The sequence below is a fragment of the Neobacillus notoginsengisoli genome (assembly GCF_003515685.1).
In the GTDB taxonomy this organism is placed as follows: Bacteria; Bacillota; Bacilli; order Bacillales; family Cytobacillaceae; genus Bacillus_D; species Bacillus_D notoginsengisoli.
Window position 1 is genome coordinate 1 of sequence record NZ_QWEG01000010.1, and the last position, 115,343, is coordinate 115,343.

The window sequence follows — 115,343 nt, forward strand, 5'->3', positions numbered from 1 at the left end:
ACCTCACGTACGGTTTGATGAGGGGGAACAGGAAAAGGACTTGCCCACTTGTCTGGCTTAGTAAGGTGGAACACCCTGAAACCCGAGGACAAGAAGGGCAAAGTCTAATTCCTGTTTTCTACTCTACAAAAAATAGTAATTTAAATAAATTAAACACATTCTGAACTAAAATCTTTTTCCTCCACAGGGTAGAAATTCCTAAAATATTTTCTTTTTATTTCAAATACATAACAAACCCATATTAAGAGTTTTTATTAACGAGAAGCGGATAAAGAAGGAGTGTGCACCACAAAATCTTCTAAGGAGTGATCTTACGATGGCTAAAAAAAATAATAACAACGGAAAGATGTCTCGAGAAGAAGCAGGACGCATGGGTGGAGAAGCAACTAGCAAAAAGCACGACAAGGAATTCTATCAGGAAATAGGCCGTAAAGGCGGCGAAGCAACAGCTGATTCCCATGACAAGGATTTCTATCAGGAAATCGGTAAAAAGGGCGGCGAAGCAACAGCCGAATCTCATGACAAGGATTTCTATCAGGAAATTGGTAAAAAAGGCGGCGAAGCAACAGCCGAGTCACATGGACAGGAATTCTATCAAGAGATTGGCCGTAAAGGCGGAGAAGCGACAAGTGAAAACCATGACCGCAGCTTTTACGAAGAAATCGGTGAAAAAGGCGGAAAGGCCCGCTGGGATAAGGATAACGACAAATAATAGCATTTCACAAAATATAGGGATGCCTGAGAAATCAGGTATCCCGTTCTTTTTCCCCAAAGAAAAGTTCTATTCTTTTTCGTGTCTTCATACTCATAGAGTAGATTACTAGAATGGGGAGTGGGGAGAATGGAATTGACGATGAGAAGCGGGGAAAGAGCAGACTTTGCAAGGATCATTGAATTTTTGGAAAAGGCAGGGCTTGGCACTGCTGGAGTGACAGAAGAAACAGCAAATTTGTTTTTGCTGGCAGAAAAGGATGGTGCCATCCGGGGGAGTCTTGGAATTGAACAATATGGAACTTTCGGGCTGCTGCGGTCGCTTGCGATTACGCCTGGAGTGAACGAACAGGAACTGCTTTCGATGTTTGAGCAGATGCTTCTTTTGGCAAAAAATAAAGGAATAGCCTCACTATACTTGGCAACGAACAAGCGAGAGGCCATCCCATTCTTTGAAATGGCGGGATTTACGATGATTGTCAGAAGCGAGTTGCCGCCTGATTTTTTCAATTCTCCACATGTCCTAAACATCTTGAATGTGGATAACTCAGTTTTTTTGAAATTTTCAATTTAAAATAATGGTATATCCACAAAGTTATCCACCATTCAAATAGAGTTATCCACAAATTGTGGATAATGCCTTGTGTTTCCATCATTGTTCTTTTATACTTTCAAAAAGAAATTAACTAGAAAACGCTTTTGAATGCTTACTTTTTTAGAGCATGCAGGCATAAGAGATAAAGGTGAAAATGAGATGGATACAAAATGTTGGATAGTGGATAACATTGTGGAAAAGTTAAAAAATAATCCACAGATTAAGCAGGCAGCAAAAAAGTTGATTCAAAATGAAGTCGTGGCTTTTCCTACGGAAACCGTTTACGGTCTTGGCGGGAATGCGGGGAGTGATGAAGCGGTTGAAAAAATATTCACCGCGAAAGGAAGGCCGTCCGATAACCCCTTGATTATCCATATTGCAGATCGAGGGCAGATGGACAGCTTTGTCACTGATCTTCCCGAGGTGGCGCTTCAATTGATGGACGCCTTCTGGCCAGGCCCATTGACGCTTATTTTGCAAAAGAAAGAACAGGCTCTCTCAGAAAAAGCGACAGCGGGGCTTGGGACTGTCGGTGTTAGAATGCCGGACCATCCTGTCGCACTCGCGATCCTGAAGGAATGCGGCCTTCCGGTTGCAGCGCCAAGCGCAAATAGTTCAGGTAAGCCAAGCCCGACAACAGCGGAGCATGTGGCAGCCGATCTGAACGGAAAAATAGCCGGGATTGTTGATGGCGGGCCAACAGGGGTTGGGGTCGAATCAACCGTCCTTGATTGTACAAGTCCGGTTCCTGTTATTCTTAGGCCGGGCGGAGTGACGAAGGAGCAGCTAGAAGAAGTGATTGGCCGGATTGAGGTCGACCCTGCTTTGATGGGAGCAGAAACAAAGCCAAAATCGCCGGGAATGAAGTACCGGCATTACGCCCCTGAGGCTCCGCTGTATTTAGTTGCAGGCGGTATTGAGGGCGTTCAGAGGGTAGCCCAGAAATATAGACAAGAAGGAAAACGGGTCGGAATCCTTGCAACGGATGAAAGTGCTCCCTTATATGAGGCCGAACTGGTCCTGGCCTGCGGAGAAAGGAGCAGACTGGAAACAGTAGCTGCGTCCCTGTACGATACGCTAAGGCTGTTTAATGACCATCAACTGGATTTGATCTTAAGTGAAATGTTCCCCGAAGAAGGTGTCGGCCATGCGGTTATGAACAGGCTAATGAAGGCAGCCGGCAACAAAGTCATAACGGATTAGATTTTTTTGGAGATTCATTTTGAGAAAAAAGATTGATGTACACATCCAATTTTATGAATTTTCCTGCCTTCTAAACGCCCTTGGACGTGCATATGATGAACTAGCATGTCCGGGGAGCTGGTCACAATGTCGACATTGGCAGGAGAATTGGCGACGCTGCTTTTGATGGCGTTCGCTCTAGGAATGGACGCTTTTTCAGTTGGACTAGGAATGGGGATGTACAGACTCAGGCTGAGGCAAATCTTTAAAATTGGGCTGACAATTGGGGTATTTCATGTATGGATGCCGTTTGCCGGGATGATTGCCGGCAGGTTTCTGTCGGAGCAGTTCGGCTCTTTTGCTTCACTGATTGGCGGCCTTTTACTCATTCTGCTTGGTCTCCAGATGATTTGGGCGGGTTTGAGAAAAGAACATGAAAGTATCATCACGCCCATTGGATTTGGGCTCATGTTTTTTGCCCTGAGTGTCAGCCTTGATAGTTTTTCGGTTGGGCTCACGCTCGGGATTTATGGGGCACGGACGATGGTGGCCATCATTTGTTTCGGGATTGCTGCTGCGATTTTAACATGGGCGGGATTATTAGCCGGCAGAAAAGTACAAGGCTGGCTTGGTTCTTACAGTGAATCCCTTGGAGGAGTCATCCTCCTCGCCTTTGGCCTGAAATTACTATTGCCATTATAAGATGTAAGGAAAACAGCCTTGGAGGACGGGGCTGTTTTTTGTTTTTTAGAAAATTAACTTGTTTAAAACTCAAAAAAGTTTTAGTAATCCAGCTCCAGCGCCTAGCCCCTCGAGGTCTTAAGCCGATTCCCTCCGGAGGGCAGGCCCATCCTCGGAAATGCTCGCATTTCCTTCGTGCGTGGGCGAATTCAGGGATGCCCTTCAGTGTCCTGCGGGACTCGGCTTAAGCTTGTCGGGGCTGAGCACAATGGAAGGCTCCTAGGAATAATCATCGCAGTGACAGGGGGGGTGCCTGTCACGAAGGCGCTTGCGCTTTTTATAAGTAAGCATGGTTGGAAATTCAATTGTTGCACCTATATAATGAAGGAAAGGAGGTCGTGGTATGCAGCGCGTTTTGTTTGTTTGTACAGGCAACACTTGCAGAAGCCCGATGGCTGAAGCAATTTTGAAAAATAAACAGCTTCCGGGTGTGGAAACAAAATCAGCAGGTGTTTTTGCGGCAAGCGGAGCGGCGGCGTCTCCCCAGTCCGTTCAGGTAATGGACGAAAACAAGATTCATCATGCCCATCAATCGAAGCCGCTTGCGAAAGACGATGTTGAATGGGCGACTGTCATCCTCGCTATGACCATTTCCCATAAGCAGGCAATTCTTGGCCAACATCCCGTGGCCGCTGGAAAAACATATACGTTGAAGGAATTTGCCGGGGAAGAGGGATATCCGGATGTCAGCGACCCATTCGGGGGAAATGTTGATTTTTACCGGGATACGTTCGCAGAACTTGACCGGCTGATTGAAAAGGCAGCAAGAAAACTGCTGGAACAGGAAAATGGGAATACTACTCATTAACTTGCATTTTAGGAGGACATATAATGAAAGTAGCACTTGCATCTGATCACGGCGGAATGACGATCCGCAAAGAAATTGCAGCTTTGCTGGAGGAATTAAAGATTGACTATGAGGATTTCGGCTGTGAATGCGCGGATTCCGTTGACTATCCCGACTACGCACTGCCTGTCGCCGAGAAGGTGGCGGCCGGGGAGTTTGACAGAGGCATCCTAATTTGCGGTACAGGCATTGGGATGAGCATCAGTGCCAACAAGGTAAAAGGAATCCGATGTGCGTTAGTCCACGATTCATTCAGCGCAAGAGCGACAAGGGAGCATAATGATACGAATATGCTCGCAATGGGTGAGCGGGTGATTGGACCTGGACTCGCTCGCGAAATTGCCGAAATATGGCTGACAACTGAATTTACCGGTGGAAGACATGCAAACCGGGTTGGCAAAATTACGGCTTATGAGGAGAAGAATCTTAAATAGTAGTGCCGTTTACGGCAAGGCTGGAGGGAGAAGGTTTGCAACTTGACATTGACAAGTGGGAAGCAGAATTCGGCGAGGTTTTGGACAAGTTCATGGAACAGGTTGAACTGAAGCCAGGCATGCTGATGGTGGTCGGCTGCAGTACAAGTGAAGTGGCCGGGGAGCGAATCGGGACGGCCGGAACAACTGAGGTGGCTGAAATGCTTTTCCGCCAGTTGGACAGGCTGCGGGAGAAAACCGGCATTACACTTGCCTTCCAGTGCTGCGAGCACCTGAACAGGGCTTTGGTTATGACCAGGAAGGGCGCGGAGGAGCGGAATCTTGAGGAAGTCTCGGTCATCCCCGTAAGGAATGCCGGCGGAGCGATGGCTTCGTTTGCTTTTGAAAAAATGCCAGATGCTCTTGTAGTGGAGTCAGTCAAGGCGGATGCGGGGATTGATATTGGCGATACTTTGATTGGGATGCATCTGAAGCCGGTTGCAGTACCTATCCGGGTTGGTCGCCGGAATGTGGGCAACGCAAATGTGGTGCTCGCAAAAGTGCGTCCGAAGCTGATTGGCGGCCCGCGGGCGGTGTATGAGCGGAACCGGGACAATCTTTCTTGTACATGAGGTATCTTTTTCAGTAGGAAACTGCTAAAATGGTAACGAATTTTCTAAATAAATAGACACGAATTTCGAGGGGGAAGGGATTCATGATGAAGCACGTGGCAAAGCGGGACCCGCAGGTTTTTGAATCGATTCAGAAGGAGTTACAAAGACAGCGGTCGAAGATTGAATTGATTGCATCGGAGAATTTCGTCAGTGAAGCTGTTATGGAAGCGCAGGGCTCTGTGCTGACAAATAAATACGCGGAGGGTTACCCGCATAGGCGTTATTATGGCGGCTGTGAGTATGTCGATGTGGTTGAGGACCTGGCGCGCGACCGGGCGAAGGAGATTTTCGGGGCGGAGCATGCGAACGTCCAGCCGCATTCAGGGGCACAGGCGAACATGGCGGTTTATTTTACCATTCTTGAGTCTGGTGATACGGTTCTTGGGATGAATCTATCACATGGGGGCCACCTGACACACGGCAGTCCAGTCAACTTCAGCGGTGTCCAGTATCATTTTGTTGAATACGGTGTTGATGAGGACACACATCTGATTAACTATGACGATGTCCGCGCGAAGGCGCTTGAGCATAAGCCAAAGCTGATTGTCGCCGGTGCGAGCGCGTATCCTCGCGAAATCGATTTTAAAAAATTCCGCGAAATCGCAGATGAGGTTGGCGCCTATTTAATGGTCGATATGGCTCATATTGCAGGTCTCGTAGCCGGTGGCCTTCACCAGAATCCTGTCCCGTATGCGGATTTCGTTACTTCAACCACGCACAAAACATTGCGCGGACCGCGCGGCGGCCTAATCCTTTGCCGTGAGGAGTTTGCGAGGAAAATAGACAAGTCCGTTTTCCCAGGCATCCAGGGCGGCCCTCTTATGCACGTGATCGCTGCCAAGGCGGTTGCTTTCGGCGAGATTATAAACAACGGCTTTAAGGAATACGCAGGAAAGGTTGTTTCAAATGCGAAGGCATTGGCGCAGGCCCTTCAGGAAGAGGGCGTGACCCTAGTTTCCGGAGGAACGGACAACCACCTCATCCTCGTTGACCTGCGCTGCCTCGGCCTGACAGGAAAAGTGGGCGAAAAGGTATTGGATGAAATCGGCATTACGGTCAATAAAAACACCATTCCTTTTGATCCTGAGAGCCCATTTGTCACCAGCGGTATCCGGATTGGGACCGCTGCTGTTACAACACGTGGGTTCGGAGAAGAGGAAATGAAGGAAATCGCCTCCATTATGGCATTTACCTTAAAGAACCATGACGATGAAGAAAAGCTTAAGGAAGCAGCTGGGCGGGTTGAAGCGCTGACCAGCAAGTTCACCCTTTACCCTGAATATTAATTTACTCAAGGAAGCAGCGGAGCCTGCTTCCTTTTTTGGGGGCAATATCTTCCTGTCTAGCCGCTTACACATTTCTTCTTGCCCTGCCAAAACTTTTTCTGTAAAATGAGACGAAGTGTGCCAACCTATATCAGAGGAATCTATTTAGCAGAGGGGCGATTATTATGGCAAAAGTATATGTATTTGACCACCCGTTAATCCAGCATAAGCTAACGTACATCCGTGACAAGAACACTGGGACAAAGGAGTTCCGCGAGCTTGTCAATGAGGTCTCAATGTTGATGGCCTTTGAAATTACGAGAGATATGCCGACAGAGGACATTGAAATTGAAACACCTGTCTGCGTTGCAAAGGCGAAGGTTCTTTCCGGAAAGAAAATAGGGGTGATTCCAATCCTCCGTGCCGGCATCGGAATGGTTGATGGAATCCTGAAGCTTATCCCTGCTGCGAAAGTCGGCCATATCGGCCTGTACCGCGATCCGGAAACTCTTCTTCCGGTAGAGTACTATGTTAAGCTGCCGAGTGACGTGGAAGAGCGTGACTTCATCGTTGTCGACCCAATGCTAGCGACTGGCGGTTCAGCTGTGGAAGCGATCAATTCTCTTAAAAAACGCGGTGCTAAGCACATTAAATTCATGTGCCTGATTGCTGCACCAGAAGGTGTTGAAGTCGTTAAGGAAGCACATCCTGACGTTGACATCTTCATCGCGGCCCTTGATGAGAAGCTGAACGAAAAAGGCTACATCATTCCTGGACTTGGTGATGCCGGAGACAGGCTGTTCGGGACAAAATAATAAGAATAATATTTGTATGCGTAGAAAAGCCGGACGGGTTCGTTCTAAACCCCATCCGGCTTTTTTTATTGAAACAAATCCTTAACATTAGCGATAAACGTCCGTGCTATATTATAATAGAAGAAATTTACTATTTTCTTGTAGGAAAAACCCTGTTTTGAAGAGTTGTTGGAATGAGGTTTAACTGGAAATTTTCCAGATGCCTAAATTAAAACAGCCGCCATAAAAAACAAAGTGTTATGGAACAATAAAACCACTTCACATACAGTGTAAACCTTTAATAAAAGCATACGGTAATGATGATGCAATTTCCGCGCCATTACTGGATTTTCCGCAAGAACTTTGTGAATTTTTTCACCATCATATGGATTGACATTGATAGGGGGCTATTGTATGCTAACAAAGGGCATAAAATGATAGGGTTTTCATGTTTTTTCCTGCGTAAATGCTCCGTATTGGTACAGATTTTTTCCATACATATAGCTGCCCTTTTTAACGGTTCTCATTCTCTAAAGTGAGGATGCGATAAAATGCGGAAATATGACCGCCCCTTTAAAGCAATGGCACTTTCGTCGGCAATCCTTTCCCAGCTGGTAGGATCCATTCTCATCGGTATTTTTGCCGGTAGATGGATTGACGGAAAAACCGGCACTGAGCCGCTTTTTCTCATCATAGGACTGTTTATCGGATTGGCAGTGGGAGTTTATGCGGTTCTTCGCCTCGTCCAGCAATACTTTTCAGGAGACTGACACAAATATGTCCGATTTAAGGGCCATTTATAACTACATTCGCAGATATCTCTTTTTTTTATTGGCTTTATACGTTCTAGCCTGGGGATTCACTGATCACCGGCAGATTTTTGGCGGGCTCATTTTAGGGACAGCCCTAAGCATGTTCAACTTATGGTTAATGGTCAGAAAGACGTACCAGCTAGGGGATGCCGCTGTAAAAGGCAGGAAGGTATACTCGCTGGGCACGTTTTCGAGGATGGCTGCCGCTGTCCTTGCTGTCATCATTGCAATGGAATATCCCAACCATTTTCACTTTATTAGTGTTATTTTAGGTTTAATGACATCCTATATTGTCATTATGATATATTTTTTCAAGCAATTATTGTTACCTAAATAGACTTTAAGAAGCGAGGTGAATACTGTTGCATCATGAAAATCCAATAGTGGGCCCGTTTTTTGGCATGTATTTCAACTTGTCAAACGTCTTGACCATTACGGCGGCGAGCCTGATCGTTTTCATCATCGCTGTCCTTTCGACTCGAAGGCTGGCAATGAAGCCGACTGGCATGCAGAACTTCATGGAATGGGTGATGGACTTTGTAAAGAACATCATTAAAGGCTCCATGGATTGGAACGCAGGCGGAAGGTTCCATGTTCTAGGTATAACTTTACTGATGTACATATTTGTATCGAATATGCTAGGACTTCCACTGGCTGTCGCATATGGTGACACACTCTGGTGGAAATCGCCAACGGCTGACCCTGTCATCACGTTGACACTTGCGACAATGGTAATGGGCCTTTCCCATTATTACGGAGTCAGGCTCCACGGACCGAAGGAATATGCCAAAGGCTATTTTAGACCGGTAGGCTTCTTGTTTCCATTAAAGCTGCTTGAGGAGTTCTCCAATACTCTGACACTGGGCCTGCGTCTTTACGGAAATATCTATGCAGGTGAAATTTTACTCGGGTTGTTGGCTACAGGGCTTGCCACATCATTTGGTGGTGTGCTGGCCGCGGCTGTGCCTACAATTGTATGGCAAGGATTTTCCATCTTTGTCGGATCGATCCAGGCTTTTATTTTCACATTGTTAACAATGGTCTATATTTCCCACAAAGTGAGCATTGATCATTGATAATATATAAACCCGTTCATAACTCATGGACAAAAAATAATTCAAACAAACTATATTCGAGGAGGAAATTATTATTATGGGTGCTATAGCAGCAGCAATTGCAATTGGTTTGGCAGCATTGGGTGCAGGTTTGGGTAACGGTATGATTGTTTCTAAAACAGTAGAAGGAATGGCTCGCCAGCCAGAAGCTCGCGGTATGCTTCAAACAACAATGTTCATCGGGGTTGCGTTCGTAGAGGCGATTCCTATCATGGCTGTTGTTATCGCGTTTATGGTAGTTGGCCGATAATAGATTTTTAACAATGGCGAAGACCGCATACAAAGGAACTTCGCCTTTCCTTTATATTTTAAGGAAAAACTCCTGTCAAAAATGCAGGCTTCATCATAGCCGAAAATGTTTCGAATCCACAATAAATGCACCCGGAATCCGGGTGAATGACTCTTGAAGGGAGTGACTCGAGGGTGTTGACAAGCAGTTTCGTATTAGGCGCAGCAACGAAATTCAACAACGGTGATATATTATTCCAATTAGCAATGTTCCTCATTTTAATGGCATTGCTCAAAAAGTTTGCATGGGGTCCTCTAATGGGCGTCATGAAAGAGCGTGAAACACATATTTCAAACGAAATCAGCCAAGCTGAAAAGGCGAATCAGGATGCGAAGAAACATCTTGAAGAGCAACGTGAGCTTTTGAAAGAAGCACGGCTTGAAGCACAAGGCCTGATTGAAAATGCCCGTAAGCAGGGAGATGTCCAGCGCGATGAAATCATCGCGATCGCACGGACTGAGGCGGAAAGGTTGAAAGAATCCGCCAAACTTGAAATCGAGCAGCAGAAGGAGCAGGCTGTTGCGGCCATCCGCGACCAGGTTGCATCACTTTCTGTCATGATCGCTTCTAAAGTGATCGAGAGGGAATTGGGTGAGCAGGATCAGCAGAAGCTGATTGATGAATTTATCCAAGAGGCAGGAATCGGCCGATGAGCACGACGATCATATCAAAACGATATGCCGTGGCTTTATTCAAGCTGGCAGAGGAAAAGGGTTTGCTCGACACGATAGAAGAAGAAATCCGCGTCGTAAAGGACGTATTCAGCAGCAACAAGGAATTAAATGCTGTACTGCATTCACCGAGACTTTCGCTTGATGAAAAGAAGGCCATTGTCAAGGGCGCATTCACAACTCTGAATCCATATTTGCTGAACACCCTCATGATTCTGATTGACCGCCACAGGGATAGTGAAATTCCCGGGGTGGCTGAAGGGTTCATTGAACTTGCCAACGAAGCGAGGGGCATAGCTGAAGCAACAGTCTACAGTGTACGGCCTTTGTCGGATGAAGAAAGAATTGCGTTGTCCGCCTCTTTTGCGGCTAGGGTTGGCAAAAATGCTCTCCGGATTGAAAATATCGTTGATACCGACCTGCTCGGCGGGATCAAAGTCCGGATTGGAAACCGAATTTTCGACGGCAGCCTGCGAGGCAAGCTAGACCGTCTAGAGCGCAGACTATTGATCTAAGATTTAGATAGGGGTGAAACTCATGAGCATCAAAGCTGAGGAAATCAGTGCGCTGTTAAAACAGCAAATCGAAAACTATCAGTCGGAAATTCAAGTAAGTGATGTTGGTACAGTCATCCAGATTGGTGACGGTATTGCCCGTGCTCATGGCCTCGACAATGTCATGGCCGGGGAACTTGTTGAGTTTTCGAATGGCGTTATGGGTATGGCGCAAAACCTTGAAGAAAATAACGTCGGTATTATTATTCTTGGACCATATACAGAAATCCGCGAAGGCGATGAAGTCCGCCGTACTGGCCGGATTATGGAGGTTCCGGTTGGCGACGCACTCATCGGCCGCGTTGTAAACCCGCTCGGACAACCGATTGACGGCATGGGTCCAATCAATACGACCAAAACCCGTCCAATTGAAGCAGTCGCTCCAGGGGTTATGGATCGTAAATCTGTTCATGAGCCGCTTCAGACAGGCATCAAGGCGATTGACGCCCTTGTACCGATCGGACGCGGACAGCGTGAATTGATCATCGGTGACCGCCAGACTGGTAAAACAAGTGTCGCCATCGATACAATCATTAACCAAAAAGGCCAAAACATGGTCTGTATCTATGTTGCAATCGGCCAGAAGGAATCAACAGTGCGTAATGCGGTGGAAACACTCCGCAAATATGGCGCGCTTGATTACACTATTGTTGTAACTGCATCGGCTTCCCAGCCGGCGCCGTTATTGTTCCTTGCTCCGTATGCCGGTGTTTCGATGGCTGAGGAGTTTATGTACGAAGGCAAGCACGTGCTAGTTGTTTATGATGACCTTACGAAGCAGGCTGCTGCTTACCGTGAGCTTTCCCTGCTTCTTCGCCGCCCTCCAGGCCGTGAAGCTTATCCAGGGGACGTTTTCTACCTGCACAGCCGTTTGTTGGAGCGTGCAGCGAAATTGAGCGATGCAAAAGGCGCGGGTTCAATCACTGCCCTTCCGTTCATTGAAACACAGGCGGGTGACGTTTCCGCTTATATTCCAACGAACGTTATTTCAATTACAGATGGACAAATCTTCCTTCAGTCGGACCTGTTTTTCTCCGGCGTACGCCCGGCGATCAACGCTGGTCTTTCTGTATCCCGAGTAGGAGGCTCCGCGCAAATCAAGGCGATGAAAAAGGTTTCCGGAACATTGCGTCTTGACTTGGCATCCTACCGTGAATTGGAAGCTTTTGCCCAGTTCGGTTCTGACCTTGATAAAGCAACACAGGCCAAGCTTGCCCGTGGCGCCCGTACAGTAGAAGTACTAAAGCAGGATCTTCATAAGCCGCTTCCGGTTGAAAAGCAGGTTATGATCCTTTACGCACTGACACGTGGGTTCCTTGATGATATTCCTGTCGGTGACATCCGCCGTTTTGAAAACGAGTTCCATTCATGGCTCGACCACAACCGCAAAGACGTGTTAGACCATATCCGCACAACGAAGGAGCTTGCATCCGACGAGGATATGGCAGCTGCGATCAACGATTTCAAGAAGACATTCGCAGTAACAGAATAAACGAGGAGGGTGTGCAAACTCGCGCGCTTTACCGTGATGATCTAACATGCTGGGGCAGGGGTCCAGGACGGGCCCCCGTCCTTAACTTTGATAAGGGTGGTGAGAACCAGTGGCATCATTACGCGATATAAAGTCACGGATTGTATCAACAAAGAAGACGAGCCAGATTACGAAAGCGATGGAAATGGTGTCTGCGGCTAAATGGAACCGCGGCGTCATGAGTGCGAAAGCGTTTGTCCCTTACATGGAAAAAATCCAGGAAGTGACAGCTTCGATAGCGGTCGGCAGCAAGGATATAAACCATCCAATGCTCCTGTCGCGCCCAGTCAAGAAGACAGGATATATTGTGATTACCTCCGACCGTGGCCTTGCAGGCGCTTATAACAGCAACGTCCTTCGGGATCTGTATCAGACCATCCAGGAGCGCCATAAATCGAATGATGAATTCGGAATCATCGCGATTGGAAGGATTGGACGCGACTTTTTCCAGAAAAGGGGAATGAACGTAGTCCTTGATATTGTCGGAATTTCGGACCAGCCTTCTTTTGACGATATAAAAAACATTACGAGCAGTACAGTAGGAATGTTCTCTGACGGGACTTTCGATGAACTGCATATCCAATACAGCCATTACATCAGTGCGATTTCTCAGGAAGTGACTCATAAAAAGCTTTTGCCGCTAACAGATATATCGGCTTCCACAAAGCTTACATCTTATGAGTTCGAGCCCAATGCCGAAGAAATCCTTGATGTCCTTCTTCCACAGTATGCCGAAAGCCTTATTTACGGAGCTTTGCTCGACAGCAAGGCGAGTGAGCATGCGGCGAGGATGACAGCAATGAGGAATGCAACAGACAATGCGAAAGAGCTGATCAATTCTTACAGCTTGAAATATAACCGTGCCCGCCAGGCGGCAATCACTCAGGAAATTACTGAGATTGTCGGCGGAGCATCTGCTTTGGAGTAAGCCTGATTCTTACAAGGATATACAGGCTGGGATTTGTTTAAAAAGAATATGAGTTGATTGGAGCGGAGGGGACTGACTCCGGCGGGATGCAGCGGCAAGGTGGAGACCCATGAAAAGCGGAAGCGCCTCGGTCAGCCCCGACAAGCGCTGGAGGGCCTGAAGGAGAAGTCGTTCTTTGACTTCACCTGAAGGACCGAAGCGACCTCGAGGGGCTAGGCGCTGAAGCTGGCCAAACAGGCGCCAATGCGCCGAGGAGGCTCCACTGACGCCCCGCGGAAAGCATGTCCCCGAAGTGGAAATCAACAGTTCTTACACTTTTTTACGCACAAGACAATCTGCAGCTTTTGCAAAAAAGCCAGGTTTCTCTATTGATTGGAGGGAAAACGATGAACACAGGACATGTCCTGCAAGTTATGGGACCGGTTGTTGACGTTAAGTTTGACAGCGGCAGCCTGCCGGAAATCTATAACGCATTGAAAATCAGTTCCAAAGCGCGTGATGAATCAGAAGTTGATATAAACCTGACCCTGGAAGTGGCCCTTCACCTCGGCGATGATACAGTCCGTACGATTGCGATGGCTTCGACAGACGGCCTGACCCGCGGATTGGAAGTTGTTGATACAGGAGCGCCAATCTCGGTTCCGGTTGGGGATGTCACTCTTGGCCGAGTTTTCAACGTACTTGGTGAATCAATCGACCTCGCCGAAGAATTACCGGCAAGCGCACGCAGGGATTCCATCCACCGCGAAGCGCCTACATTTGAACAGCTTTCTACAGAAGTTGAAATTCTTGAAACTGGAATTAAAGTTGTCGACTTGCTCGCACCTTATATTAAGGGTGGGAAAATCGGACTTTTCGGTGGTGCCGGTGTAGGTAAAACCGTTCTAATTCAGGAATTGATCCATAACATTGCCCAAGAACACGGCGGTATCTCCGTATTCGCAGGTGTCGGTGAACGTACACGTGAAGGGAACGACCTTTACCATGAAATGACCGATTCTGGTGTTATCAAGAAAACGGCCATGGTATTCGGCCAGATGAACGAGCCGCCAGGGGCAAGGATGCGTGTTGCTCTGACTGGTCTGACAATGGCGGAGTTCTTCCGTGATGAGCAAGGACAGGACGTTCTTTTCTTCATGGATAATATTTTCCGATTTACACAGGCAGGTTCCGAGGTTTCCGCTCTGCTTGGCCGTATGCCATCCGCGGTTGGATACCAGCCGACACTTGCTACCGAAATGGGCAGGCTTCAGGAGAGGATCACCTCTACGAATAAAGGTTCTGTTACTTCCATCCAGGCAATTTATGTACCAGCCGACGACTATACCGACCCGGCGCCGGCAACGACATTTGCCCACTTGGATGCAACGACAAACCTTGAGCGTAAGCTTTCTGAGATGGGGATTTACCCAGCTGTGGATCCGCTCGCTTCGACTTCCCGCGCACTGACGCCTGAAATTGTTGGCGAAGAGCACTACTCAGTTGCCCGCCAGGTCCAGCAGACGCTTCAGCGTTACCGTGAACTTCAGGATATTATTGCGATACTTGGTATGGATGAGTTATCAGATGAAGATAAGCTCACTGTACACCGCGCGCGCCGGATCCAGTTCTTCTTGTCCCAGAACTTCCACGTTGCGGAACAGTTCACAGGCCAGCCTGGATCTTACGTACCAGTGAAGGAAACGGTTAAAGGCTTCCGTGAAATCCTTGATGGCAAGTACGACCATCTTCCTGAAGATGCATTCCGCCTCGTAGGCCGCATTGAAGACGTGGTCGAAGCTGCTAAAGGCATGGGTGTAGAGGTCTAAACAAGCCAGGAGGGTGAAAGATGAACACGATTAAAGCTAGTGTTGTAACTCCCGATGGCCCGGTTTATGATGCCGAAGTCGAGATGGTAAGCACGAAAGCCCAAAGCGGTGAACTGGGAATCCTCCCCGGCCATATTCCAATGGTTGCCCCGCTGCAAATTGGCGCAGTCCGCCTGCAAAAGGAAGGAAAGACCGAATTAGTCGCCGTCAGTGGAGGCTTCCTCGAGGTCCGTCCAGATCAGGTGACCATTTTGGCCCAAGCTGCCGAACAGTCAAGTGAAATTGATATTGAACGGGCTCAAAGGGCAAAAGAACGCGCTGAACAGCGCCTCAAAGAACGGCAGCAGGAACACGTAGACTTCAAACGGGCTGAGCTGGCACTTCAGCGAGCCATTAACCGCCTAGCCGTTGCGGAGAGAAGAATATAAATACTTAGGAAAAGGGAGACTTCGGTCTTCCTTTTTTTGTTGGCAACATTCTGTCCATAGGGGAGCGCACGGAGAATCTGGTGACTTTAATTACATAAGATCTGTCCCAACATAGTGCATCTTGGGACAGACAACAAGAAGATATTCGTGTATCAGTCCCAACACAGGGCACCTTGGGACAGAGATCCAGGAGATTTACATGTATCTGTCCCAACAAAGGGCACCTTGGGACAGAGAGCCAGGAGATTTACATGGATCTGTCCCAACATAGTGCATCTTGGGACAGACAACAAGGAGATTCACGTGGATCCTGTCGAAGAAGCGACATCACTCATTTTGAACCTTCATATTTAGACAATTAACCTTCCTTATATAGGGAGTTATACTAATATATTGTAGAAAATTGGCTAAAAAACGGATAAAATGAAGTAAGAAAAGAAATACAGAAACTTTTCTGCGAAAAGGCAAACCTGTTGGAAAGCAGGGACGCAAAGTTAAGGGCCCAACATAGAAGGCAGCAAAGCCTGGCTACCGAAAGGAGATTTTTTTTGCGCAAATTTTTAGGTGTAATGATCTGTTTCCTGCTGTTTTTGCCATTTGTACCTGCGGTTGCCGAAGCCAGGCTGGTTCCAAGCCAGCAATCCGCATCCATTGATGCCAGCGGGCTCGGAAAAGGGGTCGTGTCAGTAAAATATGCCAGCAAAGCCGGAAAACAAGGAAAGGCTGGCATTACGAAGAATGGAAAAACCTATTATTACGATCTGCCAGGTAATGGGGCCGCGGTCCGACTGCCTCTGCAAATGCAAAATGGGATGTATAAGGTGACTATTTTTGAACAAACAAAAGGCAACGAATATATGATGGTTGCCTCAAAAAATGTGTCACTACAACTCAAGGATTCCAAAACAGTTTTCCTTCAGCCGGTTCAAAATGTACACTGGACTGCTTCGATGGCCCCCATTAAGACGGCAGCCAATCTTACGAAGGGAAAGGGAAAAACGGAGGACAAGATTAAGGCTATCCACAATTATGTGATTCGTAATGTAAAATACGACTTCAACAAAATGAAGACAGTCCAGAGTGGATACGTACCAAATATCAACACTGTTTTTGCTGCGAAAAAAGGAATTTGCTATGATTATGCGGCATTGTTTGGCGCCATGCTCAGAAGCCAGGGAGTCCCAACCAAACTTGTTACCGGATATTCCTCAAAAGTCCAAGGCTACCATGCCTGGAATGAAGTTTATATTAAAGAACAAAACAAGTGGGTCATTGTTGACACAACTGTAGATGCTTCGTCCAAAAATAATTCTAAAATATCAATCTATAAAAAAGCATCAGAATACAAGAAAATGAACGAATACTAGAGTAGCCCGTCCAGAGAAGGGATGCAATGCCTTCTTGGACGTTTTTTGACATTTGCATGTCAGAAGGATCATCCTGATCTCCTTCCCGATAAAAAAGTGAATAGAAGACTAATGAACAATCCTGGTCCCGAATACGATAGAAATAGAAACCCGTAGGCAGGCTTTAACTGTAGGAGCGACGGGAATCTATTTGATTATGAAATTTTGGTCGATTTGAGGCAGGGAGGAGGTAACGGGATAACCCCAATATTGCAAGAAAAAATGTGATAAATTGACAAACATCACTGACAAGGACTTTTGGTATAAGTAAAGTGTAAATGGGGGCTTTACTGGTTCAAAACTTTGAATCCGGGAAAAAAACCCATTATGATAGATGACAAGCCCTATCTTTAAAGAAAGATCAACAGGAAGTTTTTTTATCGCTTCCAGGGAGAGAGTTTACTTCAAAATTAGGGAAGGGGGAGCTTCTATTTTTTGGTGAAAGGGTTTGTCGACACGGAATTGCAACAATGCTATAATGAATTCGGTTACAATTCACTAAAATGAAAATATTACAACATTGGAGGGGATGGGCATGGAACTGCTGAATTTATATCAGAATAACTATCTGATAGTTTTTGTGTTTCTATGTCTGGGGATTTTGCTGCCGGTGGTGGCGTTGTTTTTGGGTAAACTTCTGCGTCCATACAAGCCAGTCGAGGCGAAGTATACTACGTACGAAAGCGGTATTGAGCCGTTTCACGATTCCCGTGTGCAATTCAATGTCCGCTATTATATTTTTGCCCTAATGTTTGTTATTTTCGATGTTGAAACGGTCTTTTTATACCCGTGGGCCGTCGCTTATGAGAAACTCGGGATATTTGCACTGATTGAAATGGCAATTTTCGTATTAATGCTAGTGCTCGGGCTTGTTTATGCATGGAAAAAGAAGGTGCTAAGATGGATTTAAAATTGGACAGCATATCACCTCAGGAAATGGAAGAAATGAAGAGGAATGTCTTTTTAACCACGTTGGAGCAAGTCAAAGCCTGGGCTAGAAGCAACTCCCTTTATCCAATGACTTTCGGGCTTGCTTGCTGCGCGATTGAAATGATGGGTGTTGGATCATCCCACTATGACTTGGACCGTTTCGGTTCGTTTTTTAGGACCTCTCCAAGGCAGTCTGATGTCATGATTGTTTCAGGTACGGTTACAAAGAAAATGGCGCCGATTGTCCGCCGTCTATATGACCAGATGCCTGAGCCTAAATGGGTCATCGCAATGGGGTCATGCGCTACAGCCGGAGGTCCTTATATCTATTCCTATTCGGTTGTAAAAGGTGTTGACCAGATTGTCCCGGTTGATGTTTATATTCCAGGATGCCCACCGAATCCCGCTGCGCTGATTTATGGAATCAATAAACTCCGGGAAAAGATTCGCTACGAGGCGAAGACTGGGAAGAAGGTGATTTAACCGATGAGCGGGGAGAAAGATCTGGAACAATTAAAGAAAGAAGCGGTTGAGAAGGCCAAAGCGGCCGCCGCTGCAAAGAGGGCAGCCAGGGAAGCGGGTTCAGCTTCAAAACCTCCTGTGAATGAGAAACCTGCTACAGAAAAGCCAGTTGAAACCGATCCGGCGAAGGCAAAAGCGGAAGCTGCAGCCAAAGCCAAAGCGGCGGCGCTTGAAAAGAGGAAAAACGCCGCAGCAGTAAATCAAGAAGCAGAGAATTCTGATGGAATGAAAGCGGTTGCAGATACAAATAAGGCTGCAGGGGCAGATGAAAAGGCAAAGGCCGCCGCGGCAGCGAAGGCAAAAGCAGCAGCCGCGGCCAAAGCCAAAGCGGCGGCGCTTGCAAAGAAATCAGGCGAAGGCACTGCTGAGCCTGCAGGTGACGATGCCAAGGCAAAAGCCGCTGCAGCAGCGAAGGCAAAAGCGGCAGCAGCTGCAAAAGCCAAGGCAGCAGCCCTGGCCAAACAATCAGGTGAAGTAGCCGGAGACGACGAAAAGGCAAAAGCCGTTGCTGCAGCAAAGGCAAAGGCGGCCGCAGCCGCGAAGGCAAGGGCAGCGGCAGCTGCAAAGGGAGCATCGGGTGCTGTGGAAGCAAAGCCTGAAGTTCCATCGCCAAACCAACCTTTCCTTGATAAATATATAAAAGTCATTAAGGAACATCTTGGTGAAGATGTCCTCGAAGATTCCTATATTAACAAACTTTCAAAAGATGTCCCCACTCTTGTCGTTAAACCTGAATCATATTATAAAGTGGCCCAATTCCTTAAATATAATGAACAATTGGGTTTTGATTACTTATCGGAATTACATGGGTCTGATTTTGAAACCCATTTGGAACTATATGTGCATTTATTCTCATATAAGAACAGGCAATCCGTAGCCATGAAGGTTAAGATTGACCGAAACTCGCCAACAATTGAATCCCTGCAGCCACTTTGGGCAGGAGCAGACTGGCCTGAATGCGAGGCATACGATTTACTCGGCATTCAGTTTACAGGGCACCCGAATCTACATCGAATTATGCTTGGGGAAGATTGGGTTGGCCATCCACTTAGAAAAGACTACGAGCAATACGACGTGGAGGTGTAACCATTGATACGCACAGAAGAAATGCTATTGAATGTAGGGCCTCAGCACCCAAGCACCCACGGTGTGTTCCGGCTTGTTATTAAGATTGATGGGGAAATCATTACACATGCCCAGCCGGTAATCGGCTATTTGCACCGTGGCACTGAAAAACTTGCAGAGAACCTGCAATATACGCAAATCATTCCGTATACAGACCGGATGGATTACATATCCTCAATGACCAATAACTATGTCATTTGCCATGCGGTTGAAACAATGATGGGAATCCAGGTGCCTGAAAGGGCAGAATACCTGCGGGTCATCGCCATGGAGCTTAATAGGGTCGCAAGCCACCTTGTCTGGTGGGGAACCTATTTGTTGGATATGGGAGCTGTAAGTCCGTTCCTTTATGCCTTCAGGGAACGGGAAATGGTTGTTAATCTGTTAAATGAACTTTCCGGGGCAAGGCTGACATTCAATTATATGAGGGTTGGCGGAGTCAAGTGGGACGCGCCAGAGGGCTGGATTGAAAAAGTAAAGGCTTTTATTCCTTATATGAGGGAGCAGCTGCAGGGCTACCATCAGCTTGTTACCGGAAATGAAATATTTATGAACCGCGTAAAAGGCGTGGGCCGGTACACCAAAGAAGAGGCCATTCAGTATTCTTTGACTGGACCTACCTTAAGATGTACAGGCGTAAAGTTCGACCTCAGAAAAGATGAGCCATACTCAATCTATGATCGCTTCAAGTTTGATGTGATAACGGAGGAAGGCGGAGACTGCTGGTCCCGCTATAAAGTCAGGATCAGGGAAATAGAAGAATCACTGAAGATATTGGAACAGGCGTGCGAACAATTCCCAGAAGGCGGTGAAATCCTCGCCAAGGTGCCAAAAATCATCAAGGCGCCAAAAGGGGAAACCTACGTAAGGATCGAATCGCCGCGCGGTGAAATCGGCTGCTATATTGCGAGTGACGGGAAAAAGGAACCTTATCGCTTAAAATTTAGAAGACCATCATTCTATAATCTTCAAATTCTATCAAAACTGCTTGTCGGTGAAAATATGGCGAACATGGTCGCCATTCTTGGAGCAATTGATATTGTCCTTGGGGAGGTGGACGGTTAATGGTAGAAGATCTGCTTACCTCAAGCCCGGGACTCGTCAATTTCGGAATATTCTTCTTGCTGGCAACCGTTTTACTATTGGTCGTGCTTGGTTTTGTTACGTATGGCATCCTTGCTGAGCGAAAGGTCATGGGCTTTATGCAGCTTAGGCATGGCCCGAACCAGGTCGGCGGCCGTTGGGGCCTGCTCCAGACAGTCGCGGACGTATTAAAGCTTTTATTGAAGGAAGATATTATTCCAAAGGTGGCAGACAGGCCGCTGTTCATCCTGGCGCCTGTCATCGCATTTGCACCGTCTTTCATGGTGCTCGCAGCCATTCCGTTTACAGATAAACTACAGTTTGCCGATATTGGAGTCGGACTTCTTTATTACATCGCCATCTCGGGCATCACAACTCTCGGGATGGTAACCGGCGGCTGGGCGTCGAACAATAAGTATGCACTGCTTGGTGGTGCGAGGGCCGCGGCCCAAATGATTTCCTACGAAATTCCGCTTGTCATGTCAGTCCTTGGGATCATTCTTCTGACAGGCAGCCTGAATTTGAATGACATTGTTTATGCCCAGCAAAATGGCTGGTACATCCTCCTCCAACCGATTGCATTCATTGTATTCATGATTGCATCCGTTGCGGAGCTGAACAGGACACCATTTGACCTTCCAGAAGGTGAATCGGAGCTTGTCGCCGGCTATCATGTTGAATATTCCGGCTTCCGCTGGGCGTTCTTCATGTTGGCGGAATATGTGTATCTGTTTGCGATGGCTGCTCTTACAACTGTCTTATTCCTTGGCGGATGGCTTCCACCGCTGTCGGTTCTGGACTTCATTCCAGGAGCGGTATGGTTCTCGCTCAAATTCAGCGTCATTGTCTTTATCTTAATCTGGTTCCGTGTAACGTTCCCTCGTTTCCGGGCTGACAAGTTGATGGAGTTTGGCTGGAAAGTCCTGCTCCCAGTCGCACTCGCGAACGTATTCCTGACAGCATTGATCAAAGAGCTTTTTAAACTGTTCTAATAAAAGAAAGTACATTACTTCTTCGGCTTAAGCCGGTTAGAATTGAGATTTTTATCACCGAACCAAAGGGGTGAAAAACATGCTTGGATTAGCAAAAGGCTTAAAGTATACCCTTAAAAACCTGACAAAGGAAAAAATTACGTACGATTATCCGAACAAACCACTTCCTCTTCCGGACCGATTCAGGGGCATTCAGAAATTTTATCCGGAAAAGTGCATCGTCTGCAACCAATGCGCAAATATCTGCCCAACAGACTGCATCCAGCTGACAGGGAAGAAGCATCCCGATCCAACAAAGAAAGGAAAAGTTATCGATACGTACGATATCAATTTTGAAATCTGCATCCTTTGTGACTTATGCACCGAGGTTTGCCCGACTGAAGCAATCATTATGACGAATAACTTCGAGCTTGCGGAATATAGCCGGGATGACCTTTTTAAAAACTTAGAGTGGCTGGATGAAAATGACGAGAATGTTCGGAAGGTGAATAAAGCATGATTTCAGGTGAGTTTCTTGCATTTATGTTGCTTGCACTAGTGGCTGTCATCGGGGGCGTGCTTTTACTGAACCTGACGAAAGTCGTTCATACAATCATTGCCCTCGTCTTTACGTTTATCAGTATTGCTGGCATCTTTGTCCTCTTGTCTGCGGAATTTTTGGCGGCTGTCCAAATCCTGATTTATTCCGGAGCCATTACGATTATTATGTTATTCGGCATTATGCTGACAAAACATGACGATGAAAGTGAAGCAAGCACGGGGAAATGGCGCAAACTCCTGATGGTTTTGGGAGTGGCAGGCTTTGCCTTTGCCGTTTATATCGGCATTTATAATCTTGATTTGAGCCCGGAGCCGGCTGCGCTTCATGAAAATAATACCGAGCAAATCGGCATGGCGCTGTATTCAAGGTTCATCATTCCATTTGAGTACCTTTCTGTCCTGTTGCTTGTCGCCCTGATTGGGGCGATCGTTCTTGCAAAAAAAGACGATAAGGAGGCGGAGTGATATGAATACAGGAGTTCCTGCTTCTGCCTATCTCGCGCTTGCCCTGATATTGTTCTGCATCGGCCTGTATGGAGCCCTGACAAAGCGGAACACAGTAATCGTCCTTATATCCATTGAACTCATGCTGAATGCCGTTAACATTAACCTTGTGACATTCAGTAAGTTTGGGCTGACCCCTTCCATAGACGGGCAAATCTTCACCTTGTTCGCGATGGCTGTCGCTGCAGCCGAGGCGTCAGTCGGACTGGCCATCCTGATTTCCCTATACAGGAACAGGAAAACAGTCAATATAGATGAAATGGATATCATGAAAAATTAATCCGGATATATTACCGGTTAGAAAAAGGCCATTCCCGCCAAACGCGGGCTGGCCGGGATGATTATCCGCAGGACGCCATCTGCGGAAGCCCTGTTTTAGGGCACAATCAGGCGCGCACCATACAGAATGAATTCTGCATAGAAACGCGCGTTCATAAAGGGGATAGTGTATTGATGGAAAATGCATGGCTCATACCGCTTTTCCCGCTAGTTTCATTTTTGATTCTCCTTCTATTCGGCAGACGGCTTAAAGAGGCAAGTGCGTACGTTGGGATTGGATTAACCCTGGCTTCACTGGCTATGTCTGTATTGGTGCTATTCGAACGTTTCTCGGCACCCACCTACAAATCCGAAGCCGTATGGCTGGCGATAGGAGATGTTCAATTAACTGCGGGCTTTGAAGTGAACCAATTAAATGCATTAATGCTGTTTATCGTTTCACTCGTTAGCTGTCTCGTACATATTTATTCTAAAGGGTACATGCACGGAGACGGGCGAATTCCGGTTTTCTACGCTTATCTTGGATTATTTACCTTTGCTATGCTTGGCTTGGTCGTTTCACCAAACCTTCTACAGACCTATATTTTCTGGGAACTTGTCGGAGTAGGCTCCTTCTTGCTGATCGGTTTTTATTTCTATAAGGAAGAAGCGAAGGCGGCCGCCAAAAAGGCCTTTATCATGACTCGAATCGGGGATGTCGGCCTTTTAATCGGTATGATTCTCCTATTCTGGCAAACTGGCAGTTTCGAATACGATGAAATCTTTGCCGCAGTCGATGCTGGAGGGATTGCTGCCGGCATGCTGACCTTAATCGCCATTTTAATTTTCGTTGGGGCGATGGGAAAGTCTGGCCAGTTCCCGCTCCACACCTGGCTTCCGGACGCAATGGAAGGCCCGACGCCGGTCTCCGCATTAATCCATGCGGCAACAATGGTTGCAGCTGGAGTTTATCTTGTAGCTGCTTTGTTCCCGCTTTTCGCGGCAAGTAAAACAGCGCTTTTGACCGTTGCCATCGTAGGAGCTTTTACGGCGATTTTCGCAGCAAGCATCGGTCTTGTCCAAAAGGATATTAAAAGGGTACTGGCCTATTCGACAGTCAGCCAGCTTGGCTACATGATGCTCGCGCTCGGCTCTGCAGGATATGTTGCAGGTGTGTTTCATCTGATGACCCATGCTTTTTTCAAGGCGCTTCTATTCCTGGCTGCAGGAAGTGTCATTCATGCTGTCCATACTCAAAATATCGAGGAAATGGGCGGATTATGGAAGAAGCTTAAACTGACAGGCCCGCTGTTTCTGATTGGAACGCTTGCCATCAGCGGGGTCCCTTTGTTCTCCGGTTTCTTCAGTAAGGACGAGATTTTGATTGCAACCTGGGAAAATGGACATCCATTCTTGTTTATCCTAGCTGTCATCGCCGCTTTCTTTACTGCATTTTATATGTTCCGCCTGTTCTTCATGGTATTCTGGGGCGAATCCCGCACGAATATGAAGAATGTCAAGGAATCACCTGGAACAATGACATTGCCGATGATCGTTTTAGGCGTGCTAGCCGTTGTGGCAGGCTACGTCAATACACCTTGGTTTGGAACATTCCTTGGAGACTGGCTTGTTGATGGAAATGCGGCTCTAGGGCACGGACATATTGAAGGTCCGGCCTGGATTATGATTGTCGCAACACTTGTTTCGCTGGCCGGAATTTTCCTAGCCTGGCTCATGTACGGAAAACGCTCGCTGTCCCGTGACTGGCTCAGTTCAACGGCACCAGGAGCTTACAGTGTCCTCTATAACAAATACTTTATTGATGAGTTCTATCAGCTGTCTGTTGTGAACGCAACGAAAGCGATCAGCCACCTCTTCCGCTATATTGATGTATTCCTTGTGGAGGGGATCGCTTCAGCAGTTGCCGGGACAGTCAGAGCTCTTGGCAAAACAGGTTCAAAGCTCCAGTCGGGACAGGTCCAGACATATGCGGCAGTGGCCTTTATCGGGCTTGCTGTTCTGACAGTCATCTACGCTCTGACAGGGGGGTACTTGTAAATGAACCTATCCTATATATTGACAATTATGGTATTCTCCCCGTTGCTTGGGATTCTTGCCCTGGCTTTTATACCAAAGACGAATGAAAAGCTGATCAAGCTGACGGGCTTCCTTGGAACGATTCCAGCTTTGCTTATTTCGCTTGGTGCATATGCTCATTACCTTGCAGGCAAGAACCTGGATGATTTTTCTGTAAGAGCGGAATGGATCCATTTTGGCGGATACAAGCAAATGGGCGAAAAGTTCTATTCCATTTACTATGAACTTGGGATTGATGGGTTTTCCCTTCTCCTAGTCGTCCTGACAGCTGTTGTCGCTTCACTTGCTGCGATCGCTTCAAGCATGGTGAAAAAGGAATGGAAAGGGTACTTCATGCTGTTTCTTCTGCTGCAAGTCGGCATGCTGGGAGTATTTACAGCGCAAAACCTTGTCCTGTTCTTCCTATTCTTTGAACTGACCTTGATTCCGATGTTCTTCTTGATTGGAAAATGGGGTTATTTTGAAAAGGAAAAAGCAGCTTATAGCTTCTTAATTTACAATGGCCTTGGCTCGGCAGTCTTGTTAATCGTCATTATGGTGCTTTTAACAAGGACGGGGACATCCAATATTGCACTCCTTGAGCAATTGTTGACAAACCCGGATGCGCAGTTACTCAGGCCAATCTCGGGTGATGCAAAAATGGGACTGTTGATTGCCCTTTTGGTTGCCTTCGGAATCAAGCTGCCAATCTTCCCGCTGCATAGCTGGATGCTGCGCGTCCACGTTCAGGCGCCTCCGGCAATCGTGATGATTCACTCGGGTATTCTTTTGAAAATTGGCGCATTTGGTCTGATTCGTTTCGGCATGGGCATCTTCCCTGAACAATTCAAACAGCTGGCGTTCTTCATCGCAGTGTTGGGAGTCGTCAACCTGCTGTATGGGGCATTTCTTGCGTTTACCCAAAAGGATTTCAAAATGGTCCTCGCCTATTCGTCAATCTCACATATGGGAATCGTCCTGATTGGCTTGGCTGCTTTGAATGAAGCGGGAATCCAGGGTGCGATTTTCCAGGTGATTTCACACGGATTGATTTCGGCTCTGTTATTCTTCCTGGTTGGTGTATTTTATGAAAGACTTGATACATCTCTTATCAGCAATCTTGGCGGTTTGGCAAAAGGTATGCCGGTTGCCGCGGGTCTCCTGCTTGCCGGCGGGATGGCTTCGCTTGGACTGCCGGGCATGTCTGGATTTGTCAGCGAATTTATGGCTTTCCTCGGCTTGTTTAAGGAGATGCCGGTTCTTGCCGCGATTGGCTGTATCGGGATTATTATGACCGCGGCTTATCTTTTACGGGCCATTCTTGGAATCACGTATGGAGTGCCTCATCGTGAATTTACAGGGGTAATGGACTTGAAAGGAACGGAATATGTTCCTGCACTGACATTGCTCTTCCTGATTGTCCTGATTGGCGTATATCCGAGCGTGTTAAGCTCACCACTGCATTCCGCACTTAAATCGATCATGCTTGGGTTGGGAGGTTGATGAACAATGGAACTCAATGATTTGTTAGCGTACAACTGGGGAGTCATGATGCCAGAGTTCATCATTCTCGGCACAATTGCACTATTAGTCCTGTTGGATTTATTCCTGTCAAAGGAATTTGACCGGAAACTGTTCGGCTGGATCGCGATTGCAGCCCTTATTTCGGCAGGAATTTCGGTCTTAGGCATGCTGGATACGCCTGTCACATCGATTCTTGACGACACGTATCGGCTCGATTCATTCGCAAAAGCATTTAAAATGATCCTCCTAGCGGGGTCGGTCTTTGTTATGCTATTAGCGATGAACTACAATCCGAAAGACGGATTTTCCGAATATAGGGGTGAATTTTTCTACTTGTTTTTGGCCGCGCTACTTGGCGGAATGATCATGTCTTCAAGCGGCGACTTGATTACACTGTTTGTCGGACTTGAACTATTATCGATTCCTTCCTATATCCTTGCTGGGATGAGGAGAAACTCTCTGAGTTCAAATGAGTCGGCAATGAAATACGTCATTAATGGCGGAATTTCAACGGCCATTACACTGTTTGGATTGAGTTATGTGTACGGCTTGGCAGGATCAACAAATTTGCTTACCATTGCCAAGACACTTAGCACGAATGTCGACAGCCAGCATACGTATCTCCTGGGCATCGCGTTCTTTATGATCTTTGTCGGTATTTCTTTCAAGCTTGCGGCAGCCCCATTCCATATGTGGGCACCGGACGTATACCAGGGGGCGCCGACACCAGTCACTGCTTTTCTGAGCGTCGTATCGAAAGCGGCTGGCTTTATCATTTTGGTACGGATCATGTTTACGATTTTCCTTCTGACTGCTTCCGATGGGCCAGGCTCAATGCCGTTGCTGTTAAAGCTCCAAGACTATATCGCCTTCTTGGCAGCGGCAACGATGATCATCGGAAACGTCATTGCGCTGAGGCAGCGTAATATTAAAAGGCTGTTCGCGTATTCAAGTATCGCGCATGCCGGATACATTCTCGTTGCTTTTACATCATTGAATTATTTAACCTTTGATGCAATTTGGTTTTATCTTGTTGCATACTTGTTTATGAACATGGGTGCATTTGCGGTCATTCAATTGATGAGTGAAACAACGGGTTCTGAAGAGATAAAGGACTTTGCTGGTTTTTACAAAAAAGCCCCGGTCCTGGCAGCTGCATTCGGTATCCTGCTGCTGTCGCTGGCCGGATTTCCTGGAACGGCGGGCTTTATAGGGAAAGTGAATATATTCATGAGCGCCTTCCTTGATAAAGATAACCCGCATTATGTACTCGCATCGATTATGATTGCGACAACGGTTGTGTCCTATGTGTACTATTTTGGCATATTGACTCAAATGTTCTTTCGCCCAGCTGCGGAGAGTAAGTCCATAAAAATCCCGGCTGGAATCATTGCGACAGTCGGCATTGCAGTTGCAGCCAGCATCCTGTTCGGAATTATGCCGAACATTGCACTAGACTTCCTGCACAGCAACTTTGGCGGCTTCGTGGACTTTTTAGAATAACCAACCCGCTGCCCGCTTTGGGGGAAGCAGGCAGCGTTAGTTTAAAAACTACGTTGATTGAATCGTGGGGCACCAAGCGTGCGCCCGGAGTGGAAATCAATAACTGCCAAGTTTAAAAGGCAAACAGTAAGCCGGACTTTGGGGGAAGGAAGGCTTGCTCGGTTTAAAAGGGGATTAGAATAAAATGCAAAAGGCTGTCTCACACAGGAGACAGCCTTTTGCATTGACAAGAAAAGCATCCGCAAAAGCCGCGGATGCTCTTTAATTAATTTGAATAATCGTCCAATTTTTTCTTCATAAAAGCAAGCAAATCATCTCTTAATTCAGGCATCTGCAGGGCAAATTCCAAAGTTGTTTCGATAAAGCCCTGTTTCTCACCCACATCATACCGATTGCCTTCAAATTCGTATGCGAAAACACGCTGAATCTCATTCAGGTTCTGAATGGCATCAGTCAGCTGGATTTCTCCTCCCGCGCCAATTTCCTGTTTGTCGAGGAACATGAATATTTCAGGAGTCAAAATATAGCGGCCGATAATCGCAAGGTTGGATGGGGCTGTTCCAGGTTTTGGCTTTTCGACAAACTGCCTGACTTGAAAACGTCTGTTGTATTCCTCAAGTGGGTCGATAACCCCGTAACGGTGGGTTTCCGTTTCAGGAACACGCTGAACGCCAATAACGGATGAAAGTGTATCATCATACTGATTCATCAGCTGCTTTAGACAAGGAACGTCTGACTGGACGATATCGTCACCGAGAAGGACAGCAAATGGCTCATTACCGATGAATTTTCTGGCACACCAGACCGCATGGCCGAGGCCGCGTGGTTCTTTTTGGCGGATGTAATGAATATCCACCATATTCGAAGCTGCCTGGACTTTTTCAAGCAATTCAAATTTTTCTTTCTCAAGCAAATTTTGTTCGAGTTCAAATGCATGGTCAAAATGATCTTCAATAGCCCGTTTGCCTTTTCCAGTAACAATTATGATATCTTCAATCCCTGATTCGATTGCTTCCTCGATAATATATTGAATGGTTGGTTTATCGACGATTGGAAGCATTTCTTTTGGCATTGCCTTTGTTGCCGGCAAGAAGCGGGTACCAAGCCCTGCGGCTGGAATGATCGCTTTTCTAACCTTTTTCATACAATAACCCCCTCACTACTTATTTATGCAATGCAATTATACCCTAAAGAGAAGGCATTTTAAAAAGGTAGCTATTTAATTGCTTTTCGTTTAGTCAATGCCTACAATAGAAAGTGAGTGCCTTTTTTGCAAAACATGCTCAGGATATCTTCCACATGAATAATTATTCCACACGAATGTAAAAGTGACAAGCGCAACTGCAAAAAATTACCAAAACTTTTGGAAATGCGCTTCTAGACATGAGGCCTAAAGAGATAGAAAAGCCATAGAAGGATAACGGAAAGAGGGAGGAATAATATGGTAGGTGGATTCGGTGCCGAGGCTATGGTGGGTATTTTTACCCATCTTGTTTGTATTGCACTTGCTTGGTGGGCGCTAGAGGCTTTGAATTTTGAAAAGCTGATCAGGGCTAACCGGGTACTGCAAGCGCGTGTTTTATACATCCTGCTTTCGATTGTAATCGGTTCAGCTGTCAGTGACTTCTTTCTTGATTATCTCCTTTTCTCTAGGCAGCTTCCTTCAATATTTGAATAAAAAAGTCTACTGTTATCAACCTTGAGGGCGTTTTCATAGAATGATCTAGCTGGTTGGGTCTGCTCCCAGATATCAACTTAAAAATAGATCGGCGAAAAGTACATCATTACAACGATAAGTGAAACTTTTCACTTGGTAAGGCCGTCTATATAAACGGGAGATTTCTATGTCCTTTTTGTAACTAAGAACTTTTTGCCTGTACATATTATTTAGGTCTTCGTACATGTGTTCAAGCAGACTTTTTTTCAGTACAATCAGAGTTGCGTTATATTTTTTACAGATTTCGCAGTTTTAAAAATCAGTTTGTCTAAATGTGACGACATTTCCCATGTATGCACGTGGGCTTCCCGGAAAAAATGTTAGTAAGGGAAGGGGAGCGGCGTCGCATGAAAATGAATCTGATTTTATCATTATTTGCCATTATCGGTTTTGTTATGTTGGAACATGGGAATAAAACGATTGTAGCTGACCTTGCACCGGATCTAGTGAAGCTGGCGGCTGCATTGGAAGCGGAAGGCAGTTTGCTCGAGGAGTGGTCGGTTTATTCACGGGAGGTTATTGAGGACTCCGATTCACCTAGGGAATTGGAGGCGCATGCCGCTAGGCTTCGGGATCTTTATCCAGATTGGGATTGGTCCATCACCTCAACAGGCAAAGTATGGGAAGCAAAAGCAGTTTCTCCAGCTTCCAACTATGGCCGCGAGTATCTTCAGTTAATTTCTACCCGCACACCCCACAAGGCAAATGCGTATATTATATATAAGGTGGCAGGCGGAGAATGGAATGGCGAAAGTGCGACCTTTTTGAAATCTGGGAAATTTAAGCAGCGCCGCAATGACATATTTCGAGGCGAACCGCCAATTTTCTCTTGTATCAAAGGATCTTTTGATGATAGAATGGAAAAGGCTTTACCTGAAAAAGTAAGTAATCTAATGGCGCGGTTAAATGCCGTCGAAACTGAAGGAATTAGAGAAGAAAACTTTCTATCCATATCGGCTAACTCATCTGAATTTGCCGATACTTTTATGAATGGCATCAATATCCAAATTGCTGTTCGAACGAGCGGGGCGGAGAAAGCGACTGTAACAGTTGGCACCCCGATCATCACGGTTGAATATTAATATAGAGAACTTGGACGCGGAGGGGAATACACTTGGAAAAGATCATCGTCCGCGGCGGAAATAGGCTAAATGGAACGGTCAAAGTAGAAGGGGCCAAAAATTCTGTACTGCCTGTACTCGCTGCAACATTATTGGCAAGTGATGGAAAAAGTATCATTCGAGATGTGCCTACTCTCTCCGATGTATATACGATCAACGAAGTATTACGTCATTTAAACGCAGAAGTCGTTTTTGAAAATAATCAAGTTGTTGTAGATGCATCTAGAGAGCTGAAAGAGGAGGCGCCATTTGAATATGTCCGTAAAATGCGCGCTTCAGTACTTGTTATGGGCTCGTTGTTGGCCCGGAATGGCCGTGCGCGTGTGGCATTGCCAGGCGGATGCGCAATAGGGTCCCGCCCAATTGACCAGCATCTAAAAGGTTTTGAAGCAATGGGTGCGAAAGTAAAGGTCGGAAATGGTTTTATTGAAGCCGAAGTTGACGGTCGGCTAAAGGGAGCCCGGATTTACCTGGATTTCCCTAGTGTCGGAGCAACGGAAAATATTATGATGGCAGCAACGCTTGCAAAAGGCACAACCATCCTTGAGAATGTTGCAAAAGAGCCTGAAATTGTAGACCTCGCAAACCTATTGAACAAAATGGGCGCAAAGGTTGTCGGTGCCGGAACAGGGACAATCAGGATTGAAGGCGTAGATGTATTATTTGGTACTGATCATGCAATTATACCTGACCGGATCGAAGCCGGGACGTTTATGGTGGCGGCCGCGATTACAGGTGGAAATGTCCTTGTAAAAGGTGCGGTCCCTGAACATTTATCTTCTTTGATTGCAAAAATGGAGGAAATGGGGATAACCATCACCGAGGAAGAGGACGGCGTTAGAGTCATTGGGCCTGAAAAACTGAAGGCTGTTGATATCAAAACAATGCCTCATCCAGGGTTCCCGACCGACATGCAGTCACAAATGATGGCATTGCTCCTTCGTGCTGAAGGAACGAGCATGATCACGGAAACAGTATTTGAGAACCGTTTTATGCACGTTGAAGAATTCCGCCGCATGAATGCCGATATTAAAATTGAAGGGCGTTCCGTGATTATTCCAGGTGCCTCCAATCTGCAAGGTGCGGAAGTGGCTGCCACGGACCTTCGCGCTGCTGCGGCACTTATCCTGACTGGATTGGTGGCAGAAGGTGTGACGAGAGTGACAGAATTAAAACATCTGGACCGTGGGTACGTCGATTTCCACCTGAAGCTCGCTGCCTTGGGCGCGGACGTTGAGCGCGTAACAGATTCTGCCGAGGTTTTTGCCGAAGCGCAGGAAAAGCTTGTCTCGGATATGAACGCATAATTCATTAATTTATAATAAGTCTGGTATCATTACCGGACAAGAATAGTACAGAAGAAAAGGCTGTCTGATGTCTGACAGCCTTTTCTTCTTTTTTTGTTTAAAAAAACCTACGGGCTCAAGCGTCAGGCGTGATAACACTTTGTCACCCAAACTGCAAATGAGTGACAACAAAAGCTCAAAACCTGGTTTTGTTGTCACTCAAGCATCAGATGCGTGACAACAAAAGCTCAAAACTCGGTTTGGTTGTCACTCAAACGCCAGATGCGTGACAACAAAAGCTCAAAACCTGGTTTAGTTGTCACTCAAGCATCAGATGAGTGACAACAATAGCTCAAAACTCGGTTTGGTTGTCACTCAAACGCCAGATGCGTGACAACAAAAGCTCAAAACCTGGTTTGGTTGTCACTCAAGCATCAGATGAGTGACAACAATAGCTCAAAACCCGGTTTGGTTGTCACTCAAACGCCAGATGCGTGACAACAAAAGCTCGAAACCCGGTTTGGTTGTCACTCAAACGCCAGGTGCGTGACAACAAAAGCTCGAAACCCGGTGTTGTTGTCACTCAAGCATCAGATGAGTGACAACAATAGCTCAAAACCCGGTTTTGTTGTCACTCAAACGCCAGGTGCGTGACAACAAAAGCTCGAAACCCGGTGTTGTTGTCACTCAAGCATCAGATGCGTGACAACAAAAGCTCAAAACCCGGTTTTGTTGTCACTCAAACGCCAGGTGCGTGACAAGTAAAGCTCGAAACCCGGTGTTGTTGTCACTCAAGCATCAGATGCGTGACAACAAAAGCTCAAAACCCTGTTTGGTTGTCACTCACCCTCACCCCCCCAAAGGTTTTTAATTATATGAGCAAATAGTGAACGAAGTTCCTCAGCTTTCCTAATTTTGTAACAATATCAATGGTTGTAAATTGTTAAAATGAGGAGAGAGAGGTGGGTCCCCATGACAAATTTTTTCATCAAACTTAAATCGGCTTTATTTACGACCGGAGCTCTAGGTGTACTGCTTCTGCTAGTCCCAGGCTTCCTATCAGGTTCGTTTGGAGGGACGTTTGTCGTCTTCGCTATTATGCTCCTTTTGACGATGATTGGAAATATGGTAGTGGCCATTCCAGTTTCCTATTTAACAGACTTTTTAACGCGCCGATTAGGGGCGTTCCGTTTTCCGGCTGCCGGGCTGATTCATATCGTGATAGGGATTTTGCCAGTACTATTCCTTGACGAAATCGCTCTTTACACAATTGCCTGCGGACTGCTTTTCTTTCTATTTACAGAGTGGCAGCAGTCGAGAGGCTCCTTTAAATGGTCTGCCAAGGCTGTTGTGGCTGGAGTAAGTGTAGGTGCGTTTGCGGCGGCAGCTTTCGTATCAGTGCCTACACTTGTCGCCATTTTCCAGGACCGTACGCATGATGCCTACATGATCCCTAAGGGATATGAAGGCGAAATTAAGATTGTCCATGGAATCAACCATGCCCCCAAGCAAAAGAATGAGGAAGGGTATGATGTCGTGAATGTTGATGGAGCAGGCTATGCAATTACGGCCAAGCCGCTGACTTCTGCCCTAATTGAAGACAAATATTACTATGTTGATGAAAAGGGGAACAAAGAGGAAATTAACAAGGATTGCGTTTCCGTAGGCGGCCGAAACGCTATCGCCGGAGAAGATTATCAATATAACTATGAATCACTGTATGTGACTTCCAAGATGTGCGGGAAAGTCTTTAGGCAAAACGGCCAGAAATACTTTGGCGAGAAGCTGCAAATTGAGGAAATTTTATTTACAGAAGGCCTCGCGAAAATGAGCGATTACGGCTATACCATTTTGCCGCAGAAATAGGATGGCTATATAGGCTGAACTAAAGAATGGTAAAGTTGATTGGAGCGCAAATTAACCACAACGTTCAAAAGTTAAGTTTGATTTATATAGATAGGAACAGATTTACTCATAGAATAGAACGATTCAATAACGATTTCATAGAGTTACAGGCAAATGGCGCTTGGCGGGGGTTTTTGTACCGGGGAGCGCTGTTTTTTTATGTTTCACTTTTTAAAGTGCGGGTACCCTATGTTTTAGTCATAACTGCCTGTCCACCTCCATATGTTTTAATGAAGCGCAGCCGGTTAATGGCCGGCGGTTTACTTTTCAAATGGAGGCTTTTACATGAAGAATATGAAACCTTTCATCGCACTAGCATCTTTTCTTTTTGCGGTCACGCTCCTCATCCCGGCTCTGCTTGTCCTTCCTTACAAGAATGGAGAAACGGACGGTAAACTCGGTGAACAGCTGCAGCAAGCCCCCAAAAACGAAGCAATCGGAAAAGGAGCGGATCCAGCAGTGGAAGTCGCGGTATATCGAACAAACAAGAAGGAAATTGAAAAGCTGCCTCTCGATAAATACCTTGAGGGGGTAGTCGCTGCCGAAATGCCAGCCGAGTTTGAAAAAGAGGCACTGAAGGCCCAGGCGCTCACGGCTAGGACATACATTGTCAACCAGCTGTTGAATAAAGATAAAAAAGGGCTGCCAAAAGGGGCTCAGGTTAGCGATACAGGGCAAATTCACCAGGAATATAAGAGTGACGATGAGCTGAAGCGCATCTGGGGCTCCGATTATAGCTGGAAAAAAAAGAAGATTGCAGAAGCTGTAAAAGCAACAGGTGGGCAAATTCTTACCTATAATGGCAGGGCGATTGACGCGTCGTTTTTTTCGACAAGCAACGGCTTCACCGAAAACTCCGAGGATTACTGGCAGCACGCTTTTCCATATTTGCGAAGTGTGGAAAGCCCCTGGGACAAAAAGTCACCGAAATATAAAAGCCAGCTCAGCGTATCCGTGGCCGATTTTGAAAAGAAGCTTGGGGTTAAAATCGGCAATTCCAAGACAATTGGGGTCATTAAGGGCAGGACTGCCGGTAATCGTATTGGCAAGGTTGATTTCAATGGCAAAATCCTCACAGGCAAGCAAATCCGCGAGCAGCTCGGCCTCCGTTCCTCCGACTTCTCTTGGGAGCGGCGCGGCAATGAAATTTTCATCACTACCCGCGGCTTCGGCCATGGGGTCGGCATGAGCCAATACGGAGCAAACGGGATGGCCGCTGAAGGGAAAACATACGAAGACATCGTGAAATATTATTACCAGGGAGTTGCCATTAGCCCCGCGGACAGCATGCTGGCTACGATTACAGCGGGGAAATAGTATAGTGATATTTTTGGAGGCTGGTCTGATTATCAGGCCGGCCTCTTTTTTGGGGCAAACGAAGGTTTTATGTTCCAAAAAAATTGGATGAATTGTCACATGTCTTTGTCGAAAAGAATGGAAATTGGGGGAGTTTTTGCTTATGTTTCAAGAAAGAAAGGAGAGATAATATGATTGCACTACCCATGGTGATACCGTATTCACTTAGGCAAAAAGAGGCTTTAAAAAGAAGGATGCCCGAGCACTCTCAGGAATATCAGAAACTGCTCGAGCATTTACGAATGGAATGGGCCGGATACTATGGGGAAAAGTCGCTGGATTATCCGCTTGGCCTGCTGGATGAGGAGAAATACCTTATTTTCCACGGCTTGCGGATTGAGGCCGAAAACTATACAATCCAACTGGATTCATATCTACTGTCAGAGAATTTTTCTGTCATTCTTGATTCTAAAAACTGGGACGGCGAGATTTTGTTCAAAAAGGACCCAAAACAAGTTCCCCGTTCCGTCAACGGCGCGACCCAATCGTTGCAAAACCCCATCGAACAAATCAAAAACCAGCAATATAATCTAAACAGGTGGCTTGCTGAAAATAATCTGCCAGCCATTCCAATCGAGGGATACGGGATTTTCAGCCAAAACACAATCATTACATTCGAAAAAAGCTACTACAAGGCGGAAAAGTTTATTCATAAAGTCGACTGTTTGCCTTCGTTGATCCGCAAGCTTGAATCCTCTTACAAAAATCCAATCCTCACTCACAAAGAGCTTCTGCTTATTAAAAACTGCCTTCTCGTAAAAAATACACCCCTGAAAAAGAACGTTCTGGAAACTTATAATACCGAGGTCGCCAGCCTGAAGCGTGGTGTCTATTGCCCTGATTGCGGCTTGCTTGGCATGGTTTACAAATGGGGGCATGGCATTGCCATTGTGGGTTTAAGTCGAAGGATACGCACTTGTACGCGCTGGAGGATTACTATCTCCTTAATGGACCCACCATAACCAATAAGCAGCTGCGATGGTTTTGGGGCGTACCTTCACGAAACGTAGCAACGAAGCTACTCGCATCATTAAATCTACAGAAGAATGGTAATCACATAGCAACGGTTTACGTACTGCCCGATTTTGGATTAACCCAATAATCTTCCTGCGCAGACGAACATAGTAAAAGAATATGAATGAACGGCCGGTTATATAAAACCTTATAGATACGGGGAAGCGGCCATATTATGAATTGGCGCATAACCACGAAGAATTGACGCATAACCCCAATGAATTGGCGCATACCCTCTTTGATTTGGCGCATAAACCAATGAATCCGCCGCATAAACCAATCGAACGGCGCATAACCGCCACCGCGCGCCTCAACCCCGCCCCGCATACCCGCGCCATTTCTCCAGCAGCCGCCTAAACCGAGGAAACTTCCCTTGATACAGCGCGCCATCCACGAAGTAGTAAACAACTGCTACTCCTAGAACGTCTTTGAAGAGGTCAAACAGCGATGCGGAGCGGTAGGGGTAGAACGATTGGTGGAGTTCATCTGTGAGCCCGTAGAGGGCAGCAGCGACCGCGAGGAGCATATTCACACTTCTCTTGAACTTTCTTTTGCCAGTGAGAGAGGCGGCGACGAATAGCCCGTATAATAGCGCGAATTCAATTAAATGGAGTGATTCCTTGATGAAGCGGTCGATTTGCGAGTCGGGCAGTTCGACGAAGTGGTTGCTTGGCAGGCTGGACATGATCCAAATCAGGGCCATATAGATGAAGGGGAGCAGGCGCGCAGCCCAAACGACGGCGGTTTTCATAAAATTTCTCCTTTTTGTGCATAAAAATGATGGTTTTTTCGAAAAATAATTTGTCGTGGATGTATATAATTCTATCATTGTGTTCAGAATGATTGCTGAGGTGATGAAAATGAGAGAGGAAGAAAAAAAGCGATCTTCTCAAGGGTTTAAACGGTTTTTCAAAAAGCGCTGGGTCGTTCCGGCAATCTACATTGCAAGTGCAGCAATCATTCTGACTGGTGTCCTTTGGTATCAAAGCAGCGGCAATTCAGCGGACAAATTCAATTATAAAACGACTGAAAATGCCAAGAAAAAGTTCAATGAGCCTTCTCTAGAAGTGAATCAGGCGATGGAGAACTTTGCAATGCCATTGAAAAACAAGGAAGAAGCGGTTATCCAGAAGCGATTCTATGATAATTCCGCCAAAGCTGCGGATCAGGAAGCCGCGCTCATCCAGTACAAGGACACTTATGTGCCGAACACTGGCATTGACATCGCAATGAAAGACGGTTCCGAATTCGAGGTCCTTGCTTCGCTTAGCGGAACAGTCACCAAGGTAGAGGAAGATTCCCTGCTTGGCAATTTCGTTGTCATCCAGCATGATACAGGTATTGTAACACAATATCAATCTGTTAAAGACGTGAAAGTTGCTGTTGGCGACCAGGTTGACAAAGGCGATGTAATCGCATCTGCCGGGCAAAGCCAGATGAATGAAAAAGCGGGCGTCCATGTCCACTTTGAAATTCGCAAGGACGGCGTCGCTGTCAATCCGAACGATTACTTCGACAAGCCGCTAAGCGTGCTCCAGCAGGCGAAGTTTGAAGACGAGACTGAAAAGAGCAATGCGCCCGCGGATGAAGAGAGTGCCGGTGAAAGCGAAAAGTCTCCATCTGAGGGATCGACTGAGCAAAAAGAAGACAATTCAAATTCATAATCATAAGCTTTGAAGAGAGGGACTTCCCTCTCTTTTTTTTGTTGATTTTTTGGCAAAAGTGGCTTCGCCTCCACCCCCGGAGTTTTCCACCTTCAGGCAAATGGTTTTTCTGTGGTAAAATGGAAAAAAACAGTGGAAGGGAGAATGGATATGAAAAGGCTAATGGGGATCGTTATGGCGGCAATTCTCGTCGCGGCACTCGCTGGCTGCACGGAAAAGCCCCAGCCCGCGGACCGTTTTTCCCGTTACATAGAGTTATGGAACAAGCAGGAATTTGACAAAATGTATGATTATCTTTCGAAGGATGCGAAAGCGTCAGTAAGCAAAAAGGAATTTACGGAACGTTATAAGAAGATTTATGGCGATCTGCAAATCAAAAACCTGAAGGTAAGCTTTAAGAAACCAAAGGAGGATAAGCAAGCAGAGGGAGAAGAGGCCTCTTATGGTTTTACGGCAAAAATGGACAGTATGGCAGGGTCGATTGAATTTGGGCATGATGCGTACCTTGTAAAAGAGGAACGGGACAAAGAAGAAAATTGGTATGTCGACTGGAATACAACATATATTTTCCCACAGCTCGGCAAGGGTGATAAACTATCGATTTCGACCCAGCAGCCAGTGAGAGGGGAGATTTTTGACAGGAACGGCAATCCTCTTGCGACTACAGGGCTTGTGTATGAGGTAGGAATCGTCCCGAAGGATATGGAAGGGCAGGAAGCCGAAACGAAAAAACAGCTGTCAAAGCTTTTGAATATGCCGGAGGAGAGTATTGAAAAAGCGGTAACAGCGAGCTGGGTGAAACCGGAGTATTTCGTGCCGCTTAAAAAAGTTTCGATGCAGGAAGAAACGCTGATTGCGGAGTTGATCAAGCTGAAGCCGGTCCAAACGAAGAAAGTGGAATCACGCATTTATCCATATGGCAAAGCGGCCGCCCACTTGATCGGTTATGTGGGCAAGGCGACAGCGGAGGACTTGGAGAAGCTGAAGGATAAAGGATATTCGAGCGGCGACCTGATTGGAAAACGCGGCCTTGAGCAAGTGTTTGAGGAACAGCTGCGCGGTGAGCCTGGCGTCCAGGTCCTGATTGACCAGGAAGCCGGCGGACAGGAAGTCTTGGCTGAAAAACCTGTTGTTGATGGGCAGCCGGTCAAGTTAACCGTGGATGCGGATCTGCAGGTAAAAATTATGAATGCAATGAAGGAAGAGGTGGGGGCGGCAGCTGCCATCCACCCGAAAACCGGAGAAACGCTCGCGCTTGTCAGCATGCCAACCTTTGACCCGAATGACGCGGTGTTCGGCATGTCGGCAGCCGAGTGGAAGGCGTTGAATGAGCATAAGGATCAGCCGCTCAACACCCGTTTCAACAAAAAGTATGCTCCGGGCTCGGTCATTAAGCCCTTAACTGCTGGGGTCGCACTGACGGCGAATGCCATCGATCCGGCTGAGACGATGAATGTGAAAGGCAAGCAGTGGCAGAAGGATGCGTCGTGGGGCGGTTATTTTGTCACAAGGGTGAGCGACGCTGCCAATGTGAACTTAGAAAAAGCACTTGTATTATCGGACAATATTTATTTTGCCCAGACAGCACTGAAGCTTGGCAAGGAGAAGTTTGCCGAAGGGATGAAGAAGCTTGGTTTCGGGGACGATTTCGGCTATCCATTCCCGTTGAATGCTTCGCAGACTGGAGGGCTCGATAAGGATATGCTGCTTGCTGATGCGGGTTACGGGCAGGCGCAGCTGGAGATGAATATTGTTCACCTTGCCGCTTCTTATACGCCGTTTCTGAACAACGGTAATATGCTTAAGCCTGTGCTGTTGTTGGATGATGAGAAGTCGCAGGTGCTGCAGGAGCAGGCGATCAGCCCCGAAGCAGCCGCAACGGTTGGGCCGATCCTCAGAAAAGTTGTTGCGGGTGGCACAGCGAAAGATGCCGAGATAAAGGGTTATCCACTGTCCGGAAAGACCGGCACGGCTGAGGTCATCAAGCAGGCTCAGGGTGAAAAGGGAAAGGAAAACGGCTGGTTTGTCGCTTATAACGCCGAGAAAGGCGACCTGCTTGTCGCAATGATGGTTGAGAATGTCTTGGATCGGGGCGGCTCGGGGATTCCGGTTAAGATGGTCAAAAATATTTTTGAGGGAGTAAAGTAAAACGGCATTTGGCGGGAATAAGGGCCCTTTTAATAAACGAAAAGTGCTTTCGTAGCATGAAAAATGGGACGGGATAACCTTAAGGCTCCCGTCCTTTTTAATAAGTTTAACGGAATAATCTGTGGATAGTACAGGCTTGCAGGAAAATTAAAGGGGGAGGATTGTCAATGGAAAAAGCACAGAGGAACGAAGTCGCGCTTGAATTTTATCAGGAGCACCATCGTCCATCTTTTGAAGACTATAATCTGCCTGAGGAGCAGCTTAAATATACTGCCGTCCCGCTCGAAGAGGTTAAAAAGTGTGCGGAAGATTCGAAACGGCATCCTGTTGTTATTTTACATAACGGAGTGCCGGCCGGATTCTTCGTTCTCCACGAGAGTGAAGGGATTCGCGAACATAGCGAAAATCCGACGGCAATTTTGCTTAGAGGCTATTCGGTTTCGGCCCGCCATCAAGGAAAGGGGATTGCCAGACGTTCACTCGAGCTTCTCCCGGGTTTTGTCAAAAGAAACTTCCCTGGCAAAAGCGAAATTGTTCTCGCTGTCAATCATGCCAATCTGGCGGCACAGCATGTGTATGTGAAGGCTGGCTTTTCAGACCGGGGCCGGCGAGTTGTCGGGCCTATTGGCGAGCAGTTTGTATTGCATTTGGGCATTTAAGTGTTTTGCGGCTGAACGGAGAGTTGTGTTAAATAGAAAAGCTGTCCCTTTTTTGAGGTGACAGCTTTTTTGACGGAGGGAAACTGGATTTGCCCAGTCTGCTGTTGCGGAAGTGTTGGTTGTGTGACAAAGTTTTAATGAAACTGTGTATTGTTGTCACTCAAGCTTGGTTTGCGTGACAACGTTCTAATGAAACCGCATTTTGTTGTCACTCAAAGATGGTTTGCGTGACAACGTTTTACTAAAACCTTGCTTTGTTGTCACTCAAGGTTGGTTTACGTGACAACGTTTTACTGAAACCTTGTATTGTTGTCACTCAAGTTTGGTTTGCGTGACAACGTTTTACTAAAACCTTGTATTGTTGTCACTCAAGTTTGGTTTGCGTGACAACGTTTTTATGAAACCGTGCTTTGTTGTCACTCAAGTTTGGTTTGCGTGACAACGTTTTACTAAAACCTTGTATTGTTGTCACTCAAGTTTGGTTTGCGTGACAACGTTTTACTAAAACCTTGTATTGTTGTCACTCAAGGCTGGTTTGCGTGACAACGTTTTACTGAAACCGCATTTTGTTGTCACTCAAGTTTGGTTTACGTGACAACGTTTTACTGAAACCTTGTATTGTTGTCACTCAAGTTTGGTTTGCGTGACAACGTTTTACTAAAACCGTGCTTTGTTGTCACTCAAGGTTGGTTTACGTGACAACGTTTTACTGAAACCTTGTTTTATTGTCACTCAAGGCTGGTTTTCGTGACAACGATTTAATGAAACCGCATTTTGTTGTCACTCAAGTTTGGTTTGCGTGACAACGTTTTACTAAAACCGTGCTTTGTTGTCACTCAAGGTTGGTTTACGTGACAACGTTTTACTGAAACCTTGTTTTATTGTCACTCAAGGATGTTTGCGTGACGGAACGTCCTCCCATAGAGCCTTTTGCCGACGCTCAAACGAAGCGGTCGTTTTGTTAACAAACAGGTCCTCAAACTGAAAATCCCTCCCTAAATCGTCCAATTTTCGAAAAACTTCCCGCCACTCCTTGTCCGGTGTGCATAATCGCCTATCCAAGCTAATAAACTGTTACAAACCTGTACAAGAGAGTGTTTGAGGTGAAGAGTCGTTTGGGGACTATGTGTATTTAGCTGTGGATCTGTTTAGACCTTATAGGGTCAGAAAGCGAAGCGCTTTTTTGCAAAAGGGCGGATGCTTTCTGCCGTACCGAAGTCGGGAGCTTTTAGCCTGGTACGGAAGGCAGTATTTCGTCGAAGAGATAAGCGGGTCTCATTTCACACTTCTCACATCCAACCTAAGGGAGGGCGAGTGGTGTGCACGATTACATCAAAGAGCGAACTATCAAGATTGGAAAGTATATCGTGGAGACGAGGAAAACAGTTCGCGTGATTGCGAAGGAGTTCGGCGTATCCAAAAGTACAGTCCATAAAGATTTGACGGAAAGATTGCCAGAAATCAGTCCTGAGCTTGCAAACGAAGTAAAGGAAATTCTTGATTACCATAAATCGATTCGCCATCTGCGCGGCGGTGAAGCCACGAAAATGAAGTACCAGAAGGAAGAGGCTGAAAGCGAGCCTGTGAAGTAAAGACTTTCCTCCTAAATTTTTAACAAATTTCGTCAAATTTTTTACAGAAATGCCCGGAAAAGGTATGGAAAACGGAATCATTATGATACAATAAACAATTAGGACAGTATGTGGAATCCGTTTTTCAAGGAGGAAGAAAGAAGCAATGTTTGCAAGGGATATAGGGATCGATCTGGGAACGGCCAACGTGCTTATACACGTAAAGGGCCGTGGAATTGTATTGAATGAGCCAGCTGTAGTTGCCATTGATAAAAATACGAACAGGGTACTCGCGGTAGGTGAGGAAGCTCGCCGCATGGTAGGGCGTACACCTGGCAATATCGTGGCCATCCGACCACTAAAGGATGGCGTCATCGCAGACTTTGACGTAACGGAAGCAATGCTTAAACACTTCATTAACAAACTTGATGTAAAAGGCTTTTTATCGAAACCACGCATTTTGATTTGCTGCCCGACAAATGTGACAAGTGTTGAGCAAAAAGCGATCAGGGAAGCTGCTGAAAAAAGCGGCGGCAAGAAAATTTATCTTGAAGAAGAGCCGAAAGTCGCTGCAATCGGCGCCGGCATGGATATCTTCCAACCCAGCGGCAATATGGTCGTCGATATCGGGGGAGGAACAACAGATGTTGCTGTCCTTTCCATGGGCGATATCGTCACTTCCTCCTCGATTAAAATGGCTGGTGATAAATTCGATGCGGAAATACTCAGCTATATTAAACGTGAATATAAGCTGTTAATTGGAGAACGGACATCTGAGGATATTAAAGTCAATATTGCGACTGTGTTTCCGGGCTCAAGACAGGAGTCAATGGATATCCGCGGCCGGGATATGGTCTCAGGACTTCCTAGAACGATTACCGTCCATTCAGGCGAAATTGAGCAAGCACTTCGCGAATCGGTTGCTGTCATCGTCCAGGCGGCAAAAAGTGTTCTTGAAAGGACTCCGCCAGAGCTTTCCGCAGACATTATCGACCGCGGCGTCATCCTGACAGGAGGCGGCGCCCTGCTTCACGGAATTGACCACCTCTTGGCAGAAGAGTTGAAAGTACCTGTTCTCATTGCCGAGAATCCGATGGACTGTGTCGCAATCGGGACAGGAATCATGCTTGATAACATTGATAGAATTTCCAGACGGAAATTAGGTTGAGGAACTAGCGAGGAAGCTGCTTGCAAAAGGGCGTATGGCTTATAATTCTGAGCAATTGATCCTCCCTGGCTGTAATACCAAGGACCTGGCTGAAACTACATGTTTCCGCCGGGTTCTTTTAATTTTGTCCGAATTAAAGTTGTTTCCATCACTTTTTTGTGCAAAATCCGATGTAAACAGCCGCTTTTTACAGTTTTCTGCAAAAAAAGCTGTTTAATTTTTATTTTTTTCTTATAATAGGGATAAAGATAGAAAAGAGTTCTGTCTTTCTTTTGCAAAAAAAGGTGACCAGGCCGGTTCAGCTGGCAGGTCTTCCGTTAAAAGGAGTATACTATGTCTTCTACAACATATAAGCATCAGGAGCCGAAAACGCGTGAACAATATAAGAAAGCAAGCCGCGAACAAAAGGCAAAAGCGCCATCGGCTTCAGGGGAAAGGAAGCGGATTCGTATTCGGCTTATTCCTATTTGGCTGCGAATCATTCTGTTTCTCCTCCTGATCATCGTTTGTGCAGGCGGAGGGGCCATGTTTGGCTATGGCGTGCTTGGGGAAGGAAAGCCGGCGGATGTCTTTAAGGAATCGACCTGGCTGCATATCCGCGATATTGTAACCCAAAAATAAATTATATAGGTTGAACTGACGAATGATGAATAGTTGATTGGAGCGGAAGGTACGTAGACTCCTCGAAAATGCTACGCATTTTCCTCGTGCATAGTCCATTCGAGGAAGCTATTTGTCCTGCGGGATGAAGCGGCAAGTGGAGACACCGCAGGCGCCTTGGCGCTGAGGAGGCTCCACTGACGCCCCGCGGAAAGCGAAGTGCCTCGCGACAGGCAAAAACCGCCTGTCACTGCGATGCTGATTCACAGAAGCTTTCCTTTATGGAGCGCAAATCAACAACAATGTTCAAAAATAATGTTCATTATAGATTTGGAAGGGGAAACCCTTCCTTTTTGTATTGAGAAAAAGTAAAATGGGATTAGTGGTTCATATTAGGAGGAGGTACTAAAATGCTTGATATTAAACAAATTAAAGAAATTATTCCTCACCGTTATCCATTTTTGCTTATTGATAAAATTCTTGAGGTCGAAGAAGGCAAAAAAGCCGTGGGGCTGAAAAATGTCAGTGCGAACGAAGAGTTCTTCAACGGACACTTCCCTGATTTTCCTGTCATGCCGGGCGTGCTGATTGTCGAAGCTTTGGCTCAAGTAGGCGCGGTCGCTATGCTGAAACAGGAGGATAACCGCGGTAAGCTGGCCTTTTTCACTGGTATTGACAAGTGCCGTTTTAAAAAGCAAGTCTACCCGGGCGACCAGGTCCGACTAGAAGTTGAAATGCTCCGTTTCCGTGGGCCAATGGGTAAAGGCAAAGGAGTTGCAACTGTAAACGGAGAGCTTGTCTGCGAAACGGAAATCATGTTCGCCATTATTGATAACGAAAAAAAGTAAAAAAACGTCCAAACTTAGTATAGAGAATCCGAATGGCATTCCCCCTATCTATGGGGGAGACGTTCCTTTTTATAGGTATTTGTCCTTATTTTAGGCAAATATGGTTTAAGTTAAGAAAAATAGTTTATTTAGTAGAACATGTTCAAGCATACAGTGCCGCATAGGATTTCACCACGACGGGAACTGGCACTGTATGTTTCTTTTTTTTTGCCGGCCAAGCAGGTTCTTAGTTTCCGGGAAGAATTTTTTCATTTTTGGGCATGATAATCGAAGGCCGATAGATGGTCAGGTACTATCAACCATTATGAAAGGGGCTTTACGGAATGAGAAACAAGCTTTTTATTTTGTTCGCCGGTCTGGTATGTTCTGTTTTCTTGCTCGGAGGCTGCGGAACAAATAATGATGAACAAAATCCGCCGCCACAGGATAATATTCGGAACGACCAAAGGGATATGGAAAATAACAACAATAATAATGATCCGAACATCCAAAATGACGGCAGAGTGGATGAAGACGGCCTTCTCCGTGATACCGACAACGGGGATAGAGTGAACCCTAACCGGGATGAAGGATTGATGAGGGACAATAATGGAAACCGTCTCGATTTGGATTTGAATGATCATGATCATAAGAGGGACTAAAAAGAGCAACTTAAAAACCGGCCTTGGAGCCGGTTTTAGTTTTATATCGTATCGTTTATAACTGTGTCTTATGTTGGGTCACTATGCATTTGGCTTAATCTTTGGCTTTTTCTTCAGTTGATCCCGGAATTCATCAAGCAGCGTATCACCATCAAGCCCCTTGTCCAACAGTTGGCCAAGAAGCAACTCGGCGTAATCCGTTCTCGTTTTTCGGAGACGGCCTTCCAGGAGTACGCTAATATGGCGTTCAAACTTCTTTAGTGTGCATAACCTTGTCTGGAAAAAGGCAGGGTCATTTTCCCGGCTCGTAATATTGACCTGGACGATAAACTCATTCTCCTTTTCCTCTATTTTTTTGAAATACTCATAAAAAGAAATGTCTGTATACGCCTCAATAAGCCAATTAGCCTGCTCATCTTCTTTGTTAATAATCAATCCGCTTTCCAAAGGGATTTCGGTCATATCTTCGTTATCAAGAATCCCAAGGCTGACGAGTCTAAAGGTTTTCACGCCAGTTCGCCTCCTAACAACTGAATTTTCCTGTATTATACCATAATTGCCCTCAAGTCACCTTGCCGGACTTGTCGAAAAAAACCAACCTCATCTTGCAAAATAAGACTTATTTTGCAAAAAGGTTAGAAAAAAATACTTTTTCCCCTGGCAAAAATGATTTTTCAACATAAAAAACTGCGAAAAAAGCACTTTTGCCGATTTTACTTGCTTGTGCAGGCAGCGCTATGATGGACTCATCCAGGAAAGGAGTTGGAAAGATGATCAATCAAGTAACGCTTGTCGGCCGCCTGACAAAAGACCCTGAACTGAAAACAACGACTGAAGGACACTCTGTTTCCAATGTCATCCTTGCAGTCAACCGTTCATATCGAAACAATCATGGAGAAATCGACACGGACTTTGTCCAGTGTACTTTGTGGAAAAAAGCAGCTGAAAACACAGTTCAATACTGTAGGAAAGGCTCGGTTGTCGGTATTACGGGCCGAATTCAAACCCGCCATTATGAGAACCAGGAGAGAAAACGGATCTATGTCACCGAGGTTGTGGCTGAGTCAATCCGTTTCCTCAGCAGCAAACCGGCCGACGCCGGGCATAAGGGAGCGGAGATGCCGAGAATGGAGCCCGTTTCCGATCGAGTGCCATTTCCATTTTCCAGGTCCGAACAAACAAGCCAGCAGCCGTTTTCGCAGACGCAACCCGAGGCGCAGCATATGCAGCCACAACCCGAAGCGCAGCACACGCAAGCGCAGCCGTCACCTCAGCCACAGTCACAGCCTCAACCACAGACCCCGACACACGCTTTTTCGTTTGAAAGAACTGAAATCATCCATCCGTCCAAGGAGGAATTCCCAATTGGATAGATATAAAAGCAATGTGGTCGATAGCCTGGAGCATTTGCTCGAAAGCCTGATTAAAATGACGGGCAAAACAAACGAGCATGTCAGTACGCTTCACAAAAGAATTGCGCAGCTTGAGTGCCGGGTCGCCGAATACGAAACCGAAATGAAACACGGATGCAGATGCCAAACCAATTTGCCCGAACCACCCATAAAGGAAACCAGCTTCCTCATCCACCTATGAGTACCACGCAACAAAAAATAGATCTCCACAAAACCATTTCAAATACAAAGTCAAAACGATCCCCCGCAAACAGCCCCACACCCTCCGCCGGCCTAAAAGCCGGTGTTTTTTTCCCCACACTTTAGGGGCAGTAAGCCTCCTCAGGAGGCAACTGCCCCTAAAGGTCCGATTGGTGAATTAAGATTTTTCTTAGGGCTTCAGCCCTTAGAAAAATCAATTGGGCTTTGCGCGACTAACCATCAGTAGGGAAGGGCACCCTATTGATGGAAGATTCACTTTATGGGTGAGGCAGGGGGACGGTTCTGCTGCTTCATTCGGGACCCGAATGAAGCGCTGGAACCGTCCCCTGCTTCACTTCCAAAAAATTTAGGTGAATTGAATATTTTGTGCCGGTTGGGGAATACTGTTCTTAAAACCCCCTGTTATATAGAAGAAGCCGCTGAATTGCCAATTCAGCGGCTTTTTCCGTATTATTTTACTCTAAATGGAAAAAATATATTGGAATAACAACCGGCGTATACTAAGATAGAAGAAAAACAACCAATGAGGTGTCGGCCCATGACAGTAGACCAGCAGCCAATCCTGGCTTTCGTCGGGAAGAAGAAAACAAATAACGTCCTCCAAATCCAACAGCTTCCAGGCTTTTCAGATGCCATCAGCCTTTCAAAACCGGCAAATAACTCAAAATTGGACAATACTTACCAATTCATTTATCCTGACCAAAACCCCACGTCGAGTATTATTATCAATAGAACTTCAGCCTCACTTCCAATCCAGCTCACCATCACTCCCAACTCACTTATCCTAACAGCCTTAGAAACTCCTATTTCACCCGAATTAATGGTAAATATGTTTAAAAGCTTCATAGTCAAAAAAGGAAATACCGGCATGTATTTAACAACCAGACCAAAAAAGAAAGTCAGGGGCATTGAAAAAAATGAACCACATGCCATAACGGAAAGCAGGGAACTCTTGCCGGAAAAATAGACACCGGGAAAGCACAAGACGGACGGAGCAATAATCAGCCGAAAATTTTAACAGCAAATTTTCTTCAACTTATTTGGTTGAACCCGAAGATAATAGAAAAGGCAGCCTCCCAAAAAGGGGGCTGCCACCTTTCTTCCGTCAACATCTATTTCAAAAGCACTAAATCACGCAGTTCGTCAGTGGAGAGTTCGGTAATCCAGTTTTCACTTTGGATGACTTGGTCATTCAAATGCTGCTTTTTCTCAAGCATCGCATCGATTTTTTCCTCGAGTGTCCCTGTGCATATTAGCTTATGGACGTGGACGAACAGCTGTTGGCCAATCCGGTAGGCCCTGTCGGTGGCTTGGTTTTCAACGGCTGGATTCCACCAGCGGTCATAATGGATCACATGGTTGGCGGCTGTGAGATTCAGCCCTGTTCCGCCCGCCTTCAGGCTGAGGAGAAACACAGGGAATTGGTGATTCTGAAACTGTTCAATCATCTCATCCCGCTTCGCCTTCGGGACACTGCCGTTCAAGAAAGGAACTTCAACGCCGAATTTCCTCTTCAGCACCGCCTGGATGATCTCACCCATATCGATATATTGGGTGAAAATGATGCAGCTTTCACCTTGCTCAAGAACAGCCTCAACCAACTCGACCAACTTTTCCATTTTAGCCGAACGTCCGATCAAATCCATGGAAGGAGCGACTCTCCCCGAGTTGCTAGAACCTCCCGAGTTGCCAGTCCGACCAGGGGCCCGGCCAGCAGCTCGATCGTCATCCCCTCCGGAAGAAACCGCACCACCGGAAACCTCTCCCGACAGCCTGTTCCATTCCTTTAAGTAAAGCGCGGGGTGATTGCACAGCTGCTTCAGTTTGCTCAGCAGCTGAAGAATCATGCCCTTCCGCTCAAAACCAGTCAGCTTCTCGAGCTGAGTGAACGTATCCTGGACGAGCTGCTCATAAAGCGACGCCTGCTCGGCGGTAAGCGGGCAGTATTCCTTCTGCTCCAGCTTATCGGGCAAATTCAAGGCGACTTCTTCATCCTTCTTCGTCCGGCGCAAAAGGAACGGCCTAATCAAGCCTTGCAGCTCGCGGACCTTCTCCGCATTTTCTTCCTTTTCAATCGGAATCGCAAACCGCTTCTGGAACTGGCCAATCGAACCGAGATAGCCGTGGTTCGTGAAATCAAAAATCGACCAAAGCTCGGACAGGCGGTTTTCCATCGGCGTCCCGGTCAGCGCGATATGATGGCGGCCGCGAAGCCTCCGGACTGCCCGAGACTGTTTCGTCTGCGCATTTTTAATGTTCTGCGCCTCGTCAATCGCAACCACATCCCATTCAAGCTGGCTGAATTCCTCTTCATCCAGATGGGTCAGCCCGTAGGAAGTCAGGACAACATCGTGGACAGCGGCGGTCTCAGCAAAAGCTTCGCCCTTAAGCCTTCCAGAACCGTAATGAAGATGAACACGAAGTTCAGGCGCAAATCTTTCAAGTTCCTTTTGCCAGTTGCCGAGCACCGATGTCGGGCAGATAATGAGCGATGGGCGCTCAGCCACATCCTCCCGTGTGCCTGCTTCTGCGGCTTTTTCTTTTGCCGAGAGAAGGTAGGAGATGAGCTGAATCGTTTTCCCGAGGCCCATGTCATCGGCAAGAATGGCGCCAAAGCCGAATTGGCGCAGGAACAGAAGCCAGCTCATGCCAAGCTGCTGGTACGGCCGCAATGTGCCCTTCAAGCCGGCGGGAACATCGACGAGCGGGATTTCCTCGATTTCGCGAAGCTGTTTCATCATTTGCTTCCACTGCCGGTTCAGTTCGATCTGGATTTTCGCAAAAGCACGTGTGTTCTCGAGGTCATCGCCTTCCGGTTCCTCGGCAAGCTCCTGTTCAAGTAAGTCGCGTACGTGCAGGCCATCCTTCTCCGCCTTTTTCATGATTTCCTGGATTTGCCGAATAAAGGCGGGATCGAGCTTAACCCAGCGCCCGCGCACATAAACGAGGCGCCGCTGATTCTCGACCATCGACCGGAATTCCTCTTCGCTCAGGTCGACGCCATTCATTGAAAAACGCCAATTGAAATCGAGCATCGCATCAAGCCCGACGAAGGAAGGACGGTGGCTGGAAGTGCCTTTCATGGAAGCCTTGACGCGGAGGTTGGCATTTTTCATCGCTTCCCACCAGCCGGGCAGAAGGATTTCGACGCCAAGTGCAAGCAGGACCTCGCTCGACTCTGTCAAAAAGACCCACGCTTCCTCTTCAGACAGCGAAGTCTTCAGCCTTCCATAAACTCCAAGGGAAGGAATAAGTTCGACCCAACGCTCCTCTTCGTGAAACGCCATTTCCAGAAACGGCCGCCAGGATGACGGAACGGCGGGATCATCAACAAGGAATACCTTCTCAGGATTCCGTTTCCCGCGCAAAAATGTTTCCAGCAGCCAAAACCCTTCTCCGTCCTCAGGTTCATTCAGGCGGATGCCGACCGAAAACGGAGCGGGATTTTCTTTGATGCCCGCCCATTCAAGCCATTTTTCTTCGTCAAAATAACGAGCCAGTGTGGCTGCGGGAATATTGCTCCCTTCCAAAAGCTCAAGCTTCGGCCCGAATAATTCGCGCATTTCTTTGTTCCGGGTCAGATAGGCATCGAGGGCCAGATTAAACCATTCCTCAATGAAATCATAGGCGGTGATGCTCAAGAAATCTGGCTGATTCGCCGCTAATTCGCCATCCGCAGCAGCCAGCATCAATCCATCATCCGCAACACGCTGTTCCCAAAACGAACTGTCGAACTCCTCGCGCACTCTTGCCGGCAGCCTCCACCGAAACGCGCCTGCTTCCCAAGCCTTGAAATCAGGCAGCCACTCCTTTGCCAAAATGCTGTCGTACAGCACATGGGCGGACGCGAGGCAGATTTCCGATGCCTCATCCCAGTCCCAGTCAAAGAAGCGGTTAAAGGATTCACGAGCGAACAGCGTCACAAGCTGCCATGCATTCAATTCCAGCATTTCGACGCCATCTACCTTCACAGGATCGATGAAAGCGCCGTAATAGCTTTCGGGATGGCGGCTGAGTAACGGGTATTTCCACGATTCAGCCCGCAGCCAGCGCCCATCCGCCCCCTGGGCCGCCAGCAGATAGCCAGTATGTTTTTTTGTCAAAAAGAGTTTCATAAACGGCTCGTAAACCATAACTTGTTGTTCTCCTTTGGCCTTTAATCCGGCCCGAAGTCTATCCCTTTTCAAAACAGATCATCGTTTCAATTTCAATCCTAAACACGAACACTATCCATCGATCAGCTTGCTCCTTTGGCATTCTTCATGAAACGCCCGCAGCCGCTTTGTCCGTTCAAGCAGCGCTTCAAAAAATGCTTCCCATTCGACGAGCCGCTTTTGCTTTTTATAAAGCGTCCGCAGCTTCTTCAACAGCCGGGCAGCACTCCTGTAGCTCGGCCGATTCCTCATTGCAATCAGCCTGGCAGCCGACTGGTGCAGCATCGCCATCACGGTTTCCGGCAGCTCTTTTTCGAGCACCTTCAGCCTCGCAGACGGAAGGTCGGTATACTGGTGGCCCATAAATGTCTGCAAATCAGCCCATTTTTCATAATCGCCGCGCTCGAACAGCAGATTCCCATAATCATAGTAACTATAGGGAAGAGCCTGCTGGAGGAGGCGCTCAAATACCTCCATCCGGCCGGTTGCCTCCGCAAAGGGAAGCGCCGTTTCCAAAACAGCTTTCACAAACCGGGACCGCCCCTGGTATCCGGCGACCGAAGCAATCGTATCCTTTAGTTTATGGGCGAGCTGATCGATATAAGGCCCGAGCCGGCTCCATTCCTTCATGTCCGCCAACCGGTCAATCCAAAAGAGAAGGAACTGGCCGGCAATTTCGTTCTCGATGCCGGACAAAACGCAAATCGCCTCGGAATCATTCCTGAGCATGAAATTCAAATGGACCTTGGCAAGCTCAAGGGCGTGCCGGCTTTCTCCGTCCGCATCGGGTGCGGCTGTTTCGATTTTCCCAAGCTCCTCCTCAAGCAATGGCCCGCTTTTAAACAGCACCGTCCAAAGCCCCATATACAAATACATCCGCTCATTAAATACCCCGGGAACACCGCCTGTCAGCAGCTTTCGCACATCCTCTCTCAAGTCCGCGAGAAAAGACTCTAACCCAAGTGGCAGCGCCCGGGCGCCAAGCCTGCTGCCAATCCGGATACCGGCTTCCTCCAGCTCTGAAAAAACATGAAGATAATACCGGCTCACCATTTCTTTCGTGTGGCCGAGCTCTTCACTAAGGAAGGCAAGTTCCTTGATTGAAAACACAATCCCCGCCAGCTCATAAAGAAGCCGACCATTCTCATCGGCCGGAGAATCAGCCCGAAGCCGTCGCCAATAGACTTCAAACAGCTCACCAACCACATAGGGGTTCACATATTTTTTTGACCTCATAATCGAATGGAAACTCTCCGAAAAAGACTTGATCCACAGGCGATAATCCAGCTCAACCTTCTCTTTCGCCTTTACTAAATCACGGGCCCGCTTCAGCCCCCAATCCGCAGCAGCCTTTTTCTCCCGCATCGGATACCGCCAATCCTCAATCCATTCCGCCACACTGCCTTCCCGTCCATATGCAGCGAAAAATACCGCCAGCTGATGCCGGCAAATACCAGCAGCCGGGCACGTACACTCACTCATCTCAAGAAAAAGCAGCTCAAGCCGTACCCTGACCGGCACAACATCCTGCACAGCCGCCGTAACCGTTTCCTCATCAATCAGCAACTGCGAAACCATCCCCTGCCGGTACAGAAGCATCCCCCTCTGCATCAGACGCGCATCCTCCTCAGAATGCGGCGACAGCATATCCCCCAGCCGCTCAGCCGCCATCGCCAACCCTTCATTCCGCATCAGCACACACCTCCTCTTTCTATTGCAAAATGAACCTTGTTCCCAGCCGCCCAGCCCAGTCCCGAAACGGACCGGCTGCCGCGTCCCGCCAACAGATTCCATCACGCTCAACAGTTGGGCATCACAAAGCCCACGCTCACAAAGACTATTCAGCGGCCAACGCTAAACGGCCGCTTCCGCGTTTCCGAGAAAAATTCATATTCTTTTATTATACCCAAAATCAGGCCAGAGTTGGAGACCCCTCATTGGAATTACCATCGCATCCCCATTTTTCTTTTTTGTTTTCTTTTTTTCACCCTCAGTTTCTTTTCGGTTTTCACTGCCAATCTAGTGTTTCTCCCTCTTTTTCATTGCTCACCTAGTAACAAAAATCTATAGAATAATAACTTTTTTTATCTACTTCCTTTTCATTACCAGTTTTATCGTCTATCGGTCTGGGTAAAGGAGCACCACGAAACCAAAAATGAGGGATGATCTCCCGCGTCCTATTGTCACAGATTTGACATATAGATAATTTTTGGAAATAGATTTACATTTGACAAAAAATTTAATAGAATAGTGAAAAAGAGCGAAAAAGGAGGAGAAACCGCGAAGTGAAAGGAATCACTGCAGAAGAGAAAAAAAGTCTGTTCCTCGAAATTTTGAAAAGAGCGTATGAAAAAGGCATGAACGAAGCAGAAATGACTTCTATGAAAATGATAGAAGACTTGAAAACCGATCTTAAAAACATGCCGATTGCACAATCGGAAACTATATAAAAAACGAAAGGCTTCCTCGGAAGCCTTTTATTATTTTGCAAAATAAATATATTTATATAATGATAATCCAGGGCTTAATAAGCAACGCCCTCAATATAAAAAGGTTCATTCCGTTAACTGGAAAATGTTATGCCTTTTTATTGGGAATGGTATTAGTCTACGATCTCCAACCCTTCCAACAGCTTCTTTCTTGCCCCGTGCCGCCAGTTTTTAACGGCCGACATGCTGACGTTCTCTTTTTCGGCAATTTCTTTGATAGATAGATAATCTATGCATGTATAAAGAACCCACTTCTTCTGGTTCGGCGTCAGCCCCCCGCAGTAGGAGAGGAGCAACTCAACCGGCAAAGCTTCGTCCATCTGCGTTTCTTCAATCATTTCCCAAAACTCCTCACTAGGGCTAACCGTCCGTTCAGCATTCAAATTCATTTTGGTGAGCTCTGTCATCATCCTTCCTTTAATGTAGCGATAGGCATAACCCTCAAAACTGCCCTTTTCAGGCTGGAAATTCCTTGTGGCTTCCCAGAGGGCGATCAACCCAGTCTGGTAAAAGTCCTCCTTATTCTTATAAATATGAAGCGAGCGGATGATGCTGTAAATCATAGGTGTATACTGATCTGCGATAGGTTCGAAATTCTCCACGTGCGGTTCCTTTCAGGAAAGCGCGCTTGCCAAAGTATTCCCGGGTGACTCCACCATACTGCTGGCAGAATTGTTTGGGAAATCGTGATAATTCAATTTTGAGGGCTGATTATTGCACAAAAAGCTGTTTTGAGGGGGGATAATTGGATTATGAGTGGCATAAATGAGGTGAAAATTGAATTTTGGGTTGTTTTGCAAAAAATACGAAATTTTACTTATGGAAAAGAGGCCCACTAACTTTAGTAGTCTTCTGCAGTCGTTCACTGTATAATGAAGTCGTAAATTATCGAAACTACTTATTTCGTGAAGACAGGAGCGAGTGTGTTAAATGACGGGACGTATAAAGGTAGTAACTGTGTTTGGAACGAGGCCGGAAGCGATTAAGATGGCTCCGCTTGTCAAAGAGCTTGAGAAGCATCCGGATAAAATCGAATCGATTGTCGCAGTTACGGCGCAGCACAGGCAAATGCTTGACCAGGTGCTATCCATATTCGGGATTACACCTGATTATGATTTGAACATTATGAAAGACCGCCAGACTTTAACTGATGTAACCGTTAGATGTCTTGAGGGGCTTACGGATGTTTTTCGTGAGGCGAAACCTGATATTGTCTTGGTACATGGTGATACGTCCACAACTTTCGTAGCAGGCCTGGCTGCTTTCTACAATTCGATCACAGTTGGCCATGTCGAGGCGGGATTGCGCACGTGGAATAAATACTCACCTTATCCGGAGGAGATGAACCGGCAGCTGACGGGAGTCATAGCCGACTTGCATTTTTCGCCAACAAGCCAATCAAAGGAAAATCTGCTAGCTGAAAATAAGAACGCAGAGACGATCTTTGTAACAGGAAATACGGCCATTGATGCGTTAAAGACGACGGTAAAGGACGAGTATACTCATCCTGTTTTAGATTCGCTCGGCGACAGCCGGCTTGTATTATTAACTGCGCACAGAAGGGAAAATCTTGGGCAGCCGATGGAAAACATGTTCAGGGCCATCAGCCGGCTGGTTGAAAAGCATGAAGACATTCAGGTTGTGTATCCAATCCATATGAACCCTGTCGTGAGGGAAATTGCTGGCAGAATCTTGGGCGAAAATAATCGGATCCATTTAATTGAACCGCTCGATGTCATTGATTTTCATAATTTTGCATCGAGAGCTCATTTGATCTTGACCGACTCGGGTGGGGTTCAGGAAGAAGCTCCGTCACTCGGAGTACCGGTCCTTGTGCTTCGGGATACAACCGAGCGGCCTGAGGGAGTGGAGGCCGGAACGTTAAAGCTTGCAGGGACGGATGAGGAAACAATCTTCCAGCTCGCCGACGAACTCCTATCCGATGAGGAGTCTTATAAAAAAATGGCGAAGGCCTCCAACCCTTACGGGGATGGATTGGCGTCCTCCAGGATTGTTGAAGCAATTCTCTATCATTTTGAACAGAAGAAGGAACGGCCCGCTGATTTCCAATAATCGGGATGGGTGATTTTTTGCGAAAATAGGAAGTTGTAAACCTCTGTCCAGCTGGGCGGAGGTTTTTTCTTATGTCCTCCTACGTCTTGAGACCTAGAACAATTTACAGTCGCAGGCTGTGGAAACGGCCGGCATTTTCGTGTATTGTAGTGGATAAGGAACCAGATATTTCAAAAAATAATTTCAGCATAAATGAAACAATTTGGCCGTTATATACGTATTAACCAGTACAGGAAAAAGTCAGGAGTCGATATAAAATGAATCCATTTTTGTCGTTTTTATTGCAAATTGCCATCGCGTTCCCAGCAGCCTTCATTGCGGGTTTGATAAGCTATTTCGGATTTGACGCCGGCTGGCTGATTTCATCAGGGGTCATGGTGGCAGGGGGCGTAGCCGCATACAAAGGAGTCGGACTGTATACTAGCTCCCAATTTTTAAAGAGGCACGGGTTAACCGGGAAGGAATATCGTTATATTAGGCAGAATTTAGAAGAGGGGAAGCGGAAACTAAACCGCCTCCATAAGGCTCTTTTTTCAATTAAGAATTTTCCGTCTTTAAAACAGCGGATTGATCTAATGAGAATCACCAAGAAAATTTACAAAATGACGAAGGATGAGCCAAAGCGCTTTTACAAGGCAGAGCGTTTTTATTTCTCCCATCTTGATTCACTAATCGAGCTCGCGGAGAAATACGCATTCCTATCCTCCCAGCCAACCCGGAACACGGAGATCCAACTGAAGCTGCACGAAACACAGCGGACACTTGATGAACTGGCGGATGCGGTTGAACAGGATTTGTATCATATTATCCGGGATGATATCGACCATCTTGATTTCGAAATTGACGTGGCCAAGCAGGCGATTGAAATGAATAAAGGCAAGAAACTTATTGAGGATCACAGGAGGTTAAAATGAACGAAAACAATTCAGCTGCTAAGAATACGAATAACTTACTTGATGATATATTGGCTGATCCGTTCGGAGCCGAGGAGAATGCCGCGATGACCCCGGCCGCTCCTTCAGAAGAGGAAAAGCAGGTCCGGCTGATTGATGTCCTGCCTGAAGAAAACAAGGCGAGGGCCCTTCAACTGGCAACGCAAATTGACCCGAAGAACCATCAGGCAATGATTTCGTACGGAACCCAGGCACAAGCGAAGCTTTTGACATTCTCGAATGCCATGCTTGAACATGTGCAAAAGAAAGATGTCGGTGAAGTCGGGGAAATCATCAATGATTTAATGAAGCGCCTGTCTGATGTAAATCCGGATGAGTTGAATGAAGGAAAAAAGAATTTGATTTCAAGGATGTTCGGGAAAGTTTCAGGATCAGTCCAGGAAATTTTGTCAAAGTACCAGAAAACCGGCGCGCAGATTGACCGGATTTCCGTTAAACTTGACCGCAGCAAGAACGCCCTGCTCGCGGACATTGCGATGCTAGAAAGGCTGTACGAGCATAATAAGGAATACTTCAATGCCCTGAACGTTTATATCGCCGCCGGGGAATTGAAATATGAGGAATTGCAGAGGGAAGTTATTCCTGCTTTAAGAAAGACCGCCGAGGCATCAGGCGACCAGATGAAATTCCAGGAAGTAAACGACATGCTTCAATTCGCCGACCGCCTTGATAAGCGGGTTCATGATTTGAAGCTGAGCAGGGAAATGACGATTCAAAGCGCCCCGCAAATCCGTTTAATCCAAAACACGAACCAGGCGCTGGCGGAGAAAATCCAATCTTCGATCATGACGGCGATTCCGCTCTGGAAGAACCAGGTCGCCATCGCCTTGACGCTGATTAGGCAGCGCAATGCAGTCGAAGCACAAAAACAGGTAGCCAAAACAACGAATGAACTGCTCCTTAAAAATGCTGAAATGCTGAAAGCAAATACAATCGAAACAGCCCGTGAAAACGAGCGGGGCCTTGTCGAGATTGAAACACTCAAGAGGACTCAGGAAAGCCTCGTTTCCACACTTGAAGAAACCCTGCGCATCCAGGAGGAAGGCCGTACGAAGCGACGCCAGGCCGAACAAGATCTCGCCCTGATGGAAAGAGGTCTGAGGCAGAAACTGCTTGAGGTAAAAGGGGATATGAAATAAGGGAAAGTTTGATCCAGGCAAAATTTAAAATGGTTTAAACAGGCCATCCCGGAGCAGCGGGATGGCCTGTTTAATTTAAAAGGGGAGACTTGTTATTGCAGGAAGGTACATATATGTTGAAATAGGTTCAAGTTGTCACAAAAAATGTTCATATATTTAAGGAACGGTGCATATTGTCACAAATAAGGTCTATTAATACAACCATTCCCTGCACACGTCTTATAGGAAAGCTATTGCGGGAAAGGAAAAAGTATGGCATCCATCGACAACTTTAGCAAAAAAAAAATGATAAATACCGCTTATCACAAGGGTTTAAACAGTTTTCAATCAAACGTTTGATTAAATTCGTTGCTGTCGAATGATTGGTTTAAGTGGGAGGAAAAACTAATGCCCTGAAAAGTTGCGTATCGACTTAATCTCAGTTTATGTGGTAATAATTGGCATAGCTCCACCAGTAAATTTTCTGAGAGCAAGGAGTCAACTAAATTTGTCCAGTACCCAATCGACAATTTCCGCAAAATAAAATCTAAAAAATTCTGCTTATCTCAAGGGTTCAGGCAGTTTTCAATCAAACGTTTGATTGAATTCGGTGTTGTCGAACGAGAGGAGCTATTGGAAAGAAAAACTAATGCCACAATCGCCAATTTATGGTAAAATAAATAAAAAGGGTCCAAGGAGCTAACTTATGGAATTCAATAAAAAATGGGTGCTTGGCTGCGGCCTGTTTTTGCTGGCGGTAAATGGAATAAGCTTTTTGCTAATCCACCTGCTGGGGCGCTAGAGAAATGACATAACTACTAAACAGAGCGGGGAATAAAAGTGATTGATGACTTAACACAGCCAATCTCGAAGCGGCTATTGCTATTATTGCTCCTGGTTACGATAGGGTCTGAAGCGGCCCTCTTTTTATCCAGGTACAGTTATTTTTTTTCAGAAGTTTATCAGGCCATCATGATCATCTCCATCTTTGTGGCCTGGAGGCTTCACCCACGGCTTGCGGGTAACGAACAGCGAAGGCTGGAAAGGCATAGTGGGGAGCGGGAACACCTAACAGAAATAGACGGTACGGTACCATCTTCCGCTCCTGTTAACAGGCAACCTTTCATCAGGCAAATGATTTCCCAGTTTGCCGTTGTCTTTCTGATCTTCTATCTCGGAGCAATCGTATTTAATTTTTATTCAGCTATTCTTTTCGAAGATTTTAATGAAAGTTATGGCGACTATATGGAAGAGTCGGCAGTGATTATGAACGAGAGCCTGAGAGGAGTCGCAGAGGAAGGTGGAGCCGGGAGCGTAGCAAACCTAATTTTTGAATGGTTTAGTCTCGCTGGGTCCGATTTTTATGCCGACATCCTTGCTGGATTTGAAGAAGTTTACCGGATTGCTTATATCATCCTGTTTTTGATGTTGTTTAAAAAATGTTTCCCGAAACAGTGGGAAAAGCCAAACCGGGATTTGTTCCTCATGATTGCCCTGTTTCTCAGCTCTGTTCTATTTGGGGTCGGTCATGCCTTGGACACGCCACAGCCATGGACAGTCACAATCGGCACAATTGCCACCTTTACGAATTTAGGACTCATACTAGGATTATTGCTTCTCTGGACGCGAAATCTATGGCTCTTAATTGCAGTCCATGCCATATATGATATCTTCATGAGCATTGAATGGTACTACTTCGAATTTTCATCCCTCATCTTCGCAGGCCTGCTGCTGCTCGCCTGGGCAATCGAAACCGCCACCCGGAAAACAACCCCGGACCTCAACCCCGGCCTACGGGTTAGCGACTAAGAAGCAGGGGGACGGTTCTGCTGCTTCATTCGAGACTCGAATGAAGCGCTGGAACCGTCCCCCTGCCTCACTTTGTGCTGCTTTTTGCCTGGACAGGCTGACGGGATTTGTTGGGGTACTGCTTTCCGAATTTTATAATCGATGCGAATGCTATCGTTTAAAACGGTTGCTGAGTACCTTTAACAAAAATTGCTTTTCTTCTGCAGAAAGCATTCTCCAGCTTTTTACTTGAATTTTCATCAAAGTTCACTCCCCGTTTTCAAATTCATTTCACTGTAATGGCATTGCTAGTAAATAGGCCCTGCTCCTTTACTATACTGATTATTTACAGGAAACTGAATGGGGAATCGTTCAACAAATACCGACCGGAACCTTGATTGTTTTGCAGCAATTCGCCCTTCCAAGAATAAGGGAGAGAGGTATTTTGCCAAAACTAAGCAGAAAGTTTAAAAATATGCGGAAAGAGGTAGAGAAATTTTTTATTGGCGCTAATCATAATAATTTACAGGAATCGCTAATAGAATTGGGGAGACCGCTACTATTTCAACCTTGACCAAAAACTCACTGCTCGCAGGATGAACAGCTTCTCCTGCAATGTCAATCTGCTCCAATTACCAGCCTTAATTTTCATCCTCATCACTCCCTTGTCATTTTCCTATCCCTAAACGGCCTAGGTCACTTTTTACTTAATCTTCCTTTACCGCCTATTTGTGAATGATAAACGATGAATCGTTCTCCAATTCCAGAGCATAAAGGACAAGCTTTTTAATGAATAAGAATAATGACTGGCAAACGACAGGGAATGGTAGCGAAAAACCCAAGTAAAAAGGAATTAATGGCGAAGGATTTTTGCAAAAAAAAGAGGCTTCAACTTAAGCCTCTTTGCGTATATGGAAATGTGACCGTAAATGCTGTGCCTTTTCCAGGTCCTTCACTGTGAACGTCAATCGTGCCCCGATGGTCCCGAATAATCTTGTAGGTGACCATGAGCCCGAGTCCGTTCCCGGTTGCCTTTGTGGTAAAGAAAGGCTCGCCGAGCTTTGCCAGTTGTTCCTCCGTCAAGCCGACACCGCTATCTTTAATCGTAACTATAGCTGCTTTTTCATGTTCTTCCAATAATATGCTGACAATCCCGCCATTTGGAATCGCTTCAATCGCATTTTTAATGATATTGAGGAACACTTGCTTCAGTTGATTTTTCTCTCCGGTAATGAAAACTTCTTTCTGGGGGAAGTGCGTAATCAAGATGACGTTCTTGAGCATGGCTTCCGGTTCAAGGAATTTCCCAGCATCTTGCAGAATGGAAGCCAGATTGCATTCGGTAAAGTCGGTGGAGTGAGGGCGCGCGAAAATCATAAAATCGCTTACAATTGAATTAATTCGATCAATTTCATCCAATATCGTCCTTGTAAACACTGTCTCCTTCGTCGTTTCTGTTAAGAGCTGGACAAAGCCCTTTATTGTCGTTAATGGGTTTCGGATTTCATGGGCAAAGCCAGCGGCAAGTTCACCGACCATTGAAAGCTTTTCCGCTTTTAACAGCGTCTCCTCCGTCCGCTTTTGCTCGGTAATATCATACTGGATCGAGATATGTTTATACCTTTTCCCGTTTTTGTCAAGAAAAGGGACAAGAGTCGAATCGACCCAATAGAGAGTCCCGTCTTTTGCTCTATTGAGGATTTGCCCATTCCAGACCTTCCCGTTGTTCAAATTTTCCAGGACTTCTTTAAAAAACTCCCTGGACTGGTACCCGCAATCAAGAATCACAGGGTTCTTCCCGATCAATTCTTCCTTCGAATATTTTGAGATCTCGCAAAATTTTTCATTAACATACATATAATTATCTTTTTCATCCATCACAGCAAATATCGTCGCTTCATTTAATACCTTCTTAAGCTCGGCCAGCTCGGTTAGTGTTATTTTCAAATCGGCGGCAGATTCTTCAAGGGCAAACTGGGTGGTAGAAAGAATGTCGTTATAATGGGCGATAACAGAAGATAGTACGGAATGGTACAGTGGATCAAGTAAATGAATGCATGAAAAGAGATTTTGGACGGAAAGTGTGCCAGCCTTTGCTTCTTGTTCTAAAAGGCCGATAACAGAAACACGGGATTTATATAGCAGTTCAATTGTCGAATCAAGAGAACCTGACAATCCTGCAGATTTACGGCCGAGCAGATTTGCAAAAGAGAGAAGATCGCCTTTAATTGAATCCGTTTCCTTCTCGAGATAGTCCCCAATCAGATGGAAAAAGTAGTTTCGCAAAAAGGAAGGCTTATCAAGATGATGGAGGAGAAGTTCGTATGTATCGTCGGTTTCCGTTAAAGCCAAGTCACCGCCCAGGCCTTTAATTTTTTGGCTAATAAAAGTTTTCCAGCTGCTCATACCTGCCCTCCTTTTAATGTGGAATCTTATTATATGTATCTATCAATAAGTATAGTATAAATTTTCCAGTAAGGTTTGTAAACAATAGTGAGGCCGATTCAGCAAGGTTCATTCAAACAACTCTTCTCATTTTGTAACAGTCTTCTTTTCATAGAGAAAACTAACTTTTCAAACTATTATTAGTTCCATTATACAGTAACAATGAAATTACTTACAAAAAATTCAAATATTAATGAAGTACGGATAAACTTAAGAGCGGTTTGTGTTATAGTAAAATTGCCAAAACAATCATAAAGAGTTTTAAATAAATGTAGAGGGTGATTTGTCAGTGAATATCCTTGTAACAGGCGGAGCCGGCTATATTGGTTCCCATACTTGTGTGGCCTTGCTGGAAGCCGGGTACAATGTCATCATTGCCGATAACTTTAGCAATTGCAATCCGGATAATATTGAAAGAATCATGCGGATTACAAGTAAAAAGGTAGAGTTCTATGAAATTGACGTAACAAATGTTGAATCGGTAGACGCTATTTTCAAGGAACACAGCATACATGGGGTCATCCATTTTGCCGGTTTAAAAGCGGTCGGGGAATCAGTCGAAAAGCCATTAATGTATTACAAAAATAATATTATTAGTACGTTAGTCGTGGCTGAAGCCTGCCTAAAATATGGCGTGAATAAATTTGTATTCAGCTCATCGGCCACTGTATACGGTGATAATACTGTTCCGTTTGTGGAAACAATGGATTTACTGCCGACAACGAATCCATATGGCGAAACGAAAGCGATGAGTGAAAGGATTTTAGCGGATATAGCGGAGGCAAATCCCGCTTTTTCCGTTTCCCTATTAAGATACTTTAATCCGGTTGGGGCGCACGAAAGCGGGCTGATTGGCGAAGCACCGAATGGCATACCGAATAATCTGATGCCCTATGTCACCCAAGTGGCCAAGGGTAAGCTTGAAAAGCTGCGGGTTTTTGGGAATGATTACCCAACGCAGGATGGTACCGGAGTCAGGGACTACATCCATGTCGTTGACTTGGCGGATGGACATGTAGCTGCATTGAACAACCTCTCGAACGGAGTTCATATTTACAATCTCGGAACAGGTCAGGGAACAAGTGTATTGGAGATCATTGAAGCTTTTGAAAAGGCCAACGGAATCAACGTTCCTTATGAAATTGTGGAGCGGAGGCCGGGGGACATCGCCAGCTGCTACGCGGACACAGCCAAAGCCAGGGAGGAACTCGGCTGGACGGCAAAACGGGATCTCGTTGCGATGTGTCGGGATGCCTGGCGGTTTGAGAAGAATGATATGGAGTAAGGCAAAAAACAAGGCCGCAGCCAAATTAAATTGGTGTGCGGCCTTGTTTTTTATGAGGACTGGCTAATTTCCAGGTGGGATTTTAGTTCCTGCTGGATCATCTGTTGTTCATTTTCGGGAACTAAAAAATAATAGATTTTATTCATTAGTTTACCGCTCCCTTTCAGCTCAAGCTGCTGGACGTTTTTGCCGGCAGCTTTGTAATTCTTCTGGATGCCGACCATTTCCTCAAAAGTTAGATTCGTCCTGACATTCTTGCCCAGCGCCCCGAAAATGTCCCCGAAGTTGGCCAGGTTCTGGAAAGATGCCCCTCTCGTAATGACCGCTTGAATAATGTCCCTTTGCCGGTTTTGCCGGCCGAAGTCACCCCGCGGGTCCTCATAGCGCATCCGCGCAAAGGCAAGGGCGGAATCCCCGTTCAGGTTAACCTCACCTTTCGGGAAGGATTCCCCGCCTGAGGAAAATTCAAACGAGTTGTTGAGTTTAATGCCACCGACGGCATCTACAATGTCCTTGAATCCCTCCATATTTATTTGAACATAGTAATCAATCGGGATGTCGAGGAACTGTTCAACTGTGTCGATTGACATTTCCACCCCGCCAAATGCATAGGCGTGGTTTATTTTATCCTCTTTGCCTCTTCCGACAATCTCTGTCCGTGTATCACGCGGAATGCTGAGCATTTTCATCGAACCCTGCTTCTGGTTAACGGTCAGGACAATCATAGAATCGGAACGGCCCCGGTCGCCTTCACGCTCATCCACTCCAAGCATAAGGACGGAAAAAGGATCCTGTTTCCCGAAAGTGATTTCTTCATCCCTTTTCGGGGATTTGTCCCGGTCGATGGGCTGATGCATTGTCCCAACAGCCTTCGTTAAGGATCTATACACAGTAAAGGCGTATGTTCCCACGGCCAAAAACACAATCAGCAGAGAAATGAACAGGATTTTCAGCCAACTTTTCTTTTTCTTATCAGGTCTCATGTTTCCCCTCCAAAGTAAACGCTTTTAATAGAATACCAGAAAATTGAAACTGCGACCATATGGCTGTTGAATTTGTCAAAAAAAAATACCTATAGCCGCCTTTGTCTTCATTTAACCCTATGGACAAAAAAAGACGTCCGTAGAGGACGCCTGTTTTTTAATAGAATCGTTTAAAGCTTTCAAAATGTTTTTTGTAGTAGGACTGATCCAAATTCGTGATAATGACGCCCTTTTCAGAGGCATGGATGAACTGGTTGTCTCCTACATAGATCCCGACATGGGAAATGCCCTTTTTATAAGTATTCTCGAAGAATACCAGATCGCCAGGCTTTGGTGCATCTACATAATAAGAGCGGTTATAGTAGCCATCAGCTGAAAACCTGTTCATCTTCTTGCCTGCCTGGTTGTACACATAGTAGATGAATCCGCTGCAGTCAAAGCCTCCTGGTGCCGAACCTCCCCAAACATAAGGGGTTCCAAGCATTTCCTTTGCTTTGGCAATGACTACGGCTGCATCACCCTCTGCGGCAGGCGGGGCGGAAACCGTTGGAGCGGGAGCGGCCTGAACAGCCCCTGGCACCTGCAACACTTGGCCGATCCGGATTAGATCGGACGTCAGCTTGTTCAATGCCTTCAGTTCAGAAACCGTGGTTTTAAACTGAATGCTGATCCTTCCGAGAGTATCGCCACTTTTAACGGTATAAGTCTGGTACTTGGCTGGTGCTGCCGGTGTAGGTGCCGGTTGGGCTGGCTTTACCGGAGCCGGGGCGGCAGGTTTTGGCGTTACCGGCTGGCTAGGCGTAGCTGGCGCCGAAACAGTCAATTTTTGCCCAATTAAAATCAAATCCGACTTTAGGTTGTTCCACTTCTTCAAGTCCGCGACAGTCGTCTTTTTAGCAATGGCAATCTTCCCAAGAGTATCTCCCTTAACCACAGTGTAAACGGCACCCGGAGCAGATGCGGAAGCACTTGCAGGAGGCGCTTGTGGAACAGGATTCGGTTTAATCGTAACCGTTTGTTTTGCAGAAGGAACTGCTAGCTTTTGGTTAATGAAAATCAAATCAGATCTCAAGCCGTTTACTGTTTTGAGATCCTTTACATTCGTCTTATATATAAGTGCAATTTTTGATAATGTATCGCCCTTTTTGACTATGTATTGAGTCGTTGAAGCAGAAGCATGTGTGGAATAGGCAGCAGACAGTATAGCAACCGAGGCAAATGTCGTGGCAACTTTTACTTTTAAATTCACTTTCATAATCACCCCAAGAATTTTAGTCATAAGGATATTTTACCATATTAATAGCACTTATTGGGACTAAATCCGATAATATTAGACATTTTTCCTTAAAACGCATCCAGAAATTACCCTTACTTCCTCTTAAAGTTATGATTGTGCATAGTCTTCCAGCCGATTATAATGAAAGAGCAGTACACAAAAAAATGGTAAAAGGGAGTACGAAATGAGAAAAATCGGGGTCTATTTTCTAGCAATTCTATTAGTTGTCGGTCTGTTCCCACAAATGTCGCTTGCTGCAACAAATCCTCAATTTGACAAGGACTTGGAAGCGTATTTAAAGGAAGTTAGCGAAATTCGCGGGTTCGAAGTAACAAAGGATCATATTGAGTATTCATTATCTCTCTATGATGAAAGCATGGAAGACTATGCTTCTGTTGCCGATTTGAAAGAAAGCCTAGGAGAAGTCATCAAGGCAGACCTTAGTAATCTTGAAGAAATTTACGAGGAATATGACCTTGATGAAGCTGGATTGAAAGCGCTTCTTAAGGACGAATATGATGAAGACCTCGAAGATTACGTATTTCTGTTCGACTTGCACATGACTGTTTCTTCCGCTCTTTACCCTGAGGGAGATTTTCCTGTAGATATAGATCCGGAAGAGCTGGCAAAAGAATTGGCAGCCCTGCTTGAAGAAGAATTCGATTTAACGGAGCAGGAAGTGACAAACTTTATCAATCATTTTAGATCTATTAAAGAAAAATTGGAAAAGCCTGAGACTATGGAACAACTTGAAGCGCTCGCAGAGCGGATGATGGCTTTTGAGGATTTTACAGAAGTGGATGAACTCACTTCCGCTCAGATTGCCGAATTGCTTGATATTTATAATGAATTCCTGAATATCTTTGAGTTAAAAGCAGAGTTTTCCCTAATAAAAGGTGGTACCGAAACACCACTTTCCCTAATGGATATGATGAAAATGAAAGAGCTTGTCAACGCAAAATTAAGGATTAGTTTCTATAATTTAAAAGGCGATTTCCTTGGCGATATTATCATTACTGGAGAAATGGTCGACTCCGGCACAATCATTGATACAGGAAAGAAAATCGAAAAAGCAACGGAAAAAGCAAAAGGTTCCAAGGCCCCTGTAAAGAAGACGGTCAAAGGCGGAAAGCTCCCGAATACAGCTTCTGATTACGGCCAAAATGCACTGCTTGGTTTAGCCCTTTTTGCAGCCGGATTCGTCCTTTTCCGTAAAGTAAGGGTCAGATAAGTGGGAAATCGTAAAAGGCGGACAGGAAGGGGAGTCCAGAAAAGACGCTGGATTCTCCTCTCCTTGGCTGTTTTCATGCTGCTGTTTGGAGCTTGGTTCACTACAACCAATGTTTACAAGTTTGCCAAAGGCTACTTAACGTATAAAGTTTCAGCATCAAAGCCAGTTGAAAAAAAGCAGGAAAATGAAAAGCAGGAAGAAAAAAAGGATCCCCGACCTGTGAAAAAGCAGCTTTATTCTAGGCAGCCGGAAATCGGCGAAGAGATCGGGAGCCTGTATATTCCGAAATTGGATGCAACTCTCCCAATCTATCATGGGACAAATGAAGATGAGCTTGAAAAAGGGGTAGGCCATTACGCAGATAGTGTCCTTCCTGGCGAAAAGGATAACTCTGTCCTTTCAGGCCATCGTGATACAGTTTTCAGGAAACTTGGCGAAGTAGGCGTGGGAGATATGCTTGTCGTCACGACCGAAGCCGGTAAATTTGAATACAAAGTCAGGAAGGTCCGGATTGTGGATGCGGATGACCGGACGGTGATTGTCCCAAAACCAAGGGCTATGCTGACGGTGACAACTTGCTATCCATTTAATTTCATCGGGAACGCACCTGATCGATATATACTGTCGGCTTTTCTCGTAACATCAGAATTAAACGAAAAATAAATAGCAAGATACCTTTGCAATTGTAAGGCGGTTATTTGAGAACCGTCTTTTTTTATTGTAAAAATAATAAAATGAGTGAAAGAAGTGTAGTGAATTTACGACTAATTTAGCAGATGAAGAGAATGGGGGATCTCTATGGCTGCCTCAGGGATTAATCAATTGTTTAGTATGTACAGCAATGATGTTTATCATTATATTGGTTACCTTATCGGTTTTGATGAAGCTGAAGATCTCGAACAGGAGGTTTTTATCCGCGCATTTTACTCTTGGGAGTCTTATAGAGGGGAATCCAGCCGGAAAACATGGCTTCTTTCGATTGCCAGACATACTGCGGCAGATGAACTGCGTAAGCGGAAGAGAAAAAAGATCATAAGGAATCTCCCGTTGGCTGATAGGCAGATTGCTGATTTGGGCAATACCCCTGATATTCTGTACGAAATAAATGAGACGAATAAAGAACTGTATATGGCTATACTGCGGCTGAAAGAAAGCTACAGGCAGGTTGTTATCTTAAGGGGAATCCAAGAGATGTCAGTTCAAGAGACAGCAGAAATTCTAAACTGGAGGCCGGAGAAAGTCAATATCACCTTGCATCGCGCCTTGCACGCTCTAAAAAAGGAGAAGGAGAGGTTCCTATAATGGAAAAAGAGGAATTGGAAATCATGTCCCAGTTAAAAGAGCTCCCTAAAACAGGAATGAAATCACAGGTTAGGCAGCGAATGCAACTCACATTGCTAAACCTTGAAATGAATTCGGCAGGCAGAAAAGCTCAAAGAATAAAAAAATATGGAGTATTATTTGCCGGGGCAGCCGCTATATTTCTATCAATCATTCTGGTTTCTGACCTTACCAGCCTCCACACAACTACTGATAGCACGAAAGATGCCGGCAAGAGCAGGGAAATTTTGCAGATGGATCCGGACGAAAAACTGTCTTATTTGGGGGAAGGAATCCAACTTGGAATGAGTAAAAGCGAGGTTGAGAGCATTTTGGGCTCAGGTGCGGAAAAGAGTGAAGAAAAGTGGGAACCGTTCAAGCATTGGGTGTACGTGAAAGGGACTAAAGCTGAAGAGGAAAGATCAATATCTTCAAAAGGAATAACTAGTTCCACGTCAGGGAGAAACCAATTCATCTTAAAGGATGGCAGAAAAGTGCTTTTTCTTTACTGGGACAAACAGGAAAGGCTTTCTGATATTTCAATCTGTTATAGAGAAAGGGATACTGAGGATTTCCAAACCTTCAAAATGGGTTCTGGTATCCAGGGATTTAATATGTATGATGGTTGCGGATTTGACGGCTATCCTATTGTTTCACCAGATGGAGTGGTCTATTTTTTAGAGGAAATTGAGATTGAGAAACTTAATCTGTCCACGGAGAAAGCCAGGGAGTATATGATCAACCTTACAAAAAAAGATGGACATCCAACCAATATCGTAATGGGGCATCAAACAGGGAGCGACCAGGAAGTGTTCCGTTATTTGCACACGGGCGATAAAGTAAAAATATGGGGCGGCGGGCTGATGGAATCCTCTCCGGCTCGAATGATGGTGGAAAAGCTGATGATTTTAGAAAATGGCCAATAAACTAAAGAGAAAGCTAAATGAGTCTCGGTGAAAAAGTTATTAAAAAGGACATCTGAAAACTTTTTCAGATGTCCTTTTCTATGAATATTAATTTCCATTCCCGACTGTTATCTGGCTGCCGGAATCTTCGGCTGGACTTTCGTTTTCTGGCTTTGGGGCGGTTTTCGGTTCGGAAACTGTTTCAGTTTTTTTAGCCGGTTCTTTTTCAGCTGATGAATCGGGCTCTTGTTTCTGAGGAGTTTCAGCTTCGGGCTTCGCTGCCGCGGCGGCTTCTATGGCCGCAATCCAATCCTTAATGGCCTTCTTTTTTGCCAAAAGAACGGCTTCAGTTTTAGGGAAGGTGTAATATTTGCCCGGATGGAGACTGTTGCCCTGTTTTTTCCATTCAGCCTGTTTCTTTTCCAGCTGTTCAAGTTTGGCTAACTGGCCTTTTATTAAGTCCAGATTCTCTGGTTTTAATTGCTTTTCAATTTCAGTGGTCAGCGTATATCTGTCAATTTCATAGAGTGTATTTTCTTTCATAATTTTTGCAGGAAGGATGTATTTGCTTTTTGCCATATTCCGGACTGTTGCGCTATACATTTTTCCTACTGCAGAAAGTCCAACTGCCCGGTTCTCTTTCCAGGCACCCGCAAACTCTGTTAATGGCGGGCTCGTTTCATAAACCGGTTTGGAAATCTCGGGTGTGAAGCCCGGCTTCTTTTTTGCCTGGATAAACCAGTCCGTATAGCCTCCGCCAGGGGGGTTCGGCTGCGGATAAACAAGCCTGTAGCCTGTCAGCTGGCCAATTTTTTTGGCATAGACATGATCCCTTTTGTATCGGCTTCCTGTCAGATTGTAGTTCCAGTATAAAATTTTGCCGCTACTGTGGTAAGCGACAGCCATTTCGGGGTTCATTTCATTTGTAAATTTCAACATTGCTTTGACTTCCGCCGCGCTTTCCGGCTTATTGCCCTTAAAATTTTTATAACTGGGTGATTTGGGGCCTTTTAAGGCTTTCCAGCCAGCATTGTACTGTCTGTTTAAATCCACCCCTTTGGCATTCGCTTTCCAGCGCTTAAAGTTCTTGCTGCCTTCATTCATTTTAATGAGCGAAGCGTGCTTATCTTTTGGGAAGGCCTTTAACCCCTGCTGCTGAAGTGTGACACCATCAGGGTTCACCATTGGTACAAACCAAATGGTTGTTGTGGAAAGTATGTAACGGGTGTTGAATCCATCAATCAGTGTGTTATTTGAGGCCGCTGCTGCATACTGGTTGATCATATACATGTTCAAACTTGTTGTTAGCCATTCACGGGCATGGTGGGCACCGTTTATAAAGGCTTTAGCTGGTCCTGTACCAAGGCCAACAGCATAAATATTTCGCCCGTATTCCGACTTGCCGATTACTCTAACTTGAATTAAATGAGGATATGCTTTTTTCAGCTTTTGAATGTCGGCCTCCATCATGGAGTAGGAATATACCTGATTTGGATTGACAATCATTCCTGCAGCCTGCGATTCCCTGGAAAAAGACATGGATGATAAAAGTAATACAACTGTGAAAAAAAGCAATTTTAATTTATGCAACTATTTCCCCCCTGCCTACTAATCTATTTATCTACTATTTCATTATAACTAAATGAAAATTTTGGAGAATAGGGGAGAATAAAAATTTATATAAAATATATGAACATCATTCCAATTAATGGGTGGGGTTGATAAAATAAAGTAGATTCTTAATAAGGACAGCAGGAGGATGCAATGGGGAAATATTTTAGGCGTTTTAGTTTAATAGGATTGGTATGGATGCTCATGTTTCCTTTAACCGTTCAAGGAGAAAAAAGAGAGAAGGGTCAAGCTACAGTATTACAGCAGCAGCCAATCCAAAAGGATCAATACCCCTATCCATTAGCTGGGAAAGTCACATCCCACAAAACGATTCCACGTAAAGACGATTATGTAAAAGATGAAATCATTATTAAGTTTCGGAATGATACGCTTCAAAGTTCAATAAGCAATCTTAGCAAAAACCTCGGCCTTCGTTTTACAAAGAAATATAAAAGCTTTGGCGGCATTCTCGTAAAAATCCCTCATAACAAATCTGTCGAAGAGGTCTTAGCAGTCCTTGAAAAATCAGGATTTGTAGAATATGCGGTACCGAATTATATAAGGCAAAAAACAGCTGTCAGCGATCCTTATTTCTCCCAATTATGGGGACTTAAAAATACAGGGCAAACAATCCAGGACTATCCCGGAGTCAGCGGCTTCGACATAAATGCCGAAACAGCCTGGACGAAAACAAAGGGAAGCCATTCTGTTGTCGTAGCGGTAATCGACAGCGGCATCGATATCAATCACCCGGATTTAAAAGAAAATATCTGGCGGAACCCTGGTGAGGGAACTGTGGCAGACGGGATTGACAATGATGGGAATGGCTACATTGATGATCTCAATGGCTGGGACTTTTACAGCAATAACCGAACGGTTTTCGATGATCCATTTATAGATGAGCACGCCACCCATGTTGCGGGAACGATTGCAGCATCAGCGAATGATCGAGGGGTAATCGGCATTGCGCCAAATGTCAAAATCATGCCGTTGAAATTTATGGGCGCCAACTCAGGGACGGATGCGGGCGCGATTGAGGCGATCGAGTATGCAAAGGCAAAGGGAGTGAAGATTTTCAACCTATCCTGGGGAGGATACGGCAACAGCCCAGCACTCTATGATGCGATTAAAAATACAAATGGCCTCTTCATTGTCGCCGCCGGAAATGATGGCAATAATAACGATGGAGCCTATCGTACTGTCCCGGCAAGCTTTGATCTTCCTAACATTATTTCAGTCGCGGCGATGGATAACAGCGGTTATCTGACAGATTTCTCGAATTATGGAATAAAAACGATTGATGTAGCCGCACCGGGTTTGGCCATATTAAGCACGGTACCGCGCAATCGTTATGCCCATTTTGATGGCACATCCATGGCCGCTCCCCATGTAGCGGGAACTGCTGCCTTGGTCCTTAGCGCCAATCCGAAATATTCAGTTAGCCAAATAAAAAACACGATTCTTAAATCAGGCATCCCTGTCCCCGGCCTCGACAAATGGGTTGGGACCGGAAGGATGATTAGCGCAGGCAGAGCCGTTCATTATACAGCGGACGATGAACTGCCGGGTGTACCGTTATCAGGATCCCAAATAACGGGAGCTTTAAATAATGTAAATGATATGGACGATGTGTATTCCGTAAAACTTCAAAAAGGGGAAAGAATCTCACTATCCCTAACTGGCGCCACTGGCACTGATTTTGATTTGTTCCTATTTGATCGATCGGCAAAAACAGTGCTATATGAAAACGGGAAGGTTTTGGCCAGATCGCAAAAAAGCGGAACCTCTTCGGAATCAATCGTGTTTCGGGCCCCGTCAGCTGGAACATACTATATTGATGTCTACGGCAAAAAGGGAAAAGGTTCCTATACATTAAAAAACCAATTGGGTGACCCGTCCGCTTTTTATGAAAATACATCGGCAGGGATAGTCTATTCAGGCAGTTGGAGCAAGGTAACGAATAGCAATGCCTCCGGAGGAACATATCATTCGGTAAACGCAAGCGGCGGGGCGATGCAGTTCGTGTTCAATGGTACGGGCATCAGACTGACCGGATTGAAGAATCCTACTCAGGGGTACGCAAAAATTTCGGTTGACGGAGTCTCAACCTTAATAAACCTTAACTCATCTGCCAACGAATTTAATTCAACCCTTTTTGAAAAAACAGGCTTAACGCCAGGTCGGCATACTCTCAGGGTCGAGTGGACAGGAAAATCTGGCAGTACAGCGAGCAAAACAGCGAAAGCTATTAATGTCGATGCCATTACTGTCTTTGGGAGTTCTACAACATACACGGTGGAAGACAACCACTCTACAATCAAAAAAACAGGCACCTGGTCAACGAGCAAAAACAACTCGTATTCCGGGGGGGCGGCATCGTTCAGTTCAAAAGCTGGAAGTACAATGGAACTTTCTTTTACAGGCAATAGTGTTAAACTATTCGCGTCTAAAGCAGCAAACCGCGGTTTATTTGAAGTTTATATTGATGGAAAGCTAGATAAAACCGTCAATACGCACGCGCCAAATACACAATATAAATCAGTTGTCTACGAAAAAGCCGGATTAACATCCGACGCGCATAAAATAAGGATTGTTGTAAAAGGGCAAAAAGCCGCTGCATCGACAGGTACTGCAGTTTACCTAGATGGATTTACGATATCGGCCCCTAAGCAAACAGTTGTACAAGAAAACAGAATGCAGCTCGGTGGAAGCTGGTCGACGGTTACAAACTCCAAACATAGCGGCGGAAAAGCACTATCTGCTTCGACTTCAGGCAGGACAGCCCAATTAACCTTTACCGGGCGTTCCATCAAGCTACTCGGATATAAAGGAACATCTGGAGGGCTGGCGGATGTTTATATCGACGGAAAATTGGCCAAAACGGTTAGCTCGTACTCAGATACTCCGGTTTACAAGGCTGTTTTGTTTGAGAAGAATGACTTAACAGCGGGGAACCATGTGATTAAGGTGGTTGTAAAAGGGAAGAAAGTTTCAGCGTCAAAAGGAATAACTGTGTTTTTTGATGCCTTGTTGGTAGATTGATTTAAAAGCTTTTACGAATACCATAGAGTTTTTATTAGAGGCTGTATGGTTGCCGAATGTTTCGTAGGGGCTGACAGAAGGTTTTGGTTTTTCCATTTGTACTAGAAATATCGAACAAAGTTCACTTTTCTCCAATCTCCATCGCGTAGATGTCTGCCTATCAAAAACCTTTTTGCAAATTTTGGGCATTCGTCATTTGGTCGGACAGATGATATAAAAAGAGCACGTCATTTAGCACAGTCACTGTATGTGCTCTAACGTGTAGGTAATTTCATTTGTAATGTTTTTTTACAGTGAGTAAAGGAAGGATTATGAACAGTCCAATATACTCTTCATAATCCCAACCTCTAAGTAAATCAAGGGCTGGCAATAGAGGGTTTTCTATTTAATGGCAGCGTAAAGTACGCCAACCAAAGCGCATTAAATATTTCTTCATAGCCTATATTATAGGCGTTTTCCAAGGTGGCCACCGGTTGTAGGGCCGACCTAAAAATTTTATTAATGTACCACCTCCTAAAACAAAAGAGCCACCTTATGGTGACCCCTGTTACTGTCCAATTTTATTTTTAGATTGATTTACAAGAAGAATAATAACTAAGAATCCTTACTAGTCTCGTAAGAAGACATTTTTGATTTCCCTTTTTTCAAAATGTCTTCTTCTTAGGTTTAAAATAAATTATCAACTATCAATATTTTCAAAACTTAAGTTTTGGTTTAATTTTTTTATGTGATCTTCGTATGAACAAATCCAGGCTATTCTTTGAAAAGTGGATTCGTATCGGGGATATAAAAATTCTCCAGATATTGCTCTTTCCCATAAATCCCTTATTTCCATTTCATTATAAAAACTCTTCCAAATATCTTTATTATTAATAATCTCCGTAATATACTCTTTATCTTCGTTTTGCCAAATCCTCATGTTATTAGCAGCCTTTTCATCGATACCTGTTTTTACTATATTGTCTTTATAAAAAGGAACATCTGCCCATTGAGGAATTAATGTCTCCAGAATGTTTCTGTGTAGTTTATAATCTCTTCTTTCATTTGGCGTTAGGTCAAATGATAATCTAATAAACCCAGGTGTAGCAAAAGGCGTAAAATTGTTCATTACTCCGCTAATAGGAGCCCAACGTCTTAATCTTTCTTTTAAATAAAAATAATCCATAGCATTTAATCCTTGGATTCCTAATTGTTTAGCTTCTTCAAATAACGCCCAAACTTCTTTATCTACATTTTCAGCTATTTCATCATTCCCGGCTGAGCTTTTTAAATACCTTAAAAGTCTCCAACGAGGCCCATCCTCCCCCTTATCAATAATACTCTGGTAAATACGATCATTTCCGTAGTAATTTGCGGTTGCTATTTCGCCTCCAGCTCCGACACAAGATGCGCTAGTAATATTATAGAACTGGTTAATGCTGACCCTCCCAGCTTGCCTTACTGGTGGGTAATCACCATCATATGCAAAATGTAATAAGTTTAACCTATCTTTCAAATCCACGGGATTTTCTCTTGCTTTTTCACTTTTTCGATCATTCACAATATGCCTGTCCTCTAAATTCACTAACTGCATTAAGTTTTTTGCAGTTTCAATTTCTCCTGCTATAGGGCCAAATGTTGTAAATGTAGAGTCAACTCCAGATTTAATTAATATTGCAGAGGAAACTCTGGAATCTTTTCCTCCTGATAGTAGAGAATTGACAGGGAAATCAAACATTCGAAAGAAGGAACGGGTTGACTCTAAGATATTAGTAATTTCCTCATCAAATGCACTTCCATCTAACCTTCTCGGTGACACCCACGAAGATAAACCGCCAGTTTGTTTTACCACTTTTGGAACATTCATTTCATTATTTAAAGTAATTTCGATACTTGGCTTAACTCGAACCGACCCTTTAATTGGACTTGTATCCCCCATTAACCACCCAACAGCTGAAAAAACTTGCCATGTGTACATGTCCATTTCTGCTCTCTTATTCATGAAAAGGTAAAGGGCAGCTAGTTTGTTAGAGTAAACTACCCCTTCATCCGTTTGAAGTTCGTATAGTTTTCCCATACCCAAGCTATCGTTATAAATCTTAATACTCTTATTCATTTTATCAAGGTAACAAAAAATTAAAGGCGGAGTCATTAAACTCATTAACGAAGGATCCTGCTTTATTCTCCTTGTAAAAAGTAACGGAGCCTCATTAATGCCAACTGGCGAATGTAAAGTTTGCTCCCACCCCTTAGGAGCATAAGTAAAGCAGGAAACATATTCATTATCTTCCTGCCAAGCTGGAAATTTATATTTTTTGTTTTCAGATTGCCAAAAAAATAGACCAATATTACTGCAAGCAGAATGGTTGTATTGCAACCTTTCTTTTTCTAATGAAGAAAAATAATATTTCGCTACGCGGTCTTTCCGTTCAAGTAATTCATCAGCACTTACTTCTTTGAAAAATTTATAAGCAAGAAATAATTGCACACTTTTATCCTCCTTTAGAACCAAATTTGCAATTTATTGTATCACATAATAGTAAAAGAAAGGGAAAAGTGTACATTTTTTTAGATTAGCACTATATAAAACATTACATATGTAGCCAAGCGATTACTTAGGTCCCCCTACAGTTAGCTGAAAAATTCTATTTATACCTGATATAGCATTGAAGGAAGTGACTGTTTTATCTCCTAGCAGGATTGTCATCTCATTTGTAGTTAATACTCCTTTGGCATTAACTGTACTGCCACCAGTACCATCTGTGCTTCTACCACCTTTTAAATATACTGAGGTCAGGTTTTCACTGACCGGTTAAATTCAATTCGGTCCATCAACTGATGTTGTTTCTTCCTGAAAATAACATTGAAAAAATACCACTTGTAGGGTTTGAGTCGGTCACTTCGTTTATCTTTCCGGTATATCGGTTTATAATCTCGATTGTTTTGTTTGTTGTGAAAAAAAGAATAGAAGGTCAGTATAAAGAATGGCGAGATAAAGCCTTTCAATTAGTTATGAAAGAAGCTATTTTATTTCCAATATCTTTATGTTAAAATAATTAGGAAAAAAACAGGAAATTCGTTGGCAAACGATAAGCTTTTACAATGTCATACAAGTTTAAACAAAATGCCCGAAAAAATTGCTTTTTTGGGTATTTTTGTAGAGGAGCGCCTTCTTATATGAAAAAAAAGGTCCTCATGATCGCTCAAGGTTTTTATCCTGAAATTGGCAGTGCGGGGAACCGGATGAAAAACATCTATAAGTTACTTTGGGAGAATGGTTATGAAGTTCATATCCTGACAACCGAACCGACTTACCCCAATAAAAAACTGTATGAGGATAAGAAATTTTGGGATGAAGAGGGTTCATTTAATAATGAGTTTATTAATAGAGTAAAGATTGCGAACAGGAAATATTCAAGGAGCTTATTTAATAGATTGTTTTATTACCTCGAAATGGCATTCAAGCTGTTTTTTCTTGTTTTGAAGGACAAGCAGAAATATGATGTTATCTTTGTTTCCTCTCCACCTATTTTCGTTGGCTTTGTAGGGGTTGTTGCTAAATATAAATACAAATGCCCATTAATAACAGAAATAAGGGATCTTTGGCCAGAATCATTAAAGGGTGTAGGGGTATTTAATTATAACTGGATTATCAATACTTTTTCATATTTTGAAAGATTTCTTTATAAGCAATCTGAACATATTATTGTGAATAGTGGCGGATTTAAAAGTTACATTATTGAAAAATCAGGAGTAGCGCCAAAGAAAATAGGATTCATGCCTAATTCAGCGCTTTTAAAAGAGATTCCCCAGAGTAAGGACCCATCATCCAGAAAAAAGTTCAAAGTCATTTATACTGGAAATATTGGACTCGCTCAAGATATTGATGTTTTGAAAAAATTGGCTTTCTGTCTTGATGAACAGGACATCCCTTTAAGTATGGTAGGATATGGAATGAAAAAACAGGAGTTCATTGATTTCGTTGCCAAAAATAAGTTGGCGAATGTGACTTTTCACTCCCCTACAACAAGGCGGGAGTGCCTCGAATTAAATTTGGCTCATGATGTGGGATTTGTTTCCCTTAATGACAGTCAGGTTTTTAACACTGTATTGCCCGGAAAAATAATTGATTACATGACATGTGGGCTTCCAATTGTAGCCTCTGTGGATGGATATGCGAAGGAAATCATTGAAAGAGAAAGTTTAGGTTTTGTATCTGAGAGTCGCAATATAGATGAAATTGTTAACCATATAGTATTTTTGAAAACCAATCCTGCTTTGCGTGAATCAATTTCAAAAAATGCAATTCAGTTTATAAAAAAACATTTTTTATGGGAAAAGAATATTTACGAACTTATTTCTCGAATAGAAGAAAATAATGAACCCAAAGAAGGCAAGGGAATAATAAATGAGTAGAAAAAAAGTATGTATGTTCGTTTGGAATCACTTCACCAACGATGCCAGGGTGTTAAGGGAATGTGCAGCCCTATCTGAAAGTGAGTATTCTGTCGATTTAATCTGTATACATGATCCAGCTGCTAAAAACATGGCCAAAATGGAAAAGAGAAATGAACACTTCCATGTTTACCGCGTAAGGAGATATCCGCTAATGCTAGATTTGATTCAAATGGTTATTAAATCTGTAAAGAAGGATAAATGGAAAGCAATTTTTTACCTGCTCGGCTGGGGAGTTCTTGCGTATTTATGGCCCATCTTTACGATATTTATAACTTTGCTTCTTGGAGCCATTTATAAACTGAAGTTAATTCCGTGGTGGGTAAAAGCGAATATCTATATACGGATGGTCGCAAGGGCTCGCCTAAAGAAGTATGATATTTATCATTCCAATGACCTGAATACGCTTATTCAAGGATATGTATCGGCGAAGTGGAGATTCAAAAAGAAAAAACTAGTTTATGATTCTCATGAAGTTCAAACGAGCAGAACCGGTTATAACAGTCCGGTTTATGGGAAATTGGAATCATTTTTAGTGAAGAAAATTGATACGATGATTGTCGAAAATGATACAAGGGCAAAATTTAATGAAGAATTATACGGTTTTTACCCGAATGTCGTTCATAATTATCCCTTCAAACATATTGGGGAAGGGACTGAAGTGATCTCCATCCATCAAATGTTTAACTTGCCGAAAGATGAGAAAATTCTTCTATATCAAGGAGGAATTCAAGTTGGACGGGGGTTGGAAAAGCTGATTAAGGCTGTACCTCTCTTTAAAAAGGGGACTTTGGTATTAGTGGGTGACGGCAAGCAAAAGCCAGAACTAGTAAAAATGGTAGAAGCAATGAATTTACACAATCGAGTAAAATTCATACCAAAGGCCTTATTGGAAGATTTGCCCAAGTTTACCAGGAATGCATATCTTGGCTTTCAGGTTTTAAATAATGTATGTTTTAATCATTGGTCTGCTTCATCGAACAAGCTTTTTGAATATATGATGAGCGGTGTGCCGGTCGTAGCATGCAGTTTCCCGGAGATTAAAAGGGTAGTCGTGGAAGAGCAAGTTGGTATTTGTGTAGATTCTCACGATTATAAAGATATTGCCCGCGCTGTAAATATATTGTTGGAAGATGAAGAATTGAGAAATCAATATAGCAGGAATTGTCTAACTGCGAAAGAAAAGTATAATTGGGAACAGGAAAAAAAAGTTTTTCTGTCAATTTATGACCAAATCATTTAATATATAAGAAGGAAATATTTAGGAGGAATAAGAGAATGAAAGTTTGTACTGTAGGTTTAGGTTATATTGGGTTGCCAACCTCAATCATGTTTGCAAAGCACAATGTCGATGTAATTGGAGTAGATGTCCGTCCAGATGTTATTGAGTCTTTGAATTCCGGAAAAATTCATATTGAGGAGCCTGGCCTACAGGACGCTTTGACAGAGGTTATCGAAAAGGGAAAATTTCGTGCTTCATTGACTCCTGAGCAAGCAGATGCTTTCATTGTTGCTGTTCCAACTCCTAATCATGATGACATGTATAAATCATGTGACCTCTCTTACGTTCTCAGTGCAGTTAACAACGTAGTTCCGTATTTGAAAAAAGGAAATGTACTTATCGTTGAGTCGACCATTGCTCCAAGAAGTATGGATGATTATGTAAAACCAGCAGTCGAAGCTGCAGGATTTGTTGTCGGAGAAGATATTTACCTCGTACATTGTCCAGAGCGGGTTCTTCCAGGCCAAATTATGCATGAGCTAATCTATAATAATCGCATTGTAGGCGGATTAACACCGGCTTGTACAGAAGCGGGCGCAAAAGTTTATGGAACTTTTGTCAAGGGAGAAATTATTAGGACGAACGCAAAGACTGCGGAAATGTCCAAGTTAATGGAAAATACCTTCCGTGATGTGAACATTGCGCTTGCGAATGAATTAACTAAGGTATGTAACGAATTAGAAATAAATACCTTGGATGTTATTGAAATGGCCAATAAACATCCACGTGTAAACCTTCACTATCCGGGCCCAGGTGTTGGCGGCCATTGCCTGGCTGTAGATCCTTACTTTATTGTAGCTAAAGCACCTGAACAAGCACAAATGATTCATTTGGCTCGCGAAGTAAATACTTCCATGCCTGAGTATGTTGTTGAAAATATCAATACCTTAATGGAGCAGTCCGAAGGTAAAGTAGTAACTCTATTTGGGTTGACATATAAGGGAAATGTTGACGATATTCGTGAAAGCCCTGCTATGGAAATCTATGAAATGCTACAGGATGAAGGGAAATATGAAGTAAGAACATTCGATCCCCATGTAGAAGGCGATATAGTTATCAAGGATATAGAAAAAGCTGTAGCCGGTTCTGACCTTATTGTTATTCTTACTGACCACAGTGAGTTTAAGGAACTTGAATTCGACAAGCTGCAAGGAATGTCGAATAGAGTCATTTTCGACACGAAAAATATTGTTCAAAACCGTTCTGGTGAATTCAATTATATTAACTTTGGAAATCTATATGAATTTACCCAAAAGGCACTGGTTTTAACAAAATAATAGTAACTAAAATCTTACTTTTTAAAAGTGTTGTTAAAGAACGAACTTCTCCTTTAGCAACACTTTTTGGTATGTTTTAATAGAGTATATAAATTACCTGTTTATCCGACTTTGCACTTCTCCAACGGGTGAACAGTGTCTCCCCATGTTCTAATTAACCTCCAACTCAATTGAAATAGTAGAGTCGAAATTTAGATGCAATAATTAAAAGTCTTTTGGAGATAATGTGTTGTTCAAATTACTATGTTAGAATAAATACTATTATGAGGGGCGGAATTATCAATAGATTGTATGTTTTCTGAAAAAGTAATTAGATATCTTAATGGACTTATGCTAGTACGATTCTAGCCTTCAAGATAATTACCCTTTAAAAATGAAGAAAAACAAAGCTAAATACCGTGAAGTTAACAATAAATTTAGATATATATATTAAAGGTTACTTTTACTGTAAGGGGGATATTAATGGAACATTTTTTAGATCGTATTAATGAAGCTTATGAAGGTAAACTGGGTTCACAACTAGCAGAAAAGACTAGAAACAGGGTGCACTGGATAATAAAAAATTCGGTTGGAAAAAAGGTTTTGGATGTAGGGTGCAGTCAGGGAATAGTATCTATATTGCTTGGTAGGGAAGGTAAGGAAGTAACTGGTATTGATTTAGCAAAAGAATCTATTGAGATAGCAAATGAGGCATTAGGAAAGGAACAAGATAATACAAAAAACAATATTAATTTTATTCAGGGAGACTTTCTACACGAAAAATTTGATGCACACAAATTCGATACAGTAATTATTACAGAAGTATTGGAACATTTTGTATCATCGGACGCGTTATTATATAAAGCTTCTAATGTCTTAACTGATAATGGGAAAATTATTGTTACAGTGCCTTTTGGGATAAATGATTTTCCAGATCATAAACGAACATTATATCTAATGGAGATTTATAAAGAGTTAAGCGTTTATTTTGAAATATCAAATGTCGAATTTTTTGGGAAATGGATTGGTTTTATCGGTCAGAAAAAGATAGGAAAAGAAAAAACCCCGACTTTTGTTTCAGAAGAATTATTTTTTGAAGCTGAAAAGGCCTTTTATTTAGTAGAAAGAGAATTAGTGAACAAACTTAATAATTACAAAGAGCAGAATACGAAATATAAAAATCAAATTTCCCAGCAAAAAGAAAATGAGTCCAATTTAAAGAAAGAAATACAAGCAATTAAGAAAGAAAATGAAAAACTAAAGTTTCAAATTCATACTCAGAACGAAAGCATTTTTGACTTTAAGAAAAGCAATGAAAAACACAACCTAGAAGCGTTACATTTAAAATCAATGTTAGAGGAAATGTTAACTTCATTAAAAAATGAATATGCCAAAAAAGATGATTTTCATCAAGAAGCTTTGGCTCAACTTAAACTTGAATTACAAGAAAAAAAAGGTGTTATCACAGGACTGCAAGTTGACAATAAGAAAATTAGAGAGCGCATGGAAGAGATGATCAAAAATCTTAACAATGAGAAGTTATCACATAAATTGTTACAAGAAGAAACTACAAAAAATATCAGAGAAGTTAATACAAGTTTAGATGCAATGAAAGAGGAGTACCAAAATTATAAGAGAGTTGCACATGAAGAAATGAATAAATTAACAAACGAATTGGAGAGAAAAGAGGTTACTTTTGAAACTTATAAAGAAGAAGCTTCTGCAACAATAAACAAATTGCTAGAAGGAAAACAGGATTTAGATAAAGCGCTCATTACAAAAGAACAAGAAATACTAAATCTTAAAAATGGCATTCGAAGAATGTCAGAAGAGGTAAACGCGATTCAACTAAAACTTGAAGAAGAAGTAAATGATAAGGCAACACAACTTTCTTTAGTACAGGATAATTTTAACGAAGAAATAAATAAAGCTAACAATAAAATAAGCCAAGTTGAGAAAGAAAAAGAAAACATTCAGCAACTATACGACCAATCGAAAGCTGAGTTAGATAATACTAAAAACATTCTTTCTGAATTAGAAAAGATGATCAATAAATTAAAGTCTGAACTTTCTGAGGCAAAAGTTGCGAATCAAAAAAATAAAAATAGTTTTAGCAGAGAATTGTTAAACATTCAGGAAGAGTACACAAAAACGTTGACCTTGGCAGAAGGGCTCAATGAAGAACTAATTAAAGTTGTAAAGGAAAAAGAAGGTATCGAGAAAAGGTATAAATCTCTCAAAAACTCAAGATTAGGAAAAGTAACTCTTAAATATTGGGCTTTGAGAAAAAAGTTATAAACAAGGAGCAATTTACGTGAATATTAACTATTTGGAAGAAAGGCTTAAAGAAATAAGAGAGAAAAAACTGTCTGTTAAAGAAAATCTTAAAAAGTATAAGCAAAAATTCGCAGGGATGGAAAATGTTATTGGAACTGATTGGTGGTACCTGAATAATCTGGAAAACAATATTATTAATACTGGAGAACAGCTTGATATTGACCTCGAAGAAGGAAAGCATATCTATTTATCTTATCTAGAAAGAAATGTTGATTTTTCTCAACCCCCTTCACACTTCTTGGAAATAACTGAAGGGATACTGAACTGCGAAATGATTGGTGATGCAACAAGCGCACTCAAAGTAAACCTTTATATTATTGGATATAAGGAAAATCAAAAAATAAGTTTAGTTAAAGCTCCCTTAAACAAGAAGATGAAGGTAAAGCTTGATTTATCAAAGATGAATCGATTTCGTATTGCAATAAAGCTTGAGGGTAGCGGAGTATTTTCATTAAAGGAAATTAAACTTGGTTTACTAACTATTCCAGGATTTTTTCAAGAAAAATTCCTACTTAATGCAAACAGGGTAGAGCCAAATATAAATTTAACTGGTAAGTTTCATCAGATAATTGACATAAAACCATTTGAACTGCATGTTCCTGCGATTTTTTCTCATTACATTGATGTGAATAAGGAATCGATGGATTGTAAATTACCTCAAGGAAGTTATGCATATCTTCAAGGAAGCAAGAACCATGCGCTATTTGAAATTAGTAATAAAGACGTTCAGTTTAAAATTGAGCCCCTCAATTTTTATGAGATAGGTTTCAGGGGAGAGGCAAAGGGTGATATTAGACTAGACCTTATTGCTCTAGGATACAATAAAGAAAATGCAGCGGTAGATGTGAAACTTATTGAATGTAACACCTCAAACCTTATTCAATTTAAAAACGAGGTTGAAAGGGTTAAGTTTATTTTTAGAGTTCAAGGATTTGGCAGTTTAATGGATTTGAAAATTGGGATAAATTCAAAACCACGTAAAGCAACAAATATAACTTCCCTTCCATTAAATGAAGAAGCATGGTTTGTTGCAAAAAAATCAGATATAAAAGTTTCTGAAAAAAGTAATGTTTTAACAATATTTTCAGGCTCCAAACCTACATCTACAAAGACTAAATATGTTTCTTATTCAATTAAAAATAATAGTTTTGGTAAGGTGCCAGATTTCTCCGCGTTTAATATTGCAAGAAACCATTATTATGAGTTAAAGGTTAATGCAACCATAAGCGGGGAAGGTAGGATTGTTCCAATTGTTATAACGTATTCTCATAATGGTAAGGAGGATATCATCCCTCTTAAATTAAATGAGATAAATAAAATAAAGTTTAAAGATTCTGTAGAATGCTGTAGAATTGCTTTCAAAATAAACGGTCATGCTGAATTAGCTGTTCAAGAATTCAAGGTGGAAGAGTACCCTATTATTGAAACATCCGGAAATATGCAATGGATTGATTCGAAAGAGCCTAGTCTTTTGGGAGTTCTCCCCAGAAATGAAATTAGTAATATTAAAATGGCAGCTATCTTTGATGAGTTTACAAAACAATGCTTTGCTCATGAGTGTAACTTAATTACTTTTACTCCTGATAATTGGTTAGAAGTTTTAACCGAGAACAGACCTGATTTTTTAATGGTGGAATCAGCCTGGAGAGGCAACAATGGAACTTGGACTAAAAAAGTCCAATATCAAGGCGAAGAATCGGTTTCAGAACTGAGAGAACTTCTAAGTTGGTGCAAGGAAAACAATATACCGACAATATTCTGGAATAAAGAAGATCCAGTCCATTATGAACATTTTCTAGGAACAGCGAAAATGTTTGATTTTGTATTTACAACAGATAGTAATATGATTCCTAAATATAAAGAAGCATGTGGCCACGAACAGGTTTTTTGTTTGCAGTTTGCCGCTCAACCAGCTATCCATAATCCTATTACTATAGGAGAACGAGAGGAAGCCGCAAGCTTTGCCGGTTCCTATTATGCCAAGCATGTAGAAAGATCAGTCGATATGTTAAGGATATTCGAAGCGGTTAAACCCTTTGGGCTTGCCATATTCGATCGAAATTATGAGAAAGTGAAACAAGGGCTGTTAAAAAATAACCAGTACCCAGAGGATTTACAGCCATTTATTAGGGGCTCACTCAAATATTACGAAATTGATAATGCCTATAAAGGATATAAAGTTGTAATAAATATTAATACAGTAAAAAACTCTCCTACAATGTTTGCTCGAAGAGTATATGAGTCGCTAGCATGCGGAACTCCAATAATTAGTAATTATTCTGAGGGAATAGAGAACATTTTTGGAGACATAGTATATCTTTCGGAAAATGAGCAAAAGGTTAAGGAAGATATAAAAAATCTATTTACGGATAAGTTTGATTACCGAAGAAGGGTTATTAGAGGTATTAGAGAAGTTTTAATGAATCATACTTACTCTGTGCGTCTGAAACAAATTATAGATGTTCTACAGCTTCCCTATACAGTGAATCATAAAAAAGTAGTTGTCATTTCCAAGGCTGAAACTATTGAAGAAATTAATAAAATAGTAACAGAATATCAAAAGCAAACATATCAGCATAAACGCCTTATACTGATTAGCGAAGCCGATCAAGCAATTAGTTTCTCGGAAGACTCTTCCATTGAAATCTTTAATCTTCAAAACTTTATAGATACTTATAGTAATCTATTAGAAATCAAGGATTGTGACTATATTTCAGTTATGAGGCCTGATATCTATTATAATGAAAATTATTTGTTGGATCTTATGATGGCAACTAAATATGCTCCTTGGGAAATGATTACAGTGGTGCAGAAGGAGGAGCTGATTTTTGAGCAAGTAAATAAAGCTGATTTAGACTATTCAGCTATTAAATCTTCAGTGTTATCTTTATTCTCATCATATGAGGCTATAAAAATGTTAACTGAAATAAAGGATGTTTCTTTCCTAAAGAAACGTGGTGGAAGAATTTTAGGTATAACAATAGATTAAAAGAATATAAGAAGGTGTTATGATGCCATCAGTTATGGATACACTGTCAGCGAAAGACTTACTTGATGTACACAGTAAGGTAAATAATCCAGCAACCCTAGAAAGAATTTTTGAAGATTACAAGAATGACATCTATATGGTTAGTGGAAGGTATACCCCAATTGAACTAAAAGATGATAAAATTTGGACTTCAGATGCCAATGATCGAAGCTGGTTGTTTTGGCATCATTGTCTTGTAAGTGTTGCATATCTAATAGATTCCTACTATGTAGATGAGAATAAAGAGAAGTTATATTTAGCGTATGACATAGTTAATAAATGGTATGATGCGAATTATCCATCTTCATTATCTGTTATGGGATGGCATGACCATTCAACAGCGCTTAGACTACTGCATATAGTGAAGCTATACTTAGTTTTTTTACAAAGAGTGGGCGATGAGGAGATTCTGAAAGAGCTTTCGAAAATTTCAAGGAAGCATATGGAGAAATTAGCGGATCCTGATTTTTATATGCCTAAGCATAATCACGGATTGGATCAGGATATATCACTTTATATAGCTTCCTTTATATTAAAAGAAATACCAGATAGCTTAGAATGGAATAAGTTAGCTATAAACAGATTTTGGGGGCAGATAAATAATATTTTTGCGGATGACGGTTCATATTTAGAACACTCGCCTCATTATATATACTTAATGCTTGAAAGACTCTTGAATTTTTATAACATTATGAGTAAAACAAACGAACAGGAAGGAAATTATCTAAAAGATAGGATTATTAAGATAACAAAGTTTTTTATCTATACTTTGAATCCTGATGGTACTTTTCCTACTATTGGTGACTCTGAGTCACAAAGCTTTGATATAACAGGGGAGCATTGGTCCTTACTCCCTAAAGAGATTTATACAATATTACAGGCTATTAAGAAAGAGAATAATTTTGAAATTACATTACCACTTGATTCTTATTATAAAGATGGGGGCTATGCTTTCTTCCGAAGTGATTGGAATAATGATGAAAATACAGTCCAAATGACCTTTTATTCGGCGTTCCACTCAAGAGTGCATAAACACCATGATGATTTATCTTTCATCCTTTATGGGCATGGCAAGCAGCTATTAATAGATGCAGGTAAATTTACTTATCAATATGATCGTTCTGAGCGTGCTTACGTTACCTCAACATATGGCCATAATACTGTGAGAATCAATGATTCTGAAACTGATATTTCAAGATTAAACATTGGGAAAAGTGGAATTCTAAGCTTTTTGAGCACAAATAACATTGGATTCGTCTCAGGATTCCATACCCTCAAAAAAGGAATAACTCATAGAAGGATTATTTTTTATTTAAAACCTGGCGATATTCTTGTTTTGGATCTATTAAAAGGAAAAGATCTGATTAAAGGAGAACAGATTTTTAACTTCAATCAAGATTTAATGACAATATATGATGAAGATGTGATTACGGGTTATTCAGATGAAAATGAAGAAATTTTTCTAACTGACTTAATTGATAATACTCCTTTTATCAAAAGTAGAGGTGAAACTGATCCATTTAAAGGGTGGTCCTCTAATTTTTATGGTGAGTTTAAACCCAACGATTTATGGTCTAAGGAAAAGTGCGGAAATCATTTGAAATTTGCCACCTTAATTTCGTTAAAAAAAGATGATAAATTCAAAGATTTTAAGTGGTTAGAAAATGAAATCCACTTTAAATGGAAAAGTTTCAATGTTGATTTAATACTTACCGATTATTATGAGATCCTAAAAATTAATGGAAAGGTATTTAAAACAATTAAAAATTTTAATAATCCTACTTTGTTTGAAGGTATAACTGAAAATGAAATTGAGTTGCATAGAAGTTAGTTTTGAAGATGTTACTACTTTTTGCAATGACAAAATAAGTTAGAAGATCAGTTAGATATGATGTTTTTTGTCCCTTGGGAAAGGGGAAACCTGTTTTTAACAGCTACCCCAGGTAGTTTAGGGAGATTAAGACATTCGTTTCATAAAGATTGATTGCTCTAAACAGAATTGTTCGGTTAAAGTTTTCACTAGTCCATTAAGGAGGCTATGGGTTTGAATTATTCAAGAGCTTTTACTTTTAATCCCTTATTCGATAGAGGGCTAAATGAAGAAGTTAGGCTAGTAATTTATGATAATGAAAAAAGCGAATTTGCCATTATACAAAAAATACCAAAAGAGGCATCTTGGACAGTTCCTTATGATCAACTAGACACACATTTAAATTATAAGTTTAAGTATCAAATATTAAATAATGGAAAATGGGTTGATGAAGGTAAGTATACTCGTTTGCTTCCGGAATCCAAAACGGATGAAGGTATCAAATACTTGTTATACCCATATGAAGGTAGTGATAAGTTGGTTGTAATTTTTCAGGCGATTAATACGAAGCAATCATATAACTACATTAAAACCATCAAAGACGAGCCTATTAATCGTCTTTATATCAAAGATGAGTATGGAGAAGACGTTACTACTAAGAGCTCTTATTATCTAGGCAAAAGAAAAGGTATGGAAATCTTTAATGCTACTCAAAAATTAATCAAAAACGTTTCAAATTATTTAGGTATAGAAAAGAAGAATATTATATTTGCTGGGTCAAGCAAAGGTGGATATGCAGCATTGTTCCACGGATACCACTTTGGTGCTGGTCACATTATTCCCGGTGGACCACAAATATTATTGGGGGATTATCTTGGTCAGACTTCTGAAAAGTCAATTCGTCCACCCATATTCCGTTCCATAGTGGGAGAAGTAAATGAGGAAAACAAAAAATGGGCAAATCTTTTAATGTTTAATGCTTTAGAGAAAGCTTCAAAACCTTATCCTAAAACTCTCATTCATATTGGTGGTGGAGAACCACACTATAATGAGCACGTTGTTCCTTTTATGCAATGGGTAAAACAATTAGGAATTGAAAATGTTGAATTAGATATCCAAGATTACGACACACATGAAGAATTAGCAACTCATTACCCCATTTTCCTCAAAGAACAGATACAAAAGTTTGCTAGAGAATGAAAGTTGTGCAGGAGACTTCAAAAAAGTTATCGAAATCAAATGTACAACCTATTCTCCAGGTCCGCGGTTGTATATAAACTCAACTGGCGGTAGGTTTGAGGACCGAAGCAATTTTAAGGCTTCCTTCATTTCCGTGGGGAATTGTATACGGACACTAGGGTGGGCAATCTCTGTCTCATTTTAGTGCCACTTTGAACAGGTTCCGTAGCCATCCTTGACATAGCGAGAGCAACCCTTCTGTATAATTAAAACCGCAGAATAGTCTCCGAACATATAATGTACAGAAAGTTTGCTTTTCGCTGTCCTGAACAACACCTGGCATTATTTTTGTCACGTTATGGACGTAATAAACTCCCGTCCGGCTAAGTAAAGCTAAATATTTTAATTATGGTAATATAGAATGTTCTGTATTTTAATTGAGGCTGTCCCAAAGGCTTGGTTTTCAAAGTCGTTTGGGATAGCTTACTTAGAAGAGCATTAAGAATGTTACTCGTAATCTTTGATTCTATAAAATCTTAATTTACATTTAGTGATAACTTACTAAAGCAATTTTGATAAAAAGACTTTGTGTATATCATTTTAATTGTCCTCCTGGTGATAATTGTATGTTGCTCCAATATTATGCAATATATGATTTGCGTTAAAATTTCCCCCTTATAACTTCATCCCCTATTTATACATATAAATTGAAAATTCCATGTATAAAATCTGGTGTTTTAACTTATATGTTATTCCATTAGTCGAACTTATCGGGAGTGGCAACCAAAAGACCAATTCCCCCAAATCGGTTTTCTTCTCCGAAATGGGCAGATGCTGCTGTTCCAAGTTCGATATAATTGTGAAAATGATTGGGAGATTGAGGTTTTATTGGGTAATATTACCATTATGGCGTTGGGATTTTTGAATCTTTATTTTTATTAATATGATATAATCATGTATTGTGGCATAGGTATACTTTGGTGAAGGATGTATTATTAATGAAGCCGATTATGACGATCTTAAAAGAGTTGATAGTTAATATCCATTTGATTATTAGGCTTGCTGTTTATGAAGTGAAGGGAAGCTACCAGGGGCATTACTTAGGGGTATTTTGGCAGTTTTTAAGTCCCGCACTTCAATTGTTTTTATATTGGTTTGTTTTTGGGGTAGGTTTAAGGAGTGGAAAGCCAGTAGGTGAAACCCCCTTCTTTATTTGGCTTATGGTCGGGCTTATACCTTGGTTTTTTTTAAGCGGTTCAATTTTACAAGGGTCTAATAGTATTTACTCTAAAGTGAATCTTGTGTCAAAAATGAAGTTTCCTGTAAGTGTTTTGCCTTCTATTACTATAGTCGGTAAAGCATTTGGCTTTATGTTAATGTTGCTAATTTTATTCTTTATACTTTTTGTTTACGGGATAAATCCTGGTCTCTACTTACTCCAGCTACCCTACTATCTATTAAGTATTTTTGCTTTTTTATTTGCAACTACATTATTATTTTCAACTATATCAACTATAGTACGTGACTTCCAACAAATCATTCAGTCTTCAATGAGAATGTTATTATATTTAAGTGGGATTTTTTGGGATATCAATAGGTTACCGGATGTTTTTGTAGGAATTTTGAAATTAAATCCTCTTTACTATATAATCGCTGGTTTTAGAGATACATTTTTAGGGCAACAGTGGTTTTTTGATGATTGGCAGTATACGTTGTACTTTTGGTCAACCACGTTATTGATTCTGTTTATCGGTTCAGTCGTTCACATCCGTTTTAGGAAGCAATTTATAGATTATATCTAAATGTGGAGGCTTATGATGGATAAAAAGCCTAAGGTAGTTTTTAAAAATGTATATAAAAGATACTCTCTAATAAAAAGCAATAAACTTATGAATATACTTTCATTAAAAAAGAATGAAAAAAGTTTTTATGCACTTAGGGATATATCATTTGAAGTATATGAAGGTGAAACGGTTGGTGTAATTGGGATCAATGGGTCTGGAAAGTCGACCCTTTCTAATCTTTTGGCCGAAGTAGTTCCACCATCAAGCGGTAAAATTGAAGTGGATGGTGAAACGTCACTCATTGCTATTTCTGTAGGATTGAATAATAATTTAACAGGTCTAGAGAATATTGAGTTAAAATGTTTAATGCACGGTATGAAAAAGGATGAAATTAAAAAAATCACACCATGCATAATTGATTTCGCTGATTTGGGAGATTTTATATATCAACCGGTAAAAAACTACTCAAGTGGAATGAGGTCGCGTCTCGGTTTTGCTATTTCTGCACACACGAATCCAGATGTCATGGTTGTAGATGAAGCATTATCTGTAGGAGATCAAACTTTTTACCAAAAATGTATCACTAAAATGAATGAATTTAAGGCTCAAGGGAAAACCATTTTCTTTATTAGCCATTCTGCAGGGCAAATTCGGTCATTTTGTGATAAAGCAATATGGGTTCATTATGGTGCAATGGTTGATTTTGGTGAAAGCGAAGAAGTTTTGGAAAAATATAATCAGTTTATTAAATGGTTCAATTCGTTAAGTGAGGAAGAGAAAAAACAATACAAGACAGAAAAGTTAAATTTGCAATATGCGGAAGAGGACGACCTGTCGTATTCCAGTAAATCAAGGCTGAGTAGTAAGAAGAAAAAATATAAATTAGGTAATATACGAGACTTTACTCTTTTTTTATCATTATTCCTGTTTAGTATCGTTGTTTTATTTTCTAACAATATTCACTTAGTTGGGGCAATTAAAAATGTAATAAATAAACCAGAAACTCCAGCCCAAAAAACAATTAATAAAGACGACAATAAGGAAATAACCAGTGAAAAAATTGATAAAACTGGTTTTATCAATTCAGAAGTTGCCGATATTTTTGTTTCGTCCGATTTAAAACAAAAAGTGAATTCATTAGATTTTATGAAGGAAGTCTTTGTTGAGGAATCTTTCGATAATTCTTTTTTAATTTCGTATGCTGGATTAAAAGGTTATGTTCATAAAGAGGATATATGGATTCCAAGTGGGGAGCCTCATGCTTCTTCAATTGATCCTAATTACTTCTTACCAGCTTTTCCGGACTCTTTTAGAGTTGCATACGAGTATTACTTAGTATTTGTAAATGAGGAAAAAGAACTTATTGAAAGTAAAGTAAGAGGAAAGACTGGAGAAAGAACTGATAAATTTAATAACCAGTACATTTCCTATGGACCCACAGAATATCGTATTAATCCCGATACCCAGGAATCAGATGCAATTCTCGTAAATGAATTAGCACTTGGGTTAGTAAATCTAGAAGAAATTTTGAGTGAAGCCACTCATAAAAGTAATAATGGCGAGCTATATTTTTTTCTGAATGATAAGTACAAAATGGTTCTTAATATAAATGATAGGTCACTCTTGATAGAGCCGAATAATGAAAATGGTGAATCATAGCAATGAAGAAGTTTTTCGAGATCTTTAAGGGAACTATCAATTTAAGACAGCGTACTGCAAATTGTTACAAATAAAAAAGAAGCTTGCGATTTCGCAAGCTTCTTTTTTATAATGATGTTTTAAAAGATAAGATAAGCTTAAATTATTGTCCATCTGTAAGATGTTCTTTTAACAACGTCTGTACCCTTGCTTTTTCTTCATCAGGCACCTGATAATAATAAACCTTTTTTCCTTCTGATCCTATCATGGCGCCATTGCCTTTCAGCTCAATTTGTTCAATGTTTTTGCCAGCTGCTTTATATTTGCTTTGAACGGTGACCATTTCATCAAAAGTCATATTGGTTCTGAGGTTGTTGCCAAGCGCGCTGAAAATGTCGCCATAGTTTGTCAGGCTTTTCAGTGAGGCACCTTCTCTGATAATCCCCTGGATGATTTGCCGTTGCCGTTCCTGTCTTCCAAAATCCCCTCTAGGATCCTGCTTCCTCATTCTTGTATAGGCTAATGCCTCTTTACCATCAAGAGTAACTTGCCCCGATGAGAACTGAACACCTTGGGAGGCAAAAGCTTTTTTGTTTTGGACTGTCACGCCGCCTACAGCATCAACAATATCCTTAAATCCTTCCATGTTTACCTGGACAAAATAATCTATCGGAATATCAAGGAAGTTTTCGACGGTATCCATAGACATTTCTACTCCGCCAAACGCATAAGCATGGTTTATTTTATCTTGCGTTCCTCTGCCAATAATTTCAGTTCTTGTATCCCTTGGAATACTAAGCATTTTAACAGAGTTTTTATGCGGGTTAACTGTCATAACAATAATAGAATCAGAGCGGCCCCTGTCATTTGCGCGCTGATCCACCCCTAATAGTAAAACGGAAAATGGATCGGTATCTTTTAATGACAGCTCAGTATTTCGCTTGTCAGACTTCCTGTCAATCTTCTGGTGCATCGTATCTACAGCCTTATTAAGGGAGTTGTATACTGAAAAGACATAGGCTCCTGCACCTAATAATAACACCAAGGTGGAGATTAATAGTATTTTCCCCCATTTTCTCTTTTTCTTCTTACCATCAAAACGTGAACTCATGCTAATGCCTCCTATATTTCATGCTAATCCTCAAAGGATAATAATCAACGTGGCTAAATGTCCCCAATTAATAGACGAATCTTCGACAAAAAGGTTTCTGTTCCGCTATATTATTATACTGGATAAACTAGTAAAATAGTGTGGAATTTTTATGGAAATTGAAAATAAATTTTTATGGTATATTTTTAAAAAAATCCCCAAAGAAAAAACACAGCTCGACAGCTGTGTTTTTTGTTTTGAAATAAGAAGTTTTATTTTGGCGAAACATCGTATGCCCTAAGGATGATTTCCATCGCTTTTTTGCCTTCTTCTCCATTGATAAGAGGTTCAGTATCATTGTTAATGGCATCGATAAAGTCTTTATAAAGGGGCGTATGGCCTTCGCCGTACACGTTGTCAATATCCGTACTATGGTCTTCTTTGTCGTAGTCGCGCTCATCCGCAAATTGCCATGTCTTGATTTCATTTACGGCCAGGCCGCCAATGACAACTGTTCCTTTTTCGCCGAATATGCTGAGTGTTTCTTCAAGGTTTTTCGGATAAACAACAGCGCTGCCCTCGACAATGCCGATCGAGCCGTTCTTAAACCGGATCAGGATCGCGCCAAAGTCCTCCATCTCGATATCGCGCAGGAAAGTTTCCCGCTCAGCATGGATTCGTTCTATTTCTGAGCCTCCAAGCATCCATTGCAACAAATCAATATTATGAATGCATTGGTTCATCAGTGTACCGCCATCAAGCGCGGCAGTTCCCCGCCATGGCGCCTGATTGTAATAATTCATATCCCGGGTCCAGAGAATACGAGCAGTTCCGCTCATAATCCGGCCGAAACGCCCTTCCTCGATAGCTCTTCTAAGCTTCTGAATCGGAGGATTGAATCTGTTTTGGTGCGAAACACAAATTTTCTTGCCTTTTTCTTTTGCGAGCGTAATCATGGCATCCGCATCTTCCACGGAAAGCGCCATCGGCTTTTCAACAAGAATATGGGCGCCGTTGTTCATGCAATCAAAGGCATGCTCGGCATGATAACCGCTCTCTGTCGCAATTGTCACGGCATCAAGCTCTTCGTTTTTCAGCATTTCCATATAGTCTGTATAAACGTTTACCTCTGCACCCGAAACATGGGATTCGTACTGTTCTTTTCGATCGGATGCTTTCTTCTCGTCAATATCGCATACGGCAACCAATGTTGCATATTCGCTATTGTTAATCAATGCTTCAACATGCTTGTAGGAGATTCTCCCACAGCCCAGTATCGCAAACTTTAATTTAGTCATTTTATCCTCCTGTATCAGACAAGTGAAATTTTGCTGCCTGGTTACTCAGGCACCTCAAATCTACGGTAATTGTACCAAATTGCAGGCTGAAAGAAAAACATCCTTCCTTTCACAGATTACTTATTCATTTTGGATCCTATATTTAATATGCCTTTTTCGCGTAAAAGACTTCCAAATAACTGGATGATTGTAAATACGCCGTAGCTTTGCAGGATGACAAAGCTCGGAATAATAAAATATCGATATCTCGTTTGTAGTTCGATTAAAAAGTGTACGGATATAAAACCACTAACTAATAAAAGAAATAAAGATAGATGAAGATTCAATTTCTTTTCGAACAGTATTTTTATAACAGCGATGACAATAAAGAAGATCATCGACAGATAGATATATCTTTCAACCATCGTCAATGTCTTCAAAAGGTCGAGATAGCCTGTACCGCGCAGCCCCCATATCAGGGAGGAATCCTTTTCAGTCCACATATAAACAAATTTCTTTTTGAATAGTTCCAGCAGTTGAGGCTTATCAGCAGTGCGTTCCATTATTAATTCCATCGATGCTTCATCTCGTTCTTTCCCTACGTCGAATTGTGCCAAATACGCTTTATCTTTATCAGAAAAAACGCCAATCGTTTCATGGTTTAGACCAGTTACAAACTTCCACAGTGGCTCTCTGTTCCCGAGGGGATACTCAGAGCCCGCTGATAGAAGCATGACATTGGCGAGCGCATGCACCAAATAAAATACGGCTAGAATACCGGCGAATTTCCCGGCGCTGAAAATCCTTGATCTGTTATTGATGCCGCCGATGATAAAGGTAATCAGCACATATAATCCAAACGCAAGTAAAATGACACTGCCAAGCGGCCGGAGGATATCCCCTAATGCAAGCAACAAGCCAATTATGATCCACATATATTTATTTAATTCAAAATAGCAGATCGCCAAATAAAAAGCGAGATAAAACAGAAAGGTGGCCGGATGCTGGTTGGTCAGGACCGAAGACAGGACAATGCTGGGAATGAAGAGGGCATAAAGAATGCCTGCAATCCTTCCAGACATCTCATTAAAAAGAGTTTTACCGATAAGATACACAAACAAAACGGTCCCTGCAGAAAAAATGGCATTAATGATCTTTATCGCAAGCTCGCCATCGCCAAACAGATAGATGATGAGTGCCTGGTACATTGTATAACCAAGCTGATAGCCCCACCTGGCAAAATAAAGGCCTTCTCCGGTAAAGGTAAAATCGCCCTTGGCCGCGCGGATGGCACTGTCATACATAATTTTGAAATCAGAAATATTTGTTGCTTGGATATTTAATAGCCATTCAAGCCTGAGCCCAAACGCAAGCAGGATAAGAAGCGATAAAAAAACAGCCTTGGGCAGGCGGATTGCCAACAGTGTTAATAGGATCGTCAGTAAAGCGATACCGATGATAGTAGGAATGACAGCATGCCCTTCATAAGCAGCCTTAACAGAAGAATATCCGCTAAAAAGGATGGAGATGAAAGCAACTCCAACCAAACCTGTTAACGCTTTATGTAAAAAAAATTGCATTGTTTTTTCCATTTTATTAAGTCCTTTGCGTTTTTGATATTTTGTGTTGTTCTTTCATTTTACAGTATGAACCTTGGCGATAAAATAACAAAAAGTATAAATTATCCAATTTATTATTTACTGTAACCAAGCGTGTAAAGTAAACTGGAGGTGGAGCCAATATTAAAAGGGGGCTTATATGAAAAAAGTTACGGTATTAATTCCTGCTTATAATGAAGAAGAAGTGCTTGGAAGTTTATATAAACGATTAACCTTGGTTGTTTCTGCTATAGCCGGGTATGAATTCGAGTTCCTTTTGATTAATGATGGGAGTGAGGACCGGACACTGGAAATGGTGAAAGAGATGAGAAGAAAAGATAAGCGTGTCTCATTCATCAACTTAGCCAGGAATTTCGGAAAGGAAACAGCGATGGCCGCAGGTCTTGATTATGCTAGAGGGGATGCGGTCATCATCATCGATGCCGATCTTCAAGACCCGCCTGAACTGATTCCTGAAATGATTCGTTTTTGGGAGGAGGGCTTCGATGATGTATATGCAAAGAGAAGAAGCAGATCTGGAGAAACTTGGCTGAAAAAATGGACGGCCAATTTGTTTTATAAAGTATTGAAAAAAACGACTACAATCCCAATCCAGGAGGATACTGGTGATTTCAGGCTTCTGGACAGAAGGGTGGTTGATGCTTTAAAAAAGTTGAGGGAATCGCAGCGATTTACAAAGGGCCTATTTAGTTGGGTAGGGTTCAATAAAAAAGAAATTTTGTTTGACCGTGACCCAAGAGCGGCCGGGAAAACGAAGTGGAATTATTTTAAGCTTGGACATCTTGCGGTCGAAGGGGTTATTTCCTTTACAACTGCGCCTTTAAGATTGGCCTCCTACCTTGGGCTGGTTGTGTCGATGCTCGCATTTGTCTACATGATTTGGATCATATTCAAGACACTGCTTTATGGCGACCCTGTTGCGGGCTATCCTTCAATCATGACGGTTATTCTATTCCTTGGGGGCATTCAACTTCTCTCGCTCGGGATTATTGGAGAATATCTCGGCAGGATTTTTAACGAGACGAAAAACCGGCCTCTCTACCTAGTGGATGAGTATAATGATGAGAAAGTAAGGGACTTTAATGGATAGGATAAGGGAAGTTTTTAGCTATCTATTTTTTGGAGCTTTGACAACCATAGTAAATCTCGCGGTTTACTATATTTTAGCGAACCCCTTTCAAGTTGATTATAGAATCTCTACCATTATAGCGTGGGTATTGGCCGTTGTTTTTGCTTATATTACGAACAAGCTTTTCGTTTTTAACAGTAAGGCTGCCGGGGCAAGGGGAATAATGAAAGAGATGGGTTCATTCTTTCTCTTTCGCTTGCTTTCCCTGCTTATTGATATAACAGGAATGATTCTGCTCGTTGAGCTTGTAAAGGTGGACGACTTTTTATCTAAACTAATAACAAATATAGCCGTGATTATCTTTAACTATATAGCGAGTAAACGTTATATCTTTAAACATGTGCGGGAGAAATAAAAAAGCTGGCGAATTAATGATTCATACGCCAGCTTTTTCTATTATTTCAAAGGATACATATACAAATTTTCCAGGTGCCTGAAGTAAAGATTACCCGCGGAATCATCAACTAAATCTTTTGCTCCACTTGTCAGGATAAACGAATATTTCATCGTTTTAGGATCCATCTTAAAGAAACTTCCTTCCAGTGTCCCATAAATATAGCCATCCTTGCCGGTGAGCATTCTGGCATTCCCGTATCGGCCGGAAATTGCATTAAACATTTTCACAGACCTGAATGTATTATTTGCTGGGTTGTAAGCAAAAATGGTTCCGTCAGCGGCTCCCCATAACTGATTATCGGGACCAGTAAACAGAGACATTACCATGGAAGCTTTAAGTGGCAAGGTGATGATTTGCTTCTGGCCTGGGTTTGCCGGATTAAATCTGAATAACTTGGCACCGTTTGGATCTTTTTGATAGTTTGCGTGGATGGAAGTTCCTCCGTATATATAACCGCCAAAAGGATGCAGGCTGATAATACTTTGGTTATTGATATAATTCTCGTAAACTCTATGTGTATTAGTCTTTAAATCATAATCCATAATCAGGCCGCCTTTTGATGTGTACTGCGGGTAAGTGCCTGCAAACAGATGATTATTTACCGAAGTTAACGCAGCTATCCTTTCTTGGCCATAATCCTTGATTCTAGCTAATACATTAGGAGTACGCTGATCCCAAGGGATGGAAGAATCCACAATCTCGGTAAGCCTCGCGTTTGGATACGCACCGACATACATTTTTCCATTAACATGGACTGCGCTTTCTAGCTGGCTGATGCCATTTAATTGACTTGTTTCTTTCGTGACCGGATTATACTGGGTCAGACCGCCTGACATATAACCGTTCACATAAATATAGCGTTTGTCCGGACTTGTAAACAATAGGTGAAGATTAACTGGCTGTGCAGGCACAGCGAAACTCCTAATTGATATTTCATTTGAGACCGGATCAAAAACATAGTAGCTTCCTTTATTGTCAATTAGGCCAACCAGAACACTATTTTCTGGATTAGTTTTAAGGTTGACGAAATCAAGGGAAAGAGCTTCTGTATTTTCCAGCAGCTTTGCACCTGTATTTCTGGTTACTCCCGTGCTCATGTTATATCCGTAAAGGACAGCATCGTTGCTATAGTAAACTTCATTCGTAGTTGGATTCTTTTCTGAAAATCCCCTTGATGCACTTGGGAACTCAGAGATGAATCTTTGGGCTGCAATATCGTAAACGGCAGCTTTTTTGCTAGGATAAAGCTTCGCAAACAGGAAGCGGTTATCAATCAACTTTAGTTTTTCGGCATAAGTTTCTTTTTTATACTGTTCCGGAAGAATGGAAACCTTGGCGTTATTGCTTAAGTCCCAGCGGACAAGTTCCGCGGTCGCACCGGAGCTTACATATAAATATTTATTATCATTATCTGCGACAACAGCTTTCGCATATTGCTTTCCTTTTTGGGTGGGCAATATAAACTCTCGCTTGCTGGTCAATTTATTATATTTAAAAACATTCGCTCCATAGGCGGTCACACCGAATACGTATTGATCATTTACAAAAATGTCCTGGATGGATGTATCGTTTGTTCCGCTGACGACATGGCCGTGGCTGGAAAGCTTCCGGGAGATTGGATTGTAGCTGTAAAGTGTACCACGGTTTGTTCCCGCAATCCAGGCAATTCCGGCACTGTCAACATCCAGCCCCCATGCACTTGTTGAATCAGTAAGATTGTATACGCCAATCACTTTATTTGTATTGAGATCAACTACTGCCAGCGCGCTCGGAGTCCCATGAAGGATGACATACATGTAGGCATTTCCGTTTGAATCCATCCCTGATTTTGCGGCTATTGTACTTTGATTGAAAACCATCGGCCCAAGATTTACTGGTTTTTTCCCGTGCAGCGGGACTGCGGGAGGTGTAATGCCGTTCGCGCATTGGACTGCCTGAAGCTTTGCTTTTGAAGGTGTATTATATGTGATGCGGCTATCCCGCTTAACATAATAACCGCCTCCGACTCCAAGTAAATCTCCCTTAAAGCTGTAAATGCGATAAACTCCGCCTTTTGGCAATGTTTTTTCTGGAGTGAGACTTGATCCGATCATTTTATACAGCGTAGTGTCAGAAATAACTGTGACTCTGCCAATTTGTCCTGGCTTTAATTCCCCGCCATCCCAATAAATTTTTTGGCCGGGAGTGATACCGGTACACACGTTATCCTGTGGTGCAGGTGCCGGGGTTACCGGAGCCTGTGGTGCAGGAGCGGGAGTCTCGGAAGCAGGTTTATTGGCGCATGCAACTGCCTGCAGCTTCGTTTTTGAAGGGGTGGTATAAGACACATTTGTATCCCTTTTTACAAAGTAACCGCCCCCGACGCCCAACAAATCACTTTTAAAGTTGTATATTCGATAGAAAGTCCCCTTCTTTAATACTTTTTCGTGTTTAAGAGATCCGTCGGGAAGTAGTTTAAATAAAGGAGTATCCTTGAGAATCTGTAATCTGCCAATCTGCCCGGGTTTAAGTTCCGAACCGTTCCAATAAACTTTTTGCCCTGGAGTGATACCGGCACAGACGTTGTCCTGGGGAACAGGTACCGGGGTTGCCGGAGCCTGTGGTGCGGGAGCGGGAGTCTGGGAAGCAGGTTTATTGGCGCATGTGACTGCCTGCAGCTTCGCTTTTGAAGGGGTGGTATAAGACACATTTGTATCTCTATTCACAAAGTAACCGCCTCCGACCCCCAACAAATCACCTTTAAAGTTATAGATTCGATAGAAGGTTCCCTTCTTTAACATTTTTTCCTGTTTAAGAGAACCGTCGGGAAGTAGTTTAAATAAAGGAGTATCCTTGAGAATCTGCAATCTGCCAATCTGCCCAGCTTTAAGTTCCGATCCGTTCCAATAAATCTTTTGGCCAGGTTTTATACCGGCGCAAGGATCGGACGCTGAAGAAGTTAAGGGAACATATAAAGATGATACTATTATGGCTATTGTTACAAAGAAAGACAGTATTTTTTTCAATTTTTCCACCTGCTTCTACTATTTTCTACATAGTCTAAGTTTACCAAATAAACCAATAGATTCATATGGGGCTCTTGTTTCCATTTTTTACAAAAGGGAGAAGCGCCTCACGACTACCTCAGAAGGTAGAGGCTCCAATTAAGTGAAAACAACTCCTATTTTGAATGGGAGGCCAAAACAATAAAAAAGAACATGTCATCAATCGACATATTTAGATTCCTTGAACATTTTTTGTCGAATAGTTACTATATAGGAGAACCCTAAGGAGAGCCCTAAGGGTTTTTTCTTTTGTTGTCAAGGAGGATGTAGGTGACACTATGAAAAAAGCAGGTTATATTTTTGAGATTCATTATTTAAGAGCCGTTGCATGTTTAATGGTATTGCTTGTTCACGTTTCCGGATCATTTTATTATGAAAACGGAAAAGTCTGGGACAATATGACATTCTTTGTGAACCAGATAAGCCGGTTTGGGACAAGCATGTTCGCCCTTATAAGTGCTTTTCTTCTGATTAGGTCTACAATTAATAGGGGGTTCGAACCGAAAAGGTTTTTTAGCAGCAGACTGACAAAAGTCGGCCTTCCATTTTTGGCTTGGAGTCTCTTTTATCTTTATTACTGGTATGTAACAAATGGTTTTCACCCGCTCGATTCTGGGCGGAAGCGGTTTATCATTGATTTCTTTTTTGGTAATTCTTTTTACCATCTTTATTTTATGTCGATTGTTTTTCAATTTTATCTCGTTTTTCCGCTACTTCAGCTTATACGCTCTAAAAAAGCATGGGCCGTTTTGCTCGTTATTGCTGCGCTTGTTCACATTTACTTCCTTACATACTACGCACCTGGGAAATTCGAAGGGGTATGGAGAACCATTTTGAGTCAAAGGGCTTTTCTTCCGAACTGGATATACTTTTTTATTTTTGGCGGTTTTTTAGCGTATTTTTGGGATGACGCTCTATCCTTTTCAAGGAAGTATGCCAAATGGTTCGGTATCGCTTCGTTGTTTGTAATATTCCTTGGTGTTTTGGAATATACAGTAGTTGGTTCCATACCTTCTAACAGGCTGACTAATATCATAAACATTCCAATCCTTACCTTTACAATGATTGGATTTGGGGAAAGGATATCAAAATTACGGTGGTTGTCTAAATTCCTTACAAGTATTGGAACGTATTCAATGGCAATTTACCTGGCTCACCCATTTGTTTTGAACGTATTCCAGAATTTCGCACCACAAGGTATTTGGAAAACACCATTATTTCCTTTTGTGTTTGCGATTGTCCTTTTTTTGACAATGGGATTTGTAAAAGTCATTCAAGTATTGCCGTTTTATCAATACGTTTTAACAATCCCGAAGATAAAAAGGGAAAAGGTTGCATAAAAAGCTTTTCGTCCACTAGTCGTTTATTTACTCAAGCTTTTACTATTTCCCACGTGGTTGATCTTACCAAATAATAATGATCGGTAAGGGAGCTTATATTGGAAGTTTGTGCAAAAAGAATAAGCGGGAATGGCTCCCGCTTATTTCACGTTTGTTATTTTTTAAATAGGTCTCGAATTAAGTTGTTTTCCAACAATTTGGTGGATAGTTCGATGTCATTGACTAGCTTGTCATAGCCTTTTCGGCAAAATTCAACATCAACCTGTTTGCCTGCAAAGTTGTCATAACAGGTTCCTGCTTCAAATGCCCCATTATGCGCTGCCTTATAGTCGTAATTGTCCGAGTAGAAGGAGTATCTGGTCGTTTCGTAAGCAAAACCGGCAAATCCTTGTCCTGATGCATATAAAGGCATCCCGAACTGGACGAGAGGCTGCTCAATGCCCAGCACGGATGTAAGGGTTGGATAAATATCCATCTGGCTTGAGACCCGGGAATCCGCAACACCTTCAGTTTCACCTGGATAATGGATGATGATCGGGATGCGCAGCCGCTCTTTTTCATTGAAAGTTATGCCAAGAAGCTGCTTGATTTCAGCTTCGTCTTTAGGGATTGGCCCGTAGTGGTCTCCGTATAGGACAAAAATTGATTCATCCCATATGCCTTCTGCCTTCAGCTGGTCGATAAACTTCCCTAAGACTGTATCAAAGTAATGAACGCTTTGCAGATAGTTACCTGTTGCAGTGCCTTTGAATTCATCAGGCAGTTTCAAGTATTGATACTTGGATGGCATTTCAAAGGGCCTGTGGTTTGTAAGTGTGATAATAAAGTTGTAAAAAGGTTTCTTTTCCTCTTTGTAAATTTCAGCCATTTGGTCGAACATACTCTCGTCAGACAAACCAAGTCCAATCAATTCGTCTTTCTTTATTTTTGGGTGGTCAATATGATAAAACGAAGTGAAGCCCTGTTTTTTATAAGCCTGCTGCCTGTTCCAAAATTCAGGGGAGTTCCCGTGGGTTGCGCTGACCTTATAACCAATTTCTTTTAAAACATTTGGGAGAGATAAGTAGTCGTTATTTGGAAACCCTTTGTATACTCCCTTTGGTGCCATTGGGTAAATCGAATTGTTAGCAACGAATTCGGCATCTGAGGTATTGCCCCGTCCGATTTGTGTAAATGAATTTGGATAGTAATGGCTTCCTTTTATTAATTCATCCATTACAGGGGTTACTTTCTTACCCTCTATGGATAGGCCGATTGGAAAAGTATTTAACGATTCCGCCTGGACTATAATGATGTTTTTTCCTTTATACTTGCCGAAGTATGGCGATTTTTTTTGAATTTCCTGGTTTTGAGAAAATTTGTCGCGCAACTCGTTTCGTTCATATTCACCTGTCGCTGAATTACTGCTGGCCAACGTATTGACATAAAATGTATGAGTTGTTTGATAAATATGAGCCGGAACAATTCCGGTTAATGAGACCATGTATTGGTCTGAAAATGTTTCTTTTAACGGAAAGAATGACGTAAACAATAAAACAGCAAATCCTCCGGAAACCAGGAAAAGGGGATGAGGCTTTGTACGGTCAAATGAAATCCGTTTAGAAGAGAAAAACAGAATCGCCAATACAAATGGAACATCAATCCAATATAAATAATCCGTCCTGTAGAGCAATGATAGGATTGAATCTTTTACATCACCAAGCTGGCCCGCCTGATCCATAAGCTGTACACTTAAAATTGAGTCATAGTACCGTTCGTATACGACATCAGCATATAGAAGGAAGGAAAGCAAAAAATAAAAAATACCGGTAATATAGAAGAACAATTTGCGCTTTTTTGAAAGCAGCAATCCTGCAGTCAGCAGTGAAAGGCCCCCGCTTGATAAAAGAATATATTTTTTGTGCGGGTTGAGTCCCAATTCCCCCACAAAGTAAAAGGTTTTAAAAGCCCATATCAAGGTAATGGAAGATAAGAGAAAAATGAGTGGAATCCAATAACGCTTTGCATTTTCCCTGCCCATGTCGTATCACATCCTTTGTTATTTTGACATCGTTCATCTTAACAGAAAATAGCCTAGTTTAATAGAAAGATTGATTGAATTCCAGTAAATAGATGAGAAAAAGGGGAATCCATGCTATAATTAACGTTTGATTGGACCATCTACTTTATTTTAACTGAAACATTTCGAAATACATTCCGTCTTATAGTATGGGGTGCTAAGAGTTTGCCTCATTACCTTTCGTATTATTCCTTCCATATTAAAATTGTATCTGGGTAAAGGAATCTGTGATACGATTGTGTTGCCCGGATAAAATAAAAATATAATCTTGAAATAGAGGAGATTGTTATGTATATCCAAGCTGCTCTGGCTTTTTTCGCTTCTTTAGTTACAGTTCTAGCCGCTACACCTCTCGTGATAAAGCTGGCAGTGAGAATTGGGGCTGTTGATAAACCGAATGAACGAAAAGTCCATCAAAAATTAATGCCACGCCTCGGAGGGCTGGCCATTTTTATCGGGGCTATTGCCAGCTATTTCGCCGGGGGGCTCTATGAACAGAAAGTGACTGCTATAACCGTTGGTGCCATCATGATTGTGGCACTCGGAATGCTGGATGATAAATATGAATTATCTGCTAAGGTAAAGTTTGCCGGACAGATTATTGTGGGCTGTTTGATTGTTTACAGCGGCCTAAAGGTTGACCTTTTGACAATCCCATATATCGGCGATTTTGAATTAGGGTTATGGAGTTACCCGATTACGGTTTTCTGGATTGTGGCATTTACGAATGCAATCAACCTGATTGACGGCCTGGATGGGTTGTCGGCGGGCATTTCAGCAATCGGCATCATTACGATAGCGATTATGGCTGCACTTGCAGGCAAAGTCCTTATTTTTACGCTATGTGCGATCCTGCTTGGAAGCATCATCGGCTTTCTGTTTTATAATTTCCATCCGGCAAAGATCTTTATGGGTGATACAGGGGCGCTGTTTCTTGGCTATTCAATTTCCATCCTGTCCTTGCTCGGATTGTATAAAAGTGTAACTTTATTCAGCTTTATTGTACCAGTTATCATCCTTGGAGTTCCTGTGTTTGATACAACTTTTGCCATCATTCGGAGAATTGCAAATAAGCGGCCGATTTCATCGCCGGATAAATCCCATCTCCATCACAGGCTGCTGGCACTTGGCTTTTCCCATAGGAAAACGGTATTGGCGATTTATGCTTTTGGGATTCTTTTTGGCATATGCGCATTGCTTTTATCCGAATCGACTTTATGGGGAACGATTTTTATCCTATTTGGATTGCTGATTGTAACGGAAGTGATTGCAGAAATAATAGGTCTTGTGCATGTTAGGTATAAACCCTTTTTGACTATTTATAAAAAAATGACCGGAAAAACAATCCTTCGGGAAAAATAAATCATTTTATTCCAAGGCCGTTTGTGTGCGTTTTTCCATACAAACGGCCTTTTGTTTATGGTTTCCAATAAATGAAATTATATACAATGAGGAGTGGGATATTTCATTGCATAAGCGATTTGTCATCTAATTGATAAATACAAAAGAAAAAACTGTGGTAAACTAAAGCGTGTAAAAAATTTATGAGCAGAAATAATCTTGTATTTTGATACTTTGTTTGGAGGTCATATCATGAAAGTTCCTATGCTTGATTTATCAGAGCAATACCAGGGATTAAGAACCGAGATTCTCGAGAGCATGGACGAAGTTATGAGTTCATCCAGATTCATCCTGGGGAAACATGTGAAAAAGCTTGAAAATGATATTGCGCAATACAGCAATGTTGCCCATGGAATAGGATGTGCTAATGGCAGTGATGCTATACATATTGCATTACAGGCAGCTGGAGTCGGGCCTGGTGACGAAGTAATTACAACCCCTTTTACATTTTTTGCGACTGGCGGAGCAATCGTAAGGGCTGGAGCCACTCCCGTTTATGTGGATATTGATCCCGAAACATTTAATATAGACCCTGCCAAAGTAGAAGAGGCGGTTACAGAAAAAACAAAAGCGGTTATCCCTGTGCACTTATACGGCCAGATGGCAGATATGGAAAGACTGGCCGAAATTGCTGAAAAATATGGCTTGGCAATCGTTGAAGATGCTGCCCAGGCAATTGGGGCAAAACAAAACGGCAAGTCAGTTGGAGAAATGGGTACCGCTGCCACCTATAGTTTTTTCCCGACTAAGAACCTTGGTGCGTACGGCGATGGCGGAATGATTGTTACCAATAATGAAGATCTTGCAGAGAAAATGCGCGTCATCCGGGTGCATGGAAGCAAGCCAAAATATTACCATCATGTTCTTGGCTACAATAGCCGTCTGGATGAACTTCAGGCTGCGGTCTTGAATATTAAATTCCCACACCTTGATAAATGGTCAGAGAACCGCCGTGAAAAAGCGGCAACCTATACTAGGTTGTTAAAGGAACGGCTGGGCGATGCCATTGTCACGCCTTTTGAAAAAGAGGGGTATTACCATGTGTTTCATCAATATACAATTCGGGTAGATAAGCGTGACGAGCTTCAGGCTTATTTAAACGAACAGGGAGTTTCCACGATGATTTACTATCCTCTTCCCCTTCATGTCCAGCCTGTTTTTAAGGATTTGGGCTACCGTGAAGGTGACTTGCCGATTTCCGAGAAAGCAGCGAGGGAAGCTCTTTCCTTGCCAATGTTCCCGGAATTGAAGCTGGAACAGCAAGAATATGTTGTTGAAAAGATTGCCGAGTTTTACGGCAGATAATGAGGTTGGAAAACGTCGCCAGGTAGGGGGCGTTTTCTTTGCTTGCCTTTTCACAACAGACAAAAGAAATGGTAGAAAAGGACGGTGCCGAATTGGCGGAGGAAAGAAAATATATTTTATACGAATACTTATCTTTTTTTTGGAAGAAGAAGGCTTACTTCATCGTAATTCCGCTTCTTTGTGCGATTGTGGGGGCTGGTATTGCCTTCTATTTGAACGCGGATAATAAAGGGTATACCGCGGAGGCGAGGGTGTTTACCGGCAAGGTAGGCTCCCCAGAACTAACAGACCCGGATATAATTAAGTCACATTTTTCGGATGTAAAAGGCCTTACTGTATTTGTATCCGAAAGGAAAAAAGTAAAGTTTGTCCTCGATAGAACCGACCGAAAGGAAGCTGAAGAGGACTTGGGCGAGATTGTTGGAGTGTTCCTTAGTAAATTGGAGGAGCATGCCCAACTGCAGATAGACTTAACTCAAAAACATTTAAAAAGATTAGAGAACCGCAGCAAGGCCTTAAATGCAAGCCTTGATTCATACAAAGAAAAATTGAAAAATCAAAGCTTGGAGTCAGGCCAGTCCACTAGTTATATTGATTTAGTCAGGGACTCTGAAACAGAACTGACAAGGATTGATGAACGGGTATATAAAATGCGTGGAGATATTGCCCTTTTCGAAAGGCCAAGTCTTCTTTCAAGCCAGGTAACTCCCCACAAAAGTTATCTCCCTGAGAGCATAGCAATAGGTGTAATCCTCGGTTTAATCATCACCTTGGGATTACTTGTGCTGCTGAAGTATCTTGGTGATGCCAGGGAGTATTATAAAAAGCGGGGGATTACTCTTCTTCATTAGAGTTAATGCTAGTAACGAGTTTTTATAGTGTTGATTGGAGCGGAAGGCGCGTAGACTCCTGCGGGAGAAAAGGTCAGTGGGAGACCCCACAGGCGCTTGCGCCGAGGAGGCTCCCAGACCGCCCGCGGAAAGCGAAGCGCCTCGGAACAGGCAAAAGGCAGCCTGTTCCTGCGATGAATATTCGTGGAAGCTTTCCTTTGTGGAGCGGAAATCAACAGACTTGTTTAACACAGCTATTAGAAAAAGGAAATGATTTTCCTTGAAGTTTGAATTTTTTCCTTACTGCATGATACACTAACACAAATTATCGCCATCTTAAGTCGAAAACTGTTCTTTTGAAATGCAACTATTCTTTTACTAGTAAAGGAGAAAAAACATGGGTTCTTATGAAACTTTAATTAAGAAAATTGATAATAAAGAGGCTGTTATCGGAGTGGTCGGCCTTGGTTATGTTGGCCTGCCGCTTGCAGTTGAAAAGGCGAAAGCGGGTTATAAGGTTATTGGGTTTGATGTGCAAGCTTCCCGAGTGGAACAAGTAAATATGGGAATCAATTATATTGGTGACGTCGTTGATAAGGATCTAAAAGATATGATTGACAGCGGAATGCTTGTCGCTACGACAGACTATGCCCGGATTAAAGAAGTGGACGCTGCCGCTATTTGTGTGCCTACACCGCTTGACATTTACCAGCAGCCCGATACATCGTATGTGAAAAGTTCGGCGAATGAAATTGCGAAATATGCGACTGAAAATATGCTTGTCGTTCTTGAATCGACAACGTATCCTGGGACAACCGAAGAAATTGTCAAGCCTGCGCTTGAAGCAAAAGGGCTTGTTACCGGTGAAACAGTTTTTATCGCCTACTCACCTGAACGGGTCGACCCGGGCAATAAGCAGTTTAAACCGAAAAATACGCCTAAAGTAGTCGGCGGCATTACGCCTAACTGTACGAAAGTTGCTGCAGCTCTTTACAGAAATGTCCTTGAGGGCGATGTCCATGAGGTTTCATCTCCTGCAGTTGCTGAAATGGAAAAGATTTTTGAAAACACATTCCGCCATATTAACATTGCACTTGCGAATGAAATGGCGATTCTTTGCGATAAGATGGGCATTGATGTCTGGGAAGTGATTGATGCTGCGAAAACAAAACCATACGGCTTCATGGCATTCTACCCGGGACCAGGGCTTGGCGGCCACTGTATTCCAATCGACCCTTTCTATCTGACATGGAAAGCGCGCGAGTATAATTACCATACGAAGCTGATTGAGCTTGCAGGTGAAATCAACAACACGATGCCTGAATATGTTGTCACACGCATGATGCAAATTCTTAATGACGAAGGCAAAGCGCTCCGCAATGCGAAAGTGGCTATCCTAGGAGTTGCCTATAAAAAGGATATTGATGATGTTCGTGAATCACCTGTCCTCAAAATTATCGAAATTCTGAATGAACAAGGAGCCGACTTTAAGGTGGTTGACCCTTATGTTCAAAGCTTCCGTTCTTGCAATATGAAAATGGAAACAGTCGAAATGTCGAAGGAGCTTTTGCAAGAAGCAGATTTGGTTTTAGTTACAACTGACCACTCCGATTTTGATTATGAAATGATTGCAAAAGAAAGCAAGGTTATTTTTGACACAAGAAATGCGTTAAAAGGCGTTGAGAAGCCAAACAGATACGTCAAGCTTTAAAAATTGCGGAAGTCCAGATAAAAAAAGGGCCTGTACCTGATTAAATTCACAAGGGAGAACACTTTTATGAACTATATCAATCGCTCAGCCGTTCTTGGTACTAATGTTTCGGTAGGTTATTTCACAGTTATTGAAAAGGATGTCAAAATTGGTTCCGATGTCGTAATTGGAAACCGCGTGACCATCCATGAAGGAACAATAATCGGCGACAATACGACAGTGGCTGATGGCGCTGTGCTGGGGAAGCCGCCGAAACCCGGTAAGACTAGCACGGTTAAGCTTACAGGCACGTTACCTCCTCTTGAGCTTGCAAATAATGTTACGATTGGTGCAAACTGTGTCGTTTACAGAGGGGCAAAGATTGGCGAAGGAACGCTGATTGCCGACTTGGCAAGTGTCAGGGAAAATGTTGAGATTGATGAATCTGTTATCGTCGGCCGCGGGGTGACCGTCGAAAACTACGTGAAAATTGGCGCTAAAACTAAAATTCAATCCAATTCTTACATTACCGCTTACACAACGCTTGAAGAACAAGTATTTATTGCTCCTTGTGTAACGACTACGAACGATAATTTCATGGGCAGGACCGAGGAGCGGTTCGATAAAATCAAAGGAGCTCATGTCAAAAAAGGTGCCAGGGTAGGGGGCGCTTCAATCATCCTGCCTGGAATCACAATTGGGGAAGAAACCTTTATTGCGGCCGGGGCCTTGGTGACGAAAGATACCGAACCGAAAGCCCTTGTCAAGGGAGTTCCGGCAAAATTCGTCCGGACAGTCGACGAGCGGGAGTTGTTATAGGGTGCTGGCCCAATTTAAGCGTTTAGGAGCGGATTCGCTCCTTTACGCATTTATGAATGTTGGTACAAAGCTAATAGCGTTTATAATGCTTCCGATTTATACGAATTTCCTTCCGCCGGCCAAGTACGGTGTTCTCGATATTGTTGATAAATGGACAGCGATGCTGACATTCCTGATTATATTCGGAACAGATTCCGCCTTGTCTTTTTACTATTTTGAAACAAAGGACTCTGAGAAACGGATTCAGCATGTCAGAAACGTGATGTATTTCCGCCTTTTCGTTGTCGGTGTTTTAGCGTTGGCTGTCTTGCTGGGCGGTCCGGCAATTTCACAGCTGATATTTGACGATCCTGGGTATGTCAATCTATTGTATATATCAATCGCGACATTGCTTGTGGATTCAATCACAATTGTTGTCCTGATGGTCATGCGGTTTGACTTTAAAACGAAAAAAGTAGTCTTTTACACTGTCAGCAAAATGCTGCTGATGGCCGTCTTCTCTTACTTTTTTCTTAAATATTTTATGCAGTCGGCAGAGGGGATATTATGGGGGAGGTTTGCCGGTTTCGGACTCATTTTCCTTCTTTTGCTTTCAACCAGTGCAAAGTATCTCAAGCCAAAAGTGGACTTTGCCTTAATGAAGGACATGCTGAAATATGCTGCCCCGCTAGTCCCAGCTTCCCTGGCTTTCTGGGTAATTGCCAACTCGAGCGTGTTTTTTCTCCGGGCTTTCCAGTCTATGGAAGAAGTAGGCATATACGGGGCTGCCACTAGGCTGGCAATGATCATTACGTTGCTAACCAGTGGGGTTCAGATGGCATGGCGGCCTTATTCTATGTCCTTGAAAGACAAGGAGACAAGCCCGCTGCTCTTTTCGAAGATTTATATGCTTCTTTTGCTCGTTGGAATGATTGGAATTATGTCAATAGCGACAGTCATGCCGTATATTATTCCGATCTTAGGAAAAGGCTATTTTGAGTCCTATAAATATGTTGCTTTTTTATCTGCGGCAGTTTTCTTGAATTTCTATTATTTGATTATTTCTTCGGGACTGTTTTTTACAAAAAAAACATCCTATATATCGGTGGCTTTTGGTATTGTTGCAGTGGTCAATACGATACTGAATATTACCCTTATTCCGATTTTTTCAATCTGGGGAGCAGTGGCTTCTTATGTAATCTCCTATATGCTGGCTGTCGTTTTTGTTTTCCGAAAAAGCCAAAAAGAATACTACGTTCCCGTATCATTTAGTAAAATGGTGTTTTTGTTTATGAGCATGATCGCGGCTGTTCTTGGAATCATCTACGTCCAGGAAAACGGACTTGGCTGGAGCTATCAGCTTCTTGCCTGGCTAGTTGTCCTATTGGCTATAGGGGTGAGCCGTGTAGATAAAGACCTCAAGCGAAAAGCCGCAGAAGCACCGGTCCAGTAGGATAATTAAGGGAAGTCCATTGATATGAAACGATTATATAGAAGGAGGCATTTTCTTGAAAATCATTACTGTTCTGGGAGCGAGGCCGCAATTCATTAAGGCAGCTCCTGTTTCAAGGGTCTTACGGAAAAACCATACTGAAATTATCGTCCACACAGGGCAGCACTATGACCCCAATATGTCCGATATTTTCTTTGAAGAATTAAATATACCAAAACCCGATTATCATCTCGCAGTCGGCTCAGGAAACCATGGCAAGCAAACAGGAGATATGCTCATCAAGCTAGAAGAAATTGTTCTCGATGAAAAACCTGACTACCTACTTGTTTATGGCGATACAAACTCAACATTGGCCGGAGCGCTTGTTGCAGCCAAATTGCATATTCCCGTCATTCATATTGAAGCAGGGTTAAGAAGCTTTAATAAAAAGATGCCTGAAGAAATTAACAGGATTATGACAGACCATGTATCAGAATTCCTATTCTGCCCTACAGATACGGCAGTCAAGAACCTTGAGAACGAAAACATTACCCGTAATGTATTCAATATCGGGGATGTTATGTATGACGCGGTTTTGTATAATCGTGAGATTGCTGAAGAAAAATCAACCGTTCTTGAGAAGAATGACTTGGAGAAAAAAGGCTATCATTTGATTACCATTCACCGTGCTGAAAATACGGACGATATACAAAAAATGCAAAATATCCTGGAAGCATTCTCAAAAATCGATACCGTGAAGGTCTGGCCGCTGCATCCAAGGACGAAAAACAAACTCGCTTCCTATGGCATTGATCTAAATGCCATCCCGAACTTGAAAATCATTGAGCCGGTTGGCTATCTCGATATGCTTACGCTCGTATCCAATGCGCAAAAAGTCATTACTGACTCAGGCGGTGTACAAAAGGAAGCCTATTTTATGAAAGTTCCTTGCATAACTGTACGTGAACAAACAGAATGGGTTGAAACACTGGAGGAAGATGCAAATATTTTAGCTGGTACTTCAGTGGAAAAGATTCTTGAAGGGGTGCAAAAGAACGTTTCACCATCCTATAAAGATGTCTTCGGGGATGGAAGGGCTTCTGAAAAAATCGTTGATATGATTGAAACTCATCAATCCTAAGGTGGATGGCCATGTTATTTTTTCTCATTTGGCTCGTGATACTTTCGGCTTCCGCTTATTTGTTTTTTGTGGCTAGTGGAAGCCTGAGTCCCCTCAGGCCTAATATGAATTCAATCATCTTTTACTATTCATTTTTCGTTTCCAGCTATATCGGTGCTCTGTTGATTGTATTGAAAGTCGATCACAATTATATGATCAACCGCATGGTGTTTGAAGAAAACCGGTATGCGGGGTTTTTCTCCATTTCTTTTGTCATGCTTGTTTTCCCGCTGGTCATGTACCTTCTGTCAAAGCTAGTCGGTTTTGATGCGAAAAAGGAATATAGCTCCTATTTGGAAAAGGAAGTGGTCCTTCCTTTTGCGGGAAAAAATGAATTTTTCCTTCTATTTTTCCTGATATCCTTTGTTTCGTTGGCTGCTATCGCATATACGGTCCTTAAGACAGCCCATATTCCTATTTTTGAGCTCATTTTGAACCGGACAGGCATGTCACCGGGAGAATTAAGAATTGATGCACAACGGAATTTTGGAGGAAACGTCCTCATCCGAAATATTTTCGCGATTGCCCTAACTCCTATTCTGTCTTTGATCGCTTATGTTTACGCCGCTAAAACGAAGGATCCGAAGTGGCAAGTATTATCCGCCGCCTTGTTTATGGGAGCGATCTTTATTAGCGTTTACGATTTGGCAAAATCGCCCATTTTTTTCTATTTCATCATGTTTATGCTCCTAAGGCTCTATATAGGAAAAATGCGTTTTACCTGGAAGAAGCTTGCGGGATGGGGATTCCTTGGAGCAGGACTGCTGATTCTAATGTATGTATTTATTCAAGGCGCTACAAATGTGCAAACGTACTTGTCGTATAATTCAGGGCCGATTGGCAGACTCATATTTGCCCAAATCGCACCGACTTTCCTTCATTTTGATACATTTAGTGAGGCGATCCCTTTCCTGCATGGAAGAAGCCTTCCATCTTCGCTGATAGGTTTGTTTGATATTGAACAGGTCCGTTCGGCCAGGCTTGTTATGGAAAGAGTATTTCCTGAGAAGGTTGCAGAAGGAACCGCCGGTGTTTTAAATACACTTTTCATTGCAGAAGCCTATGCGAATTTCGGTTATTTAGGCGTTGTCGCAGGAACGGTTTATGTAGCCGCAATTGTGCAGGCGGTTTACATCTCGTTTCTAAGGTTGCCAAAAAATCCAGTGTTTTTAAGTTTGTTTGTCTATTTTACAATCAATATTCCCCGGACACTCGTAGGTGGCTTTGTTGATTTTATTTTTAATCCAATTTGGATGATGATAACGGTTTTTTTTATAGGACTATTAGTATTTATAAGGTTAAGAATAGATTTTTCCGCTTATCTGCAGCAAAGAAAGGCAGGAATTAGACGCTAAGGAGATCAAAATGGATACAGTATTGTTATATTACCCCTTTCAACTAGCTGAAAATCCAAATAGTGGCTCAAAGCTTCGGCCGAAGAAAATGTACGAAGCTTTCCTGGAATGGGGGAAGGAAAATAATGTTGAGATTCTCCTTCTGTCAGGTTCATCAAAGGACAGGGCAAACCTATTCAAAACGTGGAAAAACGAAGGGAAACTCGATAGCCTCTTGTTTTGTTATATGGAAAACCAAACCATACCGTTTTGGCTCACAGATGCCGGGCATATTCCTAAGCAGCCTTTGGTCGACTCGGCTGTCATGACTTTTTTGAAAAAGAAAAATGTTCCGGTCGGCGTGTTTTATCGTGATGTGTACTGGAAATTTGATGAGTTGTACCCTCTTAAAGGGGCAAAGAAGGCACTCATGCAATTGATTTACCGTCTGGAAGAGAAGTTTTATGAAAAGTATTGTAAAGTCGTCTTTTTGCCAAGCGATGCAATGGGCAGCTTCGTTGATATTCGTCTGCCAAAAGTATCTTTGCCTCCGGGCGGAACAGACTTGATTCCCCGTACGATAGAAGATGGGGATACCAGCAACCTCCCGCAGGGGATTTATGTCGGCGGGATCAACAATGAGGATTATGGTTTATTCTTGTTACTCGAAGGGCTGGAGCTTGTGAACCGGGAAAAACAGGTTTGCCGGCTGACTGTTGTCTGCAGGGAAGATGAATATTTGAAGCTCCCGCCGGAAAAGAAGGAGAGGCTTCAAAACGAGGGAGTCACTGTCTTGCATATAAGCGGCGATAAGTTGACCGCTTTGTATAAGGAAATGGATTTTGCTTTTATTCCGAGATATAAA

Annotated in this window: 97 protein-coding genes and 1 riboswitch (1 of these 98 running past the window's edge); of the genes, 80 read left to right on the forward strand and 17 right to left on the reverse strand. The window is 43.0% G+C overall.

Features of this window, described 5'->3' with window-relative positions; all coding sequences use genetic code 11:
• The first annotated feature begins 316 nt into the window (after positions 1-316).
• From D1B31_RS15500 to nuoN, 31 genes are all read left to right on the forward strand, one after another.
• Positions 317-712, forward strand: coding sequence for a KGG domain-containing protein (locus tag D1B31_RS15500; RefSeq protein WP_118922016.1), 396 nt, complete (start codon positions 317-319; stop codon positions 710-712).
• Positions 713-841: 129 nt separating this feature from the next.
• Positions 842-1,285, forward strand: coding sequence for a GNAT family N-acetyltransferase (locus D1B31_RS15505; protein WP_118922018.1), 444 nt, complete (start codon positions 842-844; stop codon positions 1,283-1,285).
• A gap of 180 nt (positions 1,286-1,465) precedes the next feature.
• Positions 1,466-2,509 (forward strand): L-threonylcarbamoyladenylate synthase, encoded by a 1,044-nt coding sequence (locus D1B31_RS15510; protein ID WP_118922020.1) that lies wholly within the window; start codon positions 1,466-1,468, stop codon positions 2,507-2,509.
• Between the two features lie 126 nt (positions 2,510-2,635).
• Positions 2,636-3,190 carry a manganese efflux pump MntP gene (locus tag D1B31_RS15515; RefSeq protein WP_118922022.1) on the forward strand — a complete coding sequence of 185 codons (555 nt, stop codon included), beginning with the start codon at positions 2,636-2,638 and terminating at the stop codon, positions 3,188-3,190.
• A 382-nt stretch (positions 3,191-3,572) separates the two neighbouring features.
• Positions 3,573-4,037: a low molecular weight protein arginine phosphatase gene (locus tag D1B31_RS15520; RefSeq protein WP_118922024.1), complete on the forward strand. Its 465-nt coding sequence runs from the start codon at positions 3,573-3,575 to the stop codon at positions 4,035-4,037.
• Between the two features lie 23 nt (positions 4,038-4,060).
• Complete coding sequence (rpiB, locus tag D1B31_RS15525) at positions 4,061-4,510, forward strand: ribose 5-phosphate isomerase B (protein ID WP_118922026.1); 450 nt, start codon at positions 4,061-4,063, stop codon at positions 4,508-4,510.
• A gap of 35 nt (positions 4,511-4,545) precedes the next feature.
• Positions 4,546-5,121, forward strand: a complete 576-nt coding sequence (locus D1B31_RS15530) for a TIGR01440 family protein (RefSeq protein WP_118922435.1) — start codon at positions 4,546-4,548, stop codon at positions 5,119-5,121.
• A gap of 86 nt (positions 5,122-5,207) precedes the next feature.
• Complete coding sequence (gene glyA / locus D1B31_RS15535; RefSeq protein ID WP_118922437.1) at positions 5,208-6,449, forward strand: serine hydroxymethyltransferase; 1,242 nt, start codon at positions 5,208-5,210, stop codon at positions 6,447-6,449.
• A 164-nt stretch (positions 6,450-6,613) separates the two neighbouring features.
• A complete protein-coding gene (upp, locus tag D1B31_RS15540) occupies positions 6,614-7,243 on the forward strand; it encodes a uracil phosphoribosyltransferase (RefSeq protein WP_118922028.1) in 630 nt (209 codons plus the stop codon).
• 530 nt (positions 7,244-7,773) lie between these two features.
• A complete protein-coding gene (locus D1B31_RS15545) occupies positions 7,774-7,992 on the forward strand; it encodes an AtpZ/AtpI family protein (protein WP_118922030.1) in 219 nt (72 codons plus the stop codon).
• Positions 7,993-7,999: 7 nt separating this feature from the next.
• Positions 8,000-8,371, forward strand: coding sequence for an ATP synthase subunit I (locus D1B31_RS15550; RefSeq protein ID WP_118922032.1), 372 nt, complete (start codon positions 8,000-8,002; stop codon positions 8,369-8,371).
• 25 nt (positions 8,372-8,396) lie between these two features.
• A complete protein-coding gene (atpB, locus tag D1B31_RS15555) occupies positions 8,397-9,110 on the forward strand; it encodes a F0F1 ATP synthase subunit A (protein WP_118922034.1) in 714 nt (237 codons plus the stop codon).
• Between the two features lie 76 nt (positions 9,111-9,186).
• On the forward strand, positions 9,187-9,399 hold the full coding sequence (atpE, locus tag D1B31_RS15560) for a F0F1 ATP synthase subunit C (RefSeq protein ID WP_118922036.1): 213 nt from the start codon (positions 9,187-9,189) through the stop codon (positions 9,397-9,399).
• 173 nt (positions 9,400-9,572) lie between these two features.
• On the forward strand, positions 9,573-10,091 hold the full coding sequence (atpF, locus tag D1B31_RS15565; RefSeq protein ID WP_118922038.1) for a F0F1 ATP synthase subunit B: 519 nt from the start codon (positions 9,573-9,575) through the stop codon (positions 10,089-10,091).
• Positions 10,088-10,624, forward strand: a complete 537-nt coding sequence (locus tag D1B31_RS15570) for a F0F1 ATP synthase subunit delta (RefSeq protein WP_118922040.1) — start codon at positions 10,088-10,090, stop codon at positions 10,622-10,624. Before atpF ends, D1B31_RS15570 begins: the two co-directional genes overlap by 4 nt.
• A 22-nt stretch (positions 10,625-10,646) precedes the next feature.
• Positions 10,647-12,155: a F0F1 ATP synthase subunit alpha gene (atpA, locus tag D1B31_RS15575; protein ID WP_118922042.1), complete on the forward strand. Its 1,509-nt coding sequence runs from the start codon at positions 10,647-10,649 to the stop codon at positions 12,153-12,155.
• 109 nt (positions 12,156-12,264) lie between these two features.
• Positions 12,265-13,122 (forward strand): ATP synthase F1 subunit gamma, encoded by an 858-nt coding sequence (atpG, locus tag D1B31_RS15580; protein ID WP_118922044.1) that lies wholly within the window; start codon positions 12,265-12,267, stop codon positions 13,120-13,122.
• Between the two features lie 386 nt (positions 13,123-13,508).
• Positions 13,509-14,930, forward strand: coding sequence for a F0F1 ATP synthase subunit beta (gene atpD / locus D1B31_RS15585; protein WP_118922439.1), 1,422 nt, complete (start codon positions 13,509-13,511; stop codon positions 14,928-14,930).
• A 20-nt stretch (positions 14,931-14,950) separates the two neighbouring features.
• Complete coding sequence (locus D1B31_RS15590) at positions 14,951-15,358, forward strand: F0F1 ATP synthase subunit epsilon (RefSeq protein WP_118922046.1); 408 nt, start codon at positions 14,951-14,953, stop codon at positions 15,356-15,358.
• 453 nt (positions 15,359-15,811) lie between these two features.
• A riboswitch (cyclic di-GMP riboswitch) is annotated at positions 15,812-15,894 on the forward strand.
• A 12-nt stretch (positions 15,895-15,906) separates the two neighbouring features.
• Positions 15,907-16,725 (forward strand): transglutaminase-like domain-containing protein, encoded by an 819-nt coding sequence (locus D1B31_RS15595; RefSeq protein WP_118922048.1) that lies wholly within the window; start codon positions 15,907-15,909, stop codon positions 16,723-16,725.
• 574 nt (positions 16,726-17,299) lie between these two features.
• A complete protein-coding gene (locus D1B31_RS15600; RefSeq protein ID WP_118922050.1) occupies positions 17,300-17,674 on the forward strand; it encodes an NADH-quinone oxidoreductase subunit A in 375 nt (124 codons plus the stop codon).
• Positions 17,665-18,177: a NuoB/complex I 20 kDa subunit family protein gene (locus D1B31_RS15605; protein WP_118922052.1), complete on the forward strand. Its 513-nt coding sequence runs from the start codon at positions 17,665-17,667 to the stop codon at positions 18,175-18,177. Before D1B31_RS15600 ends, D1B31_RS15605 begins: the two co-directional genes overlap by 10 nt.
• A gap of 3 nt (positions 18,178-18,180) precedes the next feature.
• Positions 18,181-19,302, forward strand: coding sequence for an NADH-quinone oxidoreductase subunit C (locus D1B31_RS15610; protein ID WP_118922054.1), 1,122 nt, complete (start codon positions 18,181-18,183; stop codon positions 19,300-19,302).
• A gap of 3 nt (positions 19,303-19,305) precedes the next feature.
• Positions 19,306-20,406 (forward strand): NADH-quinone oxidoreductase subunit D, encoded by a 1,101-nt coding sequence (locus tag D1B31_RS15615; RefSeq protein WP_118922056.1) that lies wholly within the window; start codon positions 19,306-19,308, stop codon positions 20,404-20,406.
• Positions 20,406-21,416 carry an NADH-quinone oxidoreductase subunit NuoH gene (gene nuoH / locus D1B31_RS15620; RefSeq protein ID WP_118922058.1) on the forward strand — a complete coding sequence of 337 codons (1,011 nt, stop codon included), beginning with the start codon at positions 20,406-20,408 and terminating at the stop codon, positions 21,414-21,416. The genes D1B31_RS15615 and nuoH overlap by 1 nt, the downstream gene beginning before the upstream one ends.
• Before the next feature lie 79 nt (positions 21,417-21,495).
• Positions 21,496-21,915 carry an NADH-quinone oxidoreductase subunit NuoI gene (gene nuoI / locus D1B31_RS15625; protein ID WP_118922060.1) on the forward strand — a complete coding sequence of 140 codons (420 nt, stop codon included), beginning with the start codon at positions 21,496-21,498 and terminating at the stop codon, positions 21,913-21,915.
• Complete coding sequence (locus D1B31_RS15630; protein WP_118922062.1) at positions 21,912-22,421, forward strand: NADH-quinone oxidoreductase subunit J; 510 nt, start codon at positions 21,912-21,914, stop codon at positions 22,419-22,421. Before nuoI ends, D1B31_RS15630 begins: the two co-directional genes overlap by 4 nt.
• Position 22,422: 1 nt before the next feature.
• Positions 22,423-22,740 (forward strand): NADH-quinone oxidoreductase subunit NuoK, encoded by a 318-nt coding sequence (nuoK, locus tag D1B31_RS15635; protein WP_118922064.1) that lies wholly within the window; start codon positions 22,423-22,425, stop codon positions 22,738-22,740.
• A gap of 170 nt (positions 22,741-22,910) precedes the next feature.
• Complete coding sequence (gene nuoL / locus D1B31_RS15640) at positions 22,911-24,776, forward strand: NADH-quinone oxidoreductase subunit L (protein ID WP_118922066.1); 1,866 nt, start codon at positions 22,911-22,913, stop codon at positions 24,774-24,776.
• Complete coding sequence (locus D1B31_RS15645; protein WP_118922068.1) at positions 24,777-26,297, forward strand: complex I subunit 4 family protein; 1,521 nt, start codon at positions 24,777-24,779, stop codon at positions 26,295-26,297. It begins immediately after the preceding gene.
• 6 nt (positions 26,298-26,303) lie between these two features.
• Positions 26,304-27,821, forward strand: coding sequence for an NADH-quinone oxidoreductase subunit NuoN (gene nuoN / locus D1B31_RS15650; protein ID WP_118922070.1), 1,518 nt, complete (start codon positions 26,304-26,306; stop codon positions 27,819-27,821).
• A 265-nt stretch (positions 27,822-28,086) separates the two neighbouring features.
• Here the strand turns inward: nuoN and galU are convergent, their stop codons facing one another.
• Positions 28,087-28,965 carry a UTP--glucose-1-phosphate uridylyltransferase GalU gene (gene galU, locus D1B31_RS15655; RefSeq protein ID WP_118922072.1) on the reverse strand — a complete coding sequence of 293 codons (879 nt, stop codon included), beginning with the start codon at positions 28,963-28,965 and terminating at the stop codon, positions 28,087-28,089.
• A gap of 297 nt (positions 28,966-29,262) precedes the next feature.
• Between galU and D1B31_RS15660 the strand changes: the two genes are divergently transcribed.
• The 6 genes from D1B31_RS15660 to D1B31_RS15685 all read left to right on the forward strand — a co-directional run bounded on the left by D1B31_RS15660 (position 29,263) and on the right by D1B31_RS15685 (position 36,168).
• Positions 29,263-29,499 (forward strand): DUF1146 family protein, encoded by a 237-nt coding sequence (locus tag D1B31_RS15660; protein ID WP_118922074.1) that lies wholly within the window; start codon positions 29,263-29,265, stop codon positions 29,497-29,499.
• A gap of 386 nt (positions 29,500-29,885) precedes the next feature.
• Positions 29,886-30,620 (forward strand): YwmB family TATA-box binding protein, encoded by a 735-nt coding sequence (locus D1B31_RS15665; RefSeq protein WP_158587569.1) that lies wholly within the window; start codon positions 29,886-29,888, stop codon positions 30,618-30,620.
• 32 nt (positions 30,621-30,652) lie between these two features.
• Positions 30,653-31,966, forward strand: coding sequence for a UDP-N-acetylglucosamine 1-carboxyvinyltransferase (gene murA / locus D1B31_RS15670; RefSeq protein WP_118922078.1), 1,314 nt, complete (start codon positions 30,653-30,655; stop codon positions 31,964-31,966).
• Between the two features lie 951 nt (positions 31,967-32,917).
• Positions 32,918-33,811: a DUF6843 domain-containing protein gene (locus tag D1B31_RS15675; protein ID WP_118922080.1), complete on the forward strand. Its 894-nt coding sequence runs from the start codon at positions 32,918-32,920 to the stop codon at positions 33,809-33,811.
• A gap of 324 nt (positions 33,812-34,135) precedes the next feature.
• A complete protein-coding gene (gene spoIID / locus D1B31_RS15680) occupies positions 34,136-35,167 on the forward strand; it encodes a stage II sporulation protein D (RefSeq protein ID WP_118922082.1) in 1,032 nt (343 codons plus the stop codon).
• A gap of 170 nt (positions 35,168-35,337) precedes the next feature.
• The gene (locus D1B31_RS15685) at positions 35,338-36,168 is read left to right on the forward strand and encodes a nuclease-related domain-containing protein (RefSeq protein ID WP_118922084.1); all 831 of its coding nucleotides are present in this window, start codon (positions 35,338-35,340) and stop codon (positions 36,166-36,168) included.
• A gap of 362 nt (positions 36,169-36,530) precedes the next feature.
• Here D1B31_RS15685 and D1B31_RS15695 read toward each other — a convergent pair whose 3' ends face one another.
• Positions 36,531-37,049 (reverse strand): VanZ family protein, encoded by a 519-nt coding sequence (locus tag D1B31_RS15695; protein WP_338036482.1) that lies wholly within the window; start codon positions 37,047-37,049, stop codon positions 36,531-36,533.
• Here D1B31_RS15695 and D1B31_RS15700 point away from each other — a divergent pair.
• From D1B31_RS15700 to D1B31_RS15740, 8 genes are all read left to right on the forward strand, one after another.
• Positions 37,027-37,884, forward strand: a complete 858-nt coding sequence (locus D1B31_RS15700) for a stage II sporulation protein SpoIIQ (RefSeq protein WP_338036483.1) — start codon at positions 37,027-37,029, stop codon at positions 37,882-37,884. The two genes, D1B31_RS15695 and D1B31_RS15700, sit on opposite strands and share 23 nt — an antisense overlap.
• Positions 37,885-38,034: 150 nt before the next feature.
• Positions 38,035-40,032, forward strand: a complete 1,998-nt coding sequence (locus D1B31_RS15705) for a penicillin-binding transpeptidase domain-containing protein (protein ID WP_118922090.1) — start codon at positions 38,035-38,037, stop codon at positions 40,030-40,032.
• Positions 40,033-40,199: 167 nt separating this feature from the next.
• Positions 40,200-40,691, forward strand: a complete 492-nt coding sequence (locus tag D1B31_RS15710) for a GNAT family N-acetyltransferase (RefSeq protein WP_118922092.1) — start codon at positions 40,200-40,202, stop codon at positions 40,689-40,691.
• A 1,319-nt stretch (positions 40,692-42,010) separates the two neighbouring features.
• Entirely contained in the window at positions 42,011-42,283 is a 273-nt protein-coding gene (gene spoIIID, locus D1B31_RS15715; RefSeq protein WP_048827201.1) for a sporulation transcriptional regulator SpoIIID, read from the forward strand.
• Between the two features lie 145 nt (positions 42,284-42,428).
• Positions 42,429-43,430 (forward strand): rod shape-determining protein, encoded by a 1,002-nt coding sequence (gene mreB / locus D1B31_RS15720; RefSeq protein WP_118922094.1) that lies wholly within the window; start codon positions 42,429-42,431, stop codon positions 43,428-43,430.
• Between the two features lie 333 nt (positions 43,431-43,763).
• Positions 43,764-44,051 carry a DNA-directed RNA polymerase subunit beta gene (locus D1B31_RS15730; RefSeq protein ID WP_118922098.1) on the forward strand — a complete coding sequence of 96 codons (288 nt, stop codon included), beginning with the start codon at positions 43,764-43,766 and terminating at the stop codon, positions 44,049-44,051.
• A gap of 389 nt (positions 44,052-44,440) precedes the next feature.
• On the forward strand, positions 44,441-44,878 hold the full coding sequence (gene fabZ / locus D1B31_RS15735; protein ID WP_118922100.1) for a 3-hydroxyacyl-ACP dehydratase FabZ: 438 nt from the start codon (positions 44,441-44,443) through the stop codon (positions 44,876-44,878).
• A gap of 323 nt (positions 44,879-45,201) precedes the next feature.
• On the forward strand, positions 45,202-45,519 hold the full coding sequence (locus tag D1B31_RS15740) for a hypothetical protein (RefSeq protein WP_118922102.1): 318 nt from the start codon (positions 45,202-45,204) through the stop codon (positions 45,517-45,519).
• Positions 45,520-45,600: 81 nt separating this feature from the next.
• Here the strand turns inward: D1B31_RS15740 and D1B31_RS15745 are convergent, their stop codons facing one another.
• A complete protein-coding gene (locus tag D1B31_RS15745) occupies positions 45,601-46,029 on the reverse strand; it encodes a YwpF family protein (RefSeq protein WP_118922104.1) in 429 nt (142 codons plus the stop codon).
• Positions 46,030-46,289: 260 nt separating this feature from the next.
• Here D1B31_RS15745 and D1B31_RS24900 point away from each other — a divergent pair, with 260 nt between their 5' ends.
• From D1B31_RS24900 to D1B31_RS15765, 3 genes are all read left to right on the forward strand, one after another.
• Entirely contained in the window at positions 46,290-46,892 is a 603-nt protein-coding gene (locus tag D1B31_RS24900; RefSeq protein ID WP_240035293.1) for a single-stranded DNA-binding protein, read from the forward strand.
• On the forward strand, positions 46,885-47,112 hold the full coding sequence (locus D1B31_RS15755; protein ID WP_118922106.1) for a hypothetical protein: 228 nt from the start codon (positions 46,885-46,887) through the stop codon (positions 47,110-47,112). Before D1B31_RS24900 ends, D1B31_RS15755 begins: the two co-directional genes overlap by 8 nt.
• A gap of 558 nt (positions 47,113-47,670) precedes the next feature.
• Positions 47,671-48,099, forward strand: coding sequence for a hypothetical protein (locus tag D1B31_RS15765; RefSeq protein ID WP_118922110.1), 429 nt, complete (start codon positions 47,671-47,673; stop codon positions 48,097-48,099).
• A 145-nt stretch (positions 48,100-48,244) separates the two neighbouring features.
• Here D1B31_RS15765 and D1B31_RS15775 read toward each other — a convergent pair whose 3' ends face one another.
• Together D1B31_RS15775 and D1B31_RS15780 are read right to left on the reverse strand one after the other, a co-directional pair.
• Positions 48,245-51,265, reverse strand: coding sequence for a DEAD/DEAH box helicase (locus D1B31_RS15775; protein ID WP_240035294.1), 3,021 nt, complete (start codon positions 51,263-51,265; stop codon positions 48,245-48,247).
• Positions 51,266-51,358: 93 nt separating this feature from the next.
• The gene (locus tag D1B31_RS15780) at positions 51,359-52,978 is read right to left on the reverse strand and encodes an SWIM zinc finger family protein (protein ID WP_158587570.1); all 1,620 of its coding nucleotides are present in this window, start codon (positions 52,976-52,978) and stop codon (positions 51,359-51,361) included.
• A 593-nt stretch (positions 52,979-53,571) separates the two neighbouring features.
• Here D1B31_RS15780 and D1B31_RS24345 point away from each other — a divergent pair.
• Positions 53,572-53,736: a YwzD family small protein gene (locus D1B31_RS24345; protein ID WP_158587571.1), complete on the forward strand. Its 165-nt coding sequence runs from the start codon at positions 53,572-53,574 to the stop codon at positions 53,734-53,736.
• 152 nt (positions 53,737-53,888) lie between these two features.
• On the opposite strand, the gene D1B31_RS15785 is transcribed toward D1B31_RS24345, so the two are convergent.
• Positions 53,889-54,377, reverse strand: a complete 489-nt coding sequence (locus D1B31_RS15785) for a sigma-70 family RNA polymerase sigma factor (RefSeq protein ID WP_118922115.1) — start codon at positions 54,375-54,377, stop codon at positions 53,889-53,891.
• Between the two features lie 328 nt (positions 54,378-54,705).
• On the opposite strand from D1B31_RS15785, the gene wecB (D1B31_RS15790) reads away from it, so the two are divergent.
• The 4 genes from wecB (D1B31_RS15790) to D1B31_RS15805 all read left to right on the forward strand — a co-directional run bounded on the left by wecB (D1B31_RS15790) (position 54,706) and on the right by D1B31_RS15805 (position 59,728).
• Positions 54,706-55,848, forward strand: coding sequence for a non-hydrolyzing UDP-N-acetylglucosamine 2-epimerase (wecB, locus tag D1B31_RS15790; RefSeq protein WP_118922117.1), 1,143 nt, complete (start codon positions 54,706-54,708; stop codon positions 55,846-55,848).
• A 257-nt stretch (positions 55,849-56,105) separates the two neighbouring features.
• Positions 56,106-56,762: a 5-bromo-4-chloroindolyl phosphate hydrolysis family protein gene (locus D1B31_RS15795; protein ID WP_118922119.1), complete on the forward strand. Its 657-nt coding sequence runs from the start codon at positions 56,106-56,108 to the stop codon at positions 56,760-56,762.
• Positions 56,759-57,940, forward strand: a complete 1,182-nt coding sequence (locus D1B31_RS15800; RefSeq protein ID WP_118922121.1) for a toxic anion resistance protein — start codon at positions 56,759-56,761, stop codon at positions 57,938-57,940. The genes D1B31_RS15795 and D1B31_RS15800 overlap by 4 nt, the downstream gene beginning before the upstream one ends.
• 819 nt (positions 57,941-58,759) lie before the next feature.
• Complete coding sequence (locus D1B31_RS15805; RefSeq protein WP_118922123.1) at positions 58,760-59,728, forward strand: CPBP family glutamic-type intramembrane protease; 969 nt, start codon at positions 58,760-58,762, stop codon at positions 59,726-59,728.
• 488 nt (positions 59,729-60,216) lie between these two features.
• Here D1B31_RS15805 and D1B31_RS25055 read toward each other — a convergent pair whose 3' ends face one another.
• A complete protein-coding gene (locus D1B31_RS25055) occupies positions 60,217-60,339 on the reverse strand; it encodes a hypothetical protein (RefSeq protein ID WP_275670725.1) in 123 nt (40 codons plus the stop codon).
• A 256-nt stretch (positions 60,340-60,595) separates the two neighbouring features.
• The gene (locus D1B31_RS15810) at positions 60,596-62,113 is read right to left on the reverse strand and encodes an ATP-binding protein (RefSeq protein WP_118922125.1); all 1,518 of its coding nucleotides are present in this window, start codon (positions 62,111-62,113) and stop codon (positions 60,596-60,598) included.
• Positions 62,114-62,441: 328 nt separating this feature from the next.
• On the opposite strand from D1B31_RS15810, the gene galE reads away from it, so the two are divergent.
• A complete protein-coding gene (galE, locus tag D1B31_RS15815; protein WP_118922127.1) occupies positions 62,442-63,437 on the forward strand; it encodes a UDP-glucose 4-epimerase GalE in 996 nt (331 codons plus the stop codon).
• Positions 63,438-63,487: 50 nt separating this feature from the next.
• Here galE and tagU (D1B31_RS15820) read toward each other — a convergent pair whose 3' ends face one another.
• Positions 63,488-64,420, reverse strand: coding sequence for a polyisoprenyl-teichoic acid--peptidoglycan teichoic acid transferase TagU (gene tagU / locus D1B31_RS15820; RefSeq protein ID WP_118922129.1), 933 nt, complete (start codon positions 64,418-64,420; stop codon positions 63,488-63,490).
• A gap of 157 nt (positions 64,421-64,577) precedes the next feature.
• Positions 64,578-65,699, reverse strand: coding sequence for a C40 family peptidase (locus tag D1B31_RS15825; protein ID WP_240035295.1), 1,122 nt, complete (start codon positions 65,697-65,699; stop codon positions 64,578-64,580).
• Between the two features lie 181 nt (positions 65,700-65,880).
• Here D1B31_RS15825 and D1B31_RS15830 point away from each other — a divergent pair, with 181 nt between their 5' ends.
• The 4 genes from D1B31_RS15830 (at position 65,881) to D1B31_RS15845 (ending at position 69,173) form a co-directional block, all read left to right on the forward strand.
• The gene (locus D1B31_RS15830) at positions 65,881-66,927 is read left to right on the forward strand and encodes a processed acidic surface protein (protein ID WP_118922133.1); all 1,047 of its coding nucleotides are present in this window, start codon (positions 65,881-65,883) and stop codon (positions 66,925-66,927) included.
• Between the two features lie 75 nt (positions 66,928-67,002).
• Positions 67,003-67,590 (forward strand): class D sortase, encoded by a 588-nt coding sequence (locus D1B31_RS15835; RefSeq protein WP_118922443.1) that lies wholly within the window; start codon positions 67,003-67,005, stop codon positions 67,588-67,590.
• Between the two features lie 135 nt (positions 67,591-67,725).
• A complete protein-coding gene (locus tag D1B31_RS15840) occupies positions 67,726-68,229 on the forward strand; it encodes an RNA polymerase sigma factor (RefSeq protein ID WP_118922135.1) in 504 nt (167 codons plus the stop codon).
• On the forward strand, positions 68,229-69,173 hold the full coding sequence (locus D1B31_RS15845; protein WP_118922137.1) for a DUF3221 domain-containing protein: 945 nt from the start codon (positions 68,229-68,231) through the stop codon (positions 69,171-69,173). Before D1B31_RS15840 ends, D1B31_RS15845 begins: the two co-directional genes overlap by 1 nt.
• An 87-nt stretch (positions 69,174-69,260) precedes the next feature.
• Here D1B31_RS15845 and D1B31_RS15850 read toward each other — a convergent pair whose 3' ends face one another.
• A complete protein-coding gene (locus tag D1B31_RS15850; RefSeq protein WP_240035296.1) occupies positions 69,261-70,742 on the reverse strand; it encodes a M14 family metallopeptidase in 1,482 nt (493 codons plus the stop codon).
• Positions 70,743-70,916: 174 nt separating this feature from the next.
• Between D1B31_RS15850 and D1B31_RS15855 the strand changes: the two genes are divergently transcribed.
• On the forward strand, positions 70,917-73,805 hold the full coding sequence (locus D1B31_RS15855; RefSeq protein ID WP_118922139.1) for a S8 family serine peptidase: 2,889 nt from the start codon (positions 70,917-70,919) through the stop codon (positions 73,803-73,805).
• 679 nt (positions 73,806-74,484) lie between these two features.
• Here D1B31_RS15855 and D1B31_RS15860 read toward each other — a convergent pair.
• Entirely contained in the window at positions 74,485-76,272 is a 1,788-nt protein-coding gene (locus D1B31_RS15860) for a hypothetical protein (protein WP_118922141.1), read from the reverse strand.
• 689 nt (positions 76,273-76,961) lie between these two features.
• Here D1B31_RS15860 and D1B31_RS15865 point away from each other — a divergent pair.
• The 9 genes from D1B31_RS15865 (at position 76,962) to tagH (ending at position 92,574) form a co-directional block, all read left to right on the forward strand.
• Positions 76,962-78,200, forward strand: a complete 1,239-nt coding sequence (locus tag D1B31_RS15865) for a glycosyltransferase family 4 protein (protein WP_118922144.1) — start codon at positions 76,962-76,964, stop codon at positions 78,198-78,200.
• Entirely contained in the window at positions 78,193-79,482 is a 1,290-nt protein-coding gene (locus D1B31_RS15870) for a glycosyltransferase (protein ID WP_118922146.1), read from the forward strand. Before D1B31_RS15865 ends, D1B31_RS15870 begins: the two co-directional genes overlap by 8 nt.
• A gap of 35 nt (positions 79,483-79,517) precedes the next feature.
• On the forward strand, positions 79,518-80,798 hold the full coding sequence (locus D1B31_RS15875; RefSeq protein ID WP_118922148.1) for a nucleotide sugar dehydrogenase: 1,281 nt from the start codon (positions 79,518-79,520) through the stop codon (positions 80,796-80,798).
• 462 nt (positions 80,799-81,260) lie between these two features.
• A complete protein-coding gene (locus D1B31_RS15880) occupies positions 81,261-83,075 on the forward strand; it encodes a methyltransferase domain-containing protein (protein ID WP_118922150.1) in 1,815 nt (604 codons plus the stop codon).
• Between the two features lie 16 nt (positions 83,076-83,091).
• Positions 83,092-86,103, forward strand: coding sequence for a CgeB family protein (locus D1B31_RS15885; protein ID WP_118922152.1), 3,012 nt, complete (start codon positions 83,092-83,094; stop codon positions 86,101-86,103).
• Between the two features lie 19 nt (positions 86,104-86,122).
• Positions 86,123-87,973, forward strand: a complete 1,851-nt coding sequence (locus tag D1B31_RS15890; RefSeq protein WP_118922154.1) for a heparinase II/III domain-containing protein — start codon at positions 86,123-86,125, stop codon at positions 87,971-87,973.
• Between the two features lie 213 nt (positions 87,974-88,186).
• Positions 88,187-89,152: a hypothetical protein gene (locus D1B31_RS15895; RefSeq protein ID WP_118922156.1), complete on the forward strand. Its 966-nt coding sequence runs from the start codon at positions 88,187-88,189 to the stop codon at positions 89,150-89,152.
• Positions 89,153-90,129: 977 nt separating this feature from the next.
• Positions 90,130-90,933, forward strand: a complete 804-nt coding sequence (locus D1B31_RS15900) for an ABC transporter permease (protein ID WP_118922158.1) — start codon at positions 90,130-90,132, stop codon at positions 90,931-90,933.
• 12 nt (positions 90,934-90,945) lie between these two features.
• Positions 90,946-92,574, forward strand: coding sequence for a teichoic acids export ABC transporter ATP-binding subunit TagH (tagH, locus tag D1B31_RS15905; RefSeq protein WP_158587572.1), 1,629 nt, complete (start codon positions 90,946-90,948; stop codon positions 92,572-92,574).
• Positions 92,575-92,716: 142 nt separating this feature from the next.
• Here the strand turns inward: tagH and tagU (D1B31_RS15910) are convergent, their stop codons facing one another.
• From tagU (D1B31_RS15910) to D1B31_RS15920, 3 genes are all read right to left on the reverse strand, one after another.
• The gene (gene tagU / locus D1B31_RS15910; protein ID WP_118922163.1) at positions 92,717-93,664 is read right to left on the reverse strand and encodes a polyisoprenyl-teichoic acid--peptidoglycan teichoic acid transferase TagU; all 948 of its coding nucleotides are present in this window, start codon (positions 93,662-93,664) and stop codon (positions 92,717-92,719) included.
• A gap of 251 nt (positions 93,665-93,915) precedes the next feature.
• A complete protein-coding gene (locus tag D1B31_RS15915; protein WP_118922165.1) occupies positions 93,916-94,941 on the reverse strand; it encodes a Gfo/Idh/MocA family protein in 1,026 nt (341 codons plus the stop codon).
• Between the two features lie 116 nt (positions 94,942-95,057).
• Entirely contained in the window at positions 95,058-96,512 is a 1,455-nt protein-coding gene (locus tag D1B31_RS15920) for an ArnT family glycosyltransferase (RefSeq protein WP_118922167.1), read from the reverse strand.
• 166 nt (positions 96,513-96,678) lie between these two features.
• On the opposite strand from D1B31_RS15920, the gene D1B31_RS15925 reads away from it, so the two are divergent.
• Complete coding sequence (locus D1B31_RS15925) at positions 96,679-97,629, forward strand: glycosyltransferase family 2 protein (protein ID WP_118922169.1); 951 nt, start codon at positions 96,679-96,681, stop codon at positions 97,627-97,629.
• On the forward strand, positions 97,622-98,023 hold the full coding sequence (locus tag D1B31_RS15930) for a GtrA family protein (RefSeq protein WP_118922171.1): 402 nt from the start codon (positions 97,622-97,624) through the stop codon (positions 98,021-98,023). The genes D1B31_RS15925 and D1B31_RS15930 overlap by 8 nt, the downstream gene beginning before the upstream one ends.
• A 41-nt stretch (positions 98,024-98,064) precedes the next feature.
• On the opposite strand, the gene D1B31_RS15935 is transcribed toward D1B31_RS15930, so the two are convergent.
• Positions 98,065-101,070: a hypothetical protein gene (locus tag D1B31_RS15935; protein ID WP_118922173.1), complete on the reverse strand. Its 3,006-nt coding sequence runs from the start codon at positions 101,068-101,070 to the stop codon at positions 98,065-98,067.
• A gap of 317 nt (positions 101,071-101,387) precedes the next feature.
• Between D1B31_RS15935 and D1B31_RS15940 the strand changes: the two genes are divergently transcribed.
• Positions 101,388-102,449, forward strand: coding sequence for an acyltransferase (locus D1B31_RS15940; RefSeq protein ID WP_118922175.1), 1,062 nt, complete (start codon positions 101,388-101,390; stop codon positions 102,447-102,449).
• Positions 102,450-102,603: 154 nt separating this feature from the next.
• Here D1B31_RS15940 and D1B31_RS15945 read toward each other — a convergent pair whose 3' ends face one another.
• Entirely contained in the window at positions 102,604-104,469 is a 1,866-nt protein-coding gene (locus tag D1B31_RS15945) for an LTA synthase family protein (RefSeq protein ID WP_118922177.1), read from the reverse strand.
• A 327-nt stretch (positions 104,470-104,796) separates the two neighbouring features.
• Between D1B31_RS15945 and D1B31_RS15950 the strand changes: the two genes are divergently transcribed.
• The 9 genes from D1B31_RS15950 to D1B31_RS15995 all read left to right on the forward strand — a co-directional run.
• Positions 104,797-105,870, forward strand: coding sequence for a glycosyltransferase family 4 protein (locus D1B31_RS15950; protein ID WP_118922179.1), 1,074 nt, complete (start codon positions 104,797-104,799; stop codon positions 105,868-105,870).
• Positions 105,871-106,101: 231 nt separating this feature from the next.
• A complete protein-coding gene (locus D1B31_RS15955) occupies positions 106,102-107,214 on the forward strand; it encodes a DegT/DnrJ/EryC1/StrS family aminotransferase (protein WP_118922181.1) in 1,113 nt (370 codons plus the stop codon).
• A 38-nt stretch (positions 107,215-107,252) separates the two neighbouring features.
• Positions 107,253-108,065, forward strand: a complete 813-nt coding sequence (locus D1B31_RS15960; RefSeq protein WP_118922183.1) for a GumC domain-containing protein — start codon at positions 107,253-107,255, stop codon at positions 108,063-108,065.
• A 376-nt stretch (positions 108,066-108,441) separates the two neighbouring features.
• Positions 108,442-109,755: a nucleotide sugar dehydrogenase gene (locus D1B31_RS15970; RefSeq protein WP_118922187.1), complete on the forward strand. Its 1,314-nt coding sequence runs from the start codon at positions 108,442-108,444 to the stop codon at positions 109,753-109,755.
• Between the two features lie 66 nt (positions 109,756-109,821).
• A complete protein-coding gene (locus D1B31_RS15975) occupies positions 109,822-110,553 on the forward strand; it encodes an acyltransferase (RefSeq protein WP_118922189.1) in 732 nt (243 codons plus the stop codon).
• A gap of 1 nt (position 110,554) precedes the next feature.
• Positions 110,555-111,985: a lipopolysaccharide biosynthesis protein gene (locus tag D1B31_RS15980; protein ID WP_118922191.1), complete on the forward strand. Its 1,431-nt coding sequence runs from the start codon at positions 110,555-110,557 to the stop codon at positions 111,983-111,985.
• A gap of 55 nt (positions 111,986-112,040) precedes the next feature.
• On the forward strand, positions 112,041-113,105 hold the full coding sequence (wecB, locus tag D1B31_RS15985) for a non-hydrolyzing UDP-N-acetylglucosamine 2-epimerase (protein WP_118922193.1): 1,065 nt from the start codon (positions 112,041-112,043) through the stop codon (positions 113,103-113,105).
• Positions 113,106-113,209: 104 nt separating this feature from the next.
• Entirely contained in the window at positions 113,210-114,499 is a 1,290-nt protein-coding gene (locus D1B31_RS15990; protein ID WP_240035299.1) for an O-antigen polymerase, read from the forward strand.
• Positions 114,500-114,509: 10 nt separating this feature from the next.
• Positions 114,510-115,343 carry the 5' portion of a glycosyltransferase gene (locus D1B31_RS15995; RefSeq protein ID WP_118922197.1) on the forward strand. 288 nt of this gene lie beyond the right edge of the window, so the window shows 834 of its 1,122 coding nt (coding positions 1-834); its start codon is at positions 114,510-114,512; the stop codon falls past the right edge of the window.

Coding starts and splice junctions, on each gene's coding strand:
- D1B31_RS15710 (WP_118922092.1), top strand. CDS start 40,200: ATGGAAAAAGCACAGAGGAACGAAGTCGCGCTTGAATTTTATCAGGAG.
- D1B31_RS15840 (WP_118922135.1), top strand. CDS start 67,726: ATGGCTGCCTCAGGGATTAATCAATTGTTTAGTATGTACAGCAATGAT.
- D1B31_RS15955 (WP_118922181.1), top strand. CDS start 106,102: ATGAAAGTTCCTATGCTTGATTTATCAGAGCAATACCAGGGATTAAGA.
- D1B31_RS15600 (WP_118922050.1), top strand. CDS start 17,300: ATGGAACTGCTGAATTTATATCAGAATAACTATCTGATAGTTTTTGTG.
- D1B31_RS15740 (WP_118922102.1), top strand. CDS start 45,202: ATGAGAAACAAGCTTTTTATTTTGTTCGCCGGTCTGGTATGTTCTGTT.
- D1B31_RS15945 (WP_118922177.1), bottom strand. CDS start 104,469: ATGGGCAGGGAAAATGCAAAGCGTTATTGGATTCCACTCATTTTTCTC.
- D1B31_RS15630 (WP_118922062.1), top strand. CDS start 21,912: ATGATTTCAGGTGAGTTTCTTGCATTTATGTTGCTTGCACTAGTGGCT.
- spoIID (WP_118922082.1), top strand. CDS start 34,136: ATGAAGAATATGAAACCTTTCATCGCACTAGCATCTTTTCTTTTTGCG.
- D1B31_RS15765 (WP_118922110.1), top strand. CDS start 47,671: ATGACAGTAGACCAGCAGCCAATCCTGGCTTTCGTCGGGAAGAAGAAA.
- glyA (WP_118922437.1), top strand. CDS start 5,208: ATGAAGCACGTGGCAAAGCGGGACCCGCAGGTTTTTGAATCGATTCAG.
- D1B31_RS15570 (WP_118922040.1), top strand. CDS start 10,088: ATGAGCACGACGATCATATCAAAACGATATGCCGTGGCTTTATTCAAG.
- D1B31_RS15590 (WP_118922046.1), top strand. CDS start 14,951: ATGAACACGATTAAAGCTAGTGTTGTAACTCCCGATGGCCCGGTTTAT.
- D1B31_RS15890 (WP_118922154.1), top strand. CDS start 86,123: ATGATGCCATCAGTTATGGATACACTGTCAGCGAAAGACTTACTTGAT.
- D1B31_RS15845 (WP_118922137.1), top strand. CDS start 68,229: ATGGAAAAAGAGGAATTGGAAATCATGTCCCAGTTAAAAGAGCTCCCT.
- D1B31_RS15515 (WP_118922022.1), top strand. CDS start 2,636: ATGTCGACATTGGCAGGAGAATTGGCGACGCTGCTTTTGATGGCGTTC.
- D1B31_RS15610 (WP_118922054.1), top strand. CDS start 18,181: ATGAGCGGGGAGAAAGATCTGGAACAATTAAAGAAAGAAGCGGTTGAG.
- nuoI (WP_118922060.1), top strand. CDS start 21,496: ATGCTTGGATTAGCAAAAGGCTTAAAGTATACCCTTAAAAACCTGACA.
- D1B31_RS15660 (WP_118922074.1), top strand. CDS start 29,263: ATGGTAGGTGGATTCGGTGCCGAGGCTATGGTGGGTATTTTTACCCAT.
- D1B31_RS15825 (WP_240035295.1), bottom strand. CDS start 65,699: ATGACTAAAATTCTTGGGGTGATTATGAAAGTGAATTTAAAAGTAAAA.
- atpA (WP_118922042.1), top strand. CDS start 10,647: ATGAGCATCAAAGCTGAGGAAATCAGTGCGCTGTTAAAACAGCAAATC.
- D1B31_RS15865 (WP_118922144.1), top strand. CDS start 76,962: ATGAAAAAAAAGGTCCTCATGATCGCTCAAGGTTTTTATCCTGAAATT.
- nuoH (WP_118922058.1), top strand. CDS start 20,406: ATGGTAGAAGATCTGCTTACCTCAAGCCCGGGACTCGTCAATTTCGGA.
- D1B31_RS15545 (WP_118922030.1), top strand. CDS start 7,774: ATGCGGAAATATGACCGCCCCTTTAAAGCAATGGCACTTTCGTCGGCA.
- atpD (WP_118922439.1), top strand. CDS start 13,509: ATGAACACAGGACATGTCCTGCAAGTTATGGGACCGGTTGTTGACGTT.
- tagU (WP_118922163.1), bottom strand. CDS start 93,664: ATGAGTTCACGTTTTGATGGTAAGAAGAAAAAGAGAAAATGGGGGAAA.
- D1B31_RS15775 (WP_240035294.1), bottom strand. CDS start 51,265: ATGGTTTACGAGCCGTTTATGAAACTCTTTTTGACAAAAAAACATACT.
- D1B31_RS15900 (WP_118922158.1), top strand. CDS start 90,130: ATGAAGCCGATTATGACGATCTTAAAAGAGTTGATAGTTAATATCCAT.
- D1B31_RS15730 (WP_118922098.1), top strand. CDS start 43,764: ATGTCTTCTACAACATATAAGCATCAGGAGCCGAAAACGCGTGAACAA.
- D1B31_RS15675 (WP_118922080.1), top strand. CDS start 32,918: ATGACAAATTTTTTCATCAAACTTAAATCGGCTTTATTTACGACCGGA.
- galU (WP_118922072.1), bottom strand. CDS start 28,965: ATGAAAAAGGTTAGAAAAGCGATCATTCCAGCCGCAGGGCTTGGTACC.
- D1B31_RS15830 (WP_118922133.1), top strand. CDS start 65,881: ATGAGAAAAATCGGGGTCTATTTTCTAGCAATTCTATTAGTTGTCGGT.
- D1B31_RS15505 (WP_118922018.1), top strand. CDS start 842: ATGGAATTGACGATGAGAAGCGGGGAAAGAGCAGACTTTGCAAGGATC.
- D1B31_RS15645 (WP_118922068.1), top strand. CDS start 24,777: ATGAACCTATCCTATATATTGACAATTATGGTATTCTCCCCGTTGCTT.
- D1B31_RS15870 (WP_118922146.1), top strand. CDS start 78,193: ATGAGTAGAAAAAAAGTATGTATGTTCGTTTGGAATCACTTCACCAAC.
- D1B31_RS15810 (WP_118922125.1), bottom strand. CDS start 62,113: ATGAGCAGCTGGAAAACTTTTATTAGCCAAAAAATTAAAGGCCTGGGC.
- D1B31_RS15695 (WP_338036482.1), bottom strand. CDS start 37,049: ATGATAGAATTATATACATCCACGACAAATTATTTTTCGAAAAAACCA.
- D1B31_RS15510 (WP_118922020.1), top strand. CDS start 1,466: ATGGATACAAAATGTTGGATAGTGGATAACATTGTGGAAAAGTTAAAA.
- D1B31_RS15970 (WP_118922187.1), top strand. CDS start 108,442: ATGGGTTCTTATGAAACTTTAATTAAGAAAATTGATAATAAAGAGGCT.
- D1B31_RS15520 (WP_118922024.1), top strand. CDS start 3,573: ATGCAGCGCGTTTTGTTTGTTTGTACAGGCAACACTTGCAGAAGCCCG.
- D1B31_RS15925 (WP_118922169.1), top strand. CDS start 96,679: ATGAAAAAAGTTACGGTATTAATTCCTGCTTATAATGAAGAAGAAGTG.
- D1B31_RS15950 (WP_118922179.1), top strand. CDS start 104,797: ATGTATATCCAAGCTGCTCTGGCTTTTTTCGCTTCTTTAGTTACAGTT.
- D1B31_RS15915 (WP_118922165.1), bottom strand. CDS start 94,941: ATGACTAAATTAAAGTTTGCGATACTGGGCTGTGGGAGAATCTCCTAC.
- D1B31_RS15920 (WP_118922167.1), bottom strand. CDS start 96,512: ATGGAAAAAACAATGCAATTTTTTTTACATAAAGCGTTAACAGGTTTG.
- upp (WP_118922028.1), top strand. CDS start 6,614: ATGGCAAAAGTATATGTATTTGACCACCCGTTAATCCAGCATAAGCTA.
- mreB (WP_118922094.1), top strand. CDS start 42,429: ATGTTTGCAAGGGATATAGGGATCGATCTGGGAACGGCCAACGTGCTT.
- tagU (WP_118922129.1), bottom strand. CDS start 64,420: ATGAGACCTGATAAGAAAAAGAAAAGTTGGCTGAAAATCCTGTTCATT.
- D1B31_RS15990 (WP_240035299.1), top strand. CDS start 113,210: ATGAATTCAATCATCTTTTACTATTCATTTTTCGTTTCCAGCTATATC.
- D1B31_RS15705 (WP_118922090.1), top strand. CDS start 38,035: ATGAAAAGGCTAATGGGGATCGTTATGGCGGCAATTCTCGTCGCGGCA.
- D1B31_RS15930 (WP_118922171.1), top strand. CDS start 97,622: ATGGATAGGATAAGGGAAGTTTTTAGCTATCTATTTTTTGGAGCTTTG.
- D1B31_RS15880 (WP_118922150.1), top strand. CDS start 81,261: ATGGAACATTTTTTAGATCGTATTAATGAAGCTTATGAAGGTAAACTG.
- D1B31_RS15550 (WP_118922032.1), top strand. CDS start 8,000: ATGTCCGATTTAAGGGCCATTTATAACTACATTCGCAGATATCTCTTT.
- D1B31_RS15875 (WP_118922148.1), top strand. CDS start 79,518: ATGAAAGTTTGTACTGTAGGTTTAGGTTATATTGGGTTGCCAACCTCA.
- fabZ (WP_118922100.1), top strand. CDS start 44,441: ATGCTTGATATTAAACAAATTAAAGAAATTATTCCTCACCGTTATCCA.
- wecB (WP_118922117.1), top strand. CDS start 54,706: ATGACGGGACGTATAAAGGTAGTAACTGTGTTTGGAACGAGGCCGGAA.
- D1B31_RS15500 (WP_118922016.1), top strand. CDS start 317: ATGGCTAAAAAAAATAATAACAACGGAAAGATGTCTCGAGAAGAAGCA.
- D1B31_RS15975 (WP_118922189.1), top strand. CDS start 109,822: ATGAACTATATCAATCGCTCAGCCGTTCTTGGTACTAATGTTTCGGTA.
- D1B31_RS15685 (WP_118922084.1), top strand. CDS start 35,338: ATGATTGCACTACCCATGGTGATACCGTATTCACTTAGGCAAAAAGAG.
- nuoN (WP_118922070.1), top strand. CDS start 26,304: ATGGAACTCAATGATTTGTTAGCGTACAACTGGGGAGTCATGATGCCA.
- nuoK (WP_118922064.1), top strand. CDS start 22,423: ATGAATACAGGAGTTCCTGCTTCTGCCTATCTCGCGCTTGCCCTGATA.
- D1B31_RS15665 (WP_158587569.1), top strand. CDS start 29,886: ATGAAAATGAATCTGATTTTATCATTATTTGCCATTATCGGTTTTGTT.
- D1B31_RS15835 (WP_118922443.1), top strand. CDS start 67,003: ATGCTGCTGTTTGGAGCTTGGTTCACTACAACCAATGTTTACAAGTTT.
- atpE (WP_118922036.1), top strand. CDS start 9,187: ATGGGTGCTATAGCAGCAGCAATTGCAATTGGTTTGGCAGCATTGGGT.
- D1B31_RS15800 (WP_118922121.1), top strand. CDS start 56,759: ATGAACGAAAACAATTCAGCTGCTAAGAATACGAATAACTTACTTGAT.
- D1B31_RS15780 (WP_158587570.1), bottom strand. CDS start 52,978: ATGCGGAATGAAGGGTTGGCGATGGCGGCTGAGCGGCTGGGGGATATG.
- D1B31_RS15795 (WP_118922119.1), top strand. CDS start 56,106: ATGAATCCATTTTTGTCGTTTTTATTGCAAATTGCCATCGCGTTCCCA.
- D1B31_RS24900 (WP_240035293.1), top strand. CDS start 46,290: ATGATCAATCAAGTAACGCTTGTCGGCCGCCTGACAAAAGACCCTGAA.
- tagH (WP_158587572.1), top strand. CDS start 90,946: ATGATGGATAAAAAGCCTAAGGTAGTTTTTAAAAATGTATATAAAAGA.
- rpiB (WP_118922026.1), top strand. CDS start 4,061: ATGAAAGTAGCACTTGCATCTGATCACGGCGGAATGACGATCCGCAAA.
- D1B31_RS15605 (WP_118922052.1), top strand. CDS start 17,665: ATGGATTTAAAATTGGACAGCATATCACCTCAGGAAATGGAAGAAATG.
- D1B31_RS15940 (WP_118922175.1), top strand. CDS start 101,388: ATGAAAAAAGCAGGTTATATTTTTGAGATTCATTATTTAAGAGCCGTT.
- D1B31_RS15855 (WP_118922139.1), top strand. CDS start 70,917: ATGGGGAAATATTTTAGGCGTTTTAGTTTAATAGGATTGGTATGGATG.